The 113,353-nt window shown below is 73.4% G+C and carries 96 protein-coding genes and 2 pseudogenes (1 of these 98 cut by a window edge); 47 read left to right on the top strand and 51 right to left on the bottom strand.

From position 1 onward, the window contains the following. On the bottom strand, nt 1-1,088 hold the 5' portion of the coding sequence (locus ACZ404_RS19765) for an aminotransferase class I/II-fold pyridoxal phosphate-dependent enzyme (RefSeq protein WP_468441570.1). It extends 376 nt beyond the left edge of the window; only the first 1,088 of its 1,464 coding nucleotides appear in the window; its start codon is at nt 1,086-1,088; the stop codon falls past the left edge of the window. Between the two features lie 202 nt (nt 1,089-1,290). Between ACZ404_RS19765 and ACZ404_RS19760 the strand changes: the two genes are divergently transcribed. Then, a complete protein-coding gene (locus ACZ404_RS19760; protein ID WP_468442010.1) occupies nt 1,291-2,451 on the top strand; it encodes an amidohydrolase in 1,161 nt (386 codons plus the stop codon). Between the two features lie 3 nt (nt 2,452-2,454). On the opposite strand, the gene ACZ404_RS19755 is transcribed toward ACZ404_RS19760, so the two are convergent. Next, nucleotides 2,455-3,270 carry an inositol monophosphatase family protein gene (locus ACZ404_RS19755; RefSeq protein ID WP_468441568.1) on the bottom strand — a complete coding sequence of 272 codons (816 nt, stop codon included), beginning with the start codon at nt 3,268-3,270 and terminating at the stop codon, nt 2,455-2,457. Nucleotides 3,271-3,301: 31 nt separating this feature from the next. Then, nucleotides 3,302-4,447, bottom strand: a complete 1,146-nt coding sequence (locus ACZ404_RS19750; RefSeq protein WP_468441566.1) for an FAD-dependent monooxygenase — start codon at nt 4,445-4,447, stop codon at nt 3,302-3,304. A 135-nt stretch (nt 4,448-4,582) separates the two neighbouring features. Here ACZ404_RS19750 and ACZ404_RS19745 point away from each other — a divergent pair, with 135 nt between their 5' ends. Continuing rightward, nucleotides 4,583-5,587 (top strand): Ppx/GppA family phosphatase, encoded by a 1,005-nt coding sequence (locus ACZ404_RS19745; protein ID WP_468441565.1) that lies wholly within the window; start codon nt 4,583-4,585, stop codon nt 5,585-5,587. Nucleotides 5,588-5,662: 75 nt separating this feature from the next. After that, a complete protein-coding gene (locus ACZ404_RS19740) occupies nt 5,663-6,244 on the top strand; it encodes a hypothetical protein (protein WP_468441564.1) in 582 nt (193 codons plus the stop codon). Nucleotides 6,245-6,278: 34 nt separating this feature from the next. Here the strand turns inward: ACZ404_RS19740 and ACZ404_RS19735 are convergent, their stop codons facing one another. Both ACZ404_RS19735 and ACZ404_RS19730 read right to left on the bottom strand, forming a co-directional pair. Further along, nucleotides 6,279-8,921 (bottom strand): WD40/YVTN/BNR-like repeat-containing protein, encoded by a 2,643-nt coding sequence (locus ACZ404_RS19735; protein ID WP_468441562.1) that lies wholly within the window; start codon nt 8,919-8,921, stop codon nt 6,279-6,281. 599 nt (nt 8,922-9,520) lie between these two features. Beyond that, nucleotides 9,521-10,630 carry a GNAT family N-acetyltransferase gene (locus ACZ404_RS19730; RefSeq protein ID WP_468441560.1) on the bottom strand — a complete coding sequence of 370 codons (1,110 nt, stop codon included), beginning with the start codon at nt 10,628-10,630 and terminating at the stop codon, nt 9,521-9,523. Between the two features lie 427 nt (nt 10,631-11,057). Between ACZ404_RS19730 and ACZ404_RS19725 the strand changes: the two genes are divergently transcribed. From ACZ404_RS19725 to ACZ404_RS19715, 3 genes are all read left to right on the top strand, one after another. Beyond that, complete coding sequence (locus ACZ404_RS19725; protein ID WP_468441558.1) at nt 11,058-12,278, top strand: carbohydrate-binding protein; 1,221 nt, start codon at nt 11,058-11,060, stop codon at nt 12,276-12,278. 118 nt (nt 12,279-12,396) lie between these two features. Continuing rightward, nucleotides 12,397-13,173 carry a polysaccharide lyase family 7 protein gene (locus ACZ404_RS19720; RefSeq protein ID WP_468441556.1) on the top strand — a complete coding sequence of 259 codons (777 nt, stop codon included), beginning with the start codon at nt 12,397-12,399 and terminating at the stop codon, nt 13,171-13,173. A 164-nt stretch (nt 13,174-13,337) separates the two neighbouring features. Then, nucleotides 13,338-13,793, top strand: coding sequence for a hypothetical protein (locus tag ACZ404_RS19715; protein ID WP_468441554.1), 456 nt, complete (start codon nt 13,338-13,340; stop codon nt 13,791-13,793). Nucleotides 13,794-13,839: 46 nt separating this feature from the next. Here the strand turns inward: ACZ404_RS19715 and ACZ404_RS19710 are convergent, their stop codons facing one another. After that, the gene (locus tag ACZ404_RS19710; RefSeq protein WP_468441552.1) at nt 13,840-17,214 is read right to left on the bottom strand and encodes a pyruvate carboxylase; all 3,375 of its coding nucleotides are present in this window, start codon (nt 17,212-17,214) and stop codon (nt 13,840-13,842) included. Between the two features lie 73 nt (nt 17,215-17,287). Then, nucleotides 17,288-18,172: a hypothetical protein gene (locus ACZ404_RS19705; RefSeq protein WP_468441550.1), complete on the bottom strand. Its 885-nt coding sequence runs from the start codon at nt 18,170-18,172 to the stop codon at nt 17,288-17,290. Nucleotides 18,173-18,523: 351 nt separating this feature from the next. Here ACZ404_RS19705 and ACZ404_RS19700 point away from each other — a divergent pair, with 351 nt between their 5' ends. Continuing rightward, nucleotides 18,524-19,513, top strand: coding sequence for an aldo/keto reductase (locus ACZ404_RS19700; RefSeq protein WP_468441548.1), 990 nt, complete (start codon nt 18,524-18,526; stop codon nt 19,511-19,513). A gap of 20 nt (nt 19,514-19,533) precedes the next feature. On the opposite strand, the gene ACZ404_RS19695 is transcribed toward ACZ404_RS19700, so the two are convergent. Further along, nucleotides 19,534-19,866: a DUF6343 family protein gene (locus ACZ404_RS19695; protein WP_468441546.1), complete on the bottom strand. Its 333-nt coding sequence runs from the start codon at nt 19,864-19,866 to the stop codon at nt 19,534-19,536. A gap of 424 nt (nt 19,867-20,290) precedes the next feature. Here ACZ404_RS19695 and ACZ404_RS19690 point away from each other — a divergent pair, with 424 nt between their 5' ends. Continuing rightward, nucleotides 20,291-21,538 carry an MFS transporter gene (locus ACZ404_RS19690; RefSeq protein ID WP_468442009.1) on the top strand — a complete coding sequence of 416 codons (1,248 nt, stop codon included), beginning with the start codon at nt 20,291-20,293 and terminating at the stop codon, nt 21,536-21,538. A gap of 58 nt (nt 21,539-21,596) precedes the next feature. Here ACZ404_RS19690 and ACZ404_RS19685 read toward each other — a convergent pair whose 3' ends face one another. The 6 genes from ACZ404_RS19685 to ACZ404_RS19660 all read right to left on the bottom strand — a co-directional run bounded on the left by ACZ404_RS19685 (nt 21,597) and on the right by ACZ404_RS19660 (nt 25,630). Next, the gene (locus ACZ404_RS19685) at nt 21,597-22,340 is read right to left on the bottom strand and encodes a metallophosphoesterase family protein (protein ID WP_468441544.1); all 744 of its coding nucleotides are present in this window, start codon (nt 22,338-22,340) and stop codon (nt 21,597-21,599) included. Next, nucleotides 22,337-22,624 carry a BON domain-containing protein gene (locus ACZ404_RS19680; protein WP_468441542.1) on the bottom strand — a complete coding sequence of 96 codons (288 nt, stop codon included), beginning with the start codon at nt 22,622-22,624 and terminating at the stop codon, nt 22,337-22,339. The genes ACZ404_RS19685 and ACZ404_RS19680 overlap by 4 nt, the downstream gene beginning before the upstream one ends. Beyond that, complete coding sequence (locus ACZ404_RS19675; protein WP_468441540.1) at nt 22,621-23,307, bottom strand: nucleotidyltransferase family protein; 687 nt, start codon at nt 23,305-23,307, stop codon at nt 22,621-22,623. Before ACZ404_RS19675 ends, ACZ404_RS19680 begins: the two co-directional genes overlap by 4 nt. A gap of 329 nt (nt 23,308-23,636) precedes the next feature. Continuing rightward, the gene (locus ACZ404_RS19670; protein WP_468441538.1) at nt 23,637-24,452 is read right to left on the bottom strand and encodes an SAM-dependent methyltransferase; all 816 of its coding nucleotides are present in this window, start codon (nt 24,450-24,452) and stop codon (nt 23,637-23,639) included. Nucleotides 24,453-24,515: 63 nt separating this feature from the next. Beyond that, nucleotides 24,516-24,728, bottom strand: a complete 213-nt coding sequence (locus tag ACZ404_RS19665) for a DUF397 domain-containing protein (protein WP_468442008.1) — start codon at nt 24,726-24,728, stop codon at nt 24,516-24,518. 26 nt (nt 24,729-24,754) lie between these two features. Further along, nucleotides 24,755-25,630 carry a helix-turn-helix domain-containing protein gene (locus tag ACZ404_RS19660; RefSeq protein ID WP_468441536.1) on the bottom strand — a complete coding sequence of 292 codons (876 nt, stop codon included), beginning with the start codon at nt 25,628-25,630 and terminating at the stop codon, nt 24,755-24,757. 319 nt (nt 25,631-25,949) lie between these two features. On the opposite strand from ACZ404_RS19660, the gene ACZ404_RS19655 reads away from it, so the two are divergent. Beyond that, nucleotides 25,950-26,738 carry an ATP-binding protein gene (locus tag ACZ404_RS19655; protein WP_468441534.1) on the top strand — a complete coding sequence of 263 codons (789 nt, stop codon included), beginning with the start codon at nt 25,950-25,952 and terminating at the stop codon, nt 26,736-26,738. A 477-nt stretch (nt 26,739-27,215) separates the two neighbouring features. Then, entirely contained in the window at nt 27,216-27,869 is a 654-nt protein-coding gene (locus tag ACZ404_RS19650) for a GNAT family N-acetyltransferase (RefSeq protein WP_468441532.1), read from the top strand. Here the strand turns inward: ACZ404_RS19650 and ACZ404_RS19645 are convergent. The 4 genes from ACZ404_RS19645 to ACZ404_RS19630 all read right to left on the bottom strand — a co-directional run bounded on the left by ACZ404_RS19645 (nt 27,866) and on the right by ACZ404_RS19630 (nt 31,186). After that, entirely contained in the window at nt 27,866-28,162 is a 297-nt protein-coding gene (locus ACZ404_RS19645; protein ID WP_468441530.1) for an acylphosphatase, read from the bottom strand. The genes ACZ404_RS19650 and ACZ404_RS19645 overlap by 4 nt on opposite strands. 37 nt (nt 28,163-28,199) lie before the next feature. Beyond that, the gene (locus ACZ404_RS19640; protein WP_468441528.1) at nt 28,200-28,460 is read right to left on the bottom strand and encodes a hypothetical protein; all 261 of its coding nucleotides are present in this window, start codon (nt 28,458-28,460) and stop codon (nt 28,200-28,202) included. Nucleotides 28,461-28,494: 34 nt separating this feature from the next. After that, the gene (locus tag ACZ404_RS19635; protein WP_468441526.1) at nt 28,495-30,582 is read right to left on the bottom strand and encodes a hypothetical protein; all 2,088 of its coding nucleotides are present in this window, start codon (nt 30,580-30,582) and stop codon (nt 28,495-28,497) included. A gap of 145 nt (nt 30,583-30,727) precedes the next feature. Beyond that, nucleotides 30,728-31,186 (bottom strand): flavodoxin family protein, encoded by a 459-nt coding sequence (locus ACZ404_RS19630; protein ID WP_468441524.1) that lies wholly within the window; start codon nt 31,184-31,186, stop codon nt 30,728-30,730. Between the two features lie 116 nt (nt 31,187-31,302). Between ACZ404_RS19630 and ACZ404_RS19625 the strand changes: the two genes are divergently transcribed. Next, complete coding sequence (locus ACZ404_RS19625) at nt 31,303-31,944, top strand: class I SAM-dependent methyltransferase (RefSeq protein ID WP_468441522.1); 642 nt, start codon at nt 31,303-31,305, stop codon at nt 31,942-31,944. 51 nt (nt 31,945-31,995) lie between these two features. On the opposite strand, the gene ACZ404_RS19620 is transcribed toward ACZ404_RS19625, so the two are convergent. Beyond that, nucleotides 31,996-33,321: a lipase family protein gene (locus tag ACZ404_RS19620; RefSeq protein ID WP_468441520.1), complete on the bottom strand. Its 1,326-nt coding sequence runs from the start codon at nt 33,319-33,321 to the stop codon at nt 31,996-31,998. 225 nt (nt 33,322-33,546) lie between these two features. Here ACZ404_RS19620 and ACZ404_RS19615 point away from each other — a divergent pair, with 225 nt between their 5' ends. After that, nucleotides 33,547-34,224 carry a lipoprotein gene (locus tag ACZ404_RS19615; protein ID WP_468441518.1) on the top strand — a complete coding sequence of 226 codons (678 nt, stop codon included), beginning with the start codon at nt 33,547-33,549 and terminating at the stop codon, nt 34,222-34,224. Nucleotides 34,225-34,237: 13 nt separating this feature from the next. Here the strand turns inward: ACZ404_RS19615 and ACZ404_RS19610 are convergent, their stop codons facing one another. Continuing rightward, nucleotides 34,238-34,870 (bottom strand): GNAT family N-acetyltransferase, encoded by a 633-nt coding sequence (locus tag ACZ404_RS19610; protein WP_468441516.1) that lies wholly within the window; start codon nt 34,868-34,870, stop codon nt 34,238-34,240. A 156-nt stretch (nt 34,871-35,026) separates the two neighbouring features. Next, nucleotides 35,027-37,093, bottom strand: coding sequence for a DUF1996 domain-containing protein (locus tag ACZ404_RS19605; RefSeq protein ID WP_468442006.1), 2,067 nt, complete (start codon nt 37,091-37,093; stop codon nt 35,027-35,029). Between the two features lie 462 nt (nt 37,094-37,555). Here ACZ404_RS19605 and ACZ404_RS19600 point away from each other — a divergent pair, with 462 nt between their 5' ends. Beyond that, nucleotides 37,556-40,036 (top strand): C40 family peptidase, encoded by a 2,481-nt coding sequence (locus ACZ404_RS19600; RefSeq protein ID WP_468441514.1) that lies wholly within the window; start codon nt 37,556-37,558, stop codon nt 40,034-40,036. 43 nt (nt 40,037-40,079) lie between these two features. Here ACZ404_RS19600 and ACZ404_RS19595 read toward each other — a convergent pair whose 3' ends face one another. Further along, complete coding sequence (locus ACZ404_RS19595) at nt 40,080-41,147, bottom strand: NAD-dependent epimerase/dehydratase family protein (RefSeq protein WP_468441512.1); 1,068 nt, start codon at nt 41,145-41,147, stop codon at nt 40,080-40,082. A 185-nt stretch (nt 41,148-41,332) separates the two neighbouring features. On the opposite strand from ACZ404_RS19595, the gene ACZ404_RS19590 reads away from it, so the two are divergent. The 4 genes from ACZ404_RS19590 (at nt 41,333) to ACZ404_RS19575 (ending at nt 45,158) form a co-directional block, all read left to right on the top strand. After that, nucleotides 41,333-42,697, top strand: coding sequence for an FAD-dependent oxidoreductase (locus ACZ404_RS19590; protein ID WP_468441510.1), 1,365 nt, complete (start codon nt 41,333-41,335; stop codon nt 42,695-42,697). 274 nt (nt 42,698-42,971) lie between these two features. Continuing rightward, a complete protein-coding gene (locus ACZ404_RS19585) occupies nt 42,972-44,096 on the top strand; it encodes a hypothetical protein (protein WP_468441508.1) in 1,125 nt (374 codons plus the stop codon). Between the two features lie 29 nt (nt 44,097-44,125). Next, on the top strand, nt 44,126-44,416 hold the full coding sequence (locus tag ACZ404_RS19580) for a DUF1232 domain-containing protein (protein WP_468441506.1): 291 nt from the start codon (nt 44,126-44,128) through the stop codon (nt 44,414-44,416). A 40-nt stretch (nt 44,417-44,456) separates the two neighbouring features. Beyond that, nucleotides 44,457-45,158, top strand: coding sequence for a 2-phosphosulfolactate phosphatase (locus ACZ404_RS19575; protein WP_468441504.1), 702 nt, complete (start codon nt 44,457-44,459; stop codon nt 45,156-45,158). A gap of 1 nt (nt 45,159) precedes the next feature. Here the strand turns inward: ACZ404_RS19575 and ACZ404_RS19570 are convergent, their stop codons facing one another. Further along, nucleotides 45,160-46,980 (bottom strand): hypothetical protein, encoded by a 1,821-nt coding sequence (locus ACZ404_RS19570; protein WP_468441502.1) that lies wholly within the window; start codon nt 46,978-46,980, stop codon nt 45,160-45,162. A 227-nt stretch (nt 46,981-47,207) separates the two neighbouring features. Here ACZ404_RS19570 and ACZ404_RS19565 point away from each other — a divergent pair, with 227 nt between their 5' ends. The 3 genes from ACZ404_RS19565 (at nt 47,208) to ACZ404_RS19555 (ending at nt 53,910) form a co-directional block, all read left to right on the top strand. Beyond that, entirely contained in the window at nt 47,208-49,727 is a 2,520-nt protein-coding gene (locus tag ACZ404_RS19565) for a SpoIIE family protein phosphatase (RefSeq protein WP_468441500.1), read from the top strand. A gap of 70 nt (nt 49,728-49,797) precedes the next feature. Beyond that, nucleotides 49,798-52,536: a SpoIIE family protein phosphatase gene (locus tag ACZ404_RS19560; RefSeq protein WP_468441498.1), complete on the top strand. Its 2,739-nt coding sequence runs from the start codon at nt 49,798-49,800 to the stop codon at nt 52,534-52,536. 54 nt (nt 52,537-52,590) lie between these two features. Continuing rightward, nucleotides 52,591-53,910, top strand: coding sequence for a hypothetical protein (locus ACZ404_RS19555; RefSeq protein WP_468441496.1), 1,320 nt, complete (start codon nt 52,591-52,593; stop codon nt 53,908-53,910). 13 nt (nt 53,911-53,923) lie between these two features. Here the strand turns inward: ACZ404_RS19555 and ACZ404_RS19550 are convergent, their stop codons facing one another. Continuing rightward, on the bottom strand, nt 53,924-54,157 hold the full coding sequence (locus ACZ404_RS19550; protein WP_468441494.1) for a hypothetical protein: 234 nt from the start codon (nt 54,155-54,157) through the stop codon (nt 53,924-53,926). 93 nt (nt 54,158-54,250) lie between these two features. Then, nucleotides 54,251-56,089, bottom strand: coding sequence for a glycoside hydrolase family 15 protein (locus tag ACZ404_RS19545; RefSeq protein WP_468441492.1), 1,839 nt, complete (start codon nt 56,087-56,089; stop codon nt 54,251-54,253). A gap of 220 nt (nt 56,090-56,309) precedes the next feature. Here ACZ404_RS19545 and ACZ404_RS19540 point away from each other — a divergent pair, with 220 nt between their 5' ends. After that, nucleotides 56,310-56,516, top strand: a complete 207-nt coding sequence (locus ACZ404_RS19540; RefSeq protein ID WP_468441490.1) for a hypothetical protein — start codon at nt 56,310-56,312, stop codon at nt 56,514-56,516. Nucleotides 56,517-57,226: 710 nt separating this feature from the next. Here ACZ404_RS19540 and ACZ404_RS19535 read toward each other — a convergent pair. Next, nucleotides 57,227-57,727: a DUF5709 domain-containing protein gene (locus tag ACZ404_RS19535; RefSeq protein WP_468441488.1), complete on the bottom strand. Its 501-nt coding sequence runs from the start codon at nt 57,725-57,727 to the stop codon at nt 57,227-57,229. 344 nt (nt 57,728-58,071) lie between these two features. On the opposite strand from ACZ404_RS19535, the gene ACZ404_RS19530 reads away from it, so the two are divergent. After that, nucleotides 58,072-59,544: an APC family permease gene (locus ACZ404_RS19530; protein ID WP_468441486.1), complete on the top strand. Its 1,473-nt coding sequence runs from the start codon at nt 58,072-58,074 to the stop codon at nt 59,542-59,544. 14 nt (nt 59,545-59,558) lie between these two features. Further along, nucleotides 59,559-60,491, top strand: coding sequence for a hypothetical protein (locus ACZ404_RS19525; protein ID WP_468441484.1), 933 nt, complete (start codon nt 59,559-59,561; stop codon nt 60,489-60,491). Nucleotides 60,492-60,522: 31 nt separating this feature from the next. Here ACZ404_RS19525 and nicT read toward each other — a convergent pair whose 3' ends face one another. The 3 genes from nicT to efeU all read right to left on the bottom strand — a co-directional run bounded on the left by nicT (nt 60,523) and on the right by efeU (nt 65,172). After that, nucleotides 60,523-61,692, bottom strand: coding sequence for a Nickel transporter NicT (nicT, locus tag ACZ404_RS19520; RefSeq protein WP_468441482.1), 1,170 nt, complete (start codon nt 61,690-61,692; stop codon nt 60,523-60,525). 136 nt (nt 61,693-61,828) lie between these two features. After that, the gene (gene efeB / locus ACZ404_RS19515) at nt 61,829-63,103 is read right to left on the bottom strand and encodes an iron uptake transporter deferrochelatase/peroxidase subunit (protein WP_468441480.1); all 1,275 of its coding nucleotides are present in this window, start codon (nt 63,101-63,103) and stop codon (nt 61,829-61,831) included. 38 nt (nt 63,104-63,141) lie between these two features. After that, nucleotides 63,142-65,172 (bottom strand): iron uptake transporter permease EfeU, encoded by a 2,031-nt coding sequence (efeU, locus tag ACZ404_RS19510; protein ID WP_468441478.1) that lies wholly within the window; start codon nt 65,170-65,172, stop codon nt 63,142-63,144. Nucleotides 65,173-65,390: 218 nt separating this feature from the next. On the opposite strand from efeU, the gene ACZ404_RS19505 reads away from it, so the two are divergent. The 4 genes from ACZ404_RS19505 to ACZ404_RS19490 are packed head-to-tail and all read left to right on the top strand — an operon-like array spanning nt 65,391 to nt 66,941. Then, nucleotides 65,391-66,053 (top strand): DedA family protein, encoded by a 663-nt coding sequence (locus tag ACZ404_RS19505; RefSeq protein WP_468441476.1) that lies wholly within the window; start codon nt 65,391-65,393, stop codon nt 66,051-66,053. Beyond that, nucleotides 66,050-66,652: a phosphatase PAP2 family protein gene (locus ACZ404_RS19500; RefSeq protein ID WP_468441474.1), complete on the top strand. Its 603-nt coding sequence runs from the start codon at nt 66,050-66,052 to the stop codon at nt 66,650-66,652. Before ACZ404_RS19505 ends, ACZ404_RS19500 begins: the two co-directional genes overlap by 4 nt. Continuing rightward, entirely contained in the window at nt 66,649-66,801 is a 153-nt protein-coding gene (locus tag ACZ404_RS19495) for a hypothetical protein (protein ID WP_468441472.1), read from the top strand. The genes ACZ404_RS19500 and ACZ404_RS19495 overlap by 4 nt, the downstream gene beginning before the upstream one ends. Further along, a complete protein-coding gene (locus tag ACZ404_RS19490) occupies nt 66,786-66,941 on the top strand; it encodes a hypothetical protein (protein WP_468441470.1) in 156 nt (51 codons plus the stop codon). The genes ACZ404_RS19495 and ACZ404_RS19490 overlap by 16 nt, the downstream gene beginning before the upstream one ends. Before the next feature lie 221 nt (nt 66,942-67,162). On the opposite strand, the gene ACZ404_RS19485 is transcribed toward ACZ404_RS19490, so the two are convergent. Both ACZ404_RS19485 and ACZ404_RS19480 read right to left on the bottom strand, forming a co-directional pair. Beyond that, nucleotides 67,163-68,194 carry a lysylphosphatidylglycerol synthase transmembrane domain-containing protein gene (locus tag ACZ404_RS19485; protein WP_468441468.1) on the bottom strand — a complete coding sequence of 344 codons (1,032 nt, stop codon included), beginning with the start codon at nt 68,192-68,194 and terminating at the stop codon, nt 67,163-67,165. Nucleotides 68,195-68,228: 34 nt separating this feature from the next. Further along, nucleotides 68,229-69,716, bottom strand: a complete 1,488-nt coding sequence (locus ACZ404_RS19480; protein WP_468441466.1) for a hypothetical protein — start codon at nt 69,714-69,716, stop codon at nt 68,229-68,231. A gap of 174 nt (nt 69,717-69,890) precedes the next feature. Between ACZ404_RS19480 and ACZ404_RS19475 the strand changes: the two genes are divergently transcribed. The 3 genes from ACZ404_RS19475 to ACZ404_RS19465 all read left to right on the top strand — a co-directional run bounded on the left by ACZ404_RS19475 (nt 69,891) and on the right by ACZ404_RS19465 (nt 72,243). Continuing rightward, nucleotides 69,891-70,274 (top strand): BlaI/MecI/CopY family transcriptional regulator, encoded by a 384-nt coding sequence (locus ACZ404_RS19475; RefSeq protein WP_468441464.1) that lies wholly within the window; start codon nt 69,891-69,893, stop codon nt 70,272-70,274. Beyond that, a complete protein-coding gene (locus ACZ404_RS19470) occupies nt 70,271-71,164 on the top strand; it encodes a M48 family metalloprotease (RefSeq protein WP_468441462.1) in 894 nt (297 codons plus the stop codon). Before ACZ404_RS19475 ends, ACZ404_RS19470 begins: the two co-directional genes overlap by 4 nt. 173 nt (nt 71,165-71,337) lie before the next feature. Then, complete coding sequence (locus ACZ404_RS19465) at nt 71,338-72,243, top strand: amidohydrolase family protein (RefSeq protein WP_468441460.1); 906 nt, start codon at nt 71,338-71,340, stop codon at nt 72,241-72,243. 51 nt (nt 72,244-72,294) lie between these two features. Here ACZ404_RS19465 and ACZ404_RS19460 read toward each other — a convergent pair whose 3' ends face one another. Both ACZ404_RS19460 and ACZ404_RS19455 read right to left on the bottom strand, forming a co-directional pair. Next, complete coding sequence (locus ACZ404_RS19460; protein ID WP_468441458.1) at nt 72,295-74,637, bottom strand: glycoside hydrolase family 65 protein; 2,343 nt, start codon at nt 74,635-74,637, stop codon at nt 72,295-72,297. Next, entirely contained in the window at nt 74,634-75,374 is a 741-nt protein-coding gene (locus ACZ404_RS19455; RefSeq protein WP_468441456.1) for an HAD family hydrolase, read from the bottom strand. The genes ACZ404_RS19460 and ACZ404_RS19455 overlap by 4 nt, the downstream gene beginning before the upstream one ends. Nucleotides 75,375-75,493: 119 nt before the next feature. On the opposite strand from ACZ404_RS19455, the gene ACZ404_RS19450 reads away from it, so the two are divergent. Further along, on the top strand, nt 75,494-76,159 hold the full coding sequence (locus ACZ404_RS19450; protein WP_468441454.1) for a nucleoside/nucleotide kinase family protein: 666 nt from the start codon (nt 75,494-75,496) through the stop codon (nt 76,157-76,159). Between the two features lie 4 nt (nt 76,160-76,163). Here ACZ404_RS19450 and ACZ404_RS19445 read toward each other — a convergent pair whose 3' ends face one another. From ACZ404_RS19445 to ACZ404_RS19430, 4 genes are all read right to left on the bottom strand, one after another. Continuing rightward, nucleotides 76,164-77,873, bottom strand: coding sequence for a hypothetical protein (locus ACZ404_RS19445; RefSeq protein ID WP_468441453.1), 1,710 nt, complete (start codon nt 77,871-77,873; stop codon nt 76,164-76,166). Between the two features lie 2 nt (nt 77,874-77,875). After that, complete coding sequence (locus ACZ404_RS19440) at nt 77,876-78,778, bottom strand: carbohydrate ABC transporter permease (protein ID WP_468441451.1); 903 nt, start codon at nt 78,776-78,778, stop codon at nt 77,876-77,878. Then, nucleotides 78,775-79,686: a carbohydrate ABC transporter permease gene (locus ACZ404_RS19435; protein WP_468441449.1), complete on the bottom strand. Its 912-nt coding sequence runs from the start codon at nt 79,684-79,686 to the stop codon at nt 78,775-78,777. The genes ACZ404_RS19440 and ACZ404_RS19435 overlap by 4 nt, the downstream gene beginning before the upstream one ends. Nucleotides 79,687-79,809: 123 nt before the next feature. Continuing rightward, complete coding sequence (locus ACZ404_RS19430) at nt 79,810-81,132, bottom strand: ABC transporter substrate-binding protein (protein WP_468441447.1); 1,323 nt, start codon at nt 81,130-81,132, stop codon at nt 79,810-79,812. A gap of 223 nt (nt 81,133-81,355) precedes the next feature. Between ACZ404_RS19430 and ACZ404_RS19425 the strand changes: the two genes are divergently transcribed. From ACZ404_RS19425 to ACZ404_RS19395, 7 genes are all read left to right on the top strand, one after another. Next, entirely contained in the window at nt 81,356-82,534 is a 1,179-nt protein-coding gene (locus ACZ404_RS19425; protein WP_468441445.1) for an ROK family protein, read from the top strand. Between the two features lie 104 nt (nt 82,535-82,638). After that, nucleotides 82,639-83,754: a Gfo/Idh/MocA family protein gene (locus ACZ404_RS19420; RefSeq protein WP_468441443.1), complete on the top strand. Its 1,116-nt coding sequence runs from the start codon at nt 82,639-82,641 to the stop codon at nt 83,752-83,754. Nucleotides 83,755-83,959: 205 nt separating this feature from the next. Then, a complete protein-coding gene (locus tag ACZ404_RS19415; protein WP_468441441.1) occupies nt 83,960-85,885 on the top strand; it encodes a phosphatase PAP2 family protein in 1,926 nt (641 codons plus the stop codon). Nucleotides 85,886-85,980: 95 nt separating this feature from the next. Next, on the top strand, nt 85,981-87,702 hold the full coding sequence (locus ACZ404_RS19410) for a phospholipid carrier-dependent glycosyltransferase (RefSeq protein WP_468441439.1): 1,722 nt from the start codon (nt 85,981-85,983) through the stop codon (nt 87,700-87,702). 80 nt (nt 87,703-87,782) lie between these two features. After that, on the top strand, nt 87,783-88,700 hold the full coding sequence (locus ACZ404_RS19405) for a MurR/RpiR family transcriptional regulator (RefSeq protein WP_468441437.1): 918 nt from the start codon (nt 87,783-87,785) through the stop codon (nt 88,698-88,700). Nucleotides 88,701-89,156: 456 nt separating this feature from the next. Then, nucleotides 89,157-89,531 carry a hypothetical protein gene (locus tag ACZ404_RS19400; RefSeq protein WP_468441435.1) on the top strand — a complete coding sequence of 125 codons (375 nt, stop codon included), beginning with the start codon at nt 89,157-89,159 and terminating at the stop codon, nt 89,529-89,531. A 398-nt stretch (nt 89,532-89,929) separates the two neighbouring features. Beyond that, complete coding sequence (locus ACZ404_RS19395; protein WP_468442004.1) at nt 89,930-92,230, top strand: SpoIIE family protein phosphatase; 2,301 nt, start codon at nt 89,930-89,932, stop codon at nt 92,228-92,230. A 257-nt stretch (nt 92,231-92,487) separates the two neighbouring features. Here ACZ404_RS19395 and ACZ404_RS19390 read toward each other — a convergent pair whose 3' ends face one another. The 3 genes from ACZ404_RS19390 to ACZ404_RS19380 form a co-directional block, all read right to left on the bottom strand. Further along, a complete protein-coding gene (locus ACZ404_RS19390; protein WP_468441434.1) occupies nt 92,488-92,970 on the bottom strand; it encodes a flavin reductase family protein in 483 nt (160 codons plus the stop codon). 76 nt (nt 92,971-93,046) lie between these two features. After that, nucleotides 93,047-93,751: a peptidoglycan-binding domain-containing protein gene (locus ACZ404_RS19385; protein ID WP_468441432.1), complete on the bottom strand. Its 705-nt coding sequence runs from the start codon at nt 93,749-93,751 to the stop codon at nt 93,047-93,049. Nucleotides 93,752-93,850: 99 nt separating this feature from the next. After that, nucleotides 93,851-94,693, bottom strand: coding sequence for an ATP-grasp domain-containing protein (locus tag ACZ404_RS19380; protein WP_468441430.1), 843 nt, complete (start codon nt 94,691-94,693; stop codon nt 93,851-93,853). Between the two features lie 173 nt (nt 94,694-94,866). Between ACZ404_RS19380 and ACZ404_RS19375 the strand changes: the two genes are divergently transcribed. From ACZ404_RS19375 to ACZ404_RS19365, 3 genes are all read left to right on the top strand, one after another. Continuing rightward, nucleotides 94,867-95,598, top strand: a complete 732-nt coding sequence (locus tag ACZ404_RS19375) for a TetR family transcriptional regulator (RefSeq protein ID WP_468441428.1) — start codon at nt 94,867-94,869, stop codon at nt 95,596-95,598. A 186-nt stretch (nt 95,599-95,784) separates the two neighbouring features. Continuing rightward, nucleotides 95,785-96,201, top strand: coding sequence for a Zn-ribbon domain-containing OB-fold protein (locus ACZ404_RS19370; RefSeq protein ID WP_468441426.1), 417 nt, complete (start codon nt 95,785-95,787; stop codon nt 96,199-96,201). A 371-nt stretch (nt 96,202-96,572) separates the two neighbouring features. Further along, nucleotides 96,573-99,128: an alpha/beta hydrolase gene (locus tag ACZ404_RS19365; protein ID WP_468441424.1), complete on the top strand. Its 2,556-nt coding sequence runs from the start codon at nt 96,573-96,575 to the stop codon at nt 99,126-99,128. Nucleotides 99,129-99,182: 54 nt separating this feature from the next. On the opposite strand, the gene ACZ404_RS19360 is transcribed toward ACZ404_RS19365, so the two are convergent. Together ACZ404_RS19360 and ACZ404_RS19355 are read right to left on the bottom strand one after the other, a co-directional pair. Continuing rightward, on the bottom strand, nt 99,183-99,569 hold the full coding sequence (locus ACZ404_RS19360; RefSeq protein WP_468441422.1) for a PPOX class F420-dependent oxidoreductase: 387 nt from the start codon (nt 99,567-99,569) through the stop codon (nt 99,183-99,185). A 44-nt stretch (nt 99,570-99,613) separates the two neighbouring features. Beyond that, the gene (locus ACZ404_RS19355) at nt 99,614-100,792 is read right to left on the bottom strand and encodes a MalY/PatB family protein (RefSeq protein WP_468441420.1); all 1,179 of its coding nucleotides are present in this window, start codon (nt 100,790-100,792) and stop codon (nt 99,614-99,616) included. Between the two features lie 161 nt (nt 100,793-100,953). On the opposite strand from ACZ404_RS19355, the pseudogene ACZ404_RS19350 reads away from it, so the two are divergent. Next, a pseudogene (locus ACZ404_RS19350) lies at nt 100,954-101,253 on the top strand (SAM-dependent methyltransferase); the annotation flags it as partial. A 132-nt stretch (nt 101,254-101,385) separates the two neighbouring features. Then, nucleotides 101,386-102,759 carry a S1 family peptidase gene (locus ACZ404_RS19345; RefSeq protein WP_468441418.1) on the top strand — a complete coding sequence of 458 codons (1,374 nt, stop codon included), beginning with the start codon at nt 101,386-101,388 and terminating at the stop codon, nt 102,757-102,759. A 92-nt stretch (nt 102,760-102,851) separates the two neighbouring features. On the opposite strand, the gene ACZ404_RS19340 is transcribed toward ACZ404_RS19345, so the two are convergent. From ACZ404_RS19340 to ACZ404_RS19330, 3 genes and pseudogenes are all read right to left on the bottom strand, one after another. Then, nucleotides 102,852-103,037: a hypothetical protein gene (locus tag ACZ404_RS19340; RefSeq protein WP_468441416.1), complete on the bottom strand. Its 186-nt coding sequence runs from the start codon at nt 103,035-103,037 to the stop codon at nt 102,852-102,854. 114 nt (nt 103,038-103,151) lie between these two features. Further along, a pseudogene (locus ACZ404_RS19335) lies at nt 103,152-103,440 on the bottom strand (MarR family transcriptional regulator); the annotation flags it as partial. Between the two features lie 487 nt (nt 103,441-103,927). Beyond that, a complete protein-coding gene (locus ACZ404_RS19330; protein ID WP_468441414.1) occupies nt 103,928-104,875 on the bottom strand; it encodes an alpha/beta hydrolase in 948 nt (315 codons plus the stop codon). A gap of 44 nt (nt 104,876-104,919) precedes the next feature. On the opposite strand from ACZ404_RS19330, the gene ACZ404_RS19325 reads away from it, so the two are divergent. Further along, on the top strand, nt 104,920-105,396 hold the full coding sequence (locus tag ACZ404_RS19325) for a MarR family winged helix-turn-helix transcriptional regulator (RefSeq protein ID WP_468441413.1): 477 nt from the start codon (nt 104,920-104,922) through the stop codon (nt 105,394-105,396). A gap of 268 nt (nt 105,397-105,664) precedes the next feature. Here the strand turns inward: ACZ404_RS19325 and ACZ404_RS19320 are convergent, their stop codons facing one another. Further along, nucleotides 105,665-106,360: a L,D-transpeptidase family protein gene (locus ACZ404_RS19320; protein WP_468441411.1), complete on the bottom strand. Its 696-nt coding sequence runs from the start codon at nt 106,358-106,360 to the stop codon at nt 105,665-105,667. A gap of 240 nt (nt 106,361-106,600) precedes the next feature. On the opposite strand from ACZ404_RS19320, the gene ACZ404_RS19315 reads away from it, so the two are divergent. Further along, nucleotides 106,601-107,989 (top strand): pyridoxal phosphate-dependent decarboxylase family protein, encoded by a 1,389-nt coding sequence (locus tag ACZ404_RS19315; RefSeq protein WP_468441409.1) that lies wholly within the window; start codon nt 106,601-106,603, stop codon nt 107,987-107,989. 31 nt (nt 107,990-108,020) lie between these two features. Here the strand turns inward: ACZ404_RS19315 and ACZ404_RS19310 are convergent, their stop codons facing one another. From ACZ404_RS19310 to ACZ404_RS19300, 3 genes are all read right to left on the bottom strand, one after another. Beyond that, entirely contained in the window at nt 108,021-108,935 is a 915-nt protein-coding gene (locus ACZ404_RS19310) for an SDR family oxidoreductase (protein ID WP_468441407.1), read from the bottom strand. A gap of 89 nt (nt 108,936-109,024) precedes the next feature. Next, nucleotides 109,025-109,654: an MBL fold metallo-hydrolase gene (locus ACZ404_RS19305; RefSeq protein WP_468441405.1), complete on the bottom strand. Its 630-nt coding sequence runs from the start codon at nt 109,652-109,654 to the stop codon at nt 109,025-109,027. Further along, complete coding sequence (locus ACZ404_RS19300; RefSeq protein WP_468441403.1) at nt 109,654-110,742, bottom strand: S-(hydroxymethyl)mycothiol dehydrogenase; 1,089 nt, start codon at nt 110,740-110,742, stop codon at nt 109,654-109,656. Before ACZ404_RS19300 ends, ACZ404_RS19305 begins: the two co-directional genes overlap by 1 nt. Nucleotides 110,743-110,957: 215 nt before the next feature. Between ACZ404_RS19300 and ACZ404_RS19295 the strand changes: the two genes are divergently transcribed. Then, the gene (locus ACZ404_RS19295; protein WP_468441401.1) at nt 110,958-111,323 is read left to right on the top strand and encodes a nuclear transport factor 2 family protein; all 366 of its coding nucleotides are present in this window, start codon (nt 110,958-110,960) and stop codon (nt 111,321-111,323) included. A 117-nt stretch (nt 111,324-111,440) separates the two neighbouring features. Here ACZ404_RS19295 and ACZ404_RS19290 read toward each other — a convergent pair whose 3' ends face one another. Further along, complete coding sequence (locus ACZ404_RS19290; protein ID WP_468441399.1) at nt 111,441-112,430, bottom strand: CU044_5270 family protein; 990 nt, start codon at nt 112,428-112,430, stop codon at nt 111,441-111,443. Next, entirely contained in the window at nt 112,423-112,986 is a 564-nt protein-coding gene (locus ACZ404_RS19285) for an RNA polymerase sigma factor (RefSeq protein WP_468441397.1), read from the bottom strand. The genes ACZ404_RS19290 and ACZ404_RS19285 overlap by 8 nt, the downstream gene beginning before the upstream one ends. Before the next feature lie 106 nt (nt 112,987-113,092). Here ACZ404_RS19285 and ACZ404_RS19280 point away from each other — a divergent pair. After that, nucleotides 113,093-113,353, top strand: a 261-nt coding sequence (locus tag ACZ404_RS19280) for a cbb3-type cytochrome c oxidase subunit I (RefSeq protein WP_468441395.1), incomplete at its 3' end; no start/stop codon positions are given.

The raw sequence follows: 113,353 nt of genomic DNA, 5'->3' as shown, positions 1-113,353 counted from the left end.
ATGGAGGCGCTGATCCGGCAGCTGTCGGAGCCTCCCACGTCGATGTGGCGGTGGGCGCGCAGCCATTCGGCGGCCTGCATGCCGCTGATGCCGAGGTCCCGGACGTCGACGACGATCTTCAGCGGGTCGTACTCGGCGGCCAGGCCCTCCTCGATGATCTCACCGCCCATCACCCGCAGCCCCGGCAGCTCCCGCAGCTCGGCCCGCAGCCGCTCGGCCCGGTGCAGGGCCCGGTCCAGCAGGTCGTGGCCCTGCTCCACCATCTGCCGCCGCCAGCCGTCCAGTGCGCCGTAGACCAGGCTGGAGGCGCTGGTGGTGCCGAGCAGGTCCTCGCGCTGCTTGAGCACGTCGGGGGAGACCCGGTCGTGCTGCAGGTGGAACACCGAGCTCTGCTCGATGGCGCCGCCCATCTTGTGGACGCTGGTGACGACCAGGTCCGCGCCCGCGTCCATGCCCCAGGTCGGCAGGCCGGGGTGGAAGGGCAGGTGGGCGCCCCAGGCCTCGTCCACGATGAGCGGTACGTCGAAGGAGTGGCAGACGTCCGCGACACCCCGGACGTCGCCGCAGGTGCCCCAGTCGGTCGGCGTGATCAGCAGCATGCCCTTGGCGTCCGGGTGTTCGCGCAGCCGGTCGCGCACGTCGTCGGGCTCCGGCGGGTGGGCCAGATGGCGTTCGCGGTCGAACTTGGGGTGGACCCAGATCGGCACCACACCGTTGATGATCACCGCGGCGATGACGGACTTGTGGGCGTTGCGGGACAGCAGCAGCTTCTCCCCGGGGCCCGCGACCGCGAGCATCGCGGTCTTGACCGACAGGGAGCTGCCGCACGTGGAGAAGAACGCGTGCTCGGCACCGACGGCGTCGGCCATGAGCTCCTGGGCCTGTTCCAGCACGCCCTGGGACTGGCGGCGGTCGTCCAGCCCGTTCAGGGTGAGCACGTCCGAGCGGAAGACGTCGATGCCGAGGACCTCGGCGACCCGGGGGTCCGTGCCGCGGCCCTGTTTGTGGCCGGGGGGTCCGTACACGACGTCCCCTCGTCGCCGGAACTCCTGCAGCGCCTCCAGCACGGGTGCGCGCGAGTGATCCATCGCCGTCCTCCTCCTGAGCCGGTTCCAGGCCTGCGGCGCCTCGTTCGCCGTGCCTGGCGTCGCCCGGAGCCGCATCGACCGTGTTGCACCCACCGGACACTCCAAACCCGGCGGCCGGTGTCACCGGCCCCGTTCGGTGGAACCCGGGCCCGGCGTGGAAGTCGCCCCGGCCTGCAGGAGGTCCGCCGTGCCCCGTCCCGACATGACGCACCGCCGGGTGCGCGAGGAGGTCGCGCGCCGTGCCGACGCGCTGTGGGCCGTCGCGTCGGCCCTGCACGCGGACCCGGAGTACGCCTTCGCCGAGCACCGGGCGGCGACGCTGCTCACGGGCGAGCTGGAGGGCGCTGGGTTCGAGGTGCGGCGGGCGGTGGCCGGGCTGCCGACCGCGTTCACCGCACGGTCGGGCCGGGACCGGCCCACGGTGGCGCTGCTGCTGGAGTACGACGCGCTGCCCGGCCTGGGGCACGCCTGCGGGCACAACCTGATCGCGGCCGCCGGCCTCGGCGCCGCGCTGGTCGCGCACGAGGTGAGGGGCACGTCGGACGGGTCGGTGCTGGCGGTGGGCACCCCGGCCGAGGAGGGCGGCGGCGGCAAGGCGCTGGAGGTGGCGGCCGGGGTCTTCGACGACGTCGACGCCGCCCTGATGGTGCATCCCGGGGTGTACGACTGGGTGCGGGCGCCGCTGACCGCGCAGGAGCAGTACCGGGTCGGTTTCCGGGGCCGGGCCGCCCATCCGACCGGAAATCCGACGGAGGGGATCGACGCGCTCGCGGCCCTGGTGGAGCTGTTCAACGTCCTGTCCGCGCTCGGCCGGCGGCTGCCGGAGGGCTCGCACGTCCAGGGCATCGTCACCCACGGCGGCACGGCCACCAACATCGTCCCCGAGTACGCCGAGGGCCGCTTCGGACTGCGGGCGCTCACGACCGCCGCCCTGGACGAGCTGGCGGCGCAACTGCACACGGCGGCGGAGGGCGTCGCCCGGGCGACCGGCACGTCGTACGAGGTCGAACGCGCCAGTGTGCGCTACGAGCACTTCCGGGACAGCGAGGTGCTCTCCGAGCGCTTCGCCGTCCATCTGGCCCGCGCCGGCATCACCCTGACGCCGCCCGTGCCGGGTGTCTACCTGGGCTCCTCCGACATCGGGAACGTCAGCTCCCGGGTGCCCTCCATCCACCCCTTCGTCGCGATCATGGAGGCCGACGGCTCCGACCACACCCCGGAGTTCGCCGAGGCAGCCGCCTCGGAGCGGGCCCGGCGGGTCCTGCTGTCCGTGGTGGAGGCCCTGGCCTGTACGGCCCTGGACGTGCTGGGCGACGAGGAGGTGCGCACCCGCGCCTGGGAGGCGCACGCCACCGGGGTGTGACCCTCAGGAACCTGACAGGCCCTGACGTCCGGCCAGCTCCAGCAGCGCCGCGTGCGTTCCGGTGTCGGCGGCCACGACGAGGCCGCCCGCGCCGGTGTGCGGGGGCCGGCCCCGGAGGTCGGTCACGACGCACCCGGCGGCCCGGCACAGGGCGATGCCGGCGGAGAAGTGCACGCTGTCACGCAGGTCGCCGTCGGTGACGTAGGCGGCCCGGCGGCCGGCGGCGACCCAGGCCACCGCGAGGGTCGTGGAGACCACCCGGGGTCTGAACCGCTCAGTGAAGCCCGGATCGGCCAGGAGTCGTACCGCCCGGAAGCCGGGGGCGTTCGGGAACGGCGGGTCGAGGTTGACGTCCACCAGGCCGGAGTCCGCGGACGGCGCCAGCTCCTCGTCCCGGCCCGCGTCCCGGACCAGGGCGCGGTGCCCGTCGGTCCAGAACACCTCGCCGCTGAACGGGTCGGCGGTCGCTGCCGCCGTGATCTCCTCGCCGGCCCGCAGGGCCACGTTGACCGCCACCAGCATGGACCGGGCGGCGTAGTTGAGGGTGCCGCACAGCGGGTCGACCAGCCAGCGGCGCCCGGCCGTGACCGCGCCGGTGCTGCCGCTCTCCTCCCCCGTCACGCCGTCGTCGGGCCGCGCGGCGCGCAGCACGTCGAGGATCGCCTGCTCCGCGGCGATGTCGGCCGCGGTCGCGAAGTCACCCGCGGACTTCGCGACGCGGGCGAGGGCTCCCCCGTACATCTTCCGTACCACGTCCGCACCGGACTGCGCGGCCCTCCGGGCCAGTTGGGCGTCGGACTCCCCGTCGATGATCAGCATGGGGGCAGGGTAACCGGCGGGCCGGCCGCGCTCAGTGCCGGTCGGGCACGACGGACAGCGGGGTGTTCCAGGCGAGTTGGGCGATCACCGCGTCGTCGTCGCCGGTGCGGCCGGACGCGGCCCGGGTGCCGCGGGAGAGGGCGCCGCTGACGGTGATGTTGTGCTCCACCCGCGGGCGGCGGTGGCGCTCGTACGCGGCGAACGCCGACCGGATGTCGGGGCTGTCGCGCAGGGCCTTGGCGAGGACGACGGCGTCCTCCAGCGCCATCGAGGCACCCTGGCCGGTGGCCGGGGAGGCCGCGTGGGCCGCGTCGCCGACGAGCAGCACGCGGCGGGTGTGCCAGGGAGTGCCGAGCGGCATCTCGGTGGCGTTGGTGGCCATGATCCGGCCGGCACAGGACTCGACGATGTCCGCGGCGGGTGTGGCGTCCTTGCGCAGCAGCGGGAGCAGTTCGGCGGCCGCGCGGTGCTCGGGCGGGCCGGCGGGCAGCGGGTCCCCGCCGACCCGGGCGAACCAGTACGTCCGGTCCGTCGGCGACACGGCGTACCCGAAGGCGGTCTCGCTGCCGCGCACCATGGTGATGGCGCCGGGCTCCGAGGGCGCTGGGGCGCCGTCGGTGCAGCCGTAGAACACGCGCTGGCCCGCGTACCGCGGCCCGGTGCGGGGTGCCACGACCGTCCGGCGCACGGTCGAGTTCAGGCCGTCTGCGCCGATGAGCAGGGCGGCGGTTGCGGTCGTGCCGTCGGAGAAGTGCGCGGTGACTTCGTCGGGGCCGTCCGTGACGGACACCAGGCGGGCGCCGTGGCGCAGGGCGATGCCGCGCCGGACCGCCTCGGCCTGCAGGGCGGCGTTCAACTCGCCGCGCAGCAGGCAGCGGTAGCGCAGCGCCGGGTCGTCGGCCGCGCCGAGCGGGGCGTGCGCCATCTCGCTCCCCCGGCTGTCGAGCAGGCGCAGTGACGTCAGTGGGAACCCCAGGGCGGTGACGGCGTCCGTGGCGTCGAGTTGGGCCAGGGCGCGCATGCCGTTGCTCGCCAGGGTCAGGAAGGCGCCGATGTCCTCGGCCGTGTCGGGGTGCGCCTCCGCCACGGCGACCTCGAACCCCGCCTTGTGCAGGCCGAGCGCGGTCGCCGTGCCCGCGACGCCGCCGCCGATCACCCATGCGTTCCGCGCAGCCATCCCGGTCCCCTGTCCGCTGCCGCCGTTGCCGGTGACCCTACAAGGGCGGTGGCTCGGGACCCCCGGATTCGGACATCCTCCGGCCGACGGGGCGCCTCGGGGCGTTGTCGCCCGTGAAGTGGGTACTCCCGGCGCATGCGGGTGAGCGTGGTGGATGCGGGGTCGAACACGGTCCGGTTGGTGATCGCGGATGTGGACGGCGGCGTTCCGCTGCCGGTGCACACGGTCAAGTGGAAGCTGCGCCTGTCCGAACAGGTCGGCGCCGACGGCTCCCTGGGCGAGGAGGCGGTGGAGCAGCTGGTCAAAGCGGTGGCCGCGGCGGGCAGTACGGCCCAGCACTGGAACGCCTCCGGCCCCCTGGCGTTCGCGACCACGGTGGTGCGCAACGCGCCCAACCGGCAGGAGGTACTGCACCGGGTGTGGTCGGGCACCGGCATCCGCATGTGCACCCTGCCCGGTGAGACCGAGGCCGAGCTGACCTTTCTCGCGGCCCGCCGCTGGCTGGGCTGGAACGCGGGCCCCCTCGCCCTGCTCGACATCGGGGGCGGCTCGCTGGAGGTGGCCTTCGGGCGCGGGCGGCTGCCCGACTTCGCCGCGTCCCTGCCGCTCGGCGCGAACCGGCTGACGCAGGAGTTGCTCACGACGGACCCGCCGGCCCCGGCGGAACTGAAGGCGCTGCGCCGCAGGATCCGGCACGAACTGCGGGACGTGGCCTCCCGCATCCGCTGGGAGAGCCCGCGCACCACCGCGGTGAGCTCGCGCACCTTCCAGCAGCTGGCCCGGCTGTGCGGGGCCGCGCCCGGACGCCACGGGCCGTTCGTGCGGCGCGAGATGCTGCGCCGGGACCTGCTGGGGGCGATCCAGACCCTCGCCGCCCTGCCCGCGGCCGAGCGCGCCGAGCTGCCCGGCGTCTCCGCGCCGCGCGCCGCGCAGAGCCTGGCCGGTGCCGTCGTCGGGCACACCGCGCTGAAGCTCATGGGGATACGGCGGGTCGTCGTCTGCCCGTGGGCGATCCGCGAGGGCGTGCTGCTGCGCTACATCGAGGAGGGCGCGGACTGGTGGACGGACACCGCCGCCGACCCGGACGCTCCCGCGCCGCCCCGCTCCGCCGCCCTGCGCATCGCCACGCCGTCCCGCTGAGCAGGTGGTCCGGCGCCGGGACGACCGGGTGCGGCATCCTGGGATGCGTACCAGGAGACCGGGAGGTGTGCGGGCATGCGGTGGTGGGCCGGTGGGTGCGCGGTCGCCGCGGTCGTGGTGCTGGCGGGGTGCGGCGCGTCGGCCGGCGGCGGTGCCGGGACGGGCGCGAGCAGGACTCCGTCCGGGAGCGGCGAGCCGCGGCCGTCGTCCCCGGCCGGCGGCTCCACGGCTCCGGGCGGGTCTGCGACCCCCCGCCCCTCCACGGCTCCCAGCGGGCCCCCGTCCACCCGTGGCTCCTCGGCGTCGGCCCCGGCCTCGCGCTGTGCCGCCGGGCCCGTGGACGTCACCGTCTCCCCCGGCGACCCGGTCCGGCGGCGGCTGTGTGTGCGGCCGGGGGCCGTCGTGACCCTCGTCCTGCGGGCCCGCGTGGACGACAAGCGGTGGACCGGCGTACGGAGTTCGGCCCCCGCCCTGGTCGCCGTGTCCGGCTGGCGGCCGGCCGCCGACGGCGGCGCGCACGCCACTCTGCGCTGCGCGGGCACCCGGGGCGGCCGTGCCGTGGTCACCGCCTCCGCGAAGGCACCGGACGTGGCGGGCGCGCCACGTGTCGCGTTCACGCTGGACGTGGACGTGGTGCCGTACACGCGGGAGGGGTGACCCGGAGGCCACCCCTCGTGTCGCGCGGGAGTGCTCAGTCGAGGTCGCACACCTTGAAGGTGCGCAGACCGCGGCCGTGGGTGGCCGCGTACAGGGTGCGCCCGTCGGGACTCGTCCTGATCTGCAGGACGGCGACGGCCGGCAGGTTGCCGACGCGCTGCCAGGTCGTACGTCCCGGCGCCCGGTAGACGACGCCCAGGTCGGTGGCGACGACGAGGCCGCCGGACGAGGTCACCAGCGCCGCGTCGGTGGGCACGTCGGGCAGGTTCGCCGAGATGTCCTTCCAGGTGGTGCCGCCGTCCCTGGACTCGAAGACGTGACCGATGCCCGCTCCGGGGCCCTCGGTCCAGTGCCGGGAGAAGCCGTTGACCGCGAGGAAGACGTGGTCGGCGTCCTTGGGGTCGACGGCGAAGCCGCTGAGGTAGCGGTTGGGTACGGTGCCGTCCACCGGCAGGGAGATGTCGTGCCAGCCGGTGCCGTCGGCGTTGCCCACCGCGATGCCCCGGGCGAAGCCCTGGTTGTTGCAGGGGCCGCACCAGGCGGCGTAGATCTTGCCGCCGGACGCGGCCACGGCGGTGGCGACGCGGCCCGCGCCGAAGTCGTGGACGCTGGTCCACTCCGAGCCGCTGCGGATGGCGTAGCCGTGGGTCTGCACCCAGACGTGCCGGCCGCCGGCGACCCAGGTGGAGCCGTTCTTCAGGTCGGTGGTGAGCGGGGCGATGAAGCGGGCCTCGCTGGTGGCGTTGTCGGGCGGGGCGACGCCGTAGGAGGTGGCCCTGCTCGGGTCGGTCGTCCAGCTTCCGTCGTTGACCGCGCAGTTCTGGGTGACCTGGACGGCGAGGTAGACGTACTCCTGGGCGATGTTGCAGCCATTGGCCGGGTCGGCGAGGGTGTCGCCGCCGTCGCCGCCGAAGTTGGAGCCCATCACCTTGTCGCCGCTGCGCAGGATGGACTGGCCGTTGTCCTGCAGGCCGCCGGTGACGGCGAGGCCGCCGCGGCCGGGGTCCTTGCCGACGCCGACCGAGTAGTACTGCAGGGTGTCGATGGTGCCGTCGTTGAGGGACGTCCAGTCGGTGGCGTGTCCGTCGGCGTCCTGGGAGCCGTTCAACGGGCGTTTGTAGACGCCGCCGTCGTTGCCGACGTAGACGTAGGACTTGCCGTGCGAGCGGCCGATCGCCACGCCGTGCTGGTCGGAGTGCGGGGTCGCGTTGCAGTCGCCGGTCTGCTTGGCCGGGTCGATGCTCCAGCAGGAGAAGCCGAAGTTCCAGTACGGGCCGACCGTGGACCAGGTGCCGCCGCCGTCCTTGGTCTCGTAGACCTCCTCCAGGCCCGCGTACACGTGCTGGGGGTCGGCGGGGTCGACGGCGAGGAACTGGTTGTACCAGGCCTGCACGCCGGGCATGTAACCGGGCGAGGTGAGCGCCGAGTTGTCGGCGGCCAGGCCCTTGTAGTCGGCGATCTTCGTCCAGGGGCCGGTGGGCGAACCCGACTTGGAGACGTAGATGCCTTCCAGGCCGCTGTCCGGGTTGGTGCTGAGCTGCTCGGGCGACTGGTCGACGGCGTAGTAGCGGGAGCCGTCGGCGGAGCGGGCGAAGGTGACGTTGCCGACGTTGTCCGCGTCGGCCGGGAGGTCGCCGAGGCCGCTGGTGATCCGCGTCCAGGTGCCGCCGGTCCTGGTGTAGAAGCCGTTGTAGTCGTCGCCGCTGCGCCAGCCGACGGCCAGGACCACCTTGGAGGGGTCCTTGGGGTCGATCGCGATGTCGTTGGCGATGTTCTTGTACGGCGCGTCCGGGTCGTCGGCCTGCGAACCGCCGGGCAGAAACGCCGGGTTGGGGGCGAACTCGAGTTTCCAGGCGCCGCTCAGCCGCTTCGTGGAGTGGCTCCAGACGCCCTCGCTGGTGGCCGCCCAGACCTTGCCGCCGCCGAAGCGGAGTTCGTGGATGGTCGTGCTGTCGAGCTCGTCGCCGCCGACCCGGCTGCGGGTGGAGAAGGTGCCGTGGTGCGGGTGGGTGAGGACGTAGACGCCGCTGCCGAGGTAGGCGTCCGCGTTGGTGGTGGCCTCGCCGGTGCCGAGCCAGAGCCGGCCGGCCCCGTCGAGGGCGAGGGCGCCGGTGGACTGGGCGGGCAGCCGGTCGCTGATGGGCTGCCAGTGGCCGCCGCCGGTGCGCGAGCGCCATACGCCGCCGCCGGCGCTGCCCGCGTAGACGTAGCCGTCGTCGTCGGCCGCGAGCGCGGCCATGCGGCCGGTGACGTTGCCCGAGCCGCCGCTGGAGTTGGAGTCGATGTCGCGGTAGCGCGGGTCGTCGGAGTTGTACGGCAACCGGGTGATGTCGCGCCACCTGCCGCCGGTGCCATGCAGTCTCTGCAGGCTGCTCCAGGCGGCGCCGTAGGCACCCGGGGCGATGACACCGGGCGAGGTGCGGGCCTCGGCGTACTGGTCGGCGCCCTCGGCGATCTCGTCCGCCTCGTTGCCGTCGTCGTCATCGGCCTCCAGGTGCGGCGACATGGCCCCGACGGACTGCTCGCGCTCCTTCGCGAGTTGGTGAAGCGTACGGGCGCCGAAAGGACTGCCGCCGCCGCGCCCGGAGGCTGCGGACGGGGGTATCGCGACGAGCGCGGCGGACGCGGTGAGCGCACAGACGGTGAGCCACCGTCTTCTGCGGGTGGGCACGGACACCAGGGACCTCCCGATACGGGCATCGACACTGCCGACGCAGGAGACCCGATCACTCATACGGGCGAACGTCCGCCGCTTGGCGAAATCTTGACGAGAACCTGCCACTAAGTGCGGGCGAGACGGCGGTTTTTACGGTGCCGGGGGCGGGGGCGCTGCGGGGAGGCGGGGCCGCGTTGCCTGTGGCGCGGCGGGCTCGAAGTGGTGTCGGTCGGAGCCTTGGTCCGGCGAGAAGGCCGGCGCCGGGACGGCCCGACGGTCGGCTGAATCCGAGCGGTCGCGGGGTCGGGGGCCGAGGCTGAGATCGGGTGGCGGGCCGGGTTCGGGGTCCGGGCGACCCGACAGTCGGGCGGGACAGCCCGGGCGTCCCGGTCCGGCGGCGTGGCCTCGGGGGCAACACGACCGTCCCGGCCCGCCCGGGCCGGGGGCCGGCCGGCGATCGGGGTCGGCGCAGCCGCGGGTGGGGGCTTCGCCGCCCCACCCCGCCGCCGAGCCACCACACCGCCGCCCCACCACACCGCCGCGTCGTCCCGCCACCGTGTCGAGACGGTCCCGGAGTGGCCGATTGGCCGTCCCGCCACCCCATGACGGTTCCCGAGGGGTCAGTCCGTTGCTGCCGTAGGTGTCGTCGTCTCGCGTCGAGTGCGGAGTCTGCCCGCCGTTTTCAGGAGTTGGTCGGCGGGTTCGCGGAGTCCGGGGTGGGCCAGGACCGTGTTGCGCAGGCCTCGGACCGGGCGGCGCCACATGCGTCGGGCCAGGGCCACCGGGTGGGGGCGGGCGGCGAAGCCCTCGCCGACCCGGAGTTCACGGGTCTTGAGCCAGTCCTTGTACTCCTTGTCGCCCCGCCCCAGGTCGACCAGGGTCACCCCGTGCCGGGCGGCCGCCTCGGCGGTGCGCAGGTGCATCATCAACCCCGGGGAGTAGGAAGGGAGTTCGGGGTCGTACGCGGTGAACCAGGCGGCCAGCACCGTGCTGGACCGGGGCCCGAAGTGGGCGGCGACCGGGCGGTCCCCGGCGTAGAGCACGGACAGCACGCCGGTGAAGTGCTCCTCGCGGACGTGGAAGAGATGGTCCACCAGGTCCACGATCCAGGGCCGGGCGAACCGGTCCATGCGCCCCGTCCGCCGGTACTGGGCGGACTTCCACCGCATGAGCGTGCGCAGCATCCGCGGGTCCCGTTCGTCGAACTCGAACCGCACCTCGCCGACGTCCCGCCCGAGCCGCCGCTCCTTCTTCAGCGTCGTCTTGGCCAGCCCCGGATAGGCGCCGCGCAGCCACTGCGCATAGCTTCCGTCACCGGGCTTGACGTCGATCACGGGTGAGGCGAAGGTTCCGGTGACATGCGGGGCGAACGGCCGCTGTTCCTGTACGAGATGGTCGAACTCGAAGATGCTGAGCCCGCAGGCGCGCAGCAGTTCCCCGGTGTCCCAGGTGATCCCGGGGCGGTGCACCAGGGCCTGGCAGTCGGACAGTCCGAGCCCGACGGCCCGGCCGGTGCCGAGCGGGCTGCGCTCGTACGGGAGGAAGCCGACCGGTTCCCCGCCCTCCCTGAGGACCGCCACCCGCACCCCGCCGCGCCGGCGGCCGACCCCGATGGCGAACTCGGGGGCGAGGAACGGGTTGGCGTACTCGGGCGACTCGTCCATCGCCCGGTGCCAGGCTCCGCGCAGTGCGGAGGTCAGCTCACCGGGTCTGTGGATGGTGATCTCCACCTCAGCTCGACCGTCCTTCCGCCGGCGCGGCCGGCGATCTGCCGGACGCGGCACGGGCGTCGGCCGGTGAGGTGTGTGGATCACGGCTGATGGATCGCATGGCGACCGCTCCCCCCATGACGCGCCGGGCGCGTCCTGCCATTGCTTCTGCTGTCCACGGATCCCGCGCGACGGATCCCCGGCGTGCGCCGATGCTCAAACGTGGCGAAACAGTACGCACCCTGTCAAGGGTGCCTCAGGCGACCGAGGCTCCGCCACGGGTTGGCGGACATCGGCGAGAAGCCGGGCACGTCGGGCGCCACTCCGGTAAAGAGTTCGTATGGTCTAGTCCAAAGAGGCATTTGGACTAGACCAACCTATTGACGTGCACTCAACAGCTCCCGGAGGCTGGGGCCCCTCCCCCACCCCACACCTCTGGAGGCACGCAGTGAGACGTCTTCACGCATGTCTGGGTGCGGCGGCCGCCGTCGCACTGGCCGCCGCGGGCACGACCGCGTTCAGCGCGGGCAACGCCGCCGGCGCCACCACCGCCCTGAGCAACCGCTGGTACGCCGCCGCCCCCTATCTGATGCCGCTGGACAACGACCCGCCGGACGCGTCCGCCATCATGGACGCCACGGGCCTGAAGGCCTTCCAACTGGCCTTCGTCCTGGCACCCAACGGCGGCGGCTGCTCGCCGACCTGGGGCGGGACCGCTCCCGTCTCCTCCGACACGGCCGTCAAGTCGGTCATCGACTCCGTCCGAGCCAAGGGCGGCGACGTCTCCGTCTCCATCGGTGGCTACGGCGGCACCAAGCTCGGCCAGACCTGCTCCGACGCGGCCGCCACGGCGGCGGCCTACCAGCAGGTCATCACCAAGTACGGACTGCACGCCATCGACTTCGACCTGGAGGAGCCCGAGTACGAGAACAGCGCGGCGATCAAGAACGAGATCGGCGCCGCGAAGATCCTCCAGCAGAACAACCCGGGGCTGTACGTCTCGGTGACCACCGCCGGCACGGCGGACGGGACCGGCTGGTTCGGCAAGCAGATGCTGCTGGAGGCCAAGTCGCAGGGGTTCACGCCGAACAACTTCTCCATCATGCCGTTCGACGGCGGCTTCAACGGCGCCGCGAGCCAGACCGCCGCGCTGACCAAGTTCAACGGGATCCTGCAGTCCACCTTCGGCTGGGACGAGGCCACCGCCTACGCCCACGAGGGCTTCTCCGGCATGAACGGCCGCAGCGACACCGGGGAGTACTTCACGCAGGCCGACTTCCAGACCGTGCTGGACTACACCACCGCACACCACATGGACCGGTTCACGTTCTGGTCGCTGAACCGCGACCGCCAGTGCTCGCCACCCGACAACGGCGGCCGCACGTCCGGCACCTGCTCCAGCGTGGCGCAGAACTCCTGGGACTTCGCCGCGTACTCGGTGAAGTTCGCGGGTGCGACCCCGCCGACCACCCCGCCCACGCCCACCCCGACGCCGACTCCGACTCCGCCGAACTCCGCCTGCAAGACGGCCTGGAGTTCGTCCGCGGTCTACACGAAGGGCGACGAGGTCTCGTACGGCAAGCACAACTGGAAGGCCAAGTGGTGGACCCAGAACGAGGTGCCCGGCGCCTCGCAGTGGGGGCCCTGGGAGGACGAGGGCGCCTGCTGACCCTCTTGACGTGTCTGGTTCAGACCTTTAGCTTCTCGGGTCACCGACGACCAAGGATGCGTTCAGTGTTCACATGACTGAACGCATCCTGGTCCGATCCGCTGAAGGGACCCCCCACATGACCCGTCACCGGCTCCTCGCGGCAGCCACCGCCGCCGTCCTCGCCGTCACCCTCACCGCCCTCACCGGCGGCCCCGCCGAAGCGGCCGATCCGCACGTCGCACCCGGCGGCAACTTCGACCTGTCCGTCTGGCAGCTCCAGGAGCCCGTGGGCTCGCCCGGCAGGCCGACCACGATCCCCTCCTCCCGTCTCCAGGGCGCGAACGGCTACCAGGACGCGTACTTCCACACCGACACCCGCGACGGCGCGATGACCTTCTGGGCGCCCGAGAAGGGCGTGACGACGCCGAACTCCCACTACGCCCGCTCGGAGCTGCGCGAGATGAACCGCGACGGCGGCCCTGCCGACTGGGCCCTCGCCGGCGCGCACCGGATGAGCGCGACCCTGCGGGTCGTCTCGGTGACCCAGAGCGTGTGCGTGGGCCAGATCCACCTCGGCTCCGGCGGCTCGTCCACCAAGCCGCTGCTGGAGCTGTACTACCACGCGAACGGCGACATCGTGCTCGGCACCGAGAACTCGCCGTCCGGCGGGCAGACCCCGCACACCGTGGGCCATGTGCCGGTGGGCAGGACGTGGAGCTACACCATCGCCGTCTCCGGCGGGAACACCATCGAGCTGACCGTCAACGGCACCACCACCCGCTACGGCATCCCGTCCTCGTTCCAGCCGTACAAGCAGTACTTCAAGGCCGGCGCCTACAACCAGTCCTCCTCCGACAGCACCACCAAGGGGGCCCGGGTCGCCTTCTACGGGCTGACCGTCTCGCACCGCTGACCGGCGCGCTCGTCGACCCGGCCGGCCAGCCGCTGACACAGCCACGACAAAGGCTGACAAACCGGCTGACACGCCGCGCGACCTGCGCGACTGGTGCATCCGGGCGGACGGTCGTAGCGTCGAGGTGCACGCGGTCGGACACGGCACAACGGTGGGAGCGGGCCATGCGCGGATCACTGATGGGATCGGCAGTCACCCTCGCGGCGGGAACCCTGCTCACGGCGGCCATGAGTACCGCCTCGGCCAGTCAGCCGGCCACCCCTGCCGTGAAGGCCCCGAGCCCGCCGACCGTACTCGTCGACTGCGGCTTCCAGAGCGACGTCCGCCCGGCCGACTTCATCCTGGCGTGCGGCGACGGCAACAGCCGGTTGAACGGACTCCACTGGACGCACTGGGGCCCGGACGCGGCGGTCGCCAAGGGCGTGAACGCCGTCAACGACTGCAAGCCGTACTGCGCGGTGGGCCGCTTCCACTCCTACCGGGTGACGGTGCGGCTGGACCGCCCGGAGCCGTGGAAGAAGGACCCGAGCATCCAGCACTTCACCCGGATGAACCTGACCTACACGGACGCCCGTCCCACGGGCTTCCAGCAGGTCATGACCATCCCGCTCTGGGGCTGACCACTCGCCGCGACCGGTTGCCCGGCCGCGGCGAGCGCGTGTGACGTCAGGCGATCACGACGAGCAGGTCGCCGCCCTCCACCTGCTGGATCCGGTTGATGGCCAGGCGGGAGACCCGGCCCGCCTTCTGGGCGGTGATCGTCGCCTCCATCTTCATCGCCTCGATGGTGGCCACGGTCGCGCCGGCCGCGACCTCGTCGCCCTCGGCGACGGCGAGCGTCACCACCCCGGCGAACGGCGCCGCCACATGGCCCGGGTCGCTCCGGTCGGCCTTCTCCGTCACCGGCACGTCCGAGGCGGCCGCGCGGTCCCGCACCTGGATGGGCCGCAGCTGGCCGTTGAGCGAGGACATCACCGTGCGCATGCCGCGCTCGTCGGCCTCGCCGATCGCCTGCAGCTCGATCAGCAGCCGGACACCGGGCTCCAGGTCGACGGCGTACTCCTTGCCCGGGCGCAGGCCGTAGAAGAAGTCCTTGCTGTCCAGGACGCTGGTGTCGCCGAACGACTGCCGGTGCGTGTCGAACTCACGGGTCGGGCCGGGGAACAGCAGGCGGTTCAGCGTCGCCCTGGGCTCCTTGGCCAGCCCCTCGCGGTCCTCCGCGGCCAGTTCCGGCGCCGGCTTGGCCTCGCCACGGCCCTGGAGGGCCTTGGTGCGGAACGGCTCCGGCCAGCCGCCGGGCGGGGTGCCCAGCTCGCCGCGCAGGAAGCCGATCACCGAATCGGGGATGTCGAACCGGTCGGGGGTCGACTCGAAGTCCTCGGGCGAGACACCCGCCCCCACCAGGTGCAGGGCCAGGTCGCCGACCACCTTGGACGACGGGGTGACCTTGACCAGGCGGCCGAGGATGCGGTCGGCTGCGGCGTACATCGCCTCGATGTCCTCGAAGCGGTCGCCGAGCCCGAGGGCGACGGCCTGGGTGCGCAGGTTCGACAGCTGGCCGCCGGGGATCTCGTGGTGGTAGACGCGGCCGGTCGGGGAGGCGAGGCCCGCCTCGAACGGGGCGTAGATCCTGCGCACGCCCTCCCAGTACGGCTCGAGGTCGCCGACGGCCTGGAGGTCGAGCCCGGTGGGCCGGTCGGAGTGGTCGGTGGCGGCGACCAGGGCCGACAGCGAGGGCTGCGAGGTCGTACCGGCCATGGAGGCCACCGCGCCGTCCACCGCGTCGGCGCCGGCCTGGATCGCGGCCAGGTAGGTGGCGAGCTGGCCGCCCGCCGTGTCGTGGGTGTGCAGGTGCACCGGCAGATCGAACTCGCGGCGCAGCGCGGAGACCAGCTTGGCGGCGGCCGGGGCGCGCAGCAGGCCGGCCATGTCCTTGATGGCGAGGACGTGGGCGCCGGCGTCGACGATCTGCTCGGCCAGGCGCAGGTAGTAGTCGAGCGTGTAGAGCCGCTCGGCCGGGTCGTTGAGGTCGGCGGTGTAGCACAGGGCGACCTCGGCGATCGCCGTGCCGGTCTCGCGGACGGCCTCGATGGCGGGCCGCATCTGGCCGACGTCGTTGAGGGCGTCGAAGATGCGGAAGATGTCGATGCCGGTGGCGGCGGCCTCCTGCACGAAGGCGTCGGTCACCTCCGTCGGGTACGGGGTGTAGCCGACGGTGTTGCGGCCGCGCAGCAGCATCTGCAGACAGATGTTGGGGACGGCCTCGCGCAGGGCGGCCAGCCGCTCCCAGGGGTCCTCGGCGAGGAAGCGCAGCGCGACGTCGTAGGTGGCGCCGCCCCAGCACTCCAGGGACAGCAGCTCGGGCAGGGTGCGGGCGACGACGGGGGCGACGGCGAGGAGGTCCTTGGTACGCACGCGGGTGGCGAGCAGGGACTGGTGGGCGTCGCGGAAGGTGGTGTCGGTGACGCCGATGGTCGGCGACTCGCGCAGGTGCCGCGCGAAGCCCTCGGGGCCGAGGTCGATCAACCGCTGCCGGGAGCCGGCCGGGGGCTCGCCGGCCGGCAGCGGCGGCAGCTTGGTGACCGGGTCGAGCAGGTCGGGGCGCTCACCGTGCGGCTTGTTGACGGTGACGTCGGCGAGGTAGGTGAGCAGCTTCGTGCCGCGGTCGGCGGAGTGGCGGGAGGTGAGCAGGTGCGGGCGCTGCTCGATGAAGGACGTGGTGACCCGGCCCGCCTGGAAGTCGGGGTCGTCCAGCACCGCCTGCAGGAAGGGGATGTTGGTGGCGACGCCGCGGATGCGGAACTCGGCGACGGCACGCCGCGCGCGCCCGACGGCCGCCCGGAAGTCCCGGCCCCGGCAGGTGAGCTTGACCAGCATGGAGTCGAAGTGAGCGCTGATCTCCGTACCGGCGTGGGTGGTGCCGCCGTCGAGACGGATGCCGGAACCGCCCGGTGAGCGGTAGGCGCTGATCCGGCCGGTGTCCGGGCGGAAGCCGTTGGCGGGGTCCTCGGTGGTGATGCGGCACTGCAGAGCGGCACCGCGCAGCGTGATCGTCTCCTGGGACAGGCCGAGGTCGGCGAGGGTCTCGCCGGAGGCGATCCTGAGCTGCGCCTGGACCAGGTCCACGTCCGTGACCTCCTCGGTCACGGTGTGCTCGACCTGGATGCGCGGGTTCATCTCGATGAACACGTGGTTGCCGTCGCGGTCGAGGAGGAACTCCACGGTGCCCGCGTTGCGGTAGCCGATCTCGCGGGCGAAGCGCACGGCGTCGCCGCAGATCCGCTCGCGCAGCTCCGGGTCGAGGTTCGGTGCCGGGGCGAGTTCGATGACCTTCTGGTGGCGGCGCTGGAGCGAGCAGTCGCGCTCGAAGAGGTGGATGACGTTGCCCTCGCCGTCGGCGAGGATCTGCACCTCGATGTGGCGGGGCTCCACGACGGCCTTCTCCAGGAAGACGGTCGGGTCGCCGAACGCGGAGGCGGCCTCCCGGGAGGCGGCTTCGATGGACTCGCGCAGCTGGGCCGGGTCCTCCACGCGGCGCATGCCGCGCCCGCCGCCGCCCGCTACCGCCTTCACGAAGACGGGGAAGCCGATCTCCTCGGCGGCGCGCACCAGTTCGTCGACGTCGTTGGACGGCGCGGAGGAGCCGAGTACGGGTACGCCGGCCGCCCGGGCGGCGGCCACCGCGCGGGCCTTGTTGCCGGTCAGTTCCAGCGTCCGGGCGTCCGGCCCGACGAAGGTGATGCCCGCCTCCTCGCAGGCGCGGGCCAGTTCGGGGTTCTCGGACAGGAACCCGTAACCGGGATAGACGGCGTCGGCGCCGGCCCGGCGGGCGGCGCGGACGATCTCCTCGACGGAGAGATAGGCCCGCACCGGATGCCCCGGTTCGCCGATCTCGTACGCCTCGTCGGCCTTCAGCCGGTGCAGCGAGTTGCGGTCCTCGTGCGGGAACACGGCGACCGTGCGCGCGCCGAGCTCGTAGCCCGCCCGGAACGCGCGGATCGCGATCTCTCCACGGTTGGCGACCAGCACCTTGCGGAACATCCTGGATTCCCTTCAGCCTGCCGGCGACGAACACCATGGTGTCAGCCACGCCCTGCCGTACGTCGCGGCAACCTTAGGGGGTGCCCGCACGTGTCGAAGTGCGAAAAGCGTCACATTGACGTGTCCCCCGTGCGAGCTGCGGCAATCCAGGTGCCTGGTCGTGCGCCGGGGCCGGGACACGGACGCCCCCCGCAGGTCCGCTGCCCCGCAGGGCCGGCCGCGGCGACCGTACGAGGGCCCGCAGGCGGTCCCGGCGGCCGTGCAGCAGCGCCAGGACGATCGCCGCGCCCACCGCGATCAGGTGCTCGCGGCCGGCCAGGTTGGGCACCGCGACCGACTCCCACACCATGGAGCCGCCGGTCAGCGCGAACACCACGGGCGCGCGCCGGACGACCGCGAGGAAGGTGAACAGGCCGACGACGGCAGCGGAGGGACCGGTGTCGAGGACCTGGCCGTACTCGGGCGGCAGGCCCAGCCCCCACCAGCCGGGGCCGAGCGCGACCATCAGGCGGGCGGTGAGGGTGCCGGCCAGGGTGGTCGCGTAGGCGACGGCCAGGGTCCGGGCGCGGCCGAGGGTCAGTTCGGCGAGCGCGAAGGCGGCGAAGAGCTGGGCGATGCCCGCCCACACCGGCAGGTCCAGCGCCGGGACGTACAGGGACACGGGGGTGCGCAGCAGGGACAGCCACAGCGGCAGCTCGGCCGTGACCCCGCCGAGCCGGAGCACCCAGACCGCTCCGGCGCGGTGCTGGGCGACGTCGTGGCACAGGACGACCCCGGACGCGGCGACGAGCGCCAGCACCAGGCCCGACACACCGCGCCGCGCGAGCCGCCGTACCGGATCGACGACGATGGCGTGCCACTCCCCCGCCAGCGTGCGGCCGGTGGACCGGGCCGCGCGGGACAGCGCCGCGCGCAGGACGTCCCTGCCCTGGTCGGTACTGCCCTGGTCGGTCCTCATGAGGCGTCTTTCGGCCATGCGGGGCGTGTGCTCGCCCGGTCCGGCGCTCACAGTTCAGCGAGCCGGGGGCGGTCGTCAACGTCCGCCGGGCGCGCGTCGGGGTGACGAGGGGCCGGGGCGGGAAAAGGCCACCCGTCCGGCCGAGCGGGTGCCGCCGGACGAGGCGGCCGACGGGAGTTGACTTCGAGCGCGCTCCAACTCGTAGCGTCACTGACGGCCCGGTGCACGAGGGCCGCGCCGGCCGGTCTCCCGCACGGGATGCCGGGCGGCGTGATCCGTCGCTTGATGGAGAAGGACCCTCGTGCGCGCACGGGACGACCACCGACTGTGCAAGAAAGGCTGGGACACCACATGCGACAGCGCAGCCTGCGGGACCTCCAGGTATCGGCCATCGGCCTCGGATGCATGGGCATGTCCGCCTTCTACGGCTCCGCCGACCAGGACGAGGGCGTCGCGACCATCCGGCGCGCCCTCGAGCTCGGCATCACCTTCCTCGACACCGCGCAGATCTACGGCCCGCTGACCAACGAGTCGCTGGTCGGCGAGGCGGTCCGGGGACACCGCGACGAGTACCAGATCGCAACCAAGTTCAACTACCGGATGGACGACGCCGTGCCGGGCGACATGAGCACGGTGGGCCGGCAGGACGGCTCGGCCGAGCATGTCCGCAGCTCCGTCCACGGCTCTCTGCAGCGCCTCGGCACCGACTACATCGACCTGTACTACCAGCACCGCGTCGACCCGAACGTGCCCATCGAGGAGACGGTCGGCGCGCTGGGCGAGCTGGTCGCCGAGGGCAAGGTGCGGCACATCGGGCTGAGCGAGGCGAGCGCGGAGACCATCCGGCGCGCCCACGCCGTGCACCCGATCACCGCGGTGCAGACCGAGTACTCGCTGTGGACGCGGGACGTGGAGGCCGATGTGCTGCCCACCTGCCGGGAGCTCGGCATCGGCTTCGTGCCGTACTCCCCGCTGGGCCGCGGCTTCCTCGCCGGCCGCTTTACCTCGCCCGACGAGCTGGACGAGGGCGACTTCCGGCGCAACAACCCGCGCTTCACGGACACCAACCTGGAGGCCAACCTGCGGCTCGCGGCGAAGGTGAAGGAGATCGCCGCCGAGAAGGAGGTCACCCCGGCCCAGCTCGCGATCGCCTGGGTGCTGGCGCAGGGCGAGGACCTGGTGCCGATCCCGGGCACCAAGCGCCGCAGCTACCTGGAGCAGAACGCGGGCGCGGTCGGCATCGAGCTGACCAAGGAGGACCTGGCCCGCATCGACGCCGAGCTGCCCGAGGCGGCGGGCCAGCGCTACGACGAGGCGGGGATGCGCGCGGTCAACCGCTGAGGCATCGCCGGGCGCCGGGATCAGCCGCGTGCGGTGCGCTCCCGGCGCCTGCGGGCGCTGACGACGGTCAGGTCCAGCGCAGCCGCCAGCGCGAGAAGGCCGCAGATCACGGCGAGCGCGGTCAGAGGGCCGCTGCCCGGGCTGTCACCGGGGCCGGACCGGGCGGCCCAGACGGCGAAGCCGCCGGTCGCCGCGGCGAAGAGCGGCAGGAAGACGGCGGAGAGCAGCAGCCGCAGGCCCAGGGCGCTGCGCGCGGTGGCCGGCTCGGTGCCCGTGCGCCGGGAGCGGCGGGGTACGCCGGAGCGTGACCGGGGTGCCGGTGGTGCTGTCCGTCCGTGCTGGTCGTCGTGCATGGGAACCTCCTTCGGCGCGGGGGCCCTCCTCCCGTCCGCCGCCCTTTCGCGCAGCCCGGTCCGGCGCCGGTCGAACCGGCCGGGACGGGGGCGTGCTCCGGGCTTGTGAGGAACCCCACGCACACCCCCAAGTGCGGGGTGCGTGAGGCGGGTTGGGGTTCCCGGCGCCCGGTGCGGCACGGTGCGTGGCGTCGGCTGGTGGGTCCCGTCTGCCACCATGGTCCGCGCCGTCACCGACCTGGTGGACAGGCCGCGCAGCGCAGCCGGCCTGGCCTTCTCGCGCGTCCGCCGGTCGCACTCCCTCTTCCTGGCTGTCGAGTACCCCGCCTTGTCCACTGCCCCTGCCCTGCCCACGCCCGCGCCCAGCGCCGCCCCCGCTCCGAGCGCCTCGCGTGCGCCATGGCGTTCCCTGCGGTACCGCAGCATGCGCTGGTGGTCGGCCGCGAACTTCGTCTCCAACGCCGGCACCTGGATGCAGCTCACGGTCCAGAACCTGCTCGTGCTGCAGATCACGGGATCCGCCGCGGCGACCGGCCTGTCGATCTCGGTACAGGCGGCGCCCGCGCTGTTCGTGAGCCTGCTGGGCGGCGCGGCCGTGGACCGCTGGCCCCGCAAGCTGACCGTCGCCGTCAGCCAGGCCCTGCTCGGCGCGGTCGCCTTCACCACGGCCCTGCTGGTGGCGCTGGACCGGATCGACATGACGGTCCTGCTGGTGCTGGCCGCCGTGACCGGTGTCATCGCCACCGTCGACGGCCCGGCGTGCGCGCTGCTCGGCAACGATCTCGTCCCCAGTCAGGACGTTCCCTCGGCGATCGGCGTGGGTGCCCTGGTGCACAGCGCGGGCCGCCTGGTGGGCACGGGTCTGGCAGGTCTGACCGTCGGTTTCCTCGGGACGGCCTCCGCCTACGCCGCCAACGGGCTGTCGTTCCTGTTCGTGGCCTCGGTGGTGCCGTTCCTGCGTCCCGCGCCCGGCGCGGTCCCGGATCCGGTGGGCGCCGGGCGCGCCGTACCGAAGCAGCCGGAGATGAGCGTGCGGCAGGGCCTGGCGTACTTCGTGCGCCGGCCGCGACTGGTGGCGCTCGCCGCCGTCACGGGGCTCAGCTCGGTCTTCGGCCGGAACTACGGCCTGACGCTCGCGGTCCTGGTCACCGGGCCGCTCGCGGGCGGTGCCGGGGCGTTCGGCACCGTCTCCACGGTGCTGGCCGTCGGTGGCATCCTCGGCGCGGTGCTCGGCGCCCGGCTGCGCCGGCCCTCCGTGCGGTCCGTGGGCCTGCTCGCGGCGGCGGGCGGGCTGCTGCAGGTCGCGGCGGGCCTGTCGCCGTCGCTGGCCGTGCTGCTGGTGCTGGTGCTGCCGATGGCGGTCGTGGAGTCCGTCTCCGACACCGCCGGCACGGCGGTGCTGCAGACCGATCCGCCCGCCCATCTGCGGGGCCGGGTGCTCGGCGTGTGGAGCAGCGTCGGCACGGTGTGGAGCCTGGGCGGCCCGCCGGCCCTGGGCCTGCTCATGGAGTGGGCCGGCGCCCGTGGCGCCCTGGTCGCGGGCGGCCTGCTGATCGCCGGCGCGATCGGCACGGGCTTCCTGCGCCGCCGCGCAGCGGCACCGACCCTGGTGAAGCTGCGCGCCAAGGACGACGAGGTACCGGGCAGGGAGGCCCTGGGCACGGCGGCCTGAGGCGCCGCCCTGCCACCCGGCCCGGTCGGGTGAGGGGGGCGATGGCCGACAGCCCGGCTCAGGCGGACGAGCCGCTCTCCCGCCCCGCCAGGTGATACACGTGGAACGCCTGCCCGATCACCGGCTGAGCCACGTTGCGCACCCGCACGCCCCCGCTGGTCATTCCGTGCTCGGTCCCCGCATGGGCGTGCCCGTGGACGGCGAGATCCGCCCCGGCGGTGTCGATCGCCTCCGCCAGCAGATAGCTGCCGAGGAACGGGTAGATCTCCGGCGGCTCCCCGGCCAGCGTGTCCGGCACGGGTGAGAAGTGGGTGAGCGCGATCCGGACGTCGCAGTTCCAGTCCTCCAGGTCCTTCAGCGCCCCGAGCAGCCCGTCCGCGCACCGCCTGCTGTAGCGGACGAACTCCTTCATCAGCGGTTCCCCGAACTCCCCGGCGCAGCGCCCGACGAATCCGCCGCCGAACCCCTTGGTCCCGGCGACCCCGATCCGTGCGCCGTCGGCGGTGACCACCGCGGCCTGTCCCTCGAGGACGTGCGCGCCGGCGTCCCGCAGGATCGCCGTGACCTCCTCGGGCCGCTCGTCGTGGTGGTCGTGGTTGCCGAGGACGGCGACGACCGGGACCGGCAGGTCCTTGATCTCCCGGGCGACGACCTGTGCCTCCTCCGGAGTGCCGTGCCGGGTCAGGTCACCGGCGAGCAGCAGGACATCGGCGCACTGGGGCAGGGCCTCGAAGGAGGGGCGGAGCGTGCCCTGGCTCTCCGGCCCCATGTGGATGTCTCCCACGGCCGCGACGCGGATCATGTGAGGTCCTCCCCATGGTCGGGCGAGGAGGTCCCGGCGACGAGGATGTCGCAGTGGACCGGGTGCCCCGCCAGTTCCGCGCGGGCCAGGCCGAGGATCTCGTCCCGGCACTGGGTGGACGGCACGGTACCGGTCAGCAGGACGGCGTCGCCGTGCGGGACGAGCCGTACGCCCAGTTCGCCGAGGGGTCCGGCGGCCAGCCGTTCGGCGAGGTGGGCGACGCGGTAGTCCAGGTTCTCGACGGCGGCCGGGCCCGGCGGCCGTGCAGCGTCGTGGTTGGTCATGGCTGCCCCTCCCGGGGTTCGATCACGTTCAGCCGTTCGAGCAGGAAGAGGAACGCGGCGGGCATGGGCTCGCCGCCGCAGCTCGCCCGTACCTCGTCCCAGTCGACCTTCTCGCGCACCGCGCGGGCCACCGGGAGCACCGAGCCGAAGTCGCAGTAGTGCTCCGAGAAGGCGCTGATCAGGCTGCGGATCAGGTCGGTCGGGGAGAGGACGGGCATGAGGACGGAGTCGACCGGGAGGCACTGCGCCCGGGCGAGCATGTCCTTGGTGACGGGCTGGTGCGCCAGCTGGAAGATGATGTCGATGTCCTGGCCCCGGCAGGTCGTCTTGATCAGCCAGTCCTCGGGCGGGGTGCGCACGGGGAGCCCGGCTTCGCGCAGCGTGGCGGCCACGGCGTCGGCGTCCTCGGGCAGCACGGCGAAGTCGGCGTCGTGCTGGAGGTGCCGGCTTCCGCCGTGGGCGTAGACGGCGACGCTGCCGGCGAGCGCGAAGGGGTGGTCCTTCTTCTTCAACAGGGCCCCGATCTGCTTGGCGGCCTCCAGGATCGCCTGGCTGCGGTCGCGCGGCAGCGGGTCGGTGTCCGGTGCGGACGGCGCGGGACGGCCAGGGCCGTCCGCGGCCAGGCGGAGCTCGGTGACCTCCGACCGCCGGGCGGGGGTGGCTTCCTCCCCGTTCTGCGTCATGGCCTCTCCATTCACGGCAGCCCCGGACGGCCGGGTCGGCCCCGGGGCCCTTCGGGTACCCGGGGCGTTCGCCGCTCAGTCCTCGCAGGTGGGCGATGGCCGCAGGCTCCCCGGCGCTCCCGTCCTGGAATTCCGCCCGCGTGGCCCTCGGCCGGGCCGGCCGGCCGAGGGCCATGCGGGTGACGAGACTGTGGTCCTCGCGGGGGATGGTGTCCGGGACGCGCTGTCGCGTGGCGGCCACGGCCTCACGCCGCCGGCCGGGGCACGGCCCGTCGCGTCGTACGGCGGGGCCGGGCCCGCGGGGGTGCGGGACCCGGCCCCAGGGGTGGTCACGGCTTGCGGGCGACCGCGCCGTACATCGCGATGTCCTCGTCGCGGATGCCCTTCTCGCCGGTGCCGTCGGGGTGCCATTTGTGCACCTGGACGATGCCGGGCTCGACCAGGTCGAGGCCCTCGAAGAAAGCGTGGGCCTCGTCGAGGGTGCGCAGCCGCATCGGCATGTTGCGGGCCGCGTACTCGCGGGCGACCCGGCCCACCTCCTCGGGCGCGAACTCGGCGGTGCCGATCGACATGGCGAGGTAGCTGCCGGACGGCAGCGGCTCCAGCAGCCGGCGGACGACCCCGACCGCGTCGTCCGCGTCGAGCATGAAGTGGACGATGGCGATGACGGTGAGCGCGACCGGCCGGTCCAGGTCGAGGGTCTCGCGCAGTTCCGGGGCATCGAGGATGGCCGCCGGGTCGCGGAAGTCGGCCTCGATGTACGACGTCCGGCCCTCGGGCGCGCTGGCCAGCAGGCCCTGGGAGAGGGTGAGGACGATCGGGTCGTTGTCGACGTAGACGACCCGGGACTCGGGGGCCACCGCCTGGGCGATCTCGTGCAGGTTGGGCGAGGTGGGGATGCCGGTGCCGATGTCCAGGAACTGGCGCATGCCCGCCTCCTCGGCGAGCCAGCGCACGGCACGGTTCATGAAGTCGCGGTTGGCGCGCATGTGGACCGGGAGCGCGGGCCACTCCCGGGACATGGCGTCGCCCGCCTCCTTGTCGGCGGGGTAGTAGTCCTTGCCGCCGAGGATGTAGTCGTAGATGCGGGCGGAGTGCGCGTTCTCGGTGTCGATGCGGTCGGCCGGCCATCCGTTGTCGGGCAACGCCGTGTCTCCCATTCGGGTCGGGGGGTGGGGTGGGTCCATGCTGAGCGATAACAAGGCGGTTCACAGCAGGAAGTCGGCGTCGCCCTCCTTCACGCCCGTCAGGAAGCTCGACATCTCCCGGGAGGTGAACACCAGCGCGGGCCCGTCGGGGTCGGTGGACTGGCGTACGGCGACGCGCCCGTCGGCTAGCTTCTTCACCTCCACGCAGGCGCCGCCGGCGTCGTCGCTCCACGGTTTGCTCCAGCCGCGGGCGCCCAGATCCCGGGACGGCATGCCGTTGTGTATGGGGTGGTGCACGTCTACAGCTCCTTGCGAATCGCGCCGAGGACGGCCTCGGTCTTCTTGGCGGACGCCGCCTGGGCGCCCAGGCGGTCCAGGGCCTCGCGGTAGACCACGACATCGTTTCCCTTGTCCAGGTAGACGGCGCCGACCAGCCCGTTGAGGTAGACGATGTCGGGCAGTTCGGGGGCCCGGAACCGGAAGAGGTGGAACGCGCCCGCCCGCATCGCGGGGTGCGGGCCGTTGGCGAACGGCATGAGCTGCACGGTCACATGGGGCAGCCGGTTGAGTTCGACGAGATGGTCGATCTGCGCGCGCATCACGGCCGGGCCGCCGACCGGCCAGCGCAGCACGGTCTCGTCCATGACGACCCACAGCCGCGGCGGCCCCGGCCGGGACAGCAGCTCCTGGCGGCGCAGGCGCAGGGCGACCCGCCGCTCGGTGGCCTCGGCCGGGGCGTGCGGATTGCCCGCGCCCAGCAGGGCGCGCGCATAGTCCTCGGTCTGCAGCAGGCCGTGCACGAACTGGTTCTCGTACGCCCGGATCTGCAGGGCCGCCTGCTCCAGGCTGAGGTAGGCGGCGAACCAGTCGGGCATCACGTCGCGGTAGGTGTGCCACCAGCCGCGCTTGTTGGCCTCGCGCACCGACTGCAGGAAGGTGTCGATCTCCTGCTGGTCCGTGACGCCGTAGACCTGCAGGAGTTTCTCGGCGTCCGCGAGGCGCAGCCGGGCGACCTTGGCGGCCTCCATGCGGCGGATGGTGGAGTGGCTGACGCCGATGGCGGCGGCCGCCTGCTCGTAGCCGAGGCCGGCCCGGGTGCGCAGCTCCTCCAGCTGTCTGCCGAGGATCATGCGCAGCACGGAGGGGGCGCCGCCCCAGTCGGTCTCCGCGGTCACACAGCCCACCCCCTCACAGGTGTCGGGGCCACCGTCTCACGCGATCGCTTCTGACACGCATGCGATCGGTTCGTGACGCCCAGCAGCATGCACTTGGCTTCTTGCAATTTTCAACTTGCTGGTTGCGGCGGCTTGTTGGCGGGTGCCACAGTGGACTCACTGCTCCGGTCGCCGAAGGAGCGGGCGGCGCAGCCCAGTTGGGGGAGACCGGGCTGCACCACGGCCTCGTGGGAGGCGGTGAGCCGTCTGATCCCCGAGCGGCCGGGCCGTCCGACCCCGACACCCCCCATGCGCGCGGCCGCACGAAAGGCGTACGGCGATGGCTCCGCCCTCCCTCCCCCGACCACTGCACCGTCTGCCCGAGGACGGGCCGCCCGCCGATCCCGCTCCGCTGCGGCTGCCTCCGGCCGGCCTGCCGCTGCGACTCCCGGAGCCCGTGCAGTCCGTACAGCCTGCGCAGCCCGCGCTCCGGTCCGCGGACACGGCACCGGCCACGAGACCACCCGGAGGCGAGCACCTGGGTCGACTCCCTGGGGCCGACGGCCCCGACCCGCTCGCCTCCGGGGCCGCACCCTCCGGCCCCGCCGCCGCCTTCGAACTGCCCGCCGTGCCCGCGGCGGTCGGCACGGCCCGGCGGGTCTCACGCGACCTGCTGGCCGCCTGGGGCGTCGCGGAGGACACCCTGGACGACGCCGTGCTCGTGACTTCGGAGCTGGTCACCAACGCGCTGGTGCACGCGGCCGGCGAACGGATCGTGTGCCGGGTGCACGGCGGTGCCGGCCGGGTGCGCATCGAGGTCGAGGACGAGAACCGGGGCTCCGTCCGCCCGGTGCCCCGGCAGCCAGGTCCCGACGACCAGAACGGACGCGGGCTCTTCCTGGTCGACGTGCTGAGCGCCGACTGGGGCGTGACGGCCGCGCCCGGCCGGCCCGCGCGCATCGTCTGGGCCGACCTCACGACGGCACCCGGCACCTCCGACCCGCCCCTCCCCCGGACCATCCCCCACTCGTCCGAAGGAGCCCCCCACCATGCTCCGGCCCACCCCCGCCCCGAACCTGTCCGCCGACCCCTCCTGGACCCGGACCCGCCCGAAGCCGGTTCCCCCTGACCCGACCACCGCCCCCGGCCGCCCCCGCGACGGCCTACCGGGCCGCCCGACCCCCGCTGACCCGACCGCCCCCACCCCGAGCTGACCCCACCTCTCCGCCCACCGCCTCCGGCCGCCCCCGTGACGGCCTACCGGGCCACCCGACCGCCCCCACCCCGAGCTGACGCCACTGGCCCGCCACGGCCGCCCCGCCCAACGCCTCCGGCCGTCCCCGTGACGGCCGGCCCGACCGCCCCACTGCGGTCGGCGCTACCACCCACCGCAGTGACCCGACCGTGGTCGCCGGCCTGCTCCGACCGCGGTTGACCCGGCCGCGGCCCCGGTCTGCCCCACCGTGGACGACCTGCCCCGAGACCCCCGCCCCCTTTCTCGGTACATTCGGCCCCGATGCGAGCCGTTCGCATCCGGGGGGTGTCGCCGGGTTCCGTGCCGCGGGGCCGGGTTCGCGCCCCCGCAGCGGTTCCATCGGGGGGTTCCATGGTGTGGTCGCTCGTCCGCCGCCGGACGGCGTCGGGGCTTCCCGTGCCCGGGCGGTGCGCTCCCGGACGGCACGTCCTGGCCACCGAGCGGCTGCTGCTGTTCACGCCCCGGACGCATCTCGACGTGGCGGTGGCACTCGCGGCCAGTGCGGACGCCGAGGCCCAGCGATGGCTCGGCACCCGGGCCGACCGGATCGTGCCCCACGCCGGCGCCCGGCGCGCCCTGCTGGCGTGGCGGCCCGCCGGGGAGGACGGCCGCCGGGTCCCCCGCGCCCTGGCGAAGCCCTTCGCTCCGGTGCCCGGGGACGCGGTGTTCCTCGTGTGTGTGCGCCGGTCCGATCTCAGCTACGCCGGAGCGCTGCAGCTGGAGCACCGCGTCGGCGAGATCGGCGGCTGGCTGGCGCCGCGCTGCCGTGGACAGGGGCTCGGCGGTGAGCTGTTCCGGGCGGGGGCACTGCTCGCGCACACGCACTTCGGCATGACCACCGTGCGGGCGGGCGCCGAGACCGGCAACACCGCGAGCCGGCGGGCGCTGGCCCGGGCGGGATTCCTCCCGGCCGAGGGGCCGCCCCGGCACACCCTGCCGGACGGCCGCGTGGTCGACTCGGTGTGGCTGCGCCACGACACCGCGTCGGCGTCGCGCTGCGGCTAGCCGCCCCTGCCGGGTGCGGCGTCGGGCAGGACGCGGAAGCGGGAGAGGCCTTCGGGTTCCTCGGCGACGCTGGTGCAGTGGGTGACCCGCGCCGCCGAGGGCCCCTCGGCGGCCCAGCGCACCATGTGGTCCACGGCGTCGGGCTCCCCTTCGAAGACGGCCTCGACGTCCCCGTCGGAGAGGTTGCGCACCCAGCCCGCCACGCCCCGCTCCTCGGCGAGGCGACGGCAGGTGTCGCGATAGAACACGCCCTGCACCCGGCCGGTGACCTGCACGTGCTGCCGGACGGTCATGGCCCGGGCCCTCCCTCCTGCCATGGTGCCGGGCCCCTCACGCGCCGGCCCGGGCGTGGGCGGTCAGCGCCTGGGCGGCGGTGCGCAGCCGGCCGGCCGCCGTGCGGCACGCGGCCGCCTGCTGTTCCAGGGCGGGGCGGCCGCGCGCCGGTGCGGCGGCACAGCCGGCCAGCGCGGTCGCGATGGCGAGCAGCCGTCGGGCGTATCCGTCCATCAGGTCGGCGTCGGCGCGCAACCCGGCCGCCCGGTCCAGGAGTTCGCGGGCCGGTGCGCTGGCGTGGGTGGACTCGATGACCATGTGGGCTCCGGGCGCAGAGGTACGGGCGGCGGGTTCAGCAGGGCAGCAGGGCGCCGGCGCTGCGGTGCAGCAGGAACCGGGGGCAGGCCAGCACGAAGAGCGGCCTGGCGGTGTCGAGGCCGAGCCTGCGCAGTTGCCCGGCCATGGGTTCGGCCGCGGCGGTGTCCAGGCGCAGCCGCATCCCGGTTCCCGTGTGCACGCGCAGCCGGCCGTGGGCCCGGACCAGCGTGCGCACGGCGCTCTCGCCGCGCCGGCCGTACAGGACCCAGTCCGCGTCGGGGCAGCGGATGCCCGGGCCGAGGCGGCCCTCGACGGTGAGCCCGAGGTCGGGCGCTGCGAGGTGCAGCACGCGGCCGGACAGGTCGGCCTCGGCACCGGTGAGCAGCGCCCGCTGCCCCCAGACCTCCTGGGCGACCACGCGGGCCTCCTCGCTGCTGACGGCGAGGGAGAGGACCTGACGTCCGGTGCGGCGCAGGTCCACGCGGCGCAACAGGTCGGCGCCGAGGTCGTACGGCCGCGGCCGCCACAGGTCGCCCACCAGCAGGGAGAGGGCGACCTCGGCGTACGGCCCGATGGTGGAGCAGCGGTGCTCGTACAGGGACAGCACCGCCAGCGCGCGTCCGCCGAGCCGGCTCGGCGCCATCCGGGTGGCGTCGGGCAGCAGGGCGCGGGCCGCGTCGGCGTCGACCGGGAAGCACAGGTGGGCGGCGGAGGAGTCGTAGTAGCGCACCGGTACGTCGACCGGGCCGGTGGTGGTGGGGACGGAGGCGGTCGGCAGGGTGAGGAAGGGGTGGCCCTCGGGCGGGTGGCCGCGGTCGGTGAGCCGGTAGGCCTGGGTGCGTACGACGGGGCCGCGGTAGGGGGTGAGCGCCTCGTCGATGTCCTCGCGGGCCGCGGGGACGACGGACCGCAGGTGGGCGATGTAGGCGCGGAGCTGGTGGCACGGCGGGAAGGTGCGAGTGGGACCCGGGTAGTGGAACTCGTACCGGTTCGGGTGCGGCTCGCCGCCCGTGGCGTCCGGACGCCTGCCGTCGGGCCGGGCCGCCAGGTCGTGCAGGTTGGTGACGCGGGCGGTCCAGGTGCGCGGGTCGGCGGGTTTCCCGCCGTCGGGCGGGGAGCCCACGGCGATGACGTGGGTGACCCGGTGGGCGCGGCAGAACTCCCGGTCCCGGGCGAGGTTCAGCAGCACGGTCCCGCCCTCGCCGTGCCCGATCAGGGCGAGGTCGGCGCCGCGCGGGATGCCGTGGTCCTCGAGGGCGAGCAGGAGCGAGCGGGTGTAGCGGGCGTAGGGCGAGTCCGCCGTGGCGGGGTCGCGCCAGGCGCCGGCGCCGGCGTACGGGGAGCCGGTGCGGGGCCGGCCGGGTGCGGTGCCGGGGGCCTGGACGACGTACCGGACGACGCCGTCGGGGCCCCGCACGTTCTGCACGAGAATGCGCCCGTCGGTGGAGAGCACCTCGATGTTGCGCAGGAACCCGAGGAAGGACCCCTCGGTGGCGATGACCTGCTTCTCCTGCTCGCTGAGGCCGACGGCCACGGCGGCGCCCTCCCACCGGTGCGGGCCGGCGGGGCGGGCGCCGTCCACCAGGGCGCGCGCGGCGGGGAGTTCGGCCATCAGGGGCGCGAGGCCGGACAGGGCCCGCTGGGCACCGCGGTCCCGGAACAGGCGGCGCAGTGCGCGGACGGCCGCCGGGTCCCGGTCGGCGTCGACGGCGTCGGTCAGCCGGCGCATGCCCGGGTCGCGTATCAGCTCCGGGTGGTTCACCAGCACGGCGGCGATACCGAGGCGCAGCGCGGTGACGCCCACGAGCGCGGCCAGGTTCTCCCGGCCCGGCACCCGCCGTACGAGGTACGGGGCCGGTCCGCCGAGCCCGCGCCTGTCGGTCAGCGCCCGCAGCAGGGCCCGGCGGGCGGCGAGCCCGGTACGGGGGCGGCGGCGCGCGGAGGCGGTCAGGGCCGGGGCGCGCATTGCGGCGCCGGTGCGCGCGGACACCTCGCGGATGCCCTCGGCGACGGCGGCCACGTCCCGTGCGCACCGGCGCAGCAGTTCCTCGTCGTCCTGGGCGTCCTGCGGGTGCTGCCGGCCCCGTACGGGCTGTCCGGGTGCGTGGCCGTCCGCTCGCATCCGACGCTCCCTCGACTCGACGACGTACGACGGTGTGCGACCGCGCCCGGGGGGGCGCGGTCTCGCTCCCCATCGTCGGCCAGGGTCCGGGTGCGCGCACCCTGGCGTACGAGGAGCACGCCGGTGTACGGCGCCGTCGTGCGGCTCAGACGTCGTCCATCAGCCCGGCCGCGACCGTGGCGCCCAGCTCCCAGCACGCCTGGAGGTCGGCCTTGGCGGGTTCCCCGGTGACGGTCACCGCGTCGGCCGCGCGGCGCCAGCCGAGGCCGGTGGTGACGGTTTCGACGGCGCGGACGGCGCCCGTGACGTCGTTGCCGCCGTGGACGTAGTAGCCGAAGGGGCGGCCGCGGGTGGCGTCCAGGCAGGGGTAGTAGATCTGGTCGAAGAAATGCTTGAGGGCGCCGGACATGTAGCCGAGGTTGGCCGGGGTGCCGAGGAGGTAGCCGTCGGCCTCCAGGACGTCGGAGGCGGTGGCGGCCAGGGCGGCCCGCCGGACGACGCGGACGCCCTCGATCTCGGGTGTGGTCGCGCCGGCGACGACGGCCTCGAACAGCGCCTGACAGTGGGGCGAGGGGGTGTGATGCACGATCAGCAAGGTGGACACGCCCCGAACCCTGCCGTGCGGGTGCCGTGCCCCGCAAACGGCGGGTGGCGTTGTGGGCGCGGGCGTACGGGTGCGACGATGCCCGGCAGCCGCAGGGGACGACGGGAGGAGCCGTCTTGGCCGAGGACGAGCGCCGGGCACCGGCAGCCGTACTGTTCGACGCGCTGGGTCTCGACTACGAGAAGGCGTTCGCCTCCTCCGAGGCGCACGCGGCCTCGCTGCGGTGGCTGCTGGAGCGGCTGCCGCCGGGCAGCAGGGTGCTGGACGCGGGCAGCGGGACCGGGCGGCCGACCGCGCAGACCCTCGCCGATGCGGGACACGCCGTGCTCGGTGTGGACGTCTCCCCGGTCATGGTGGGCCTGGCCTCCCGGCAGGTGCCGCGGGCCGAGTTCCGTCTCGCCGACCTGCGCGAACTGCACCTGGAGGTGGACTCCTTCGACGCCGTGTGCGGGTACTTCTCGCTGCTGCAGATGACCCGCGACGAACAGTCGGCCGTCGTCGCGAAGCTGGCCCGTGCGCTGCGGCCGGGCGGACTGGCGGCGCTGGCCACGGTGCCCCTCGACGTGGAGGCCGTCGAGGGGACGTTCATGGGCCGGCCGGTGCGGGTGACGAGCTTCACCGCGGGGGACTTCAGGGCCATGGTGGAGCAGGCGGGACTGACGGTCCTGACCGAGCAGCACGCCCTGTTCTCCCCCGCCCACCCCGGCGCCGGTCCGGAGCCGCACCTCTTCCTGCACTGCCGGCGCGAGGCGGCCTGAGACCGCGCCGTCCGGTCCTGCGGGGAGCGCCTTCGCGGCGGAGCGGGGCCCCTAGGGCTGGAAGGGCAGCGCGGCGCAGGTGGAGCCGGTGGGCCGGCCGGAGAGGCGATCGGTCAGCCAGTCGATGGCCTTGCCCTGGTCGGCGAGCAGCGGTGCGAAGTGGTTGAGCAGGGCGCGGCCCAACGGCAGGACGGTGACCGGCACATACGTGACGCCGGCACCCTTGCGGCACCAGTCGACGGCCAGTTGGCGTGCCTGTGCGTGCGGGACCAGGTCGTCGTTGACGCCGGTCGCGACCCGGACCGGGCTCGCCGGCCGTGCCGTGCCGATGCGCTGCCGGTCGAGGAAGTCCTGGAGCGCGGGTTCTTCCTTGATGAGGTCGTCGAGGGACGAGCCGTCGGTGGTCCAGGCAGTGCTGTGCGCGGAGTTGTAGGCGAGGAGGGCGTCGCCGACGCACCTCGTGGACAGGTCGGCGAGCGCCGCCCTGCCCGCCGCGTTGAGGTGCCGGTCGGCGATCGGCTTCAGGGCGGGGTCCGACTGCAGGAAGCCGTTGACGGCCCAGCCGAGGGCACCGGCCAGGTCGCTGCCGTCGATCGCCCTGGTCACCGCGGTGAGGTCGGCGGGCGGCGCGCCCGCGTAGGTGCCGGCCAGGGTGATGTCGGGGGCGTAGGAGGGCTGGAGTTCGGCGGCCGCGGCGGTCGCGCCGCCGCCCTGGCTGTAGCCGTACAGCCCGACGGGTGAGTCGGTGGTGACGGACGTGCCGTCCAGGTTCCTGGCGGCGCGTACGGCGTCCAGCACGGCGCGCGCGCCGTCGAGCCGGTTGACGTAGGTGTGCAGCCGGTCGGTGGTGCCCAGGCCGACGTAGTCGGTGACGACGACGGCGACGCCCTCGGCGAGCAACCGGTAGATCGCCAGGTCCTCGTAGCCGACGGACAGCGTCTGACCGTTGACCTGCAGTGGGTGTTCCAGGCCGAGGGAGGCGGCGCACTGATCGCCCTGTCCCAGGGTGCCCGGGGCGACGGCGACCAGCGGGCGCGCTCCGCCGTGCTTCCAGGCGGCGGCCGGCTCGATGTAGGCACCGGTCACCGCGACCGGACTGCCCGTGGAGTCGGTGGACTTGTACATCAGCCGGGTCGCCCGCCCCGGCAGCGGCCCGTCGAGTCCGGGCAGGCTCAGGGCGAGCGGCAGGTGCTCGCTGCGGACGACGGTGCCGTCGGCGGCGGGCAGGGTGGCGGGCGGGTCGTAGAAGGCGGGGATGGTGACGCCGCGGGACACGACGGTGTCCGAGGCGGTGGCGGGGAGTGCGGCGGCGCTCTGCGCGCCGAGGCAGGCGGCAACGGCGATCGCGAGGACCGGCAGACGGTTCCGGACAGGCATGGGGGACCTCCTGGGGGTGGTGGGGCAGGGGGCTCCGAAGCGGCTGAACGGACCTTACTTTCGAGTAAGTTACCGGCGGTAGCCTTGGTGGGGTCACGGTTGGGTAATGCGACTGACTGTCAACAAGCGGCGCCGCACGGTATTCCACCGGCGGTGTCGGTGCCCTCGGCTAGAGTGTCCGGCCGTACCAGCGGGGAGAGGACAGTGCAGGTCGAGGTGGGGATCGTGGGGAACAGAGCGAGGGGCGCGGCGGCGGGGACGGCACTGCTGGCGGCGGTGCTGAGCGGATGCGCCGGGCCGGACGGGACGGACGCGCCGGACGGCAAGGCACACCCGAGCGCCTCGGCCTCGGCGCGGGTGGCGGCGGGCGGGGGCACGGTCGGTGGCGCCGGTTCCGCCTGTGAACTGCCCGTCAGCTTCACGCTCGCCCAGCACTGGAAGGCCAAGGGCGTCGACGCGGAGGCGGAGCTGTCGAAGGCCTCGAGCGGGCCGGACGGCGACCTGTCGGGAGCGCTCGCCGACGCGTTCCTCCGCCAGGGCCCGGTCACCGCCGCCTGCGAGATCGACGCCAAGCCCGCCGGCCACATCGGCTTCCTGCGAGTGTGGACCGGCAAGCCGGGCGACGCGGACGCACGCGCCGTGCTGCGCGCGTTCGTCGCCGCGGAGGACGACGTGAGCAAGGAGAAGTACCGCTCCTTCACGACGGCCACCGGCCTGTCCGGCGTGGAGGTGGAGTACGTGACGACGAGCAAGCTCCTGGACGAGACCAAGAAGGAGCACGCGCTGGCGGTGTCCACGCCCGACGGCCCGGTCGTGCTGCACCTCGGCGGGCTGGACAGCGAGGAGCACGCGGCGATGCTGCCCGCGTACGAACTCGCCAAGCGGACGCTGCGGGTGGCCTGAGGGCCGCGGGAGCCTACGTCCGCGCCGTCGACCGGCCCAGGTAGGTGAGGGGGCCCGCGTCCGGGACCGGGATCTCGTGGAAACCGAGCCGGTCGTAGAAGGCGCGGGCGCCCGTGTTCACGGTGACCATCCCCAGGTGCACGGCCTGAACACCCTGTTCGTGCAGGGCGGTCAGCAGTGTGGTCATCAGCCGGCGGCCGTGGCCGCGCCCCTGCCACGGCGGCAGCAGGTCGATGTGCAGATGGGCGGGGTACGCGGCGAGTCCGGGCACGAGCATGCGCTCCGGGTGGTGCAGGAGCCCGATCATCTCCTCACTGGGGGTGCGCGGCGGCGTGGTGGGTGCCGGGTAGCGATGGGCCAGCCGAGGGATCCACTCCCGGCCGAAGTCCCGGACGAAGCGCTCGGTGTCCGCGGTACCGATGACGTACCCCACCGCCCGACCCTCGCCGTCGTCGAGCACGAAGGCGAGACCGGGGTCGAAGTGGCAGTACGGCTCGGCGAAGATCGACGGCATCAGGCGCGGGTCGGGGTAACGGTCGCGGGAGTCACCGCCGTTGTGCGCGGTACGGACGCATACGTCGGCGACCGCGTCGCGGTCGGCGGGGCGGTAGGGGCGGATGACGGGGTCCGGGGCCTGGGATCGCATGAGGGCATCCTCTGGCGCTTGGGAGCGCTCCCACAAGGGGGCGGCTCGCCGGACAGCGGGGCTACGGGGCTACGTCGGCCACGACTCACAGGGAAACGGAACGGCGGCCGCACCCGTGGGTGGGCCGCCGCCGTCCGTGTCCGTCGCCTTGTTGCGTCAGTAGCGCAGGCGCTTGGCGCGGATCAGCATCAGCAGGCCGGACAGGGCCAGCAGGGTGCCGAGGGCCGCCGGCCAGAGGTTCGCCCCGGTCTCGGCGAGGCCGCCGTGAACCGCCTGGGGTTCACTCTGGGCGGGCGGGGGCGTGGTCTGGCCACCACCGGGCGGGGGGCTCTGAGTGGCCTGGCCGACCTCGCCGGCCTCCGAGGCGGACGGCTCGTCCGAGGGGGAGGTGCCGGCCTTGGCGGGCGCGGACTGCTCGCTGCGCTTGCCGGGGCTGTCCTGCTTGCTCTGGCTGCCTTGCTTGTTCTCGCTGGTGTGCTTGCTCCCGCTGGTCTGGTTGCTCCCGCTGGTCTGCTTGCTGTCGCTGGTCTGCTTGCTGTCGCTGGTCTGCTTGGTCTGGTGGTCACCGTTCTGGGTGCCCTGCGTGCTCGGGCTCGTGCTGTGCTGCTGGCTGGGCTTGGTGTGCCGAGTGGTGTGCGCCGGTGACGTCGTCGCGTCGGTCCGGGGCAGCTCCGACGGATCGGAGACGGAGGGGGTCGGCGACGCGGAGGCGGACTGGCCGGGGTCGGCCGTGGCACCACCGTCGTCGCCCGGACCGGGGGACTCGGAGGCGCCGGAGTCGTCCCCGCGGGGGCCGCAGGTGCGGCCGGAGTTGATGCAGTCGACCATCTGGCGCATCAGGCTCTCGTCGAAGACGTTGATGAAATCGCCGTGGTCGGTGACCGGCTTGTGCAGCTGCTCCGGGAACGAGTCCACCGCGAACAGCGGAACCGTGCGCCCGCCGTCGTTCAGGCTCGGCGCCGCCACGTCGTAGACGATGCGCTGCACCAACTGCGGGATGGCCCGGAAGCCCTCGGGGCAGGAGCCGTCGGGGTTCTCGAAGGCGACGTGCGTGCGGTGGTTGGCGCTGTCGATGTTGCGGCCGTCCCAGCAGCTCTGGAAGTGGAAGCTGCGCACGACGTCGCTGCCCGAGGGGCACAGCGGGTACTTGTCCTTCAGCTGCCGGTCCTCGTAACCGGTGCAGCTCCAGGAGGCGTTGGCGTTGGCGGGGCCGTTGACGAAGGCCTTGGCGTCGCCGGTGATGATGCGCAGCAGGCGCGGCATCTCGGTGACCTTGCCGCGCGGGTTGCCCACGAACGTCAGGGTGACCTGCTTGGGCGTGACGATCTGGCCCGCGTTGCCCTCGGTGCCGCCGCCCGGGGCGCCGGCGTCCCGCTCGTGCTTGCCGTTCTGCAGGCGCAGCACCGGCCAGTAGTAGGTCGACTTGTCACCCTGGTCCACGCAGCTGGTGTCGGCCTTGGCCAGGTCGTCGTCGCTGGCGAAGGCGTTGTTGGACTGGTTGCCGACGTAGTCGTGGAAGTGGTGGGCGCCGTTGGAGGCGCCGGGGGCCACTATCACGTTGTCCGAGTTGAACAGGCCGTTCGCGTTGACGCCGCAGTCCGAGGTGAAGCTGCCGCGCGAGGCGTCGGCCTGCTGGGTCGGCTGCTGCACATTGGGCTGTACGGCGGTGATGTCCTGGTAGTCGGAGACCACGGGCCCGTTGCCGCCCTGGCCGGCACCGTTCTGGCCCTGGGCGCCGCCCTGCTGGGCTCCGCCGCCGGGCGTGGCACTGGCCTGACCGGTGCCGCCGGTCTCGCCGCCGGTGCCTTCCTGGCCCGGGCGCAAGGTGCAGGCGGCCAGGGACTCCAGGCCCTGCGGCCGGTCCCCGACCCGGTCGATGGCCACGGTGATGCGTTCGAGGGTCGCCGACCGCTTCTCCTTCAACGGGTTCATGATCGAGTCGTCGGCGGCCTGCGGGTCCTGCCGCAGGGCCTGGGCCGACGCCTGGAGTTGCTGGTAGGCGCCCGCGATCTGCTGGTCCAGCCCGGCCAGTTCGCGGTCGACCTCCGCGCGGGCGTCGCCCGGCACGTTCGTGAGCCGGCTGCCGACGTCGGGGCAGTCGATCGTGGCCATCCCCGCGGACTTGACCTGTCCGGTGGCGTCGGCGCCGCCCTGCCCGCCCCAGCCGCCCTCGGTGGCCGAGGCGTAGACATTCGCGGCGACGAGCCCGCCTCCGCCCAGCATCAGTGCGACCGCTGCGAAGGTCACGCGCCGTGCGCCGGTCGGGCGTCTGCGCCTGCTGCTTACCAAGGTGTCCCCCTGACGTGGAACCGGTCGGTGGGCATGGTTTACCCGAAGCCCCATACGCACGGCGAAGCCCTTGTGTTCAATCGCATCCAAAATTCACGGAGAACTCACAGGAACCGCTGGTCACAGCCCTGTTGAGGTGCGGTACGGCATCCAAGGGGGAATTCCGGACGCGCCGGAGAGGGTACCGACCCTTCCCGCTCGAACGGCGCGGCGAACATCACAAATATGTATCGGACATTCCGCACTTCAACCTTCACACGGGTGACACAAGTTGGTTAGGTTGACCGCCAGGCCGCCCGGCTGCCAGCGATTCCGCCGTGGCGTCCGGGGCCGGGGCTCGACCGACTCCGGGATCGGCCCAAGTGCCCCAGGGGGCAAGGAAGGAGCACGTCTTCCATGGCGCCGGAGAGCCGCGACGAGGTTCGGCAGCGGATCAACTCCCTCTACGACCAGGCCGAGGACGCGACGGGGAACTTCAACGCGACCCGGGCCCTGTCGGGGAAACGGGCACGGTCCCGGGGAGTCCCGCTGGCCAAGAGATCCGGCGGGCGGCAGGATCCTGCTCTCGACGCGATGGCCCGGCAGTGGTTCGAGGGGGCCCGCGCCAAGCTCGGCCCCACGACGCCCGCCGTGCTCCCCACCGACCGGCAGCCCGCCCGCCCGGCGGTCCCGGGCCGCTCCCGTGACCGGGCGGGCGGCGAAGCGCTCGATGCCCTGAGCGTCGGGCTGCCCGAACTGGCCCCCGGCTCCGCCGGCCGGTCCGGCGAGCGCGCGGTGGCCGAGCTGACCGGGGGTTCTTCGGCCGGGACGAACGGCCGGCCCCGGCCTGCCCTGGAGGCGGGGAGCGGGGGCAACCGCCCTGCGGCGCTGCCGAGCGGTCGCCCGGACGGCCCGCTCGGAGGTACGGGGGAACTGCCCGCGCTGGGCTCCGGATGGGGCACGGCGGGGCAGCGGTCCGACGGCACGCCCGGGCCGATCGGCTCCGGCGCTGCGGAGGCCCTCGCCTTCGGCTCGTCCGACACCACCGGCCAGGGCAGGGTCATGGCCCCCGGCCAGGACATGCCCCAGCCCGCGCGCGGCACGGCGGGTTACCTGAGCGGCACCATGGACACGAACGGCCAGGGCATGGCGGTACCGACGCCCGGAGACATGACCCAGCCGGCGGGCGCGTCCCTCGGGCCCGGTATGCCGGACGCAGGCCTCCAAGCGACCTCCACACTCCCCGTCCAGGACATGCCCCAGCCCGCGCGCGGCACGGCGGGTTACCTGAGCGGCACCATGGACACGAACGGCCAGGGCATGGTCGTACCGACGCCCGGAGACATGACCCAGTCGGCGGGCGCGTCCCTCGGGCCCGGTATGCCGGACGCAGGCCTCCAGGCGACCTCCACACTCCCCGTCCAGGACATGCCCCAGCCCGCGCGCGGCACGGCGGGTTACCTGAGCGGCACCATGGACACGAACGGCCGGGGGACGGCCGTACCGTTTGCCGGCATGACGGACTCCCTGGGCCTCGGCATCCCCGGGGCAGCCGGCCTCGGCCCGGCGGAGACGGCCGTCCTGCCCGCCGCCGTGCCGGCGCCCCCGGCCCAGCAGCCCAGGGATCTGCCCAACTCCGCGGGCTCGCCCCGGCGCCACTCCCCCACGGACTCCAAGGCGAAGAACCAGCGCAAGATCGCAGCGGCCGGTGATCTGCTGTTCCGCCGCGCCGCCCAGCTCACCACGGCCGCCACGACAGCCCAGGCGGCCCCGGCGGCACAGGGCACCTGGTCCACCGGAGTCCAGCAGACCCAGCAGCCGGCCGAGGGGCAGTCGGGTCAGGTGGGTCAGCCGGCTCAGGCCGATCAGGCGAGCGCGGTCGGGTGGACGCAGATGGGCAGCCGGCCGTCGGGTCGAGGGGCAACCCAGCAGCAGGGCCAACTGGGCGTGGAGCAGCCGAGCCAGGCAGGGCTGCAGATACCGGTGCAGGCGGGGCTTGCGCAGCCGGAACAGGGGAATTGGCAGCAGCCCGCTCAGCCGGGCGTACAGCAACCGACGCAGCCCGGACTGCAGCAGCCGGCAGCGACGGGCCTGCAGCCCCAGACTCCGCTCACCACTGAGCAGTGGCAGCAGCCGCAGTGGGCGACCACGACAGCAACGCCGGCCATGACAGCAGCGCCCGGCATCACGGCCGCACCGGCCATCACAGTGGCCCCTGGCATCCCGGCTGCGCCCGACATGACCGTGGCACCCGGCATCCCGGCTGCGCCAGGCATGGCGGCCGCACCGGCCATGGCGGCAGCACCCGGCGTCCTGGCGGCACCCGGCATGTTCGCGCCGCCGGCCCCAACCGCCACCCTCCCCGCGGCGAACCCCACCCCCGGCATGGTCGCCTCCGCGCAGCCCGCCGCCGCCTACACCGACACAGGCTCTCTCCCCTTGATCGCCACGCCGCCCACCGCGGACACCGGCTCGTTCCCCCAGGTGACCGACACCGGATCCCTCCCCACCGTCGCCCCGGCCCCCGAGTCCCCCCATGCCGCCCGAGCCGCCAAGGCCATCGCCTTCGCGCGGGCGCAGGTCGGGAAGCCGTGCGTGTGGGGGGCGACGGGGCCGGACTCCTACGACTGCTCGAGTCTGACCCAGGCCGCCTGGAGGACCGCCGGGGTCACGCTGCCGCGGTCCGCGCACGAGCAGGCGCTGGCCGGCGCTCCGGTGACCCTCGCCGGCCTGGAACCCGGTGACCTGATCCTCTTCTTCGACGACGACCGGCACGTGGGCCTGTACATCGGCAACGGCACGATGGTCCATGCCCCGGGCCCGGGGTCGTACATCAGCGAGGAGTCGATCTACGGCGCCGGCGAGGCGGCGATCCACCGGGCGATCCGGCCCGCCTGAGCCGGCCCCGGGGCCCGCGGCCCCCCGGGCCGACGCACCGGCGTCAGCCCGTGCGCCGGGTGCGGCGCCGGGCGCGCCAGCTCTCGTAGTGGTCCAGCAGGGTCTCCTCCACCGGCCGGTAGGTCAGGCCCAGTTCGTGAATGCTGCGGCTGTTGTCGACGCGGAAGCGGATGCCGAGGTGCTTGCGGATGTAGTCCTGGGTCAGCCCGAAGGCGGGGCCCAGGATCCGTACCGGCCAGTGCGGGAGCGCGGTGCGCGGCAGGCGGGGGTCGTAGGGGTGGCGGGTGCGGATGATGCGTGACATCTCGTGGAACGAGGTCATCGTCTCGGCCGCCACGATGTAGCGCCCCGTGGCCTGCGGGTTCTCGGCGGCCAGGATGTGCGCGTCGGCGACGTCCCGGACGTCTGCCGTGGTGAAGCTGAAGTCGGGGGCGCCGTAGCAGAAGTAGCCCTTGAACAGCTCGTCGAGGAGGAAGAGGCTGCCGGACTCGGACGCCGGCGTGAGGGACGGGCCGAGGATCAGGCCGGGGTTGACGGCCACCATGCGCCAGCGGTCCTGGGCCCCTTCGGCGTCGCGGGCGGCGCGTTCCGCGACGGTCTTGGCGTAGTGGTAGGGGTTGTTCTCGACCGTGCTGGTGGTGTTGAAGTACCGCTCGGACAGTGTCCGGCCGTCCATGCGCAGCACGTCCGCGTAGTCGCCGAAGACCGCGCCCACGGTGGAGGTGAGGACCAGCGTCCGGACCTGAGGGGTCCGTTCGATGCTCCCGAGCACGTTGCGGGTGCCGAGGAGCGCCGGGTCCACCACGTCCCGCAGGCCGTCCCGGATCCGCTCCGGCATCAGGAACGGCGATGCCACGTGATGGACGACCGAGCAGCCGCGGAACGCCTCGTCGAAGGAGTTCTCCTTTAGCAAGTCGGCCTCGAACAGGGTCAGTTGCCCGGGGAAGGCTTCGTCCATCTCCCACAGCGGCCGTACCTTCGCCGCGTTCGCGGCGCTGCGCACGGTGGCATGGACCCGGTACCCCCGCTCCAGCAGCCGCCGTACGAGATGGCTGCCGACGAAGCCACTGCCCCCGGTCACCGCGACGGTCGTCTCCCCGCGTCCACCCATCGCACCCTCACCCCTCCCGGCCCCGCCGGCTCCATAAGCACCCTCTGGATCTCTCATAAGATCCCCTTATGAGGTCATAGACCAGACCCCCGTACTAAGTTAGGGCTGCCTTAGTTTAGGCTTCCCGTCGAGCCCGTTGGCTCGAACATTCGCGCTGGAACATGCACGCTCGAAGGGAACTGATCATGCCGCGCCCCCTGCGGGTAGCCATCGTCGGAGCCGGCCCCGCCGGGATCTACGCCGCCGACGCCCTGCTCAAGTCCGAGGTGGCCGCCGAACCCGGCGTGTCCATCGACCTCTTCGAGCGGATGCCCGCCCCGTTCGGCCTGATCCGCTACGGCGTGGCGCCCGACCACCCGCGCATCAAGGGCATCATCACCGCCCTGCACCAGGTGCTCGACAAGCCGCAGGTCCGGCTCTTCGGCAACGTCGACTATCCCACCGACATCAGCCTCGACGACCTGCGCGCCTTCTACGACGCGGTGATCTTCTCCACCGGCGCGATGGCCGACCGCGAGCTGTCCATACCCGGCATCGGCCTGGACGGCTCCTACGGCGCCGCCGACTTCGTCTCCTGGTACGACGGGCACCCGGACGTGCCGCGCACCTGGCCGCTGGAGGCGGAGAAGGTCGCGGTGCTCGGCGTCGGCAACGTCGCGCTCGACGTGGCCCGGATCCTCGCCAAGACGGCCGACGAGCTGCTGCCGACCGAGATCCCGCCGAACGTGTACGACGGCCTGAAGGCCAACAAGGCCGTGGAGGTCCACGTCTTCGGCCGCCGGGGCCCGGCGCAGGCCAAGTTCAGCCCGATGGAGCTGCGCGAGCTGGACCACTCCCCGAACATCGAGGTCATCGTCGACCCCGAGGACATCGACTACGACGCGGGCTCGATCGAGACCCGGCGCGGCAACAAGCAGGCCGACATGGTCGCCAAGACCCTGGAGAACTGGGCGATCCGGGACGCCGGCGACCGCCCGCACAAGCTGTTCCTGCACTTCTTCGAGTCCCCCGCAGAGATCCTCGGCGAGGACGGCCACGTCGTCGGCCTGCGCACCGAGCGCACCGCCCTCGACGGCACCGGCAACGTCAAGGGCACCGGCGAGTTCAAGGACTGGGACGTCACCGCGGTCTACCGCGCGGTCGGCTACCTCTCCGAGAAGCTGCCCAAGCTGCCCTGGGACCTGGAGTCGGGCACGGTCCCGGACGAGGGCGGCCGGGTCATCGAGGAGGGCGGCGGCCATCTGCAGTCGGTGTACGTCACCGGCTGGATCCGGCGCGGCCCGATCGGCCTGATCGGCCACACCAAGGGCGACGCCAACGAGACGGTGGCCAACCTGCTGGACGACCACGCGAACGGCCGCCTGCACACCCCGGCCTCCCCGGCGCCGGAGGCGGTGGAGTCCTTCCTCGCCGAGCGGAACGTCCGCCACACCACCTGGCAGGGCTGGTACCAGCTGGACGCCGCCGAGCGCGCGCTGGGCGAGCCGCAGGGCCGCGAGCGCGTGAAGATCGTCGAGCGCGAGGACATGCTGCGGGAGAGCGGGGCGTAAGGCCTCCCGGTCTCGCCACGAACGGGGCCCGTCCCTGAGCGGATGGACGAACGGGCCCCGTTCGCCGGACCATTGTGGGCGTCGTGCGCCCGCGGCGGGACGTGTGAACCACGGCCGCACGGGGCGTGCGCCGCGCGCCCCGGGTGCGCCACACGCCCCCGTGCGCCACGGCGCGATCCCGGTGCGACGCGCCGCGCGGGGGGCCCTGCCGTCGTCCGACGTCACCGGGCGGTGATACTGGAAGACGCACCCACCCCCATCAGCAGATTGGCCCATGTCGAACTCCGCCACCGACCGCGCCGAAATTCCGCAGACTCTCTGGGCGGCCCGCGGCCGCCACACCGCTTCCGCCGCCGAGGACGTCGTCCGCCGCACCCTCAGCCGGCACAAGGAGAGCGGGGACATCGACGACTTCGCCGAGCCGCCGGTGACCGAGGGCTCCCCCGATCACGTCTTCGAGGCCCGATGGCGGGCCGGCGGCACGGTGACCGTGCGGGCCCGGCTCACCCTCGTACCGCGGCAGGACAGGCCGCACGGGCACGACTGGACACTCGTCGCGGAGGCCGAGCACCCGTGGGACGACGCGTGGCCCTCGCCCGCGACGCTGTTCTGGCCCGCGGACGGTTCGGGTGACGACGGCGCCTGGGACCACCACCCCACCGTCGCGGGCGTGCGGTTCCGGCAGGTCAACGCGCTGCCCGCGGACGACAAGGAGATGCGGCGGCGGCTGCGGGACGCGGCCCGTGGGTCCTGGTGCGTCAACCTCGTCGTGCACGAGGCGATGACCCCGGACGAGCGCGGCCGGCTGCCGCTGGTCCGGCTGCTGCCGCCCGGCCTCAGGCACCGCGTGGTCGAGCACCGGGCAGCGCCGCAGCAACTGCGCGCCGTCAACTGGGCGCTGAAGGACCTCGGCGTCGAGGTGCCGCGCGGCGGCGCCGTCCTGCTGCCCCCGGACCCGGCGCCCGACGGCTACGCCGGCATCGAGCACAAGGTGCGCACCGTCTTCCTGGACGGCTCCGAACCCTCCGAACTCGTCGCCGTGCTGCGCCACTTCGTCACCCTGCCGCGGCCGATGCCGCCGGGTGCCGGGGAGGCGCTGGCCGATCTGCGCGAGAACTGGACCCTGACGACGCTCCAGGAGGAGCTGGAGCGCCAGCGTCAGCTCGTCGCGATGTATGCCGAGGCGCTGGAGGCCATGACGAAGTCCCGGGACCTGTACCGGGAGGCCGCCGAACAGGCCCACCAGGCGCTGGCCGCCTACCGGGACGCGCCTGCCCCGGCCGCCCTGCCCCACCAGCAGCCTCAGCCCGACAGCAGGATGCCCGCCCCTCTGCAGCAGTTGACGCGGACGTTCGAACGACTGAAGCTCACCGCGAAGAAGGGCGACCAGACCGGGTAGAAGAACCGGTACAAGCGAGAGGATGCCGCATGGATTCCACCGCGACCCTGCTGCTGATCATCGCCGTCGTCGTCGCGGCCGCACTGCTGGCCGTCGCCGTCGCCCTGCTGGTACGGCTGGTGCGCGCCCGGAGCAGTCTGCGCCGGGCCGGGCTGCCCACGGGGCCCCGCTGGGTGTTCTGGGGCGCGGTGCTGTATCTGGTGCTGCCCACCGACCTGTTGCCGGACCCGGTCTACCTGGACGACATCGGTGTCCTGCTGCTCGCCCTGCGCAGTCTGCGCGCCGCCCGCACGCTCCCGCCGGGAACGATGGAGCCCTGAACCGCCCCTGCGGATCCCGGGGTTGGTCCACGATGGGATCATGCAACCCACCTACACCGGGATTCCCGCCCGGCCGCAGGCCCCCGACGTCGCCGTGGTCGTCGATGTGATGCGCGCGTTCACCGTGGCCGCCTGGGCGTTCCGGGGCGGCGCGGAACGGATCGTGTTCGCCGGTACGCAGGAGGAGGCACTGGAGCTGAAGGCGCGCCATCCGGGCTGGCTGGCCTTCCAGGACGGTCCGCCGGTGCCGGGGTTCGACCTGGCCAACTCCCCCGCCCGGCTGCGTGCGCTGGACGTGCGGGGCCGTACGGTCGTGCAGAAGACCACCGCGGGAACGGCAGGCGCGCTGGCGGTCGCGGAGGCGCGGCTGCTGCTCTGCGCGAGCTTCGTGGTGGCCGCGGCGACCGCCGAGGTGCTGCGGCGGGCCCGGCCGGAGTCGGTGACGTTCGTCGTCACCGGGGACGGCGGTCGAGCCGAGGAGGATCTGGCCTGCGCCGAGTACATCGCGGCCCGCGCGCACCCCGGCGCGGACGGCGTCGACCCCGGGCCGTACCTGGAGCGGGCCCGGCACTCCGACGGTGCCGCGCGGCTCGCGGAGGGGGTGCGGCTGGGCTGGGAGGGTGTCCATCCCGAGGACGCGGCGATGTGTTTGCAGGCGGACAGCTTCCCGTTCGCCATGGCTGCGGGGCGCGAGGACGGCCGTCTGGTGCTGCGCCCGGTCGGCACGGGCGCGGCACTCTGAGTCAACGCTCCTTGGCTGTGCGGGCTTTCATGGTTCCCAGGGTCGCGAGGAGCACCGCCAGCGCGGCGAGTGCGGCCGCCCCCGCCGTCGTGGTCGCGAGCCACGGCGGGGCCACGAGCGCGTCCGTGAGCCGGGCCTGGTCCGGCAGGCCGAACCGGTCGCCGAGCGCCTGCCCCGCGGCGAGCGCGGCCGTGGCGACCAGGGTCGCGGTGGCCGTCACCAGCCGGCCCGGCGTCGTCCGGGCGGGCAGGGCGAGGGCGAGCAGGACGCAGAGGCCCGCGAGGAGCAGGGTCGTCTGCAGGACGTCCTGGGGCAGGCCGGTCCAGTAGCGCGGCGCGTGGGCCACGCCGCACAGGAACACGGGCACGGCGGCGACCCGGGCGATCGGGAGCGGCGCTCCGGCGGCCCGGCGGTCCCGGCCGGGCTCATCGGACTGCCGAGGGCGGGGCGGGGCCTGCTTCGGTGGCGCGGGGGCCGGTTCGGGGGCCGGGCCGGCCGGTCCCGGGACCGTCACGGGCGGGGGCGGCGGAGCAGGGGGTGCGGCGCGCTCCTGGGGCTCTTCACCGCGGTGTTCCTGTGCGGCCAGGCGGGCGATCAGCTCGGCGAGTTCCTCCACGGGCCGGCTGACGGCCACCGCCTCGACCGCGGCACGCCCGCAGTGGGGCTCGACCGGGGTGCGGTGCAGCAGCTCCATGAGCCGGGTGATCTCCTCCAGGGGCCGGCCCTCGGCGGCGGCCCGGATCACCTCGTCGGCACAGCCGGTGTCCCGGGGCGGCCGGGTGAGCAGGCCGACCAACCGGGCGACGTCCTCCACGGACCGCCCGACACCGGCCGCCCGCAACGCCTGCGCAGTGGCTCGCGCATGCTCCGGCGAGCGCTCCAGCAGGGTGATCAGCCGTACGACGTCCTCCAGCGGCCGGTCCGCCACGGCCGTACGTACGAGCCCCTGCAGCGCGCCGTCGAACCCGTCACCCGTCGGCGGGACCTCGGGTTCCTCGGCCGGGGGTGGGGGCGGCTCCGGGTGGGACGCGGGGGCAGGAGGCGACGCCACGGGGACACCGGCGGCCGCCGGAACCGGCCCGCCGGCGAGGTCGGCAGGCGGCGCGGCGCCGACACCCGGGCCGACGAGCGACACGCCCAGCCCCTCCACCGCAGCCGCCCCGGAGGCGGGGGCGACACCGGGGCCGACAGGCGACACGACGGGGCCCTCCGCGACCGCCGGAGACGGGCCAGCGCCCGGGGCGACACCCGGGCCGACAGGCGACACGGCCGGCCCCTCCTCGACCACCGGATCCGGCCGGAAGGCGGGGGCGACACCCGGGCCGACGAACGCCTCCACCGCAGCCGACCCGGACGCAGGGGCGACACCCGGGCCGACGAGGGACACGCCCAGCGCCTCAGGGGCGACACCGGGGCCGAGGGGCGGCACCCCCGGCCCCTCCACCGCAGCCGACCCGAAGGCGGAGGCGATGCCGGGGCCGACAGGCGACACCCCCGGCCCCTCCCCGACCACCGGAGACGGGCCGGGAGCGGGGGCGGGGGCGGCGTCTGCGGTCCGAGCGGCCGTGTCGGGAGCCCTGCCGTCCAGCAAGCCGGTGGCGACCGGGACCGGGACCGCCCCGGTCCCCGGGACGAAGGTCGGGGCGGACTCGGATCCGGCAGCGAGCGGGGGGACGCCGCCGACGCTCCCCGCGCCCGTCGCACCGCACCCGCATGCCGCCTCGGAGGACACGGCCCCGGCGGCAGCGGCGGCCGTCGGGACCGCGAGGGGCGGTATGGCGGAGTGGTCGTCGGGCACGGGGGACGCAGAGGGGGTGGTCATCTCGGCTCCAGGGGGACGGTGGGGCCGCAGCGGCATGACGCGAACCATGACGCACGCCATTACGCACACCATTAGTAGGAGCGCCCGCACCCTCCCGCCACCGGGACGTGGCAGAGGTGTGAGCCGGGTGGGACGCCGACTTCGTCCGCCCAGGTGCGTTCGCCCACCGAGTTGGCGCATTCTTGCTGTGTCATCCACCCGGCGGTGCACGGGACGAGGTAGGGCGCATGGCGGGGAGCGCGAAGCAGGCGGTCGGCAGGCGGGCCCGGCTGACCGCGCTGCTCCTCGACGCCTCGACCGGCGCGCTCGACGCGGCCGCGGGTCGCGTGGCGGGCGTGTATCTGCGTTCCAGCACCCCGGGGCTGCTGCGCCTGGCGGTGCTGGTGGGGCTGCCCGGACCGCTGTTCCGGCCCTGGTGGCGGCTGCACCTGGGCCGGCCCTTTCCGGTGGCCGACGCCTACCGGCTCGGCGTGCAGGTGGTGCTGCCGAACGCCACCGAGACGATGCGCCGGTATCCCCAGTTCGCGGCGGGCCTGCCGTTCCCGTTCGGGTCGGTGCACGTGCCCGTGCCCGGCGGTGCGGAGCCGCTGGGGGTGCTGACGGTGCTGCGTCCGGCCGCGTCGGACTCCGTGGACGAGCTGCTGGACCGGGAACTGCTCGGGCGGCTCGCCGAGGGGCTCGGTGCCGAGCTGGTGGGCCTCGCCGACGGCGACGAGGCGGTGCTCGCCTGGGACGGCGAGCCGCTGTGCGTGCGGCCGCCGGCCGCCCGGCCCGTGGAGCCCCGGGTGGGGCGGTTCACCTGGGATCCGGTGACGTCGCAGGTGGACGCGGACGAGCGGCTGCACGCGCTGCTCGGGCTGCGGCCGGAGGAGTTCGCGGGGACGGGCCCGGCGCTCGCGGACACCCTGTGCCGGACCGACGCCCACCGGATCCTGGGGGCGCTGCGCGAGACGGCCGCCGGGAAGCCGCCGTCGGCGCCGCTGAGTCTGAGAGCCGGGGACGGCGGGATCCGGCTGCTGGAGCTGTGGCCGGCGGCGCATACCGGTCCCGCGCCGCTGGTCGGCGGGGTCGTCGTGGATCCGGGTCCGGCCGTCTCGGCGGACGGCGCGGCTGATCTGCTGCCGCAGGGGGTGTTCTGTCTGGACCGGCTGGGGCTGGTGGTGTACGTCAACGAGGCCGCGGCCCGGCTGGCGGGGCGGGATCGGGCGATGCTGCTCGGCCGGCCGCTGTGGGAGGCGATGCCGTGGCTGACGGGACCGCCGTACGACGATCATCTGCGCGGGGTGCTGCTGTCCCACGAGCCGGTGCACCTGCATGTGCGGCGGCCGTCCGGCGGTCGTGAGGCATCCGGCGACGGGGACTGGCTCGCGCTGTCGGTGCATCCGGGGCCCGACATCCTCACCTGCACGCTGGTTCCGGCCAGCCGCGTCGACGCCCCGGCCGAGCCCGCGCCCGACGCTCCGGTGCACACCGAGCCGCATGTGCTGGAGGAGACGGTGGCCGGCGATCACGCGTTGACGCCGCTGTACCGGCCGATCGCCCTCGCCATCGCGCTGACGGACGCGGTGACCGCCCGGCAGGTGTCGGCGGTCGTCATGCAGGAGCTGCTGCCCGCGTTCGGCGGCCGTCGCCTGGCCATCTACCTGCTCCAGGACCGGCATCTGTACCTGGCCTGGGAGACCGGCTTCCCGCAGGGCTTCCTCGCCCCCTTCGACGGTGTCGGGCTGGACGCGCGGATCCCGGGGGTGGAGACGCTCACCACCGGCCGCCCCCTGTTCTTCGAGTCGATGACGCAGCTGGCCGCCACCTACCCGGGGCTGCCGCTGGACGCGGAGGAGGGCGCCCGCGCCTTTCTGCCGCTGATCTCCTCGGGCCGGCCGGTCGGCTCCTGCATCCTCGGCTTCGACCGCGAGCGCAGCTTCAGCACCCAGGAACGCACGGTGCTCACCGCCCTCGCCGGGCTGATCGCGCACGCGCTGGAGCGGGCGCAGCGCTACGACAGCGAGGCGGCCCTCGCCCGCGGCCTGCAGCAGGCGCTGCTGCCCCGGCGGCTCTCGGCCCATCCGCGGGTGGAGACGGCGGGCCGCTATCTGCCGGGCACCCAGGGCCTGGACGTGGGCGGCGACTGGTACGACGTCGTGGAGGCCGGGCGGGGCCTGGCGCTGGTCATCGGCGATGTGCAGGGGCACGGGGTGCAGGCGGCGGCGACCATGGGTCAGCTGCGCAGCGCCGTGCGGGCGTTCGCGCTCGGCGACCACTCGCCCGACGAGGTGATGAGCGGGACCAACCGCCTGCTGATCGACCTGGATCCCGGCCAGTTCGCCAGCTGCTGCTATCTCCGCCTCGACCCGGCCACGGGGCGCGCCCAGGTCGCCCGGGCGGGGCATCCGCCGCCGCTGCTGCGCAGCCCCGACGGCACCACGCGGGTGCTGAACATCCCGGGGGGTGTCGTCCTCGGGGTCGATCCGCAGGCCCAGTACCCGGTGACCGAGCTGGAGCTGGAGCCGGAGGCGATCCTCGCCCTGTACACCGACGGTCTGGTGGAGCGGCCCGGGGCGGACATCGACGACGGCATCACCGCGCTGCGGGTGGCGCTGGCGAAGGCCGGGTCCGCGGCCGGGCGGCGGGGCGGGCGATCGCTGGCCGGGGTCGCCGACCGGCTCACCGCGACCGCCCGGCACGCCGCCGACCGGCCCGACGACGTGGCGCTGCTGCTCGCCACCCGGCGCCCCGCGCATCCGCGGTGACCGCGCGCGCCGGCGATCATCTCGTACCACGGTCTCGCCTGACGGGGCCGGGCAGTGTAGACATGGGCTCATGGTCCGACTGCCCGGCCGGCCCGAGACGCGGCCTCCCCGTTCGTTCGGGCACCCGCGCGCACCCCAGGGGCCGGGTCCGGACGGAGGCCGAGCGGGTGGCGGCCGCCCGGGGGTGCTGCGGGCGGCGGTGACCCGGCGCAGTGTCGCCGGGCAGGTGTTCGTCCTCCAAGTGGTGATCGTGCTGCTGCTGGTCGTGTCGGCGGTGGTGGCGCAGGTGCTGCAGGTGCAGCACGACAGCAAGCTGGAGGCCCGCAACCGCTCGCTCGCGGTGGCCGAGTCGTTCGCCAACGCGCCCGGCACGGCGGCCGCGTTGCGTTCCCCGGATCCGACGGCGCTGCTGCAGCCGCGTGCCGAGGCCGCCCGCATGGCGACCGGGGTGGACTTCATCGTCGTGATGAACACCGACGGCATCCGCTACACCCACCCCAAGCCGGACCGCATCGGCAAGAAGTTCGTCGGGACCATCGGGCCGGCGCTGGCCGGGGGCACGGTCACCGAGGAGGTCAACGGGACGATCGGCCCGCTCGTGCAGGTCGTCGTGCCGGTGAAGGACTCCGCCGGCAAGGTGGTGGGCCTGGTGTCGTCGGGCATCACCACCGCGCACGTGGGCGGGGCCGCCGACCAGCAGCTTCCGCTGCTCCTCGCGGCGGCCGCCGCGGCGCTCGCGCTGGCCACGGCGGGCACGGCGCTGGTCAGCAGGCGACTGCTGCGCCAGACGCACGGCCTCGGCCCGTCCGAGATGACCCGGATGTACGAGCACCACGACGCGGTGCTGCACGCCGTGCGCGAGGGCGTGCTGATCGTCGGCGGCGGCGGCCGGCTGCTGCTCGCCAACGACGAGGCGCACCGCCTGCTGGACCTGCCGGCGGACGCGGAGCAGCGGCATGTGCTGGAGCTGGGCCTGGACGACGAGACGGCCGGGCTGCTGGCCTCGGGGCGGGTCGCGACCGACGAGGTGCATCTGGTCAAGGACCGGCTGCTGGCGATCAACCAGCGCCCCACCGACCTGCGCGGCGGGCCGCCCGGCAGTGTCACGACGCTGCGCGACTCCACGGAGCTGCGGGCGCTGTCGGGCCGTGCCGAAGTGGCGCGGGAGCGGCTGAACATGCTGTACGACGCGGGTGTGGGCATCGGCACCAGCCTGGACGTGGCCCGCACGGCGGAGGAGCTGGCCGAGCTGGCGGTGCCCCGGTTCGCGGACTTCGCCACCGTGGACCTGTTCGACGCGGTGCTGAACGGGGAGGAGCCCAAGCCGGGGACCGCGCTGCGCCGGGCGGCGCTCAGCGGCATCCGCAAGGACGCTCCGCTGTACCCGGTGGGCGAGCGGATCCGGTTCGTGGCGACCTCGCCGCAGGCGCGCAGCCTGACCACCGGGCAGTCCGTGGTGGAACCCCGGCTGCGCGAGGCGCCCGGCTGGCAGGCACAGGATCTGGAGCGCACCGAGCAGGTGATCGCGTACGGCATCCACTCGCTGATCACGGTGCCGCTGCGGGCGGGCAGCCTGGTGCTGGGGCTGGCGAACTTCTGGCGGGCGCAGAAGCCGCAGCCGTTCGACAGCGAGGAACTGGCCCTGGCCGAGGAGCTGGTGGCGCGGGCGGCGGTGTCCATCGACAACGCGCGGCGCTACACCCGCGAGCACAGCATGGCGGTGACCCTGCAGCGCAGCCTGCTGCCCCGGTCGCTGCCCGAGCAGGGCGCGCTGGAGATCGCCTACCGCTATCTGCCGGCCCAGTCGGGGGTGGGCGGCGACTGGTTCGACGTGCTGCCGCTGTCCGGCTCCCGGGTGGCGCTGGTGGTGGGGGACGTCGTCGGGCACGGGCTGCACGCGGCGGCGACGATGGGCCGGCTGCGCACGGCGGTGCACAACTTCTCCGCGCTGGACCTGCCGCCGGACGAACTGCTGGGCCTGCTGGACGAGCTGGTGGGCCGGATCGACCAGGACGAGACGCCGGCCGACGGCGCGGCCGCGGTGACCGGCGCGACCTGTCTGTACGCGGTGTACGACCCGGTCGCGCGCCGCTGCACGATGGCGCGGGCCGGTCATCCGCCGCCCGCGCTGGTGCACCCGGACGGCAGTGTGGAGTTCACGGAGGTTCCGGCGGGGCCGCCGCTGGGGTTGGGCGGCCTGCCGTTCGAGACGGCGGATCTGGAGCTGGCGGAGGGCAGCCGGCTGGTGCTGTACACGGACGGGCTCGTGGAGGACCGGGACCGGGACATCGACGTCGGTCTCGATCTGCTGCGCGACGCGTTGAGCCGTGCGCCCGGCGCCTCGCCGGAGGACACCTGCCGGACCGTGCTCGACCATCTGCCGAACCGGCCCAGCGACGACGTGGCGCTGATCGTCGCCCGCACCCGGGTGCTGGGGCCCGACCGGGTCGCCGAGTGGCAGGTGCCGTCCGATCCGGCGGCCGTCTCGCAGGTGCGCGCCTCGGTCACCCGGCAGCTGGCCGACTGGGGCCTGGAGGAGCTGTCGTTCACCACCGAGTTGGTGCTGAGCGAACTGGTCACCAACGCGATCCGCTACGGGCGCGGCCCGATCGGGGTACGGCTGCTGCGGGACCGGACGCTGATCTGCGAGGTCTCCGACCGCAGCACGACCTCCCCGCATCTGCGGTACGCGGCCGGCACCGACGAGGGCGGCCGGGGCCTGTTCCTGGTGGCCCAGCTCGCCGAGCGCTGGGGCACCCGTTACACATCCAACGGCAAAATCATCTGGGCGGAGCAGCCGCTTCCGTGACCGTCGCGCACAAATGTGTTGAGGACACGTCAGGCTTCGGTGATGATCTCCGGCATGTTCTCGCGCAGAAATCGCCGGCCGAAGTCCCCCGAGCTCCTTGGGGCCTGGGAGTGCCTGGACGCCCAGGACGTCCCCGGCGCGCTGCGGCAGCTGCGGGCGGCCGGGGAGGAGCAGCCGCTCGGCGAGGTGGCGCTGGTGGTCGGGCGGGCGGCCCGGGCGGCGGGCTTCGACGACCTGGCGAAGGCCGCGGCGGCGCTGTCCGCGACCCCCGAACAGGCGCAGGCGCTGTACGACTTCGGATACGCCTGCGTCGAACGCGGCGTTTCCTACCTGGCCGTCCCCGCCCTGCGTGAGGCCCTGCGCCGCAGCCCGGGTTCGCTCCCGGCACTGCGCGAGCTGGTGTCGGCGTACGAGGACGAGGGCCGGCACCGCGAGGCGGCCACCGAACTCGCCCGCCACGAAGGGACCTTCAGAAACTGGCCGGACCGCTATCTGCTGGTGTTCAACGCGGTGCTGGCGGGCGACCTGGAGTTGGCCCGGCGCCAGCACGCTCTGCTGCCGGACCCCGAGGACGCGCAGTGGCAGTCGGCGCGGGACCGGCAGAACCGGGTCCTGGAGCGCGCGGCCGACGCCGAGCGAGTCTCCTCCCTCGACCTGACCGATCTGCGCGGCTGGCAGTACGTGATCGCCGGCACGGTCCTCGGCACGCTGTCGCCGTACGGCTTCGACGCGGGCATGCACGGCCGCTACGCCTGGCTGCAGGACACCCCCGAGGGCTGTCTGCGCGGGCTGCTGCGCCTGCGGACCCTGCTGGAGGCCGCCGAGGTGCGGCCCCGCTCGGTGTCCCTGCTGCCCGACCAGGACTCGCGGATCCTCGGCCTCGCCGCGGCCGAGGTACTGGGCCTGCCGGCCGAGCCGTTCGCGCCCGGCCGCACCGACACGGTGGTCGTCGCCTACGACCTCGACGGTCTGGCGGCGCACGACGGCGGCCCGGAGCTCCCCGGACAGCTCTTCGAGCGCATGCCCGGGCAGGTGCTGCACGAGCACGCGAGCTGCTGGACGGACCCGCCCGCGATCACCGCGGACAGCGTGGGGCTCCTGCACCAGTCGGTGGTGCCGCCCTGGGGTGGGCTGCTGCGGCAGGGCGCGGACGGCGGCGTCCAGCGGGCCCCGGCGGACGACCGCCCGGAGGCGGAGATCGCCGCCGAGGTGGCGGCGGCGGACCCGGCCGCCGACCCGGGGGACGGCGAGGGTCCGGCGGACCACGACGTGCGGTTCGCCGCGTTCGCCGGCGCCGTCCAGGGCACCTGGCTGCGCGGCGACCGGGCGCGCGTGCGGTCCGCCGGACCCGTCCCGAGTTCCCGGTTCGCCTGAGCGGAGGAGCCGGTCAGGTGCTCAGGCGGTCGCGCAGCAACTGCTTCCCCATCTCGGCGCCCTTGCGGCTGTCGGCCTGGGCCTTGTGGAACAGGTCCACAAGCTCGCTGTCGTGCTCGCGCTCGGCGTCCTGGATGTATGTCTCCAGGCGCAGGGCGTTGTCCAGGCACGCCTCGACGTACCAGATCAGGTCGTAGTTCTTGTCGCGGGTACCGGTGACGCCACCTGTCTCGTTGGTGCTGGTCATACGGGGTCTCCTCCTTCTGTCGACCCTGCGTCGTGTTCTCCGTGCGGAGACCTGCCGAGTACCCGTACGTCCCGGGTGCACACCGCCCGATGGTCAGCCGAGGGCGCGGTCGAGGTTGAACGCGGCGCTGATGAGGGACAGGTGGGTGAAGGCCTGCGGGAAGTTGCCCTGCTGCTCACCGGTGCGGCCTATCTCCTCGGCGTACAGGCCCAGATGGTTGGCGTAGGTGAGCATCTTCTCGAAGGCCAGCCGGGCCTCCTCGAGCCGCCCGGCGCGCACGAGGGCCTCGACGTACCAGAAGGAGCAGATGGAGAAGGTGCCCTCGTCGCCGCGCAGCCCGTCGGGGCTGGCCTGCGGGTCGTAGCGGTAGACGAGCGAGTCGGAGACCAGTTCCGCGGTCAGGGCGTCCAGGGTGGACAGCCACTTGGGGTCGGTGGGCGCGATGAACTTGGCCAGCGGCATCATCAGCACCGAGGCGTCGAGCACGTCGCCGTCCTCGTGCTGGACGAAGGCGCCCCGCTGCGCCGACCAGCCGCGGTCCATGATGCGCCGGTAGATCGCGTCCCGGCACTGGAGCCAGCGGGGCAGGTCGGCGGGCAGGCCGCGGCGGTTGGCGAGGCGGACGGCGCGCTCGATCGCGACCCAGCACATCAGCCGCGAGTACAGGAAGTTCTTGCGGCCGCCGCGGGTCTCCCACACCCCCTCGTCGGGCTGGTCCCAGTGGTCGCAGACCCAGCCGACCAGATGGCACACGTCGTCCCAGTCGCCGCTGGAGATGGGCTCCGCCCACTTGTCGTAGAGGTAGATGGAGTCGATCAGCGCCCCGTAGATGTCGAGCTGGAGCTGGCCGGCGGCGGCGTTGCCGACCCGGACGGGGGCGGAGCCCTGGTGTCCTTCCAGGTGCCGCAGTTCGCGTTCGGGCAGGTCGGCGCGGCCGTCGATGCCGTACATGATCTGCAGCGGCCCGTTGCCGTCACCGCAGCCGGGGCTGACGTGCGTGGTCATGAACCTCATGAACGCCTCCGCCTCGCTGCTGAAGCCGAGCCGGAGCAGCGCGTACACGCAGAACGCGGCGTCGCGGACCCACACGTAGCGGTAGTCCCAGTTGCGCTCGCCGCCGGGCTGCTCGGGGAGGCTGGTGGTGGGCGCGGCCACGATGGCGCCGGTGGGGGCGTAGGTGAGCAGCTTCAGGGTGAGGGCGGAGCGGTGGACCATCTCGCGCCAGCGGCCGCGGTAGCGGGACTGGTGCAGCCAGCGCCGCCAGTAGGCGACGGTGGCGTTGAACTGGTACTCGGCCTCGGCGCGGGCACAGCCGCGCGGGGCCACCTCGTCACCGACCTGGTCGAGGGCGAACACGGCGGTGTCGCCCTCGCGGAGCTTGAAGTCGGCCCGGGCGTCGCGGCCGTCGCACTGCACGGAGACGGTGGCGGTGAGCGCGAGCGCCCGCTCCGGGGACTCGAAGAGGACCAGGTCGTCCACGGTGCGCACGGTGTGCGGATCCGCGCCGTAGTTGAAGCGCGGGGCGATCAGGGCCCGGAAGGGCACGGTGCCGCGCACGCACACCACGCGGCGGATCAGCCGGTGCCGGCCGGCCTCCCGGGTCGCCTCCGCGGTGACCGGCATGAAGTCCTGGACCTCGCCGACGCCGTCCTCGGTGAAGAAGCGGGTGATCAGCACATTGGTGTCGGGGAAGTAGAACTGCTTGGTGCGCGCCGGTACGGCGGCGGCCAGTTCGAAGCGACCGCCGCGCTCGGCGTCCAGGACGGCGGCGAAGACGCTGGGCGAGTCGAAGGTCGGGGAGCAGTACCAGTCGATCGTGCCGTTGGTGCCGACCAGTGCGACACTGCGCAGGTCGCCGATCAGGCCGTGGTCGGCGATCGGCAGGTAGCGCGGGCCCTCGGCAGGGTCCCGCGGGAAGGGCGTCTCGGCCATCGCTCGGGCCTCCCCGAAGCCGTGTGCTGCTGGTTTCCGGCGTGTGGGTGCTTTTCCAGCTTACGGGTGAGTGCGGCGCGACGGCGTGGGCAGGCGCTCCTCACCCCGTCCCGCGGCGGCCCTCCGGATGCAGGGTGGGCGCGGGCGGGCAATGGTGAGAGTGTGCCCCGTTCGGCGGCACCGGCACGGATGCGGTCATCCGGACCGAGGAGGAGGCATCATGTCGACATCCACACCTGAAGGATCCCGGTCGCCCGACGACCACTGCACCCCGGACGCCCTGCTCCACTCGGCTCCCTCGAGGGATCTCACCCCGGAGGACCTGGTGATGGCGACGGGCAGGGACGTCACCCCGGCGACCCTCGACTGGGCGCGCCGCAAGCTGGAGACGGAGGGTCCGGCAGCCATCGAGAAGCTGCTGCCCTAGGGCCGTCCGGGAAGCAGGCAGGACACCAACGGGGAGGCGCCGGGCAGACGCGACCGCCCTCACACGGCACCCGCCTCGCCCGGCGCCGGCTCCTGCCCGACGCCGCCTCCGCCCGAGGCCCCGTCCCGGCGGCCGGTCCCTCCCGGCACCCGGTCCTGCCCACACCCGATCCCACCCGGCGCCCGGTCCCGGCCGCCTCCGCCCGAGGCCCAGTCCCGGTCGCCCGGCCCCTCCCGGCACCCGGACCAGCCGGCACCCGATCCCACCCAGCGCCCGTTCCGCCCGACGCACGGCTCTGTCCGACGCACGACTCCCGCCCAGGCCTTGTTTCGCCCAGCGCCCCTCCGCCCGACGCCTGGTTCCCTCCGACGTCCGACGCCCGGTCCCGGATCTCTCCGAGGCCCGGTCCTGCGCGGCTCCCGGTCCCGCCCAGCGCCCGCCTCTTTCCGGCGCCCGGTCCTGCACGACCCCGATTCGGCCCGGCGCCTGCTTCGGTCCGGCGCCCGCCTCCCAGTCCCGGCCAACGCCCGGGTCGCTCCCGGCGCGAAGTCCCGGCCAGCGCCCGGTCCCCACCGGTGGTCCGACGCCCGGTTCCGCCCGGCGCCCGGCACTGGCCGACGCCCGATTCCGCACGGCGCCCAGCTCCGGCCGGCGTCCCTTTCCGGCCGGTGCGTGGTTCTGGTCGGTCGGCAGGTTCTGGTCGGTGGTGATCAGCGGGGGTGGTCGGGGTCTGTGGTGTCCGGGAGGGACGGCTCGTCCGGGATCACGTGGACCGCGGCCTCCTCCGCCCCCGCCGCTCCGCCGTCGATGCCCACGTCGACGGCGACCTCCTCCTTGGTGGTGTCGGTGTGCGCGCCCTCGTCCGGGGCCACCAGCCGGCCCGCCCGCCGATCGCCGGCCTCCGGGTCGACGGGTTCGCCCTCGCCGCCGGGCAGGTCGCCGATCTCGTCGCCGGGGGGCGCGCTCACGTCCGGCACCTCCTGGCCGAGCCGCTCGTCCAGGGTCTCGCCCTCGTGCTGTTCGGCGGCCGTGGTGCCGTGCTTGGTGACGCCGAGGGGCCGTTCGGGCGGGGAGTAGCCCTCGTCGAGGACGTCGTCGTAGTCGCGCTCGCCGACCGCGTCCTGCAGATCCAGGGGCGCGGCGTCCTCCTGTTCCTCATTGGTTCCGGTCGGCTGGTAGGCGTCGTCGGCCATGGGGGTCCGGTCGGTCATCGTCGCCCTCCTTCTCGGCACGCGGTAGGTCCCGATCCGCGTTTCCCGAGCACCGCTTCCCTAACCCCCGACCGCCTTCCGAACAGGTCAGCGCACATTACCGGTTGGTCATCTTGAAAGGTCAACCGGTGCCGCTATCATCACATCCACACACGGTGACCGTCCGCCAACACTCGGCGCACGCCCTCACCGCTCCCCTTGCTTTCACCACCCCTCTTCCGTTCCGCCCTGCCCTGGTTCCGAGGCCATCCCTCCCCCGGTTCCGGGCGGGTTCTCCACCCCCCACCCGTACGCCGTCGGGCCGCCTGCCCGTAGGCCGTGCACAACCGGAAAGCGGCGCGTCCATGAGCAACAACAGGGGCAGAGGGCTGCAGGCCAATGTCCTCGGCACGTTCGACACCGTGGTGATGGCGGTCGCCGGCAGCGCGCCGGCGTACTCGCTCGCCGCGACCACCGCCGTCCTCGTCGGCGCGGTGGGTCTGGCCGGCCCGGCCGCCCTGCTGTACTGCGCGATACCCATGTTGGGCATCGCGCTGGCCTTCAGCTATCTCAGCCGGATCGACGTCAACGCGGGCGCCACCTACTCCTGGGTGGGGCGCACCCTGCATCCGTTCCTCGGTTTCATCAGCGGCTGGTCGCTGGTGATCTCGGCGACCATCTTCATGGTGGCCGGCTCGCTGCCCGCCGGGTCGATGACGCTCGCCCTCTTCGACTCGGGGCTCGCCGACAACACGGCGCTGTCCACCGTGGTCGGCGCCGTGTGGTTCCTCGTCATGCTGGGCGTGGTGCTGGGCGGGGCCCGGCTCACCGTCCGGGCGCAGTTGCTCATGTCCGGTGTGGAGCTGGGCATTCTGGCGCTGTTCGCGGTGCTCGCCGTCTTCCACGGCCACAACGCGCGCGCCTTCGACTGGTCGTGGCTGGGCTTCTCCCACTTCGACGGGATGGCCGGGTTCGCCTCCGGCGCGCTCGTCGCCGCGTTCTACTACTGGGGCTGGGACGTCACCAGCAACCTCAGCGAGGAGACCCGCAACAGCCGCCGTACGACCGGGCTCGCGGGCCTCATCGGGGTGGGCATCGTCTTCCTGCTGTTCGAGGTGTTCACCATCGCGGTCAACGTCATCCTGTCCACGCGGCAGATCGAGGAGAACGACGCCAACGTGCTCGCGGTGCTGGGCGAGGAGATCTGGCCGGGCTGGGGCGGCAAGCTGCTCGTCGTGGCGGTGATGCTGTCCACGATCGCCACGCTGGAGACGACGCTGATCCAGGTGACGCGCTCACTGTTCGCGATGGGCCGGGACCGCACGATGCCGCCGGCGCTGGGCCGGGTGCACCGCACGTGGAACACGCCCTGGGTGGCGATCGTGGTGGTCGGCGGGGTGGCGCTGGCCATGTTCATCGCCGCCAACGCGCTGGGCTCGGTGGGCGAGATCCTCTCCGACGCGATCTCGGCGATCGGTCTGCAGATCGCCGTCTACTACGGCCTGGCCGGCCTGGCGGTCGTCGTCGCCTACCGCAAGATGCTGCTGAAGTCGGTGGGGAACTTCCTGCTCGGCGGGCTGTGGCCGCTGTTCGGCGCGGTGTTCATGTTCTGGATCTTCGTCGAGTCGCTGGGCGACCTGAGCGGCGCGGCGATCGGGATCGGCATCGGCGGCCTCGCGGTCGGGCTGATCCCGATGTTCTGGTACTGGCGGCAGGGCAGCGCGTACTACCGGCCGGCGAAGCTGGACGCGACCCGCACCGTCGAGGCGGACTACGTCCCCGACGGCGGCGCCGACGTGCCGTCCCGGCTGCACGAGGGTCTCCCCACCGACTTCTGAGGGAGAACCCTGCGATGGCGCGAGACCGTTTCACGCCCGACTTCGACCCCGACTGCGGTGACGCGCCGCTCACCTCCGCCCGGCAGGACGTCGTCATCGGCCGCTGGCAGGGCCTTCGGGAGCTGCTGTGGGTCACCGGCGACGACTGGACGCTGCGCGGCCACCGGGTCCGGCTGCTCGCGCAGGCCTGCGCGGGCAGCTCGACGGTGGAGACGTGGCTGGCCGCGGAGCCCACGAACGCGGACGCGCAGGTGCTGCGCGCGGCCACGGAGACGGCCCGGGCGTTCCACCTGGCCATCACGGCGGGGCGGGGCGTCCCGATCGAGCGGGACCGCATCGACACGGCGGTCCTGGCCTGCCTGCACGCCGCCGAGGCCTGCCCGGAGGACCCCACGCCGTGGGTGTCCCTGATCTCGGTCGCCCGGCTGTACCCGGCGGGGGTACGGCGGCAGGAACTGGCGCGCTGGTGGGACGAGTTGTACCAGCGGGACCCGTACAGCCCGGAGGGGCACCTGCAGGTCCTGCACTACTACTCGGCCCGCTGGCACGGCACGCACGGCCTGATGTACGACTTCGCCCGGGACGCGGCCGGGGTGGCACCGCCCGGCTGCCCGCTGCCGGTGCTGGTGCAGTACGCCCGGGTCGAGGAGTACCGGTACGCCCTGGACGGCGGCCAGGGCCGGCGCGGCTCGGTGGGCCTCGGCCAGCACTGGGACCACGACGGCGCGGTCAACGACGTACGGCGGACCTGGGAGCGCTGGGTGCGGCCCCGCCCGGACCGCGAGGTGGCCCCGGCCGAGCTGCGGGACCTCAGCTACCTGGCGCACGCGGCGTGCCTGGCCGGCACGGCGGACATCGCGGCGGCCCTGCTGCGCCTGCTGGGCCGCCGCGCCACCCGCACCCCGTGGTCGTACACCGGGGACCCGGCGCAGCAACTGGCCAAGTGACGCAAGGAGTTGGGGGTGCGCGGCTGAGGTGCTAGTCGGCGGGTCGCTCGGCCAGGCCCGCCGTCCACTTCTCCTCGATGCGGCCCGCCTTCCACACCAGCAGGGCGACGGCCCAGGTGACGAAGAAGAGCCCGACGATGACGAAGCCGACGGTGTTGAGGTCGAGGCCGGCGATCCAGTCCCAGAAGCTGCCGTGCAGGCCGAGCTTGTCGGCGAGCAGGCCGAGCAGTTCGACGGTGCCGATGATGACGGCGACGGCGACGGACAGGCCGGTGATCGTGAGGTTGTAGTAGACCTTGCGGACCGGCTTGGAGAACGCCCAGCCGTAGGCGAAGTTCATGAACGAGCCGTCGATGGTGTCCAGCAGCGACATGCCCGCCGCGAACAGCACGGGCAGGCACAGGATGGCGTACCAGGGCAGGCCGGAGGCGGCGCCGGAGCCGGCGAGGACCAGCAGGGCGATCTCGGTGGCGGTGTCGAAGCCGAGGCCGAACAGCAGGCCGAGCGGGTACATCTGCCACGGCTTGCTGATCGATCCGGTGACACGGCCGAGCAGACGGTTCATGAAGCCGCGGTTGTCGAGCTGCTCCTCCAGCGCGGCCTCGTCGAAGTGGCCGGTGCGCATCCGCCGGAACACCTTCCAGATGCCGGCGAGGACGACGAGGTTGATTCCGGCGATGAGGTAGAGGAAGGTCCCGGAGACCGTCGTCCCGATCAGGCCGGTGACCTGGTGCAGGTGGGAGCCGTCGTCGCGGACCGGCCCGGCGAGCGTCCTCATGCCCAGGGAGAGCAGCAGGGCGAGCCCGAAGACGATGCTGGAGTGGCCGAGGGAGAACCAGAAGCCGACCGACAGGGGCCGCTGCCCCTCGCCCATCAGCTTGCGGGTGGTGTTGTCGATCGCCGCGATGTGGTCGGCGTCGAAGGCGTGCCGCATGCCGAGGGTGTAGGCGGTGACCCCGATGCCGATGCCGAATTCCGCCGGCTTCCCGGCGGATGCGGCGCCGAGGCTGAAGTGCTCGGGGGCGACGACGCCGACGAGGGTGCCCCAGCCGATGACGTGCAGGGCGAGCACGAAGGCGGCCATCCCGCCGACCCTGGTCCACTCCTGCCGCGTCATGGAACCGCGGACACGGTGCCAGACCGAGGTCCGGGGATCGGCCTGGGCGGGGAGGGACGGAGCGGGACCAGGGGCGGCCGTCATCGGATGGTCTTTCCTTCGGTGGTACGGGTACGGCTGCACGGGACAGCCTTGTGCCATCCTCCCGTACTTGCAACTCATGTGCAGTAAAGCCCGCGGCAGGCCTTCCCCATGAGCAGGGAAAGCGCGCCGCGTCCGCTCAGGAGGCCAGCAGACCCCGGCCCAGCCAGTCCCCCGCGTCGCGGACGCCGGGCAGGGCGAAGAAGTAGCCGCCGCCGGTGGGCGAGATGTAGTCGACGAGGGGCTCGTCGATCAGCCGGGTCTGCACGGCCTCGAACTGGCGCCTGACGTCCTGCTGGTAGCAGCAGAACACCAGGCCCATGTCGAGGTTGCCGACCTTGTCCACGCCCCGGTCGTAGTTGTAGCCCCGGCGCAGGATGCGGGAGCTGTCGGTCTTCGCGGTGCGCGGGTTGGCGAGGCGGATGTGGGCGTCCAGCGGGATCGCCGTGCCCTGCGGGTCCTTGGCGTACTGCGGGATGTCGGTCTCCCTGGCGCCGTCGAGCGGGGCGCCGGTGTCCTTGCGGCGGCCGAACATCTTCTCCTGCTCGGTCAGCGAGACCCGGTCCCAGAACTCCACGAGCATCCGGATGATCCGGATCACCTGGTAGCTGCCCCCCTTGGTCCAGGCCGGCTCGCCCTGGCCGTCGTCCGTCCAGATGAGCCGGTTCGTCTCGCGGGACGAGGTGACGTCCGGGTTGGCGATGCCGTCCTTGAAGCCGAGCAGGTTGCGCCCGGCGCCGGTGGGGCGCGGGGCGTTCTGGAAGCCGTCGATGCGCCACCGGATCTGCATCGCGCCCCGGGTGTGCCGGGCGAGGTCGCGCAGGGCGTGCAGCACGGTGTCCTGGCTGTTCGCGCAGATCTGCAGCGACAGGTCGCCGTGGCACTCGGCCGGGTCGAGGTTGTCGTTGGGGAACGTGCGCATCGCGGTGAGCCGGGCGGGCCGGGCCTTGGCGAGGCCGTAGCGGTCGTCGAAGAGGGACGCGCCGACGCCGACGGTGACGGTCAGGGAGTCCGGCGGGACCTCGGGGCCGAGGATGCCGTTGTCGGAGGGCGGTGCGCCGACGCCGAGGTCGGTGGGGGTGCCGCCGGAGGTGAGGAGGCGGGCCCGCTCGGTGAGGGTGCGCAGCAGGTCCTGCAGGCCCTTGCGGTCGTCGGCGATGACGTCGAAGGAAACGAAGGTGGCGGCGGCCGGGGCCGGGGTGAGGATCCCGGCCTGGTGGGCGCCGTGGAAGGGGACCTCGGCGGAGCTGTCCGCGCCCGCGCCCTGCGCCCGGGCCGTGCCGCCGCTCTCGCCGAGCGCGAAGCCGCCGCCGGCCAGCGCCGCGCCGGCGGCCGACGCGCCGAGCGCGGTCCGCACGAAGGAGCGGCGGCCGGGGCCGACGGGGCAGACGGCCGGCGTTTCGGCAGTGGACATCGACGGGGTCCCTTCCAGGTGCGGATGCTCGGTGCTCATCAGGCGGACTTCCGGATCTCGAGGAGGTCCGGGACGGGGGCGAGGTCTTCCAGCAGCCGGCCGGTGGCCCCGTCGACGCGCTGCCGGTCGGCTGCTGCGAGCCGGTCGACGGGGGTCCAGTGGTCGCCGTCGTGGGCGGCGTCGAGCAGCTTCTGGAGGCGGGCGATGTCGGCGTCGACGGTCGGCAGCAGCCTGGGTGCGCGGCTGCTGAGCAGCGGCTTCAGGACGGTGAGCAGCTCGCGGGTGCCGGCGAGGTTGGCGTCGGCGGTGGCGAGGGTGGTGCCGCTGCCCTGGTCGGTGTCGCCGGTCAGCTCGAACTGGAGGGTGTTCTCGAGGATCTCGTGGGCGCGCAGCGGGAGGTCGCCGGGGTCGAACTGCTGGGTGGGGAAGGCCTTCTGCAGTCCGGCGGCCGCGTCGGCGAGCTGCCGGGCGGGCGTGCTCAGGCTCTTGGCCGCTTCGCCGTGCCACAGGCCGTACTCCAGGCGCAGGAATCCGGTGAAGTCCTGGTCGTGGACACCGCCCACCAGTCCGTCGGGCCTGCCGTCGATCTTCTTGTCGAAGTTCTGGAAGGTGCCGTAGGCGGCACCGAGGGAGGCGTAGGTGCGGTGGGCGGTGAGCCAGTCGGTGCGGGCCCTGTCCAGGTGGCCGCCCTCGATGTCGCCGTCGAGGGTCCGGGTCTGGACGACGAGGGTGGCCAGGCCCTGCTCGACGTAGCTCTTGTACGCCTTCAGGGGTGCGGCGAGGTCCTGCTCGGAGACGGGGACGACCGGCCTGGCCGCGCCGCCGCCGGTGACGCGGACCGCCTTGGAGGTGACGGCGCGGCCGCCGGTGGGGACGCAGCGCCAGGCGTAGCTGCCGCCGGCGACGGTGGCGACCAGGTCGCGGGTGGCGCCGGGGGCGAGGCCCTCGATCTCGCCGTAGACGGCGTTGGTCGCCGGGTCGACCAGATACACCTCGGAGGTCTTGCTGCCGGTGTTGTGCATCTGGAAGGTCTGCCGCCCCGGTCGGGGTGCCGTGAAGCCCTTGCCGCAGTCGGTCTCGGAGACGGCGACGGTCTGGCCGCCGGCAGGCTTGGGGCGGGCGAAGGCGACGACGAGTCCGGCGAGCACGGCGGGTACGGCGACCACGGCGGCCGGCACCACCCAGACCGGCCGGCGCCGCCCGGAGCGGGCCGCCGCGCGCTCCGCCGCGGGCCGCTCGGCGGCGGGCTTCGGCTCGCCGGCGCGGACCCCGCGGACGAACAGGGTCATGACCACGGCGAGGTAGGTGACGTAGGCGACGGCCTGGAGCCAGGTCATGGTCGGGGTCAGGTTGAACACGCCCTGGACGAGGGTGGCGTACCAGGAGCCGGCGTCCACGCCGCCCGACAGGTCGACCGCGTAGGCGGCCTTGCCGGGCAGCACCCCGCCCTCCTGGAGGTCGCGCAGGCCGTAGCCGAGGACGCCGGCGGCGATGACGATGAGGACGGCGCCGGTCGCGGTGAAGAACCGGGTGAGGTTGATCTTCAAAACCCGGCGGTACAGCCCCCAGCACAGGCCGGCCGCGAGGACCAGGCCGATGGCGGCACCGGTCAGCGGTCCCGCCGACTCGCCGGCCGCCCGGGCGGTGGTCCACAGGAACAGCGCGGTCTCCAGGCCCTCGCGCCCGACCGCCAGGAAGGAGGTGAGGATCAGCATCCCGGCACCCATGGCGAGCGCTCCGGTCACCTTCTCCTTCAGCTCACCGGAGAGGTTGCGCGCCGAGCGGCGCATCCAGAACACCATCGCGGTGACGAACGCGACGGCGATCACGCTCAGGGTGCCGCCGAACGCCTCCTGGGCGGTCTGCGGCAGGGAGGCGGCGGTGAAGGTGAGGACGGCGCCGAAGCTCATCGCCACGGCGATCGCGGCCAGGACGCCCGTCCACACCTGCGGCAGCCGGGAGCGGGCCTCGGCCCGGACCAGGGTCGCGACGAGGATGGAGACGATGAGTCCCGCTTCGAGTCCCTCCCTCAGTCCGATCAGGAAACTCGGAAACGCGTCGTCCCACATGCCCCGCGACCCTCCTACTTAGTGAAGGCATGCCTTACCTCCGGGACCATCATGACTACGGGGATGTGGTCAGCCGGTCATGAAGTGGCAATAGCGGGGCAAAGGCCGGGGGCGATGCGGGGGCGTCGGTCGTCCACAGCCCGCTGGACCGTCTACAAATATGTAGTCGGACGAGGACTCAGATGTGCTCGTGAAGCCACCGGAAAGGGCGTGCGGCGATGGCCACTCCCTCAGACCTGTCGTCGCAGCTCGCGGTCAACGTGCTCGACGCCCACTCCCTGCTGGCCGCCTTCGGCGTGCTGGGCGTCGGGGTGGTGCTGTTCGCGGAGACGGGCCTGCTGATCGGCTTCTTCCTGCCCGGAGACTCCCTGCTCTTCACGGCGGGCCTGCTGTGCACGGGCGCGTCGGGCCGGAGCGTGCACCTCTCCATCGGGCCGCTGCTGGTGGCGGCGGCCGTCGGTGCGCTGACGGGGGCGCAGTGCGGGTATCTGCTGGGCCGCAGGGCCGGCGGGGCGCTGCTGGCCCGCAGCCGCTCGGCCCGGCTGCACGAGGGCGCGCAGCGCGCCGAGGAGCTGCTGGACCGGTACGGGCATGCGAAGGCGATCGTCCTGGCCCGCTTCGTCCCGGTGGTGCGCACGGTGCTGAACCCGCTGGCGGGTGCGCTGGGCGTGCCGGCGCGGACGTTCACCGTCTGGCAGGCGGCGGGCGGCCTGGTGTGGAGCCTCGGCCTGACCCTCGCCGGATACGCGCTGGGCTCCTCGATCCCGAACGTCGACACCTATCTGCTGCCGGTCATCGCGCTGATCGTCGTCGTCTCCCTGGTCCCGCTCGCCGCCGAGGTGCTGCGCTCGCGCAAGGCGGCGAAGGAGGCGCGCGGATGATCCTCGCGCTCACGGGCTCGTCCGTGGACGGGCCGCTCTACCGGGACGTGGTGGACCTCGCCCGCCACTCCCCCGGCACGCTGGACCACGCGGTCGCGCTGTGGTCGGCGTACGGGCTGGGGGTTTTCGCGCTGCTCATGGTGGTGGGCTGGTGGCGGGCCCGGCGCTCCGGCGCGACGCGGGCCATGGTCGCGCTGACGGTTCCGGTGGCGGTGCTGGTCGCCTACGCGGCGGATGCCGGGCTGAAGCTTCTGGTGCGCGAGGACCGGCCCTGCCGGCGGCTGCCGTTCCGCACCCTGGAGGCGTGTCCCGCGCCTGGCGACTGGTCGTTCCCGAGCAACCACGCGGCGATCGCGACCGCGGCGGCCGTCGCCCTCTTCTTCGTCTCCCGGCGGCTCGGCGCCGTCGCGGCCGTGTGCGCGCTCGCCATGGCGGTCTCCCGGGTCTGGGTGGGCGTCCACTATCCGCACGACGTCCTCGCCGGGGCGGCCGTCGGGGGGCTGGTCGCCTTCGCCGTCATGACCGTGCTGCGGAGGTGGCCGCGGGACCTGGCCGGGCGCCTTGCGGCGGGCCCACTGCGTCCGCTGCTGGTGTCGTGAACCGCAAGGGCATCGCCGAGCCGGCCGGCAGTGCGGCGCTCGGGGCCCGGGCGGGGTTCGCGGTGCCGGCGCCCGTCGTGTCCGACCGGCCCGGCACCCCGGTGGTGCTGGACCGCACCCTGCTGAGCTGGCCGTGGCCCGTGGACTGACCGCCACCGACACCGGTGCCGTGTCGTACGTACTGGTCGTCGCAGCCGGGCTGCCGGCGGGCGGCGCCCTGCGGCAGCGGCTGCTCGTCACGGGCCCCGCCCCTCCCGACGCCCACGTTGCGCGGGGCGGCGGACTGTGACCCGTACGGCGGCGTGAAGCGGACCGCGCAGGCCGGTCGCGGGCGGGCGTCGGCGAGGACGGGCCGGAGCAGTGTGCCGCCACGGGCCCCCGCCCCTCCCGACGCCTCCGGGAGCGCAGCAGGCTGCGACCCCGTACGGCGGCCCGAGCCGCGCCCGCGTCGGCGGTGCCGAGCCGACCGGTTCGCCGACGTGGCCCGCTTTCGCCGGAGTCTGCGCGGCCTCACACGGCCCGGCGTCGTACCAGCACTGTCAGTACCGCCAGGCCGGGCAGCAGGGGGAACCACACGGTCAGCAGCCGGTAGCCGAGGACGGCGGAGGCGGCTGCCGCGGCGGGGGCGCCGGTCATGCTCAGCGCGAGAGCCAGCGCGGCGTCCAGGGAGCCGAAGCCGCCGGGTGTGGGCAGCAGGGCGGCCGCGCCGCTCGCGGCGAGGTAGAGCAGGGCCACCTCGAGCGGTGGCAGGGGCAGCCCGACGGCCTGGGCCATGGAGACGAGCACCAGCGCGTGCAGGACGGCGAAGGCCAGCGACCCGCCCCACAGGGCCGCCGCACGGGCCGGGCAGGCGTGCACGGCGCGGATGTCGGTCAGTACGGCCGCGAGCGCGCGGCGGCAGCGCGGGCGCAGGGGTCCGGCCACGAGCGCGACGAGGAGGGCGGCGGCGCCGAGCACGGCGGCGACCGCCACCGGCGAGATGTCCGGGAGGCGCAGCAGGCCGGGGCAGAGGGGGGCGAGCGCCGTGATGAGGGCCAGGCGGACCACGGCGCCGGCGGTGGCCTTGACGGCGAGCGCCCCGGCCGAGCGTCCGGCGGGCAGCCCGCAGCGCATCAGGAACCGCAGGTTCACCGCGCCCGCGCCGAGCCCGGCCGGGAGCAGGTGGTTGGCGGCGGAGGCGGCGAACTGGGCGGCGAGCAGCCGGGGTCCGGGCAGGCGCCGGATGACCGCGCCCTGCTGGGCGAGCGCCGAGGCGGGCCAGGTGCCCAGGGCGGCCACCGCGCCGACCAGCAGCCAGCCCTGGCGGGCGACGGCCAGCCGCAGCGCGCCGCTCTCCACCAGCGGCCAGTGCCGTCGGCCCAGGTAGACCGCGCCGAGCAGGACGGTGACGCAGACCAGGGCCTGCCAGCAGGCCTGCCGGCGGCCACCGGCCCGGATCTCCACGTCGGCGGTCACCGGCGGACCCGCGGCCGGGCAGGGGGCGTTCGGTACCGCGGTCCCTACCGCCTCCGGCACTGCTTCCGGTACGGCGTGCTGGGTCATGGACCGCCTCCCCTGCCTCGGCCACCGCGGCAGGTCACGAACCGGCCCCGGGCACGGCGTAGTAGAGGCGCAGTCCGTCGAGCGGCACGGACTTCCAGTGGCGGGCGTATCCGGGCGGCCGGTGGCCTTGCTCCACCAGGACGGCCACCGGCGTACGCCGTGCGGTGCCGGCGATGGCCTCTACCGTGCTGTTGGCGTTGTGCCCGGATGCGGCGGCCGAGGAACAGCCGGCGTAGAAGGCCACCGGGATGGCCTCGTGCCCGGTGAGCAGACAGGGCGGTGCGACGCCGACCCGGTGGAGGGTGGCCGCGGTGCGGGACCAGGCGCGATGGGAGGCGGTGGTGCGGTCGACGGTGTGGGTCAGGACGGCGAGCTGGACCGCGAGGTGGGCGGCGAGCCCGAGCACCACGAGCGTCACGGCGACCGGCCGCCAGGCCCGGCTGGTCGCGGTCAGCAGGTGGACGAGGGCGGCGGCGACCGGGATCGCCAGCAGGGCATAGCACGGCAGCAGGAAGCGGGGCGCCGCGTAGCCAATCATGAACAGGTAGGGGAAGCCGACCGTCGCCGCGCAGGCGAGGGCGACCAGGGTGGGTGTGGTGCGCCGGGCCCGGACGGCGACCGCGAGGCCCAGCGCGGCGAACAGCGGCAGGGCGAACCACCACAGGGTGACGCGCGGGTCGGGCAGCGCTCCGGTGCACGGCCGGCACAGGGCACGTCCACCCAGGCTGCGCAGTTGGTCGACGACGGCGACGTGGAAGCCGAGGCCGCCCTGGATCGCCGAGGCGTCGGACAGGCGCCGGCCGAGGCCGCCGTAGGCGGTGTAGGCCTCGATCACCCACTCGGCGGCGCCGGCGGCGAGCCCGCCGAGGAGGACGAACAGTGGCCGCCAGGTGCGGCGCCACAGGCCGAGGGCGAGGAGCGGCAGGGTGGCCCACACGGCGTCGGTGGGCCGCATCCAGGCCATCAGCGCACCGCTCGCGGCCAGGCCCCACAGCGCGGCTCGGCCGGCGCGGCCGGCGCCGGCCCGGAGGAGGCAGCCGGCAGCGGCGAGGGCACCGACGGCCACCCAGTAGTTCGGCATGGCCTGGGGACCGTAGAACAGGGTGACCCACAGGGAGGCGAACAGGGCGCCGGCGAGGGCGAGCACCCGGACCGGGAACAGGCCCCGCCAGGTGCGCAGCGCCAGGTACAGGGCGAGGCCCGACAGGACGGCGAGGTAGACGCGCAGCAGGGCGGTGGACGACGACCACGAGGCGACGGGGGCCACGAGCAGGGAGACGCCGCGGGCGCGGGGTGCGCTGAAGAAGGCGGCGGGGATGTGGCCGCTGACCTGGCTGACGTAGACCGTCTCGTCCCAGCCGAGTCCCATCCCGGGCCGGACGAGAAGGAGTTGGGCCAGCGTGAAGACCGCGGCGACGGCCGCGAGCGGCCAGGTGGCACGGGGGCGCGGGGAGCCGGTGGATACGCCGCGCGAGTGCTCACGCCTGATGGCGTGGGCGCTGACTCGTGTACTTCCGGCCATGACCACCTCTCTGACCCTACGGCGCGTAGGGTCGCTGTCACCCTACAGCCTGTAGGACGAAGGCCGGGGGCCGGAGGTTCCGGGACAGCACGGCCAAACTAACCCGGGGCAAGCGGGCCTGCCGGGCGAACAGGGCCATCCGGTCGACGACCCTACGCACTGTAAGGTTGACGCATGGCTGGCACAGGGTCCCGCGGCAGGGCGGAGCGGCGCAGCGCCGGGGCGCTGGAGAGCGAGGTGCTGGCCGCCCTCTGGGCCACTGAAGGACCGCTCACCCCGGCGGAGATCCAGACGGAGATCGGCGGCGACCTCGCCTACAACACGGTGCACACGATTCTCAAGCGCCTGTACGACAAAGGGCTGGTGCTGCGGGACGCCGACGGGCGGCGCGGTGCCTACCGGCCGGCGAAGAACGCGGCGGAGCTGACCGCCGAGGCGATGCACGAGGCCCTGGACCGGGGCCCCGATCCGATCGCGGCGCTCCAGCAGTTCGTGACCGGCCTCAGCCCCGAGGAGGAGCGTGCGCTGCGCGAGCTGCTCGCCGGGGGTGGCGCATGACGGTCGACGTGTACACCCCGCTGGTGCTGTCGCTGCTGCTGTCCGTCGTCGCGCCGGTGGTCGGCGGCCGGGTCGCGCCGGCGTTGGCCGCGCGGGCGCTGACGTCGGCGGCGGTGCTGAGCGCGCTGGCCAGCACCTGGTCGCTGGTGCTGCTGGCCGCCGCGCTGCTCGGGGACGCGCCGCCGGTGGTGCGGGAGGCCCGGGAGGACGGGCACCGGCTGGTGGACCCGGTGCCGGAGGTGGTCGGGCTCGCCGCCTGCGTGGCTCTGGCGGTGGTCGGGTGGCGGGTTGGCCGGGCGGTGCGCGCCGAGCGGTGCACACGGCGGGCGCTGCGCCGGCTGTGCGCGGGTCAGCCGGCGGACACCGAGCTGGTCGTGGCCGCCTCCGAGGTGCCCCAGGCGTTCGCGATTCCGGGGCGGCCGGGGCGGATCCTGGTCACGTCCGCGATGCTGAGCGCGCTGGATCCGGACGAACGGCGGGTGCTGCTGGCCCACGAGCGGGCGCATCTGGCACACCGGCACGGGCCGCTGGTGACGGCGGCGACCCTGGCCGCGGCGGCCGATCCGCTGCTGGGCCCGGTGCGTTCGGCGGTCGTCTTCCTGGTGGAGCGCTGGGCCGACGAGCAGGCGGCGGCCGTCGTCGGGGACCGCCGGACCACCGCCCGCGCGCTGGCCCGCGCCGCCCTCACCGCGGGCCGCTCCCGGCCGGGCTGCGCGCTGCACTTCACCGACCGCGCCGTGACCCGCCGCGTCGCCGCCCTCCAGGCCAGTCCCCTGCCCCGCCTCTGGCCGGCCGCCGCAGCCGTCCTCGCCCTCGGCAGCCTCCCACCCCTGCTCGCGGCCGACGCGACGACCGATCTCCTCGCCCTGCTGTCGGGGGCACTTCACTAGTGCCCCGTCCGGCGCTGACACGGAGCCGTTGCTCGAAACCGGCCTGATCCGCCGGACAGGGCCCTGGACCGCGCCCAGTGGGTTCGCCGGTGCGGCGCGTGTGACGGATGCCTCACCGTGCCGCTCACGGAAAGGGTCGCTCCGGCCCCTCACCGGGGCGGATCGTGGGGGACATGAACGATCACCGCAGGGCAGCCATGGACGCCGAGGAGGCCGGGGAGGTGCGCCGGTTCTGGGGCGGACTCGGTCTTCCCGGGCTGATCGACGTCCACACCCACTTCATGCCCGAGCGTGTCCTGCGCAAGGTCTGGGACTACTTCGACGCGGGCGGGCAGCTGATCGGCGGGGTCAAGTGGCCGATCGCCTACCGCGAGCAGGAGGCGCGCCGGGCGGCGCTGCTGCGGGAGTTCGGTGTCCGGGCGTTCACCGCGATGCTCTACCCGCACAAGCCCGGCATGGCCAGGTGGCTGAACGGATGGGCGGCCGACTTCGCCCGCCACACCCCCGACTGCCTGCACACCGCCACCCTCTACCCCGAGCCGGACGTCGGGACGTACGTCGGCGAGGCCGTCGAGGCGGGGGCGCGTGTGTTCAAGGCCCATGTCCAGGTGGGCGCGTACGATCCGGCGGACGAACGTCTCCGGCCGGCGTGGGGACTGCTGGCCGAGGCCGGTGTCCCCGTGGTGATCCACTGCGGTTCCGGGCCCGCGCCCGGCAGGTACACCGGTCCCGGGCCGATCGCGCGGGTACTGGCGCACCACCCGGAGCTGCGGCTGATCGTCGCGCACCTGGGCATGCCCGAGTACGAGGAGTTCCTCGGCCTCGCCGAGCGGTACGACCAGGTGCGGCTGGACACGACGATGGCGTTCACCGACTTCGCCGAGGGACTCATGCCCTTCCCGCGCCGCGCCCTGCCCCGGCTCGCCGCACTCGGCGACCGCGTGCTGCTCGGCTCCGACTTCCCCAACATCCCCTACCCGTACCTGCACCAGCTGCAGTCTCTGGAGCGGCTGGGGCTCGGAGAGGACTGGCTGCGCGCCGTGTGCCACGACAATGCGGCGAAGCTGTTCGGTCTGTGACACCGCCCGCCCCGGCGGCGGGGCGGGCGGTGTGGCTCCAGTGCCCGGTGCTCAGCCCCCGTTGGGGGCCCGGTGGGGTGGCTGTGCCGGGGTCGGGCGGCGCGGGGCGCGGGGGATGGCGCGGACCGCGGGTTCGTCCGTGCTCACCGTCACCGGTTCGCCGTGGTGGTCGAAGGTGAGGGACGGTCCGGCGAGGAGGGTGTACGTCGCCTTGTCCGCGCCGATCTCCACCCTGAGCCGGCGGTCGCGGAACTGCAGGTTGAAGCCCAGGCGGCGCAGCCGCTCCGGGAGGCGCGGGGCGAAGCGCAGGCCCCCGCCGTCGCGGCGCATGCCGCCGAAGCCGGCGACCAGCGCCATCCAGGTGCCGGCCAGGGAGGCGATGTGCAGCCCGTCCCGGGTGTTGTGCTCCAGGTCCGCCAGGTCCATCAACGCCGCCTCGGCCGTGTAGGCGTAGGCGAGCTCCAGATGCCCGGCCTGGGCGGCGATCACCGCCTGGCAGCAGGCGGACAGGGAGGAGTCGCGCACGGTCAGCGGCTCGTAGTAGGCGAAGTTCCGGGCGACCTGCTCGTCGTCGAAGTCCGCCCCGCAGGTGTACATCGCCAGCACCAGGTCGGCCTGCTTGACGACCTGCTTGCGGTAGAGGTCGAAGTAGGGGAAGTTCAGCAGCAGCGGGTACTGGTCGGGCCGGGTCCCGGCGAAGTCCCAGCGCTGGTAGCGGGTGAACCCGGCGTGCTGCTCGTGCACGCCGAGTTCGTGGTTGTAGGGCAGGAACATGGCCTCGGCCGCGTCCCGCCAGGCCGCGCTCTCCTCCTCGTCCACGCCGAGCTGCTCCGCCCGGCGCGGATGCCGCTCGACGGCGTCGGCCGCGGCCAGCAGGTTCGCCCGCGCCATCAGGTTCGTGTACGTGTTGTCGTCGGCGACCGCGCTGTACTCGTCGGGGCCGGTGACGCCGTCGATGTGGAAGACGCCGTGGTGGTCGTGGTGGCCCAGCGAGCGCCACAGCCGGGCGGTCTCCACCAGCAGCTCCACGCCCACCTCGCGCTCGAAGTCGGTGTCGCCGGTGGCCTCGACGTAGCGCACCACCGCGTCGGCGATGTCCGCGTTGACGTGGAAGGCCGCGGTGCCGGCCGGCCAGTACGCCGAGCCCTCCGGACCGGCGATCGTCCGCCAGGGGAACGCGGCCCCGCCGAGCCCGAGTTGGGCCGCGCGCTCGCGGGCCTCGTCCAGCGTGTTGTGCCGCCAGCGCAGCGCCTCGGCGACGGCGTCGGGGGCGGTGTGGGTGAGGACGGGCAGCACGAACATCTCGGTGTCCCAGAAGGCGTGCCCGTCGTAGCCGGAGCCGGTGAGCCCCTTGGCCGGTATCGCCCGCTGCTCGGCGCGGGCGCCGGCCTGCAGGACGTGGAAGAGCGCGAACCGTACGGCCTGCTGGATCTCCTCGTCGCCCTCCACCTCGACGTCGGCGCGCTCCCAGAAGTCGTCCAGGTAGGCCTGCTGCTCGTCGAGCAGCCCCTGCCAGCCGTCGTGCCCGGCGGCGGCGAGGGCGGCGTCGACCTGGTCGGCCATCGCGGGCAGCGAGCGGGTGCCGGACCAGCCGTGGGCGACCAGCTTCTCCACGCGCAGCGTCTGGCCGGGCTCCAGGACGGAGGTGACGGTGAGCCGGGCCACGTCACGGTCGCTCTCGCTGCGGGTGGTGGTCCGCTCGGGCCCGGTGACCACGTGGTCGGCGGCCACGGCGACGCGCAGTCCGCTGCGCCGGGTGCGGTGCACCAGCCGCAGCCGGTTGCCGGAGGCGAAGGCGTCCTCCTGCTCCAGCGGGGACTGCAGGGCCATCGCGGCGCGCGGATCGCCGTTGGAGCCGGGCAGTTGCTCGTTGGCGACCAGTTCGGACTGGATGACCACCCGGCTGCGGCTGCCGACGGCCTCCACCTCGTACGCCACCGCTGCGACCGCCCGTTGGGTCAGCGACACCAGCCGGGTCGAGCGCACCCGGATCGTGGATCCGGCCGGGGAGGTCCACTCGCAGGTTCGTTCGAGCACCCCGCGGCGCAGGTCCAGGACCCGCTCGTGGGCGACGAGCCGGCCGTAGCGCAGGTCGAACGGCTCGTCGTCGACCAGCAGCCGCAGGATCTTGCCGTTGGTGACGTTGATGACCGTCTGCCCGGACTCCGGGTAGCCGTAGCCGGCCTCCGCGTACGGCAGCGGGTGCACCTCGTGGACGCCGTTGAGGTAACTGCCGGGCAGGCCGTGCGGCTCTCCCTCGTCGAGGTTGCCGCGCCAGCCGACATGGCCGTTGGACAGGGCGAACACGGACTCGCTCTGCGCGAGGACGTCGAGGCCCAGGGCGGTCTCGCGCACCGCCCAGGGCTCGACGGTGTACGACCGGTGGGTGATCACTGCTTGCCTCCCAGCTCGGCGAGGTCCTTGACGACGACGCTCGCGCCGTGCGCGTACAGCGCGTCGGTCTGTCCGGTCCGGTCGACGCCGACGACGTAGCCGAAGCCGCCCGCGCGGCCCGCGTCCATGCCGGCCAGCGCGTCCTCGAAGACGGCCGCCCCCGCCGGCTCGACGCCGAGGTCACGGGCGGCGGCCAGGAAGGTGTCGGGGTGCGGCTTGCCCGGCAGCCCCCGCTCGGCGGCGACGACGCCGTCGATCCGCACGTCGAAGAAGTGCTCGGCGTCCACCGCCCGCAGCACGTCACGGCAGTTGGCGCTGGAGGAGACGATCGCGGTGCGCAGCCCCTGCGCGCGCACCGCCTCCAGATAGCGCAGGGTGCCCTCGTAGGCCTCCACGCCGCCTGCCCGGATCTTCGCCAGCAGCAGGTCGTTCTTGCGGTTGCCGAGACCGTGCACGGTGCGGGCGTCCGGCGGGTCACCGGGGCCGCCCTCGGGCAGATGGATGCCGCGCGAGGCGAGGAAGGCGCGGACCCCGTCGGCGCGCGGGCGGCCGTCGACGTACTCGTCGTAGTCGGCGATCTCGTCGAACGGCCGCGCCTGCGGGCCCTCGTGGTCGCGCAGGAACGCGTCGAACGTCTCCTTCCAGGCGGCCGCGTGCACGACGGCCGTCTGGGTGACGACTCCGTCGAGGTCGAAGAGACAGGCCTGGATCGTGTCGGGCAGACCGAGCTGAGTCATACCCAGCACTGTTCCCCACGGGAGGCCCTCCAGTGGGTGGCGAGCGCCACATGAGGTGATACTTTCGCACCTTCATACCGAGGTCTCACCGCCCGGCCGCGGATGACACACTCTGCGGTGTGCCGCTGACCTTCGACGACCTGCTCCTTCGTGCCCGTGCCCTGACCGCGGGCGGCCGACGCGCGATCCTCGGGATCGCGGGCGGCCCCGGCGCGGGCAAGACCACCCTCGCCGAGCAGTTGACGGCTGCCCTGAACGCCGACGGGCCGCCCTGGGTGGCGCACGTCCCGATGGACGGCTTCCATCTCGCCGACGCCGAACTGGAGCGGCTGGGCCGCCGAGGCCGCAAGGGGGCGCCGGACACCTTCGACGCGGCCGGGTACGCGGCGCTGCTGCGGCGGCTGCGCGAGGACACCGACGAGGTGGTGTACGCGCCGGGGTTCGAGCGGGTGCTGGAGCAGCCGCTCGCGGGCGCGATCCCGGTGCCGCCGACCGCCCGGCTGGTGGTGACCGAGGGCAACTACCTTCTGCTGCGGGAGGGTTCCTGGGCGCGGGTGCGCCCGTGGCTGGACGAGGTGTGGTTCTGCGAGCTGGACGAGGAGGAGCGGATCCGCCGCCTGGTCGCCCGGCACGAGGAGTTCGGCAAGGAGCACGCGGCGGCCGTCGCCTGGGTGCGGGGCACGGACCAGCGCAACGCCGACCTGGTCGCGGCGACCCGGGACCGGGCGGACCTGGTGGTGCCGCCCGGTGCCCTGCCCTCGCGGTGCGGTGGGGCTCCCCGGTGACCGCTCAGCCGCCTCGGCGGGCGCGCAGGGCGACGCTCAGTGTCTGCGGGCCGTGTCCGCCGACGTAGACCCGATCCCCGGCCGTCGCGTCGGTTCCGCCCAGCAGGGTGTAGTCCTGACCCGGGTCGTACCGCAGGATTTCTCCCCGGTCCGGTCCCGCGAGCGGCCCTCCGGCGTGGACACCCACCTCGACGCCGATCTCGCTGTCACCCGCCCGGTAGGTCATCGGCCCGGTTCCCAGGCACCAGCGTCCGTCGCCGATCGGTCGGGCGCCCTGCACGGTGCCTCCCGGCCGGAAGGTCAGTTCCAGGGCCCACGGCACCCGGGGTCCGCGGATGTCGATCCGCAGGTCGGCACCGTCCTCGCGCAGGTCCACGTCGATGCGGGTCGTCAGCGAGACCTCGTCCCGCGGCCGGTCCGGGAAGGCCATCGCGGCCGAGAAGCGGCCCTCGTCGGCCATCCGGTAGGCGCCGTCGGGCCGCCGCTCGGCCGGCGGGAGCGGCTGGTAGTAGGCGGCCGTCAGGGTCTCGCCGAGCCGGTACCGGTCGTCGGCGAGCCGTTCCATGTCCGTGGCGCGGAAGGGGCCGAGGTCGAAGAATCCGCGGGAGAGCCGGAGCGAGTCCAGGACCGCGTCGCCGGCGAACAGCCGCAGGAACGTCGGGTTGTTGGCGAGGCCCGAGCGGATGCGCCGGTGCGCGGGCACGTCGGAGCCGCCGTACACGACGGTGTGCGCCGCCGCGGAGGCATGTGAGGCGAGGCGCGCCGCGGTGAGGTACCGGTCGCGGGGCAGGGTCTCCGGCTCCGGGGCCGGCAGCGCCCGGCACAGCTCGGGGGTGAGGAGGGTCTCGGCGAGCAGGTCGGGGTCGTCGATGCCGCCGGCCGCTGCCAGCCGCGCCGCCCGGCTGAAGTCACCGCGGCCGGTACGGATCGCGAGGAGCCGGTAGTGCGGCAGGTAGGGCGCCAGCGGGAACCGGTGGTTCTGGTCCTGTCGGCGTGACTGGACGGTCTCGACGGTGCCGTCCGGCATGATGAGGTCCAGGGTGGTGGTGAGGTTGCGTTCGACGGCGTCCCGCAGGTCGGCGCGGCCGAGGACGTCGGCCAGCAGCAGCAGCGACGGGTTGGACACGTGGGCCGCGTAGTTGGGGCTCCGCTCCGAGTAGAGGCCCTCCGGGTCGATGTCGACGCCCTCGGCGAGCCATGCGTCGACGCGGTCGAGCAGCCGGCCGTCGGGGAACGACCGGTGCAGCCGGGCCAGCGCCGCGCACAGCTCCCATCGGTGGTTCGGGGTGTGCACCCCGCCGGTGCGCAGGCTTTCCGAGGCGGCGCGCGCGATCTCGGCGAGCGCGGCCGTGGCCTCTCGCAGCTCCGGCCCCCCGCCGGCGGCGAGGACGTGCGCGTCGCACACGTCGTTGACGGTGAACGCGGAATCCGGCGGTGACTGCACGTTGTCGCCACCGGCGAAGAGACCGGAGGGGGTCTGCAGGGCCCGCAGAGCGGCGAGGTGCGTCATCGCGGCGGCGACGGCCCGTCCGCTGCCGTGCAGCGTCGAGTCCGGTGAACGGTACGCCGCGAGCAGTGTCTTCACCCGGCGCGCCAGACCGCGATGGGGGACATCGGCCGGCCCGTCGTCCGGGCGGTCCGCCAGCGGGACGGCCGACCGGTCGGCGGCGCGGGCCACCGCGTGGACGAACTCGCGGTCGAGCGTGATCTGCACGGTCAGTCCTTCAGTCCGGCGTTGATGTCGGCGCCCATGACGTAGCGCTGGAAGACCAGGAAGATCGCGATCAGCGGGATCATGGAGATGACCGATGCGCCGAGCAGGACCGACCAGTTGATGTTCTGCGCGCCGACGATGCTCTGGATGCCGATCTGCACGGTGAACTTATTGGGGTCGTTCAGCATCAGCAGCGGCCAGATGTAGTCGTTCCACCGCCACTGGAAGGACAGGATGGCGAGGGTCAGCATGATGGGCCGGGAGAGCGGCACCATGATCCGCAGGAAGATCGACAGTTCCCGGGCGCCGTCGATGCGTGCGGCTTCGACGAGTTCGTCGGGGACCGTGAGGAAGAACTGGCGGAACATGAAGCATCCGGTCGCGGTGAGCACGGCCGGGAGGATGATGCCGGCGAACGAGTTGTAGAGGCCGAGGTTGCGGACCACCAGGAACTCCGGGGCGAGCATGACCTCGGAGGGCAGCATCGTGGTGGCCAGGATGCAGAGGAAGAAGACCTTGAGCCATTTGTTGTCGTACTTGGCCAGCGCGTAGCCGGTGCAGCAGCTGACACCCACCGTGAGGATCGTCGTGATCACGCACACGAGGGCCGTGTTGGCGAAGTACTGGGAGAAGTTGGCACTGCGCCACGCCGTCAGGTATCCCGACAGGGTGGGGTGGGGCGGGACCGGCGTCAGCGGATAGGAGAACAGGTCACTGGCCGGTTTGAGGGAACTGAGGACGAACCACAGCACCGGCAGGCCGTAGAGGCACGCCAGGATCCACAGCAGTGTCGTCGCGGGCACCGCCCGTCGGACCCCACCGCCGACCGCGGTGCGGGGTCGCTTCCCGGGAACGGCTTGTTCGGCGTCAGCGTCGAGCGGGCGTGGCATGTCTGTGGTTGTCATCGGTTCTCCACCCGCCGGTTGACGATCAGCTGGACGATCGCGACGGCCATCAGGATGAGCATGAGCACGAATGACGCGGCGCTCGCGTAGCCGATCTGGCCCCGTTTGAAGCCGGTCTCGTAGATGTACTGGACAAGCAGGTTGTTCGACGTTCCGGGTCCGCCGTTGTTGAGGGCGGCGAACACCGGGTACTCCTTCATCGCGTTGATCGTGTTGAGCAGGACGACGATGAACGAGGTGGGCGCGATGCTCGGCAGCGTGATGCTGATGAACTGGCGCCACGGACCGGCGCCGTCGAGCGAGGCCGCCTCGTAGTACGACACCGGCACGTTCTTGATCGCCGCGATGAACAGCAGCATCGAAAAACCCGTCCAGGCCCAGGACGCCGCCATCACCACGACGATCAACGACAGGTCGGCATTCGACTGCCACGGAACGGCACTTCCGCCGAGCTTCTCGATGACGTAGTTGACCAGTCCGAAGTTCTCACCGAACAGCCACCGCCACAGGACACCCACGACGATGGGCGACAGGAGCCACGGGATGAAGAAGATGACGCGGGCGACCGACGCTCCCTTGGCGTGCTTGTTCACCACCAGGTTGGCGGCGAGCAGCGAGAGCGCGAAGTTCAGCGGGACGAAGAGCACGGCGTACAGCAGCGTCCGGGTCAGCGCGTCGTAGAAGGTGGAGTCCCCGAACAGGTTGTGGTAGTTGTCCAGTCCGATGAACTGGAACGTCCCCACGCCCGTGTAGTTCGTGAAGGAGTAGACGAGCCCGATCACCGCCGGCCAGACGAAGAACAGCGAGAAGAGCACGACATTGGCCGCGATGAGGACGAGCGGCGCAAGGATGTACTTGCTGCGTCCTCCGGGCGGGCTCGCGGACACGGCCGAGGCGCGTTTTGTCATCTTCCTGACTCCGTGCTGGGGGAAGGGATTCCTGTGGGCTCACGCCAGGAGCCCGGCATCACGTGATCGGCCGGCGCCGGGCGGCGGTGTCTGCGGACCGCCGCCCGTTCCTGTGACCTACGATCAGCCGCCGACCTGCTGGTTGTAGCCGGCCACGATGTTCTCCAGGGCCTTGTCGGCCGACTGCTGGCCGTTGATCGCCTTGCCGAGCTCCGTCTTGGTCGGGTCCTCGGTGAGGCTCTTGCCCTTCAGCACCCAGTTCGTCTGCGCGGAGTTGAAGTAACCGGAGATCGGGGCGTAGAGCGGGATCTCCTCGTTGTACAGCTTGAACGCCGCCTGCGCCGCCTCGGACTTGAAGGGGTAGGTCGGGTTCAGACCGCTCTCGACCGGCAGGAACCCGGACGCCTCGCACAGGGCCTTGTAGTGGGCCGGCTCGTACAGCCAGGACAGGAACTTCGTCGCGGCCTTGGACGCGTCGCCGTTGTTGTTGAAGCCCACCACCATGCCGCCGCTGTTGACGTCACTGGCCTGCACCGGCTGGGCGGGGGTCGGGACACTCGCCCACTCGAACTTCTTGATGCTGTCCGCGAAGGAGGCAACCTGCCACACGCCGGACCAGTAGGCCACCACGTCACCGCTCTGGAACATGGCGGACGGGTCGGCGCCGCTGGTCCACACCGACTTCGGCATGGTCTTGTCGTCGTTCCAGCCGACGAAGGTGTTCACGGCCTTCTTCGTCGCCGCGTCCACCGAGAACTTGCCGGAGGAGTCCGCGTGGACGTACTTCCCGCCCATCTCGTACACCATGGCGCGGAGCCGGGACGGCGACTGGTCGAAGGTCAGGGAGTACTTGGCGCCGGTCTTCTCGCGGACCTTGTTCGCCGCCTTGATGAAGTCGGTCCAGGTCCAGGTCTTGTCGGGCGAGGTCGGGAAGGGAACCTTGGCCTTCTCGAACAGCGACTTGTTGATGAACAGGCCGGACGCGGTGACGTCCGAGGGGATGGACAGCACCTTCCCCGACGAGTCCTTGGCGACGAAGTTGGCGTTGATGTTGTTGCTCTTCTTGTGGGCGATGGAGCTGAGGTCGATCAGCTTGTTCGACCAGATCGGGTCCAGCGCCGGCACGGCCGCGACGTCGGGCAGGGAGTTCGCCTGGGCGGCATTGTGCAGCTTCGTCGGGTAGCCGTCGTAGGGGATGTTGACGAGCTTGACCTTGACGCCGGTTTCCTGCTTGTACTGGGCCACCATCTTCTTCCAACCCGCGTCCTGCCCCGGGACGGTGGAGATCCAGAACGTCAGGGACTTGGCGTTCCCGCCCGAGGAGCCGGACCCCCCGCACGCGGAGAGCAGCAGGGCACCTGCCGTGGCCACGGCAGCGAGGGGAACAACGCGGCGTATGCCGCCGCGGCCGAGTCGGCGGGAGCGCCGCACACCCACACGGGTCATGTTTGATCCCTTTTCGTCGAAGCGGACGGAGCACGGCGCCGGCCGCTGGTAGTAGCAGGTCCCCGTTTCCTATCACTGTGATTGATTACCGACAAGGGGTTACGCAACTCTTCCCATATCTGCCCCCCTTGGCAGACAGCGTGGGCCTGGTACGCTCCGGAGGCAGCCACAGACACACCGCGGACGGGACTTATCCTCAGTCCGATGGTTATTGGGGAGGGTCGTGAACCGACGGGCGCCGCGCACCGCGACAACTCGGCACGTCACCGAGATCAACCGGACCGCGATCCTGGATGTTCTCCGCGAGCACGGACCATTGTCCCGCCGCGACATCCAGCAGCGGACCGGGCTGGGCTCGGCCACCATCGAGCGGCTGTGCTCGGCGCTGATAGAGGAAGGGGCGGTCGAACTCGCGGGCCAGGTGCGCACGTCGGTCGGCAGACCCTCGACGCTGCTGCGCTTCGCGTCGTCGGCCCGCGCCATCATGGCGGTCGACGTCACCGAATACACGGCACGAGGACGCCTGGTCAACCTGGGCGGGACCACCCTGTACGAGGAGAGCCACACCTTCGCTCTCGACGGCCAGGACGCGGGCGCCGCCCGCATCGACGGGCTGCTCCACCTCGTCGACCGGCTGACCTCCCCCGAGACCGGGGTGACAGCGCCGATCGTCGCCATCGGCATCACCGTTCCCGGCATCGTGCACGCCGGAGTGGTGTCGAAGGCGGTCGAACTGGACTGGCAGGAGGTGCCGCTCGCCGACATCGTCTCGGCCCGGTGCGGTCTGCCGATCCACGTCGAGAACGACGCCAACGCCACGGCCTACGGCGAGTGGACCGGCGGCGCCCTCGCGAACGCGCAGAGTGCCGTCGCGCTCGTGCTCGGTGCCAGACTCAGCGCCGGGATCATCAACGAGGGGCACCTCTACCGGGGGCACCGGTCGGCCGCGGGTGAGATCGGATTCCTGCTGACCTCCAGCGCGTCGTTCACCCGCTACTTCACCGAACAGGGCGACGTCGAGTCGAGCCTGGCGGCCCAGGTGCTGCCGTTCGCCGCGCGGGAGGGCCTGCACGGCAGGCGCATCGGCCCCGCGTTCCGCGCGATGATGGCCTGCTGCCGGGCGGGCGACGGCGAGGCCGCGCGGGCCCGCGACGAGTTCTTCGACTCGATCGCCCTCGCCCTCGTCGCCACCTCGGTCGTGCTCTCGCCCCAGGTCATCGTGCTCGCCGGCGCGTTCGCGCAGTACAGCGAGGAGTCCGCGGAGCAGCTGACCAAGCGCCTCGTCGGCCGGATCCCCTGGGTGCCGCGGATAGCGGTGAGCGAACTCGGTTTCGACGCGGCGATCACCGGCGTGAGCGCGCTGACGATCGAACACGCCCGGACCGCGACGTACCTCGCGTGATTCCGCCGGCCTCGCAGCGCCCGGACGCCACCGGGCTGTCCCGCCGCCGGCAGCGGGACAGCCCGCCTGCCCACCACCAGCCGAACCAGGATGGAGCGCGAGTAATGGACGAAATGATACGGATTGCGGTGGTGGGAACCGGCGATGTCGCCATGGACCACGCGGCCGCGCTCGTGTCGTCCGGCCCCGTCCCCACCAAGATCGTGGCTGCTGCGGACACCGACCGGACCCGGCTGGACGCCTTCCTGGACAAGCACGGTGCACCGGCCGGCTACGACGACCTCGACGAGCTGCTGGCCCGCTCCCGCCCCGACCTGGTGTACCTGTGCACGCCACCCGGCCACCACCGCGACCAGGCACTGGCCTGTCTGCGCGCCGGGGCCAGCGTGCTGGTGGAGAAGCCACCCGCGCTGTCGCTGCGCGAACTCGACGAGATCGCCGCCGCCGTCAGCGACCCGCCGTGGTTCGCGACCGTGTTCCAGCACCGCTTCGGCCGGGGCCAGGAACGGCTCAAGGCCCTGATGGACTCCGGCCTGCTGGGCCGCCCGCTGCTGGCGGTCTGCCACACCACCTGGTTCCGTGACCAGACCTACTTCGACGTGCCCTGGCGCGGCCGGTGGGACACGGAGGGCGGCGGACCGACGATGGGCCTTGGCATCCACCAGATGGACATGATGCTGGACCTGCTCGACGAGTGGACCGAGGTGCGGGCCGTCACCAGGACGCAGGCCCGCCGCACGGAGACCGAGGACGTCTCACTGGCGCATGTGACGTTCGCGAACGGCGCCGTGGCCTCCGTGGTGAACAGCGCCCTCTCGCCGCGTCAGGAGTCGTACCTGCGGTACGACTTCGAGCACGCCACCGTGGAGGTGACGCATCTGTACGGATACCGGGACGAGGACTGGCGTGTGACGCCGGCACCCGGGCACGAGGACGTGCTCGCCGCGTGGCAGGCCGGCCTGACCGGCGCCGGGCACGGCGCGGCCGCGCGGAACTCCCGCAGCGGGCACTGGGCCCAGTTCGCGAAGGTGCTGTCCTCCCTGCGCGACGGCACCCCGCCGCCCGTGCCGCTCGACGAGTCCCGGCGCACTCTCGCGCTGGTGGCCGCCCTCTACGCGTCCGCCGCGACCGACCGCCCGGTGAAACCCTCGGACATCTCTCCCGGCACGCCCTTCTACGACAGCATGGGCGGTCGCCGGGCCGCCGAGACGGCGCACTGACGACGGGTCAGCCCCCGTTCACCCGCAGGACGACCCGCGGCCGCCGTTCCCTCGCGGAGGGGACAGGGCCCGGCCGTAGATCTTCGCTCGTACGGATCGGATCGACGTGGCTGGCCGCACGGGCCGGCCACGAGCAGCACGGAACACGCACGCCACCTCCCACCACGCCGGCCGCACGGCCGAAGAACTGAAGAGAGGCACACGCATGCCGTCACTCGCCGGGCACCGCACCGACTCGCCGGACCACGCCACCGCCCCGGGCCGGCGCGGCTTCCTGAAGACCTCGCTGGGCGCCTCGGCCGGCGTGCTGGCCGCTCCCACCTTCGCCGCCTGGCTGTCCGCGGCCGACGCGAAGGCCGCGACCGCACCCGCCGCGTTCGTCGACGACTACCGGAGCAACATCGCCGCCAACCTCACCCCGGAGACCAACGCGGTCGTCCGGGTCCTCGGCGGCTTCGCCCAGGTGTGGAAGACCGGCTCCGCCTGGAACACCGGCGCCCCGCTGCGTCCCGAGGTGCTGCGCGCCGACATGCGCTACTGCGCCCGCACCACCGCCGAGCGCACGGACGCCGAGGCGAAGGAGGCGTTCGTCTACGACCGCCAGCACCAGAGCTACGCCATGATCGCCGGTCTCGGCCCGCTGGCCGGGCCGTACCGGTCGGGCGCCAAGGCGGTCACCTCGATCACGAGCGCGCCCGACGGCACTCCGCCGACGGCGATCAGTGACACCCTGCCGGCGGACGCCCCGGCCGGCTCGGCTCTCGGCGCGGGCTCCCACGACTCCGCGCTGGGCAAGGTCGCCGAGCTGGTCGACACCGTGCGCGGGCCCTTCGCCTCCGGCAACCCGGCCAAGTACGGCTATCAGTACCCGCGTCCCTGGCGCCTGAACGAGGACAGCGAGGTCGTCGACACCGGGCGGACCGACGCGTTCGGCTACCCCGTGTACGACTCCCCCGTGGTCGTCGCCCCCCAGTTGTTGCGCCAGCGCGGCACCTCCGCGACCGACGACGGGGGCTTCCCGAGCGGCCACACCAACGCCTTCCACCTGGCGGCGCTGGCGTACGCGTACGCGGTGCCGGAGCGGTTCCAGGAGCTGGTGACCCGCGCCTTCGAGTTGAGCCACACCCGGATCGTGGCGGGCATGCACCACACCGTCGACGTCATCGGCGGCCGGATCATGGCCACCGCGCTGGCGGCGGCCACCCTCGCCGACCCGGCCAACGCCGCTCTGAAGGCGGCGGCCCGCGCCCAGGCCCTCGCCTACTTCACCGCGCAGACCGGCACCACCGCCGACACGCTGTACGCCTACGCGCACCCGTCCGACGACCCCTACGGCGACCGGGCGGCCAACGCCCGCGCGGTGCGGCCCCGGATGACGTACGCGCTCACCCGGCAGGGCCGCGACCTGCCGCTGACCGTGCCGAAGGGCGCCGAGGTGCTGCTGGAGACGCGGCTGCCGTACCTGGACGCCGCCCAGCGGCGCGAGGTGCTGCGCACCACCGCCCTGCCCTCGGGGTACGTGCTGCTCGACGGGTTCGAGCAGTGGGGCCGGCTGAACCTGTTCGCGGCGGCCGACGGCTACGGAGCCTTCGACACCGACGTCACGGTCACCCTGGACGCGGCGGCCGGCGGCTTCTCGGCGTCCGACGCCTGGCGCAACGACATCGACGGGCGGGGCGGCCTGACCAAGCGGGGCACCGGCGCGCTGACCCTGACCGGCCGCAACCGCCACACCGGCGGCACGGTGCTGGCCGACGGCACGCTGATCGCGGGCTCCGAGGACGCGCTCGGCCACGGTGACGTGCGTGTGTCGGGCGGCACCCTGCGCGTGCCGGAGCGGCTGCGGGTGCGCGGCGGCTACGCCCAGGACGCGGGCACCCTCGAGGTCACCCTGCGGGCGGGCGGGAAGGCACCGCTGACGGTCGAGCACCTCGCGGTGCTGGGCCGCTCGGCCGTGCTCTCGCTGCGTGTCGACACCGAGCGGCCGCCGGCGCCGGGCAGTACCGTGCCGGTGCTCGAGGTGCCCCGGCTGTGCGGTCAGTTCACCCGCGTGGAGGTGAACTCCGGCGGGCTGCGGGCCGTACCCGTGTACACGGCAGAAGGTCTGTCGGTACGACTCGTGCGGCGGTGACGTTCCCGGTGGCGGGAGCGACGTGACCGAAGGCCCCGACCGGGCCCCGGTCCGCTCCCGCCACCGCACGGAGCGGTGGCACCGCGGGACGGACGATGGCACGCGAACAGCAGTCGACCGGGGTGGTCCGGACTCCCGAGCCGGACCACGCCTGTGGGGGTGCGGGCGGTGGCGCACCGGCGACTCCGGGTCCGGACTCCGTCCCGGCCCGGGTGCGCACCGCGCTGCGCCGCCGGCGGCGGTGGGCGGTGCCGGTTCTGGTGGGGCTGTTGCTGGCGCAGATGGCGGTGGCGATGGTGACGACGGCCGTCCAGCAGACGCCGACCATCGACGAACCGGTGTACGTGGCCACCGCGACCGACTACCTGCACGAGCACCGGATCCGGTACAACCCCGAGCACCCGCCCCTCGGCAAGCTGCTGATCGAGACCGGTGTGGCGGTGGCCGGCCCGCGCTACGACCCCTCGTACACCGGCACCCAGGGCGACGTGGGCCGGCATCTGCTGTACGAGTCGGGCAACGCCCCCTGGCGGCTGATGCTGTGGGCGCGGCTGCCGGTGATCGCGCTGACCCTGCTGTTCGGGCTGGTGGTGTTCGCGTTCGCGCGCGACGTGGCGGGCACGGTGGGAGGGCTGGCGGCATCGGCCCTCTATGCCTTCTCCCCCGATGTGATCGCGCACGGCTCGCTGGCCACGCTGGACGTACCGGCGGCCGGCTTCGGGCTGACGTCGGTCTGGCTCGTGCGGCGGGCGCGGCACCGGCCCCGGCTGTACCTGCCGCTCGCCGGTGCGGCGCTGGGAGCGGCGGTGGCGGTGAAGATGAACGCGCTCCCGGCCGTACCGGTGGTGATGCTGCTGGCCGTGGTGTCCCTGTGGGGGGCCGGACGCCGCCGCAAGGTGCTCGCCGGACTGGCCGGGGCGGCGGTCGTGGCCGTCGTGGCGGTCGCCGTCGTGTGGGCCGCGTATCTGGCGGTCGACCCCCGGTTGCGGTTCGCGCCCGCCGAGCCCGTGCCGGCCCTGCACGGGCTGCGGGGCCGGCTGACGGATCTGCTGCCGCTGCCGCCCGCGTACCGGGCCGGGATGCGGGTGCAGTTCGGCCTGGAGGACCACCCCTGGCAGGGGTACCTCTTCGGGCACCTGTACACCGGCTCGCTCTGGTACTACCTGCCGGCCGCGCTGCTGGTGAAGACACCGCTCGGGCTGCTCGTCCTGGGCGCGGCCGGTGCCGTCGCGGTGCTCGCGGTGCGCCGGCTGCGGCCCGCCGCGCCGTACCTGCTGCTGCCGCCCGCGGTGCTGCTGGCGGCGGCCATGACGGGCTCGCGGGACTTCGGCACGCGGTACGCCCTGTTCGTGCCGATGTTCCTCGCGGTCGCCGGAGGCTGCGTGTCGCGCGTGCGGTGGCGGTGGGCGGGCGTGGTGATGGGGCTGCTGGTGGCGTTCGTGGCGGTGAGTTCACTGCGCACCTTCCCGTACTACCTGCCGTACGCCAACGAGGCGTTCGGCGGTCCGGGGAACACCCACCGGCTGCTGCACGACTCCAACGTGGACTGGGGCCAGGACCTGGGCCGCCTCGCCGACCGGCTGCGGCAGCGGTACCCGGGCGAGCGGGTGTGGCTGGTCTACAAGGGCAGCGGCGTGCCGTCGTACTACGGGATCCGGGCGTCCGACCCGCGCAGGGTGCCGGCCGAGCGGGTGCACGGGCTCCTGGTGGTGTCGGACTCGGCGGCAGCGAAGGCGCGCGGCCGGCTGGCCGAACTGATCCGTTCCAGTCGTCCGGTGGACGAGGTGGGGCACTCGGTCACGCTGTACCGACGGTGAGCTGCGGACGGTCATCGTCCCTGTTCGGCGCGGCGGGTGAGCTATGTTGAGTGCTCGTGGGAGACAAAGGAGGCCGCCCGGTGTCCTCGCCGCAGCAGGCACGCGCCCAGGCGTCAGCGATCACGTCCGGCAAGACCGCGCCGGAGGGCGGGGCCGCGCCGACCTCCCAGCTCAGGGAGCTGTTCGACGGGCCCCGGCTGTCCCCGGGGCAGCGCCGTGTCGCGCAGTACCTGATCGAGCACATCACCGAGGCGGCGTTCCTGTCGATCACCGAGCTCGCGGACCGCGTCGGCGTCAGCCAGCCCTCCGTGACGCGCTTCGCCGCCGCGGTCGGCTTCAGCGGTTACCCGGCGCTGCGGGAGAAGCTGCAGTCGATCGCGCTCAGCACGCTGGCCGGGGGGCCCGGGGAGGAGGACCGGGCCAACGAGCTCCAGGCGGCGGTCGACGCGGAGATCCAGAACCTGGAGAACCTGCGCCGCGACTTCGCCGACCCCGACCGGGTGATCCGGGTCGGGCGCGCGCTGTCCCGCTCGACCCCGCTGACGGTGCTGGGGCTGCGCATCTCCGTGTCGCTGGCCGAGTACTTCGGCTATGCGGCCCGCCGGATCCATCCCGACGTACGGCTGGTGACGCGGGGCGGCAGCGTGGCGTACGACGCGCTGCTGCAGTCCCGCGAGGCGGGTGGCACCTGGGTGCTGGCGTTCGCGATGCCCCGGCACGCGCAGGAGACGCTGACGGCGCTGCGCGTGGCGCGGGAGGCGGGGCTGAAGGTCGCGCTGATCACCGATCTGGCGCTCGGACCGCTGGCCGACGAGGCCGACGTCATCTTCGCCACCGGCACCGGCTCCCGCCTGGTCTTCGACTCCTACGGGGCGCCCGGTCTGATGGCGGCGGCGCTGCTGCAGGCGATGACGGACGCGGATCCGGAACGGACGCAGGCCCGGCTGGAGAAGTACGAACAAGTGGCCGATCAGCAGCAGTTCTTCCTCAAGGACTGAATTGTGCGGCGGGGCCGGGCGTGTCCCCGCAGATCCTCCGGCCACACCGGCCCCAAACGGAGATCTTTCACCGTAGGTGGATCATTCACCGCAGATCGCGCATGAATGTTTTCATACGTCTTGCAAAGCGGACGGCATATATAAATACTGCTCACGGATCGCACCCGGCCCACCCCGGGGCGTTCCGCCCGCGGACTCACCGCTCGCACCACCGCCCCGAGAAAGTCGACGAACCGCCCATGCGCCAGCAAGCCCGCTCAACGCGCCGGTTCCCGACGTCCGGGGCCCCCGCACGAACACCCCAAGCCGCCGTCCCCTACCCACGTCGGCGCCCCGGGTGTTCGGTGGCGCACCGCCTCGGCGACGCGCCCGTGGCGGCCCCGGCCATCCCCTAGGCCGGGGCCGCCCCACACCGTCGGACCACCCTCACGACGCCGCACACCGGAAGCGAAGACCATGCCCCTGACCACCACGCGCATGAGCCCCGACTGGCCCTGCCAGGTCAAGATGCCCGGCAGCTACGACTGGGAACGCTCGGCGGCCAAGTGGCTGCGCGACCTGATCCCGGCGCGCTACGCGAGTTACCCGGCGCTGATCCGGCACCCCGTGCTGCTGGCCCGGCACGCGCAGATACAGGTCCAGCAGGAGATCCGGGTGGCCAGGACCGCCCTGCAGACCGCCCGCGCCGAGCTGCCGGTCCTGGGGCTGCCCGAGTCGGTCATCGAGCACACGATCAAGCTGTACGCGGCCGAGGTGATGCAGCTTCAGCACATCGCCCGCAGCGTCCGCGCGGTCAGCGAGGCCCTGGCAGCCCGCGGCCACGCCCGCTGACGCCCACGGCGGACCGGGGGAGGCGCGGGGGTTCCTGAGGGGCCGGCCCCGGCACTTGGCGGGCCACGCGCGGCAGGCAGGAGCCCCTGCACGACACCCGCCTCGCCTCCCCGCTCCGAGCCGGTGCGGGAGTCGGGCCCCCGCCACCGCGCACGTGGCTCTCCGTGCGCCCCGGCGTGAACCAGCCCCCCCACCCGCCACCGGTCCGCCGCTCGCGCCCTCACACCCCCGGCGTTCTGTGGAAACCCCGGGGAACCGGTCCCCGTAGGCGAGTGATCGAAGGCCGCGAGTTGTGCGATGCTCAACGCGTGACGAGTGAGCCCGCGTCTCCTGCGGAACCCGGCGCCGGTGCGGACGTGGCGGCGCTGGCCAAGGTCGTGGCCCGGCAGCGTGCCGAGATGGAGCGGCTGCGGGACCTGGCCGCGGTCTCGGCCGTGCTGGAGCGGGCCAAGGGCGCCCTGATGGCGACCACCGGATGCTCCCCCGACAGCGCGCACGAGGAACTGCAGCAGCGCGCCAAGGACGGTGGCCGCACGCTGTTGGAGGAGTGCTGGCTCACCCTGGGCGCCCTGCTGCCGTCGGAACAGCAGATCGCCGCGGCCGGCCTGCAGTCCCCCGAGGCGGACGCGGCGTCCGCCGCCGTCTGGGAGCCCGCGTCCGCCCGTACCGGCGACATCGCGGACGTCCTCGCCCATCTGGGCCGGGACCTGGTCCGCGTCGACTCCCCGCAGGGGCTGGCCGGGTGCCTGCTGGACCACCTGGGGCCCGAGGCCGGCGCGGATGCCGTGATGCTCTACCGGCGGCTGCCCGACGGGGGGCTCGAGCTGATCGGGCATGCCGGGCTGGACGCGGCCCTCGCCGCACAGTGGCGCCGCGTGCCGCCGGTGGGCGGCGTCGCCCCGCTGGAGACCCTGGAGACCGGGGAGCCCTGCTGGCTGGAGGACCCGGCCGCGGAAGGGCACCACCTGCGGATCGGGGAGCCGCCCGGGCGGTGGGCGACGCGGGCCTGGGTGCCCGTGCCGCCCGGTGCCACGGCGCACGCCACGCTCGGGGTGCTGCGCCGTCAGGACGGGACGTTCACCCCGCGCGAGCGCGAGCTGCTGCGGGCCGTCGCCCGGCTGTGCGCGGGTCGGCTGCGCGCCTTCGACGTCCCGCAGGAGGGCTCCGAGGACGGCATCGCCCAGACCGTGCAGGCCGTGCTCGACGCCCTGCCGGGCGCGACGGTCCTGCTGAGCCCGCTGCGCTCCCCCTCCGGTGAGGTGGAGGACTACCGCATCGACGCGGCCACCCCCGAGGCGGTCGACGTGTTCGGCCGCGCCGGGCGGGACATGATCGGCAAGCACATTCTGGAGAGCTACCCGACCGTCGCGGGCGAACCGCTCTGGCACGGCTACCTGGACGCGCTGGCCACCGGAGCGCCGTTCGAGAGCGAGCCGTTCGCCTACCAGGACGTCGCCGACGGCGTGCCCGTGACCGCCACCTACTCGGTGCGCGCCGCCCCGCTCGGCGCCGGGCTGCTGGTGACCTGGCTGCGGCACGACCCCGTGGAGCGCCAGGAGCAGCGGCTGGCCGACGTCCAGCGGCTCGGCAACCTCGGCTGGGCCAACTGGAACCTGGTCACCCAGGAGATCACCTGGTCCGCGCAGGCGTACACGGTGCTCGGCCGCGACGCCGCCCGCGGACCGGTCCGGCTGGAGGAGCTGCCCGACCTGGTACTGCCCGAGGACGCCGGCGCCCTGGCCCACGCCGTCGCCGAACTCGTCCAGCACGCGCGCCCGTTCGACGTGCCGTTCCGGATCCCCACCACCGAGGGCGTGCGGCATCTCAGGTTCGTCGCCGAGGCGGTGACCGAGCCGGACGGCACCCCCGCCGAGGTGCACGGCTTCGTGCAGGACCTCACCGCGCAGCGCAGTGCCGAACTGGCCCTGGTGGAGAGCGAGCGCGCGGTCCTGCTGCAGCGCGGGATCCTGCAGGCCGAGCGGGCGCTGGCCGCCCGGCTGCAGCACGCGCTGCTGCCGCTGCCCAACAAGCCGGTGCGGCTGGCGGGGCTGCGCGTGGACGTCGCCTATCTGCCCGCCCAGTCGGGCATCCACGTCGGCGGCGACTGGTTCAGCGCCATCGAACTGCCCAACGACGACGCGTTGTTCGTGGTCGGTGACGTGGCGGGTCACGGCATCGGGGCGGTGGCGACGATGGCCCAGCTCCGGTTCACCGCCAAGGGCATGGTCAGCACCGGGTCCTCACTGACCGGAGCCCTCGCCCGGCTGAACCAGCTGCTGCTGCACTCCCGGGACAGCCAGTGCACCGCCACCATGGTGCTGGCCCGCTACGACCCCGCCGCCCACGTCCTGGCCTGGGCCCAGGCCGGGCATCCGCCGCCGCTGCTGGTCCGCGACGGCGAGGTGCACTTCCTGGAGCGCCCCGGCGGCATGCTCCTCGGCGCCAGCGCCAACCCGCTGTACGAGTCGGCCGAGCTGCCGCTGGTGCCCGGGGACCGGGTGCTGCTGTACACCGACGGCCTGATGGAGCGCCCCGGCGAGGGGCTGGACACGGGGTTCGCCCGGCTGGCCGACGCCGTCCGTGCGCACGCCTGCGGTCCGTCGGGGTCCCTGGAGGCGCTGCTCGACGCGATGCTCGCCGAGGAGCGGCGGGACGACGTGTGCGTGCTGGACATCCGGGTGCCGCTGGGCGACGAGTAGCGCTCCCCCGCCGGCCGCCCCCACGTGGTCAGTCGTCGTCGCGGTGCCGCCAGTACCAGCACAGGCCGACGGCCAGGGCCAGCAGGAACACGGCGGGCACTAGCAGGCCCGGGATGCGGGAGCCGGTCATCGGCGTGGCCTTCGTTCGTGGTGCGAGGTGCGCCCGGCGGCGGGCCGCTGGGTGACTGCCCATGGTGGGGCCTGCCGGACGGTGTGCGACCGTTTTTACCAGCCGATGACCGGCGTCCGGGAGCGGGTCAGTCCACCGGGTGACCGGCGTCGATCGGCAGCGCGTCGGACAGCCGTAGCAGCGGCCCGTCGGGGCCCGCGCCCCACTGCACCGGGTCGAGGACGAAACCGACGTGGTCGCCGCCGTCGGTGCGGTGCAGGATGGTGCCGACGAACCAGGCCGCCGCACCCGTCAGGACGGCCGCCCCGCCGTGTCCTTCCTGCCACTGCACCTGCGCGAATTTGTCGACGTCGTCGCCGGTCTCCCCGCCGAAGAGCTCGGCGAGGCCGCGCTGCTCCCGGGTGAGCAGGTGGACGGCGAGGCAGTGCGCGGCCCGGGCCACCCGGTAGGTGCGGTTGGCCTTGGACAGCCACACCGCGTACCGCTGCGGCTGGATCGAGCACTGCGAGGCGAAGCCCACCAGACAGCCGGCCCGTTCACCGGCAGCCACGGCCGTCACCAGGCACATGTCCGGGTCCAGCCGGTCGAAGAAGCCACCCACGTCCGCCATGCCGCTCCGCTCCCGTCCGCGCCGTCATCGCACCCTCAGAGTGCCACGGGAGGCGGAGCCCAACACTCCGGCGGGGTCAGCCGCCGGTGCCCGTGCCGGTCCGGGACTCCAGGGCGCGCCGGGTGTCGTCGCCGTAGACGCCGGTCTCGTCGCCGCTGATGCCGTACCAGAGCTGGAAGCGGGCCACGGCCTCGGTGAGGACCGCGTCGTAGGTGCCGCTGAGGGAGCCGTCGCGGTAGACGTCGGGGATGCTCAGTAAGCGGCGCTGCAGGTCGGTGACCTGGGGGCCGGTGTCGCCCTGGCGCAGGGTGCCGGGGCCGTCGGGGTCGTCGGCGGGGGTGGTGTCGGGTGCGGCCGGCGCGTTGGTGGCCGGCGCGGTGGTGGCCGGGGACGGCGTGGCGGGGTGGACGGGCCGTGCGGTCGCGGTGGCGGGGTGGCCGGCGGGCAGCAGCAGGGCGCCGGCGAAGCCGACGAGCGCGGCCGCGCCGACGGCCACGACGACGGCGGCCCGGCGCAGGCCGCGGCCGGGGACGCCGGAGCCGGCGGGGTGGCCGCCGCCCGGGTGGGGGGGAAGTTCCTGGGTCTCGTCCTCGGCGCGCAGGGTCCGGGCGGAGGCCGTGCCCGGCCGGGGTGCGGGGCCGAAGGACTCGTACGTCTCCGGCTCCGGGCGCATCTCCCGCATCAGCTCGGCGAGGGCGTCGAAACGGCGCAGCCGCTGGACGCGGACGGGTTCCAGGACCGGTCCGGCGGGCGGCTGTTCGGGGTCGGTCGGTGTCGGCACCCTGCTCCCCTTTCCGTCCACGTACGGGAATGCGCGGTCCCGTGCTGAGATACGGCGGGAGGAGCGGACCCGTTCAGGCCGGAGGGCGGGGCCGGGAGCTCAGGCCGGGACGCGCGCCCCGTGCACGAAGCGGCTCAGGGAAGCCGTCAGCGCGGTGACGAAGGCGTCCCGGGCGTCCTCCGGGAGGGCGTCCAGGGACAGGTAGGGGTTGAGGTCCTCCAGCTCGACCAGCAGCAGTTCGCCGTCCGGCGCGCGGCAGGCGTCCACGCGCTGGATGCCGTGGCCGAGGCCGTTCCAGTCGACGAAGCGGCGGGCGAACTCGAGGTCGGCGGCGGTGGCCGCGTACGGCTCGAGCTCCCAGCGGCGCCCGGGGTCGGGTGCGTGGAGGGCGTACTGGAAGTCGTCGTCGACGAAGTAGAAGGAGACCTCGTAGGCGAAGTCGACGCAGGGCTGGATGAGCACGGCGCCGTCGGCGAGGCCGGTGAGCCGTCCGGCGGGCAGGATCCGCAGACCGAGCGAGTCCGCGCCCAGCTTGGGCTTGACCACGTATCGCTCGGCGGCCGGCAGCCGGTGCAGGTCGCCGACCCGATCGACGGTGGGGATGACGGGGTAACCGGCGTCGCTCAGGTCGAGCAGGTACTGCTTGCCGGCCATGTCGGCCCGGCCGGTGAGCGGGTTGTACACCGGGATGCCGGTGGCGAGCGCACGGGCGCGGAAGGCGTCGTACGCCCTCTGGTAGCCGAGCACCGGCCCGCTGTTGCGGACGACGACGGCGTCGTAGCCGTCCATCAGGGCGGCGGCGTCCTGCGGGTGGCAGAGGGCCAGGTCGAAATGCTCGCGCAGCCGGGCGCTGAGCAGGATGTCCTCGTCGCAGTAGCGGCGCCCGCGGGCCTGGTACGCCAGGTCCGTGACGTAGAGCAGGCGGGGGCGGGCGGCGGGCATGCGGGGTCTCCTCGGGCAGGGCCGGCCTCGGCACGGCGGCCGGGAGCGACGATGATGGAGAAAGGTTACGTCAGAGCACGAACGGGTTAACGTCAGAGCACTCAGTTCCCCACTGGGCGGCCACTTGCTGCACTGAGTGTCATGAAGGCCCGCCGGGTGCTACGTTCCCGTTCATGAGCTCCAGCAGCGCGGCGCCGGCCGCGAAGCCGCCGATGCGGGACGCCCTGGTCGCGGCGGCCTTCCGGCTCTTCCTGGAACGCGGGTACGAGCAGACCACGGTGGACGACATCGTGACGCTGGCCGGGGTGGGCCGGCGCTCCTTCTTCCGCTACTTCCCCTCCAAGGAGGACGTGGTCTTTCCCGACCACGAGCGCTGCCTCGCCGACATGACCGCGTTCCTCGCGGCGAGCGACGAGGAGGACGAGCCGGTGCGCCGGGTCTGCGACGCGGCCCGGCTGGTGCTGCGGATGTACGCGGAGAACCCGACGTTCTCTGTGCAGCGCTACCGGCTCACCAAGCAGGTGCCGGGGCTGCGCGCCTACGAGCTGTCGGTGGTGTGGCGCTACGAGCGCGCGCTCGCCGAGTACCTGCGCGCGCGGTTCGCCGGGCGGCCCGACGGGACGCTGCGGGCCGACGTGATCGCGGCCGCGGTGGTGGCGGCGCACAACAACGCCCTGCGCTCCTGGCTGCGTTCGGACGGCAAGGGCGACGCGGACGCATCGGTCGACCACGCCCTCGGCTGTGTGCAGGCCGCGTTCGCCCGGCCGGCGCCGGTCCGGTCGGCGCCGGCGCCCGGGAGCGAGTGGTCCGAGGCTCCCGAGGACGTCGTCGTGCTGGTCACGCGCCGCGACGCACCGCTGTGGCGGGTGGTGCAGGAACTCGAATCGGCGCTCGGCCGGGCCTGAGGCGGCGCCGCCCCGGGCCCGGCCGTCCACGAGGTCTCCACGAATTCGGGGTACGGAGTGCCTTTACGTGTGACACTCAGTGCCATACCCTGTCGGTCGTGCACGGTGGCACGGCAACCGCGCACAGGCGTGCACGGTTCCCCCCGCGCACGCCGGATTCCGGCCGAGCGCAGGGAGTTGACCAGCGTGTACCACCACTCAGCAAGCGTCTCGCATCCGGCGGCCGGCTCCGCGACGGGTGTGCTCGAACCCCAGGCCGCGGACTCCAGGGACGCCATCCACTTCCAGCGCTGCACCTGGTGCGGCACCGCCATGTACCACCGGCTCCTGTGTCCGGTGTGCCAGGGCAGCGATCTGCGCACGGAACGCAGCGAGGGCGTCGGCACGGTGCGCCACTCCACCGTGGTGCACCGCAACACCCCGGCGGCGCGCAACGTGTCCCTGATCGAGATGGCCGAGGGGTTCGTCGTCCGGGGCCGGGTGATGGGGCCGCCCGTCGGCATCCACAGCGGCGACCGGGTGCGGCTGTCCACGGCCAAGGACCCGGTGCGCGGCGAGCCGGTCTTCCAGCTTCTCGACGAGCCGTACCGGGCCTGGACCTGAGGTCAAAGAGCTTCTCCGCACCGCCCGTTGGCCGATAAGGCACGGCGTGATCCACCACTTCTCCTGCACAGGCAACCCACAGGGTCTCCTCTCCGTCCTCCGGGGGGCGAGGGGCGCCCGGGACCGCCGGGACGCCCGAGGTCGGGGTTCGAGGAGGAACTGTGGTCCGTGCCCGGCACATATGGGTCACCGCCACCGCGTTGCTCGCGGTGGCGGGAGGCTCCCCAGGGGCGGCAGTCGCACAGGGGCAACCACCGTCAGCCGTACGGGCATCGAGTGCCACGGCCGACAGGACACTGCCGCCGGGCTGGACGATCGGCGGCGGGCGGGCGGCGCCGCAGCTGGTGTGGCGCTCGGACCGCGCGGTGCCCATGGGCGACGCACGCGTGGAGTTCCGCGCCGACGGACGGCTGTTGGGAGTTCCCCGGCCCGGCACGGACGGGCACACCTTCCGGCTGCGGCTCGACGGACCGCGCACCGGCACGCTGCGGGACCTGCAAGTGTGGTCGGCCGGACGCCGGTTGGACACCAGGGCAGCGACCGCTTCCGCGGGCCCGGCCGTCCAGCCGCCCGCCCCGCTGCCGGCGAACGGCGCGGATCCGGGCAAGGCCGGGCGCTACCACACCAGAACCGGTGAGTACCGGCTCGAGTCGGTGCGCCTGCCGGGCTTCTCCGCCCCGGTGGAGATGCGGGCGGTGGTGGTGGCCCCCACCGGTGCGCGCGGACCGCGTCCGCTCGCGCTGTTCCTGCACGGCCGCCACGCCACCTGCTACAAGGGCAACGACATCACCGGTGACTGGCCCTGCCCGGCCGGCACCAAGGCGGTGCCCAGCCACCGCGGCTACCTGCGCGACCAGCGGTTGCTGGCCTCCCAGGGCTATGTGACCGTGTCGATCTCCGCGAACGGCATCAACGGGCAGGACTGGGCGGCCGAGGACGGCGGCGCGCAGGCCCGCTCCTCGCTGGTCCGGCTGCACCTGGCCCGCTGGGCCGACTGGTCCGCGCATCCCGGGACCGCCCCCGCGGTCGTGCGGAACGCGCCCCGCGCCGACCTGTCCCGCGTCCTGCTGGTCGGGCACTCGCGGGGCGGCGAGGGGGTGAACCGGGCGGCGCTGGACAGCCTGTATCCGCCGCCCGCCGCGCAGGACGGGTACCACGGCCCGGTGCGCTGGACCATCCGCGGCCTGGTCCTCATCGGCCCCACGGTCTTCGGCCAGAACCCGGTGCCCGACGTGCCGTCGGCGACGATCCTGCCCGGCTGCGACGGTGACGTCTCCGACCTGCAGGGCGAGGTGTACGTCGACGGCACGCGCGCCGTCAGCCGCGGCACCGCCCTGCACAGCGCCGTGTACGTCATCGGGGCCAACCACAACTTCTTCAACTCCGAGTGGACCCCCGGACAGGCCGCCGCGCCCGCCGAGGACGACTTCTTCGACGACTCGCAGCACCACGACCCGGTGTGCGGCAAGCACGCCGCCACCCGGCTGACCGCGAACCAGCAGCACCGGGCCGGCTCGACCTACATCGCGGCCGCCGCGCGGCTCTTCCTCGCCGGTGACGACCGGGTCCGGCCGCTGCTGGACGGCTCCGGGAAGCGGGCGCCGTCGGCGGACCCGGCGCGGGTCCTCACGCACGCCGTGGGCGGTCGCCGGGGCGCCGGGTTCCTGCCGGACGGCGGGGTGTCCGTGACCGGCGCGCGGCTGTGCTCGGCGGTGGACTCCTCTCCGGCCCGGGCGTGCCTGAACCAGGGCGCCAAGGGCGCCTCACCGCACTTCGCGCAGTGGGAGACGGAGCCCGAGGCCGGCCGGCACGCGGTCGCGCTGCACTGGACGCGGGCCGGCGCCGCGGCGCGGGTGCGCGCCAAGGAGCCGCAGTCGCTGTCCGGCGCCAAGGCGCTGGCGCTGCGGCTGTTCGTGCCGCCGAACTCCCGGGGCACGCGCCTGGACGTGGCCGTCACCGACGCCTCGGGCCGCCGTGCGGTCCTCGGCCGGGTCACGGTCGACGGGCTGCCCGGCAGCGAGCGCACCGCCTCCTACTGGGCCCGTGAGATCCGGCTGCCGCTGACGGCGGCCGGCCGGGCGCACCTCGACCTGCGGCACGTCAAGTCGCTGGAGCTGACCCCCCGTTCGCGTTCCGGGCGGGCCTGGCTGATGGACGCGTGGGGCTGGCGGCCGGGGCTGCCTGCGGCGCGGGCGGCCGCCCTGCCGCGGGTGGACGTCGGCCGGACGACCGTCGACGAGGGCGACTCCGGTGTGCGCACCTACCGGGTGCCGGTCGAGGTGTCCGGGCACGGCAGCGGACAGGTCCGGGTGTACGTGATCGACCCGGCCACCGGGCGGGCGAAGAACCGGCTGGTCACCGTGCGTCCGGGCAGCCACGACATCGACGTACCGGTCGAGGTGAAGGGCAACACGCGCTACGGCGTCGACGTGTCGTACGACATCCTCGTCAAGGCCGTGCGGGGCGCGGTCGTCGGTTCCTACCGGGGCGGGATCACCGTGCACGACGACGACCCGGCGCCCAAGGTGACCGTCACCCCGGTCGCCGACCGGGTCACCGAGGGGAAGACCCTGACCTGGCGGGTGTCGCTGTCCGAGGCCGTGGACGTGGGCATGGGCACGGTCTTCATGGCCGCCCCGGTGACCGGTCCGGAGCTGTCGACCAAGGACGTGCCGGCGCGCTGGCTGCGCGACACCACCGGCGCGTCGCCGGACCCGGAGCGGCCCCTGTCCAAGCTGGAGGGCGGTCTCTACCTGTGGGTGGACATCCCGCCCGGGAAGACGACCGCCGACGTCAGCGTCCCCACGGTGAAGGACCGGCTGGCGGAGCCCGCCGAGTCGGTGCGGTTCCGGCAGATCGACCCGGAGACCGGTGAGCCGCAGTCGGGCGGGCTGGAGATGAACGGCACGGTGCTCGACGCGTCGTAGCCGCCCGGGGCTCTGAGCGGCGGCCGCCCCTCGGAGCCCCTCGGGGGCGCCCGGTCAGGGCGTGAGGGTCACCCGGATCCCGACCGTGCCGTCCAGTCCGCGCCGCAGCCGGCTGCCCAGCAAGGTGAGGCGGCCGAGGAGGCCGTACTTGCGGGCGATGAGGGTGCGGTAGCGGGCGGTGGTGGCCGCGTCGGCGATCTCGGCGGTGGCCGGGTGCTGGTCGCCGGTGGGGTGGCCGCGCACGTCGCAGGGGCCGGCCAGGACGTCGGCGCGGCGGCGGATCCGTTTGACCTTGCCGCTGTCGGCGGCCGTCCACACGCCCAGGGCGTCCCCGTCCCGGACCACCCACACCGGGGTGGCCACGGGGCTGCCGTCCTTGCGGTAGCTGGTGACGAGCAGGTACTTGCCGGCGCCGAGCCGGTCCAGCCGCGTGTCGTCCATGGGCCGCAGTCTAGGGGGCGTACGGGGGAACCGGCCCGGCCGCTTCAGGCGAGGGCCGTCGCCATGCGCCGTACGCCCTCGGTGAGGATCTCCGGTGAGGTCGCCAGGTTCAGGCGTACGTGCCCGGCGCCGCCGGTGCCGAAGGGCAGGCCGGAGTTGAGGGCGACGCGGCCCCGGTCGAGGAAGACCCGCGCCGGATCGTCGCCGAGGCCGAGCGCCCGGCAGTCGAGCCAGGCCAGGTAGGTGGCCCTGCCCGGGTGCGGCCGTACCGCGGGGAGGTGCTCGGCCAGGAGGGTCGTGAGCAGGCGCCGGTTGGCGTCGAGGCCGGCCAGCAGGGCGTCCAGCCAGCCGATGCCCTCGTTCAGTGCGGCGGTGTGGGCGATGACGCCGATGTGGCTGGGGCCGTGGCTCACCTCCTCGGGCATCCGGGCCAGGTCGGTGGCGGCTCCCGGTCCGGCGAGGGCGACGGCCGCCTTGAGACCGGCCAGGTTCCACCCCTTGGACGCGGACATCAGCGACAGGCCGCGCTCGGCGCCGGGCACGCTCAGGTACGGCACGAAGGTGGTACCGGGGGCGACGAGCGGGGCGTGGATCTCGTCCGCGACGACCCGGACGCCGTACCGCTCGGCGAGTTCCGCGACGGCGGCGAGTTCGGCGGCGGTGTGCACGGTGCCGGTGGGGTTGTGCGGGCTGCACAGCAGGAACGCGGCCCGGCCACCGTCGGCGGTGAGCCCGCGGAAGGTGCTCTCCAGCAGGTCGAGGTCGAGGCGCAGACCGGCGCCGAGCGGCGCCTCCACCACACGGCGGTCCATGTGGGTGACGAACTGGTAGAACGGCGGGTACACCGGCGAGTTGACGACCACCGGATCGCCGGGCCCGGTGACCAGCCGGAGCATCTCGACCACTCCGAGCATCACGTCCGGGACGATGGCCGTGCGCTCGAGCGCGATCCCGTCCCAGTGCCAGCGCTTGGCGGCGAAGGCGGCCAGTGCCTCGGCGTAGGCGGTGCCCGCCGGATAGCCGGTGTCGCCGAGGGCGAGCGCGTCGGTGACGGCGCGGACGACCGGCGCGGCGAGCGGGACGTCCATCTCGGCCACCCACAGCGGCAGCACGTCCTCGGGGTAGGTGCGCCACTTCATGCTCGTACGCCGGCGCAGTTGCGCCAGGCTCAGGGCGCGCAGCGGGTCGGGGTCGCCGGGGGTGTCCTGCGGAATGCTGGTCATGGGGCTCAAGATAGGGGGCCGAGGCACGAGCGGAAACGGGGCACATCTCCGGCGTCCAGGAGCTGACCCACGTGACCGACAACCCCCTGGCCACTGGCTCGGCGGCAGGACAAGTACGAGGTCGACCGGGCGGCCGGGGACCGGAACCACCAACTGCACCCGGAAACGACGAGGATCCGTACCGTTTGGTACGGCGGCTGCCGGCCGGCAGTCACCTGGTGCTGTCGCACACGGTGACCCACCCGGCGATGCCGGACGTGGACGAGGCGGTCACGTTCTGGAACGAGCACGGCACGCCGAGACCGACCCGGCGCACCGCGCAGGACGTAGCCCGGTTCTTCGACGGGCTGGAGCTGCTGGAGCCGGGCGTGGTGTCCGACTCGCGCCGGCGTCCGGACGGCGGTGACGCGGCGGAGCCGGAGGAGGTCGCCATGTTCGGCGGGGTGGCACACAAGAACTGAACGCGGCCCGAGAAGATCACCGCCCGGCTGAACGGTGCCGTACCGGGCCACGTACTCAGAGTCGGGCGCTCGCGACCGGAGGGCCCCGCGGTGCCGGCACGGCATCGCGCGTTCGGGGTTCGGGAGCCAGGCATGAGGCACGCACGACGACGGGTCGTGAGGCGAGTGACACGGCTGGCGGCGGTCGGCGGACTCCTCCTGGGAGGCACCATGGTCGCCCAGGCGGCCATGGCGAGCGAGACTCCCCCGGCGTCCGCCAGGCCGTTCAGCGCGTCCGGGACGGACACGGACACCGGCGCCGCACTGGTGGCGAGGCTCGGCACGGCACGGACCGCGGGCAACTGGATCGGCACCGACGGCCGGCCCGTGGTGGCGGTGACCGACGCCGGGGCGGCGCGGACGGTGCGGGAGGCCGGGGCTCGGGCGAAGCTCGTCCCGCACAGCATGAACGAGCTCAAGTCGGCCGCCGCTACGCTGCGTTCGGCACCCCGGGTGGCGGGCACCGCCTGGTCGGTGGACTACCGGACCAACCGGGTCGTGGTGCAGGCCGACCACACCGTGTCGGCGGCCGACTGGTCGCGGATGACCCAGGTGGCCACGCGTATCGGCAGTTTCGTGCAGATGGAGCGCACGAAGGGCACCTTCACCACGCGGCTGAACGGCGCGCAGCCGATCCTGTCGACGGGCGGTCGCTGCTCGGCCGGTTTCAACGTCACCAACGGGCAGACCGACTTCATCCTCACCGCCGGTCACTGCGGCCCCTCCGGGTCCGTCTGGTTCGCCGACAACCAGGGCGACCAGCAGCTCGGCAAGACGGTCAGCAGCACCTTCCCCGGCAACGACTTCTCGCTGGTGCAGTACAACTCCGGCAAGGCCGGTGACGGCGCCGACGTGGTCGCCGTCGGCGGCGGCAAGGGCGTACGGATCACCGGGGTGGCCGATCCGACCGTCGGGCAGCGGGTGTTCCGCAGCGGCAGTACCAGCGGGCTGCACGACGGGCAGGTCACCGGGCTGAACGCGACGGTGAACTACCCCGAGGGCACGGTCACCGGGCTCATCCAGACCGACGTGTGCGCCGAACCCGGCGACAGCGGCGGCCCGCTGTTCTCCGAGGGCATCGCGCTGGGCGTCACCTCGGGCGGCAGCGGGGACTGCACCACGGGCGGGACGACCTTCTTCCAGCCGCTGACCAAGGCGCTGGCGGCGCTGAACGTCAAGCTGCTGGTGTCGACGCAGCAGGCCGGCGGCCAAGGCGCCTCACCGGCGCCGTCCGCGGCGGCCACGCAGGGTGCCGCGCCGAGCGCCGCCTCGCCCGGTTCCGCCGCGCCGGTGACGGGTGCCGCCGAGGGCGAGACGCTGCTGGCCCGGCTCACGGACACCCGGAACGTCGGCCCGGGTCTGCTGGTGATCGCGGGCAGCCTGATCGCCCTCGTCGCGACCCGTTGGATCCGTGCGGAGCAGGACCGCAAGGCCTACCAGCGGTACTACTCGGCGACGTGGGGCTGACAGCGGGGTTCTCGCACACACGCCAACACGAGAAGGGGCACCCGAGCCTTCACGGGTGCCCCGATGGTCATGGCGGTCGTCCGCCGCTCGGGTCAGGCTGCCCGGGACGGCTGCGGGGCGGCGGCGGCCCACTCCATCACGAGGCGCTGGTACTCCGCGCGCTGCTCGGTGGTCAGTGTCCCGCCCGACCGGCGCCACAGGGCCCGGATCTCCTCGTTGACCTCCGCGGCCGATCGCTCGGAGGCGGCTTCAACAGTGGTGGACATGCTGTGAAGCATATGCCGCCCGCGGTGAAGGTGCTGTGAGTAAAGCCACTAGATACGGACATATCGGACCGTGTTACTCATCACGTCAATATGTCAAGGGAGGGCGGGAGTTCAGGACGGCTCCGCGTGGAAGTCGGAGATCTTGGCCTCCAGGTCCACCGGGGCCGCCTGGGGGTGCCGCAGGGCGCGGATCGTGTCCCGCACCGAGCCCCCGCCACATCCATGAGCCCGACACCCTCCCCGGCGAGCAGGATCTTCTCCGGGAGCGCGAAATCGGCGATCTGCGCGACCAGCGTGCCCGGCGCCCGGGCGGCCCCGGTGATCACCCGGTGGGCCATGGGCTCGCCGGCGGCGGCACCGGCGAGGATCTTCTCGTAGGGGTGGCATCCCGGCCGGTGGCGGCGCGGATCTGGTAGCACGGGCACTCCGCCGTCCCCATGGCGATCACCACGGAGGAGGGCGCCTTCGGGCGGCTCTTCTACACCGAGGGCGACCGGGGTGCGTATCGAGTGGTGATCAAGGGGCGGTTTTCGTGAGGTCCTTGAGCCAGATCATCGACGCGCGCAGGTGGAGGCCGGCGAGGTAGCTGTCCGGGGTCTTGTCGTACCGAGTGGCGATCCCTCGCCAGGGTCCAAGTGCATCCCGGCGGCGTCGTGGTGAGCGCGCGTGGTGGTGGAGTCGGTGCTGACCAGGGACAGGTCCACCTCACCTCGCTTTGCTGCTTACTGCTGCCGCAGCCGCTCGGGATACGGGCCGTACTCGCCGATCACTGCCTACGGCGAACGGGCCCCGGGGTCTTGAATGGCCCTCGGAGCGGGGCGGGGCCCCGGCTGCCAGGGAGGGGAACGGCGAGCCACGGCGCGGGGTGTGGGCCGTCGTCCGTATGAGGGCGTCTGCCGCCTTCAGCTTGCTGACGTGTGTGCCGTGCCCTTGGTGCGGATGTGCTGGCTGAGAAAGAGAGCGGCGCGCTCCAGTGCCTCGCAGGCTTCGTCCAGGACGCCGGCGAACGCCTGGAAGACATGTGGAACGTCAGCGGTGATGTCCAGGATGACGTCCACTCCGGCTTCCCTCGCGCGCGTGGCCATGCGTGTGCAGTCGTCCAGGAGCATTTCGTTGGTGCCCGCCTGCAGAAGTATCGGGGGGAAACCGGTCAGGTCGGCGCAGATGGCGGGGCTGAGCATGGGCTGGTGCGGGTCCTGTCCCGCAAGGTACATGGCCCCGGTGTGTTCCAGGCCCTCACGCGTGAAGAACGGATCGATGCCCGCCTTGCTGTCCATGCTCCCGCCTGTCCGGGTCATGTCGAGTCCGGGGGAGAACGCCACGATCGCGGCGGGCATGGGCAGGCCCGCGCCGCGAGCGGCGAGGCAGGTGGTGACGGTAAGGCCGCCACCGGCGGAGTCCCCGGCGAACGCGATCGCCGAAGGGTCTTCGCCGCTGTCGAGAAGTGCGCGGTAGGCGCTCAGCCCGTCCTCGATCGCGGCCGGGAACGGGTGCTCAGGGGCAAGCCGATAATCCAGCGAGAACGCCCTGAATCCTGTTCTGGTCACCAGGTTCCCCGTCAGCGACATCGCCGTCTCCGGTGAACCGACCACGTAGGAGCCGCCGTGGAAGTAGAGGATTGTCCCGGCCTTCGGAGTGCCGGCCGGCTCGACGAGCACCGCGGGCCGGTCGCCGAGCATCGCAGTCTGGGTGCGGATCCCGGCCGGGACGATCATTTCGCCCATCATGGCCCTGAACCCGGCGCGGAGCTCCTCCACCGACCGAGGGCCCTCAGGCCGGGGCCGCCGGACCATCGCGTCGATCTCCGCGCGCTGTTGCCTGCTCATTGTCGCCTCCATCGCAAGGTGCATGCCAAGGAAGTATATGCCTAGGCATGTAGGCTAAGATATATGCCATGGCATCCAAGTCAAGCGGCGGCCGGGTCGACCTCCCGGGCTTCTTCGCCGACCTCGTTCGCTGCGAGACGCGCCTCTACAACGCGCTGAACGACCGTCTTCGCGAGCGGCACGGGATCGTCACCTCGCAGTTCGAATTCCTGCGCTTCCTGCGGGACCACCCCGGCTCCCGGGTGGCGGACCTCGCCGCCGAGTTCGCCATCGGGATCGGTGCGACCAGCAAGGGCACCGACCGCCTGGAGAAGCAGGCATGGGTCATACGGCGAACCAATCCATCGGATCGCCGCTCATCACTGCTGGACCTGACCGATGACGGCCTGCAACTCGTCGAGGCGGCGGAGGCGACCTTCACCGAAACGCTGGCCGAGCTGACCGCAGACACCCTCGGCGGCCCCTCAGGACTGGCCGCCGTACAGGTCCTTTCGGAGCTCCGCTCCGTGCTCGAACGCGACCAGATCGGCCTGCCCGCAGGCTGACCCGCAGATTTTCGGCTTCTACGACGCCTACCGGTACAGCGGCGGCGAGGACTGGCGTTCGACCGCCGGCTACCGGGGTGCTCGGGGCCTTGCAGACGCATGCGGTGAGCGTGTCGGCGATCGGCGTCCGGGACGGAGCTGCGGGCGGCCTGTGGACGACTTCGTGACCGCGGTGAACACGCGCACCCTGCCGTCGGTGAGTCCGCACGGCAGGGCGGGGTCCGGCCGGCGATCCCCGACTTCGGGGGCGCACCGGGGGCGTGAGGGGTCAGGTGCCCGGCTTGCGGCCGTAGACGAAGACGTCGTCACCCGTCTTCAGCAGCGACCAGTACTTCTTGGCTTCCGTCGTGGTCATGTTGACGCAGCCGTGCGAGCCCGGCGGATTCCACATGCTGAGGTTGACCGAGTGGAAGGCCTGGCCGCCGTCGAAGAACTGGCTGTAGGGCATCGGCACGTTGTAGATGTTCGAGACGTGGTCGATGTCCCGCCAGTAGATCTTCTTCAGCCCCGTGCGGGTGACGTACCCCTTGCGGCCGGTGCGCACGGGCACCGGGCCGTACACGAGCCTGTTGCCGTCCTGGATCCAGCTGAGCTGGAGCGTGAGGTTCACGCAGGCGATGCGGCCCTTGTTCACCGGGCACTTGCCGTCCTTGTTGGGGTTGTTCCCCACGGCCTTCTGCTTGTTCATCAGGTCCATCACGCCCCAGGTGACGGGGCCGGCGTAGCCGACGGCGGGCGTGATGCCGTGCTTGTTCTGGAAGGCCTGGATGGCCTTGCAGTCGGCGGAGGACTGCTTTCCGTCGACCGGACGGCCGAGGAACTTCTCCACCTGCTTCTGGTACGGGCCCGCCTGTGTGGTGCAGCTCGCGGCCTGGGCCGGTGCCGCGGTGAAAGCGAGCGTGAGCGGCGCCACCAGGGCGGTGACGCCCAGCGCGACGACACCTCGTCTGCGTATGTCCCCCATGTCGTCCTCTTCCCCTTCTCCCCTTTTCGCCCCCAGGGCCTCCCCCGGGTCGTTCCCTTCGCGATTCCCGCGTTCTCGGCCTACTAGACCAGCTCAGGCGGCTGACGGTTGTGGTTCCGGCCAGGCTGTGACGCAACGGTGAACTTCGGGACCGGACGGCAGCCGGGCCCCGTCACACCAGTCCAGTTGCCCTCAGGTGGACCGGGCGCATGAGGTGTCCCGCGGCCTACCCTGCGGCTCATGGACCCCACGCTCGCCGGTGATCTCTCACGGCTTCCCGAACTCCTGCAGGCTGCCCGCGACTTCGCCGCCCGCGAGGTCGCGGGCCTCTCCGAGCGGCCGGTCGCCGCGCCCGGCGAGGCTCCCGGGCGGGCGCCCCTGCCGGAGGAGGGAGCGGGCGGCGAGGGCGCCCTGGCACGGTTCGCCGAGCGCTGGGCACCGGGCTTCTCCGGTTCGGCCGGGCCCCGCTACCTGGGCTTCGTCACCGGCGGTGCCACGCCCGCGTCGGTCGCCGGGGACTGGCTGACGGCCGCGTTCGACCAGAACCTCTCCGGGGCCGGTGGCTCCTGGGCGGCGGACCTGGAGCGCGAAACGGTGGCGTGGCTGCGCGAACTGTTCGGGCTGAGCGAGGCGCACAGCGGGGCCTTCGTGACCGGAGCGACGGTGTCCAACACGGTCGGGCTGGCGATCGGCCGGGAGTGGCTCGGTGAGCGGCTCGGGGTGGACGTCTCCCAGGAGGGCGCCGCCGCGCTCGGCCCGGTCGACGTGCTCTCCGGCAGCCCGCACTCCAGCGTCACCAAGGCGCTGTCGGTGCTGGGCATCGGCCGCGGCCGGCTGCGCCGGGTGCCGTTGACGGCGGGCAACCGGGAGGCCGTCGACGTGGCTGCGCTGGAGGAGGCGCTGGCGGACGCGGGCGGCCGTCCGGCGATCGTGGTGGCGAACGCGGGCACGGTGAACACCGTCGACTTCGACGACCTGCGGGCGATCGCCGCGCTGAAGGAGCGGTACGACTTCTGGCTGCACGTGGACGCCGCCTTCGGGGGCTTCGCCGCCCTCTCCCCCGTGTACGCCGCTCTCGTCGACGGGCTGGATGCGGCCGACTCGGTCTGCGTGGACCTGCACAAGTGGCTCAACGTGCCCTATGACGCGGCCGTGCAGTTCACCCGCCGCCGCGATCTGCAGGTGGCGGTGTTCCACAACGCCTCCCCGTATCTGGGCCCGCCCGCCGGCGAGCCCGACTTCCTGCATCTGACGCCGGAGAACTCACGGCGGCTGCGCGCCCTGCCCGCCTGGTTCTCGCTGGTGGCGTACGGCCGGGCCGGCCACCGCGAGATCGTCGAGCGGAACGTGGCCCTCGCCCGCCGCCTGGGCGAGGGCATCGACGCCCTGCCGGGCCTGCGGCTGCTGGCCCCGGTCCGGCTCAACGTCGTCTGCTTCACGCTCGCCGGCGAGGCCGTCCCGGCGCAGGAACGGGTGGACGCCCTGGCGCGGGCGGTCGCCGACTCGGGGGAGGCCTACCTTACGCCGACGGTGTACGGCGGGGTGCCCGCGCTGCGTGCCGCGTTCAGCAACTGGCGTACCGGCGCGGCCGATGTCGAGCGGGTGCTGGCGGTGCTGGCGAACTGCTGACGGGCGCGGTTGCCCGCGTCCGAGCACGTCTTCACCGGTATCCCGTCACGTCCGCCGGCTTCCCCGCGTCCTGCACCTCGGTCAGGTACCGCCAGGCGTCGGGCCGGCTGCCGTCGAGGTCGGTGAAGCCGTACTCCCGGGCGAGGCCGCCGCTGGAGAGGGACTGTCCGTTGAAGCGGGCCACGTCCGGATCGGCGGCGAGGGCGGCGACGGCGCGGCCGGTGAAGCGCGGGGTCTCGGAGATGGCGAAGTGCGGCTCCCGGGCCAGGGCCTCGCGCCAGTTGTCCTCGCGCACACCGAAGGCGTCGAGCATGATCTCCGAGCGCATCCAGCCCGGGGTCAGCGCGACGGCCGTGGCTCCGCGCGGGCCGAGTTCATGGCCCAGCGCGAAAGCCATGCGCAGGACGGAGGCCTTGGCGAGGTCGTAGAAGAGGTTCACGCGGTAGGTGTCGCGGTTGTAGTCGGCGGTGCCGTCGGTGACCTCCACGACCAGGCCGCCGGGCCGGCGCAGCAGCAGGGGCAGCGCGAAGTGGCTGGTGACGGCATGGGTTTCGACGGCGAGCCGGAGCAGGTGGAGCCCCTTGTCGAGGTCGTGCTCCCACACGGGCGTGTCCCACTCGAAGAGGTGCTCGCCGCCCCAGATGTCGTTGACGAGAAGGTCCAGCCGGCCGCGCTCGTCCGCCATGCGGTCCACAAGGGCGCGTACCGCGGGCCTGTCCAGGTGGTCGCAGGGGACGGCGATGCCCTGGCCGCCGGCCGCCGTGACGAGGTCGGCGGTGTCCTCCAGGGTCTCGGGGCGGTCGTACTCGGAGCGGCGGGCGCGGGTGCTGCGCCCGGTGACGTAGACGGTGGCGCCCGCCGCGCCGAGTTCCACGGCGATGCCCCGTCCCGCGCCCCGGGTCGCCCCGGCGACCAGCGCGACCCTGCCCTGCAACGGCCCTGACATGTCCGGCCTCCCGTGTGCTGCGGCTGCTGTCGTGCGCCACTCTCCCGGGAAAGCCGGACATCTTCTGTCGCCTTTTCCGGCGGGGCGGCTCAGTGGCCGCGCCGGATCCACTCCTCCAGGTGAGGGGCCTCGGCGCCGATGGTGGTGGAGTCGCCGTGGCCGGTGAGCACCTTGGTCTCGGGCGGGAGGGCGAGCAGCCGGTCGCGGATGGAGTCGATGATCGTCGGGAAGTGGGAGTAGGAGCGTCCGGTGGCGCCCGGGCCGCCCCGGAAGAGGGTGTCGCCGGTGAAGACGGTGGCGAGCCCGGGGTCGTGGAGGCAGACGGCGCCGGGCGCGTGCCCCGGGGTGTGCAGGACGGTCAGGTCGGCGCCGGCGGCCTCGATGACCTGGCCGTCGACGAGATGCCGGTCGGGGTCGCGGTCGGGGTGGGTGAGCTTCCACAGCGGCATGTCGTCGGCGTGCAGCCAGATGGTGGCGCCGGTCAGGTCGGCGAGGGCGGGCGCGGCGTCGATGTGGTCGTTGTGGGCGTGGGTGCAGACGATGGCGGTCAGGCGGCGGTCGCCGACGGCGGCGGCGATGGCCTCGGCGTCGTGGGCGGCGTCGATGACGATCACCTCGCGCTCGTCGCCGACGATCCACACGTTGTTCTCCACGTCCCAGGTGCCGCCGTCGAGGCTGAAGTGGCCGGAGGTGACGAGGCGTTCGATGCGCGTGGTCATCAGAGCTCCACCACCGAGCGCAGCACGTCGCCGTGGTGCATCCGCTCGAAGGCCTGCTCCACCTGGTCGAGCCGGATGGTCTCGGTGACGAACGCGTCGAGCGGCAGGCGGCCCTGCAGGTGCAGGTCGATGAGCATCGGGAAGTCCCGGGAGGGCAGACAGTCGCCGTACCAGGACGACTTGAGGGCGCCGCCGCGGCCGAAGACGTCCAGCAGCGGCAGTTCGAGCTTCATCTCGGGGGTGGGGACGCCGACGAGGACGACGGTGCCGGCCAGGTCGCGGGCGTAGAAGGCCTGCTGGTAGGTCTCGGGGCGGCCGACTGCCTCGATGACGACGTCGGCGCCGAAGCCGCCGGTCAGCTCGCGGATCGCCTCGACCGGGTCGGTCTCCTTCGAGTTGACGGTGTGGGTGGCGCCGAGCGTGCGGGCCTTGTCCAGCTTGCGGTCGTCGATGTCGACGGCGATGATCCGCGCCGCGCCGGCGAGGTTCGACCCGGCGATCGCCGCGTCGCCGACGCCGCCGCAGCCGATGACGGCGACGGAGTCGCCCCGGCCGACGTTGCCGGTGTTGATCGCGGCGCCGAGGCCGGCCATCACTCCGCAGCCCAGCAGTCCGGCGACCGCCGGGGAGACGGCCGGGTCCACCTTGGTGCACTGTCCGGCCGCGACGAGCGTCTTCTCGGCGAAGGCACCGATGCCGAGGGCCGGGGAGAGTTCCTGTCCGGTGCCGGCCAGCGTCATCTTCTGCCGGGCGTTGTGGGTGTTGAAGCAGTACCAGGGGCGCCCGCGCAGACAGGCCCGGCAGTTGCCGCACACGGCACGCCAGTTGAGGATGACGAAGTCACCGGGTGCCACCTCGGTGACCCCCTCCCCCACGGACTCCACGACGCCGGAGGCCTCGTGGCCGAGCAGGAAGGGGAAGTCGTCGGAGATTCCGCCCTGCTTGTAGTGCAGGTCGGTGTGGCAGACACCGCAGGCCTGGACGCGTACGACGGCCTCGCCGGGCCCCGGGTCCGGGACCACGATCGTCTCGACCCGTACGGGCTCGTCCTTCCCCGGTGCGATCACGCCGCGTACTTCCTGCGCCATGGCCAGGCCTCTTTTCCATCGACATGCCTTCGGTGCCGACCCTACGCGCGACCGGTCGGTAGGGGCACGGACACGACGGCTCGCGTGGATCTTTCCGGCCGCCGGGCGCCGGGCGCCCGCTGCGCTTGCCGAGCGCGCCGGGGCGGAGGAGTCTCGAAGGTGGGGCCCGGGCGGCCCGCTCCTCGCCGGGCCGCGGGCGCCTGAAGGAGGTCACCATGGGCACCGCGACAGGCTCCGCCTTCGACATCGAGACACTGCGCCGGGGCATCGAGGGGAACACCGGCAACACACTGCTGTCCCTGTACGCGGACGACGCGGAGATCCGCATCGTCGACCGCAACAGCCAGCCCAGCCACCCCAAGGTGCTGCACGGCCGCCGCGAGATAGCCGAACTGCTCGACGACGTCTACCGCCGCGACATGACGCACAAGCTGGACCGGTGCGTCGTGCAGGGCGACCACGCGGCGTTCAGCGAGTCCTGCCAGTACGGGGACGGCACCCGGGTGCTCGCCGAGTCCATGATCACGCTGCGCGACGGCAAGATAGCCGAACAGATCATGATCCAGGCATGGGACGAGTAGCGAGCAGGGTCGCACGGGTCCAGGTCGCCTCCCGGCTGACCTGGACCTTCTCGGTCCGGGCGACGCTGGGCCGGACGCGTGCCCGGCGGCGGTGCCCGGCGCGGCGGCCGCGGGTGCTCAACGCATCCATGCGCTGTACTCCTCGACGTCCCCGGCCCTGACGCCGAACTCCGGGTCGTCCCGGGTGAGGGTGGTCTCCAGGCCGAGGACGGCGCCGGTGCGCGGGTCGAGGATCAGCATCCGGCGGCTGCCCCTTGCCTCGTACACGTACGCCTGCCCGAGCCGGCCGAGCCGGTCCGTCACCTGCCCGGCCGGGCGCAGCCCGTCGGCGCCGGCCAGGAGCCGGACGAGGGCCGCCGACTCGCGGGCGCCCAGGGTCCAGTGGTCCATCAACTCCTGGGTGGCGTCGAGGAGTCGGGAGGTGTCCAGGGACGTGCTGCGGACCGTCTCGGCGAGATAGGCGCGCAGCGCTGCCGGGGTGCGCGGGGGGCGCGCCAAGGGCGGGGCGTCGCTCCAGCTCGGCGGGTACGTCGTGCGGCTGAGGACGTGGCCGTCCGCCACCAGGCGCGGCTCGCCGCCCGTGTCGGTGAGGACGGGGCGGCCGGGGTGGCGCGGGTCGGTCGCGACGACCAGCTCGGTGTGGCTGTCGTCGGCCCTCCAGCGCACGATGCGCTCCTCGGGGAGGGTGAGGGGCGGCTTGTCCTCGCTCATCCCGAGGCTCCAGGACTGGACGTGCGTGCCCTTGCGCAGCGCCGGTGAGCCGTCCGTGGCTGCCGCCGCGGCGAGGGCGGCCAGGTCCTGCAGGGCCACGGGGGTGGAGTGGGCGTGGACGGTCAGCGGGCGCGGCGCGGCCACCGCCGGGGGACTGCTCGGGCCGCCGAGCAGCGCGGTGAGGGCCGTGCCGAGGACGACGGCGGTGGCGGCGAGACCCCACAGCAGCCGGGCCCGGGGGGTACGGCCGAGGGGGACGCGGCGCCGTGGGCGGTCCTCGTGCAGCAGCCGCCGCAGGCGCCGCTCGGCGTGGTGGTCCAGGGGCCCGTCGCCGAAGTGGGGGCCGTCGGGGGGCACGGGGTTGACGCGGCGCAGGAGGTCGAGTTCGTCAGCCATGTCGGTGGTCCTCGAAGACGGTGACGTCGGCGGTGGGTGCGAGGTGCGGCGCCGGGGGCCGCAGGCGGTCGATCTCGGTTCTGAGCCGGCTCCGCGCCCGGTGCAGGCGCATGGCGGCCGCCCGCTTGCCGCAGCCCAGGGCGACCGCGATGTCGTCGGCGCCGAGTTCCTCCCAGGCGGCGAGGCGGAGCACCTCCTGGTCGGCCGGGGAGAGCCGGTCCAGTGCCTCGTGGACCCAGGCGCCGGGAGCGTCCGCGTCGGGGCCGGCCGCGATGTGCCGGCCGTGCGCGGCCTCGTCGTTGCCCAGCCGGTCCACCAGCCGGCGCCGGCGTCCGTAGCCGCGTACTGCGTTCGCCAGGCACTTGCGTGCCACGCCGTACAGCCAGGGCAGCGGGGACGCGGGCAGGTCGGCCCGGCGGCGCCAGGCGACGGTGAACACCTCCGCCACCACTTCCTCCACCTCGTCGGCCCGACCCTGCAGTCGCCTCGCGACGTAACGGCTGACCGCCCAGTAGTGCTCGCGATAGGCAGCGGCGAAGGCCTCGTCGTTGCTCATGTTCGGTTCGTGTCCGGCACGGCCCGGATCGTCACACCCTTCTTCCGTGACGCTCGTCGCGCCGTCCGAGTGTGACCGACGGGAGGGGCGCGGACACAGGCGGGGCGTGAAGAGGATCAGAGACTTCAGGGCCGTCCGGTGGCTGACGACCACGGACCACAAGACGATCGGCACGCTCTACTTGGTCACGTCGTTCGCGTTCTTCCTGATCGGTGGCGTGATGGCGCTGCTGATGCGCGCCGAGCTGGCCCGTCCGGGCCTGCAGATCATGTCGAACGAGCAGTTCAACCAGGCGTTCACGATGCATGGCACGATCATGCTGCTGATGTTCGCCACCCCGCTGTTCGCCGGTTTCACCAACTGGATC

Source organism: Streptomyces sp. NPDC030798 (genome assembly GCF_055572275.1).
This window is presented reverse-complemented; position numbering and strand designations above follow the sequence as displayed.

Bases quoted from the DNA above. Each gene is read 5' to 3' on its own strand.
- ACZ404_RS19760 (WP_468442010.1), top strand. From the start codon at position 1,291: ATGACGCACCGCCGGGTGCGCGAGGAGGTCGCGCGCCGTGCCGACGCG.
- ACZ404_RS19755 (WP_468441568.1), bottom strand. From the start codon at position 3,270: ATGCTGATCATCGACGGGGAGTCCGACGCCCAACTGGCCCGGAGGGCC.
- ACZ404_RS19750 (WP_468441566.1), bottom strand. From the start codon at position 4,447: ATGGCTGCGCGGAACGCATGGGTGATCGGCGGCGGCGTCGCGGGCACG.
- ACZ404_RS19745 (WP_468441565.1), top strand. From the start codon at position 4,583: ATGCGGGTGAGCGTGGTGGATGCGGGGTCGAACACGGTCCGGTTGGTG.
- ACZ404_RS19740 (WP_468441564.1), top strand. From the start codon at position 5,663: ATGCGGTGGTGGGCCGGTGGGTGCGCGGTCGCCGCGGTCGTGGTGCTG.
- ACZ404_RS19720 (WP_468441556.1), top strand. From the start codon at position 12,397: ATGACCCGTCACCGGCTCCTCGCGGCAGCCACCGCCGCCGTCCTCGCC.
- ACZ404_RS19715 (WP_468441554.1), top strand. From the start codon at position 13,338: ATGCGCGGATCACTGATGGGATCGGCAGTCACCCTCGCGGCGGGAACC.
- ACZ404_RS19710 (WP_468441552.1), bottom strand. From the start codon at position 17,214: ATGTTCCGCAAGGTGCTGGTCGCCAACCGTGGAGAGATCGCGATCCGC.
- ACZ404_RS19705 (WP_468441550.1), bottom strand. From the start codon at position 18,172: ATGAGGACCGACCAGGGCAGTACCGACCAGGGCAGGGACGTCCTGCGC.
- ACZ404_RS19700 (WP_468441548.1), top strand. From the start codon at position 18,524: ATGCGACAGCGCAGCCTGCGGGACCTCCAGGTATCGGCCATCGGCCTC.
- ACZ404_RS19695 (WP_468441546.1), bottom strand. From the start codon at position 19,866: ATGCACGACGACCAGCACGGACGGACAGCACCACCGGCACCCCGGTCA.
- ACZ404_RS19690 (WP_468442009.1), top strand. From the start codon at position 20,291: ATGCGCTGGTGGTCGGCCGCGAACTTCGTCTCCAACGCCGGCACCTGG.
- ACZ404_RS19685 (WP_468441544.1), bottom strand. From the start codon at position 22,340: ATGATCCGCGTCGCGGCCGTGGGAGACATCCACATGGGGCCGGAGAGC.
- ACZ404_RS19680 (WP_468441542.1), bottom strand. From the start codon at position 22,624: ATGACCAACCACGACGCTGCACGGCCGCCGGGCCCGGCCGCCGTCGAG.
- ACZ404_RS19675 (WP_468441540.1), bottom strand. From the start codon at position 23,307: ATGACGCAGAACGGGGAGGAAGCCACCCCCGCCCGGCGGTCGGAGGTC.
- ACZ404_RS19665 (WP_468442008.1), bottom strand. From the start codon at position 24,728: ATGCCGTCCCGGGATCTGGGCGCCCGCGGCTGGAGCAAACCGTGGAGC.
- ACZ404_RS19655 (WP_468441534.1), top strand. From the start codon at position 25,950: ATGGCTCCGCCCTCCCTCCCCCGACCACTGCACCGTCTGCCCGAGGAC.
- ACZ404_RS19650 (WP_468441532.1), top strand. From the start codon at position 27,216: ATGGTGTGGTCGCTCGTCCGCCGCCGGACGGCGTCGGGGCTTCCCGTG.
- ACZ404_RS19645 (WP_468441530.1), bottom strand. From the start codon at position 28,162: ATGACCGTCCGGCAGCACGTGCAGGTCACCGGCCGGGTGCAGGGCGTG.
- ACZ404_RS19640 (WP_468441528.1), bottom strand. From the start codon at position 28,460: ATGGTCATCGAGTCCACCCACGCCAGCGCACCGGCCCGCGAACTCCTG.
- ACZ404_RS19635 (WP_468441526.1), bottom strand. From the start codon at position 30,582: ATGCGAGCGGACGGCCACGCACCCGGACAGCCCGTACGGGGCCGGCAG.
- ACZ404_RS19620 (WP_468441520.1), bottom strand. From the start codon at position 33,321: ATGCCTGTCCGGAACCGTCTGCCGGTCCTCGCGATCGCCGTTGCCGCC.
- ACZ404_RS19610 (WP_468441516.1), bottom strand. From the start codon at position 34,870: ATGCGATCCCAGGCCCCGGACCCCGTCATCCGCCCCTACCGCCCCGCC.
- ACZ404_RS19605 (WP_468442006.1), bottom strand. From the start codon at position 37,093: ATGCTGGGCGGAGGCGGGCTCGTCGCCGCGAATGTCTACGCCTCGGCC.
- ACZ404_RS19600 (WP_468441514.1), top strand. From the start codon at position 37,556: ATGGCGCCGGAGAGCCGCGACGAGGTTCGGCAGCGGATCAACTCCCTC.
- ACZ404_RS19595 (WP_468441512.1), bottom strand. From the start codon at position 41,147: ATGGGTGGACGCGGGGAGACGACCGTCGCGGTGACCGGGGGCAGTGGC.
- ACZ404_RS19590 (WP_468441510.1), top strand. From the start codon at position 41,333: ATGCCGCGCCCCCTGCGGGTAGCCATCGTCGGAGCCGGCCCCGCCGGG.
- ACZ404_RS19585 (WP_468441508.1), top strand. From the start codon at position 42,972: ATGTCGAACTCCGCCACCGACCGCGCCGAAATTCCGCAGACTCTCTGG.
- ACZ404_RS19580 (WP_468441506.1), top strand. From the start codon at position 44,126: ATGGATTCCACCGCGACCCTGCTGCTGATCATCGCCGTCGTCGTCGCG.
- ACZ404_RS19575 (WP_468441504.1), top strand. From the start codon at position 44,457: ATGCAACCCACCTACACCGGGATTCCCGCCCGGCCGCAGGCCCCCGAC.
- ACZ404_RS19570 (WP_468441502.1), bottom strand. From the start codon at position 46,980: ATGACCACCCCCTCTGCGTCCCCCGTGCCCGACGACCACTCCGCCATA.
- ACZ404_RS19565 (WP_468441500.1), top strand. From the start codon at position 47,208: ATGGCGGGGAGCGCGAAGCAGGCGGTCGGCAGGCGGGCCCGGCTGACC.
- ACZ404_RS19560 (WP_468441498.1), top strand. From the start codon at position 49,798: ATGGTCCGACTGCCCGGCCGGCCCGAGACGCGGCCTCCCCGTTCGTTC.
- ACZ404_RS19555 (WP_468441496.1), top strand. From the start codon at position 52,591: ATGTTCTCGCGCAGAAATCGCCGGCCGAAGTCCCCCGAGCTCCTTGGG.
- ACZ404_RS19550 (WP_468441494.1), bottom strand. From the start codon at position 54,157: ATGACCAGCACCAACGAGACAGGTGGCGTCACCGGTACCCGCGACAAG.
- ACZ404_RS19545 (WP_468441492.1), bottom strand. From the start codon at position 56,089: ATGGCCGAGACGCCCTTCCCGCGGGACCCTGCCGAGGGCCCGCGCTAC.
- ACZ404_RS19540 (WP_468441490.1), top strand. From the start codon at position 56,310: ATGTCGACATCCACACCTGAAGGATCCCGGTCGCCCGACGACCACTGC.
- ACZ404_RS19535 (WP_468441488.1), bottom strand. From the start codon at position 57,727: ATGACCGACCGGACCCCCATGGCCGACGACGCCTACCAGCCGACCGGA.
- ACZ404_RS19530 (WP_468441486.1), top strand. From the start codon at position 58,072: ATGAGCAACAACAGGGGCAGAGGGCTGCAGGCCAATGTCCTCGGCACG.
- ACZ404_RS19525 (WP_468441484.1), top strand. From the start codon at position 59,559: ATGGCGCGAGACCGTTTCACGCCCGACTTCGACCCCGACTGCGGTGAC.
- nicT (WP_468441482.1), bottom strand. From the start codon at position 61,692: ATGACGGCCGCCCCTGGTCCCGCTCCGTCCCTCCCCGCCCAGGCCGAT.
- efeB (WP_468441480.1), bottom strand. From the start codon at position 63,103: ATGTCCACTGCCGAAACGCCGGCCGTCTGCCCCGTCGGCCCCGGCCGC.
- efeU (WP_468441478.1), bottom strand. From the start codon at position 65,172: ATGTGGGACGACGCGTTTCCGAGTTTCCTGATCGGACTGAGGGAGGGA.
- ACZ404_RS19505 (WP_468441476.1), top strand. From the start codon at position 65,391: ATGGCCACTCCCTCAGACCTGTCGTCGCAGCTCGCGGTCAACGTGCTC.
- ACZ404_RS19500 (WP_468441474.1), top strand. From the start codon at position 66,050: ATGATCCTCGCGCTCACGGGCTCGTCCGTGGACGGGCCGCTCTACCGG.
- ACZ404_RS19485 (WP_468441468.1), bottom strand. From the start codon at position 68,194: ATGACCCAGCACGCCGTACCGGAAGCAGTGCCGGAGGCGGTAGGGACC.
- ACZ404_RS19480 (WP_468441466.1), bottom strand. From the start codon at position 69,716: ATGGCCGGAAGTACACGAGTCAGCGCCCACGCCATCAGGCGTGAGCAC.
- ACZ404_RS19475 (WP_468441464.1), top strand. From the start codon at position 69,891: ATGGCTGGCACAGGGTCCCGCGGCAGGGCGGAGCGGCGCAGCGCCGGG.
- ACZ404_RS19470 (WP_468441462.1), top strand. From the start codon at position 70,271: ATGACGGTCGACGTGTACACCCCGCTGGTGCTGTCGCTGCTGCTGTCC.
- ACZ404_RS19465 (WP_468441460.1), top strand. From the start codon at position 71,338: ATGAACGATCACCGCAGGGCAGCCATGGACGCCGAGGAGGCCGGGGAG.
- ACZ404_RS19455 (WP_468441456.1), bottom strand. From the start codon at position 75,374: ATGACTCAGCTCGGTCTGCCCGACACGATCCAGGCCTGTCTCTTCGAC.
- ACZ404_RS19440 (WP_468441451.1), bottom strand. From the start codon at position 78,778: ATGACAACCACAGACATGCCACGCCCGCTCGACGCTGACGCCGAACAA.
- ACZ404_RS19435 (WP_468441449.1), bottom strand. From the start codon at position 79,686: ATGACAAAACGCGCCTCGGCCGTGTCCGCGAGCCCGCCCGGAGGACGC.
- ACZ404_RS19430 (WP_468441447.1), bottom strand. From the start codon at position 81,132: ATGACCCGTGTGGGTGTGCGGCGCTCCCGCCGACTCGGCCGCGGCGGC.
- ACZ404_RS19420 (WP_468441443.1), top strand. From the start codon at position 82,639: ATGGACGAAATGATACGGATTGCGGTGGTGGGAACCGGCGATGTCGCC.
- ACZ404_RS19415 (WP_468441441.1), top strand. From the start codon at position 83,960: ATGCCGTCACTCGCCGGGCACCGCACCGACTCGCCGGACCACGCCACC.
- ACZ404_RS19410 (WP_468441439.1), top strand. From the start codon at position 85,981: ATGGCACGCGAACAGCAGTCGACCGGGGTGGTCCGGACTCCCGAGCCG.
- ACZ404_RS19400 (WP_468441435.1), top strand. From the start codon at position 89,157: ATGCCCCTGACCACCACGCGCATGAGCCCCGACTGGCCCTGCCAGGTC.
- ACZ404_RS19395 (WP_468442004.1), top strand. From the start codon at position 89,930: ATGGAGCGGCTGCGGGACCTGGCCGCGGTCTCGGCCGTGCTGGAGCGG.
- ACZ404_RS19390 (WP_468441434.1), bottom strand. From the start codon at position 92,970: ATGGCGGACGTGGGTGGCTTCTTCGACCGGCTGGACCCGGACATGTGC.
- ACZ404_RS19380 (WP_468441430.1), bottom strand. From the start codon at position 94,693: ATGCCCGCCGCCCGCCCCCGCCTGCTCTACGTCACGGACCTGGCGTAC.
- ACZ404_RS19375 (WP_468441428.1), top strand. From the start codon at position 94,867: ATGAGCTCCAGCAGCGCGGCGCCGGCCGCGAAGCCGCCGATGCGGGAC.
- ACZ404_RS19365 (WP_468441424.1), top strand. From the start codon at position 96,573: ATGGGCGACGCACGCGTGGAGTTCCGCGCCGACGGACGGCTGTTGGGA.
- ACZ404_RS19360 (WP_468441422.1), bottom strand. From the start codon at position 99,569: ATGGACGACACGCGGCTGGACCGGCTCGGCGCCGGCAAGTACCTGCTC.
- ACZ404_RS19355 (WP_468441420.1), bottom strand. From the start codon at position 100,792: ATGACCAGCATTCCGCAGGACACCCCCGGCGACCCCGACCCGCTGCGC.
- ACZ404_RS19345 (WP_468441418.1), top strand. From the start codon at position 101,386: ATGAGGCACGCACGACGACGGGTCGTGAGGCGAGTGACACGGCTGGCG.
- ACZ404_RS19340 (WP_468441416.1), bottom strand. From the start codon at position 103,037: ATGCTTCACAGCATGTCCACCACTGTTGAAGCCGCCTCCGAGCGATCG.
- ACZ404_RS19330 (WP_468441414.1), bottom strand. From the start codon at position 104,875: ATGCACCTTGCGATGGAGGCGACAATGAGCAGGCAACAGCGCGCGGAG.
- ACZ404_RS19325 (WP_468441413.1), top strand. From the start codon at position 104,920: ATGGCATCCAAGTCAAGCGGCGGCCGGGTCGACCTCCCGGGCTTCTTC.
- ACZ404_RS19320 (WP_468441411.1), bottom strand. From the start codon at position 106,360: ATGGGGGACATACGCAGACGAGGTGTCGTCGCGCTGGGCGTCACCGCC.
- ACZ404_RS19315 (WP_468441409.1), top strand. From the start codon at position 106,601: ATGGACCCCACGCTCGCCGGTGATCTCTCACGGCTTCCCGAACTCCTG.
- ACZ404_RS19310 (WP_468441407.1), bottom strand. From the start codon at position 108,935: ATGTCAGGGCCGTTGCAGGGCAGGGTCGCGCTGGTCGCCGGGGCGACC.
- ACZ404_RS19305 (WP_468441405.1), bottom strand. From the start codon at position 109,654: ATGACCACGCGCATCGAACGCCTCGTCACCTCCGGCCACTTCAGCCTC.
- ACZ404_RS19300 (WP_468441403.1), bottom strand. From the start codon at position 110,742: ATGGCGCAGGAAGTACGCGGCGTGATCGCACCGGGGAAGGACGAGCCC.
- ACZ404_RS19295 (WP_468441401.1), top strand. From the start codon at position 110,958: ATGGGCACCGCGACAGGCTCCGCCTTCGACATCGAGACACTGCGCCGG.
- ACZ404_RS19290 (WP_468441399.1), bottom strand. From the start codon at position 112,430: ATGGCTGACGAACTCGACCTCCTGCGCCGCGTCAACCCCGTGCCCCCC.
- ACZ404_RS19285 (WP_468441397.1), bottom strand. From the start codon at position 112,986: ATGAGCAACGACGAGGCCTTCGCCGCTGCCTATCGCGAGCACTACTGG.